Source organism: Absiella sp. AM29-15, assembly GCF_003434225.1.
Classification (GTDB): Bacteria; Bacillota_I; Bacilli_A; order Erysipelotrichales; family Erysipelotrichaceae; genus Hoskinsella; species Hoskinsella hominis.
The window spans coordinates 1-95,058 of record NZ_QVFL01000013.1; the positions used below are offsets into that span (position 1 = coordinate 1).

Here is a 95,058-nt window from a genome sequence, read left to right on the forward strand (position 1 = left end):
AAAGTGGTACCTAGTGGGAAATTCACTAGATATCACTTTTCATTGTTGTCAATGCCCTTAACTTATTGGCATTGGAAATGAACAAATCTTCTCTTTTTTACGATGCATTTTTCTGTTTCTTTTCTTCTACCAGTTCTTCATGGTAAAAATAATTGATATGTGGAATCTTATGTTCCATACAATAATCATGAATATCCTTCGCAAGACTTTGCCAATAAGATTTATCTTTTTTGTGATAGATTTGATCATATAAATCCATATATTGAGGGTAATCTGTTTTTATGATATCCAAAATTTCCTTCTTATAGGTTCCTCTCAAATTTAAATTTTCAAACCAGAAACAATCAACGAAATCCCTGCTTTTCTCTATGATGCCTTTCCAATCTGTCAACATGGGAAAAATTGGCGACATAAATAAAATGGTATAAATTCCATGTTCATGTAGTTGTTTTAAAGTAGAAAAACGATCCTCTATCGTACTAGCATGATCCATTTTCCTTCTAAAATCTTCATCTAATGTATTGATAGACATGGATACAGTACAATGTTTACATTTCGTTAAAAGATCAATATCCCTTAAAATCAGTTTTGATTTCGTAGAGATATTTAACGTGCAATCAACATCCCTTAGTTGTTTTAAAATTGAGCGGGTCTTTTCATATTGTTCTTCGATAGGCTGATAACAATCCGTCACGGATGATAGAAACACGGTTTTCCCTATCAGCTTTTTGGTATTCATTAATTTATCGCAATGCTTTACATCCACAAAACTTCCCCACGGCTCTTTATGTCCGCTAAATCTTTTCATAAAACTAGCATAACAATAACGACAGCCATGTGCACAGCCTGTATAAGGATTAATCACATAATCACTATCAGGAAGATTAGATTTCGTTAACAAATCTTTGACCTGAATTTCTTTTACAATTATCTCATTCATCTTTTTCTTTACCCATCATGGAATCTGCGGAAATTAGCCTTCCCCTACCTTCTACCTTCACAACATTTTCCAGTTCTTTTAAAGCATCTTTCGCAATCCATTGCTGGGGCTTACTGCCCTCTTTTAACTCATGTGCCAGCAAAATAGCCTTTTCATTTTCTGTGAAATCCTTCTTTCCAATCTCACGTAATGCCCATGAGGCAGCTTTCTTTACATGATCTCGATCATCATCACTATAATTTTTTACCATATCCAAATACTCATCTATGGTATCTTCTGTGATTTTCTTATTATGAATAACATCTGCGACCATTAAGGTAAAAGCACCGCGTTTTTTATATGTATCATTGGATATGATCCATTCATTGATCAGCTCTGTGAACCCTTTGATTTTCACAATCAGATTCTTACATAAATGATCGCATAAATCCCAGGATATCACATCATCCATTAACTTAGCAGCTTCCTTGATGGTTAATGTCTTTTTATCAAATAAAAGCACTGCCAGTAATCTTGCCTCATGATATCCACTTTCCCATAATGCATATGCCAATGCATTTGATTTTTCAATGGTTTTCGCTAACTTGCGAACTTCTCCTGTTGATACGCCAATGCTATTTGCTTCCGGAATACCCATTTTCACAACATTAGCCTTATATTTTTCATTAGACATACCCTGTAACTGCGTTATTATTTCTTGTACTTCCATTTTCCTCACTCACTTTCCCAAATATTTGTAGTATCATTATACCATAAAAAAACAGGATATATGAACTTCTATCCTGTTATAGTAATGTAATATGGTGTTCTTCACAGACTTTCACCATTTCATCATCCCACTGGCTTACCTGTACTTCACCAATGTGTGCTTTGTTCAATAGAATCAAACAGATACGGCTTTGACCAATTCCTCCACCAATGGTTAATGGCAATTCATCGTTCATCAGCATTTGATGAAATGGGAGTTGTAAACGTTCTTCACAACCAGCTTTTTTCAACTGTTCCTGTAATGATTGTTTATTTACACGAATGCCCATACTACTGATTTCAATAGGGCAATCCAGAATTGGATAATATAATAAAATATCACCATTTAATGCCCAGTCATCATAATCCGGTGCACGACCATCATGTTTTTGACCACTTTTTAATACATCACCAATCTGCATGATAAATACTGTTTTATATTGCTTGGTAATTTCATATTCTCTTTGTTTCGGTGTTAAATCAGGATAACGGTCTTCCAATTCTTGAGAAGTGATAAAATAAACATCTTCCTGAATAAAAGGCTCTAGATTTTCAAATACAATATCCAGTTCTTTTTCCGTTTCCTTTAACGCTTTCATAATATTACGAACTGTCATTTTCAAAAATTCAACATTACGGCTTTTTTCATCAATGATTTTTTCCCAGTCCCACTGATCCACATACGTAGAATGAAGATTATCCAAGACCTCATCACGTCGTATTGCATTCATATCGGTATAGATACCTTTTCCAATATTCATGTTATAGCGTTTTAACGCCATACGTTTCCATTTTGCCAAAGAATGTACGATTTCAATATCTTCATCTTTGATTTCTTTTATATCAAAATCAACTGGGCGTTCAATCCCATTTAAATCATCATTTAAACCACTGCTTTTTCTTACATAAAGCGGTGCACTGATACGCATCAGATTCAAATGATGCGCCAGTCTTCTTTCAAATAAATCCTTGACATATTTAATCGCTATCTCTGTGGATATGATATCCAACTTGTTTTCATAATATTTTGGTATCAATAAATCTTTTGCGGCCATATCATCTCTCCTCACTATACAGCCTCTATTATACCGTATTTTGTTTCTAAAATATATCTTTTTTTGAAAATATTTTCGTAATAATTTTCATTTTTTATCATTCTATAGATTTTATTTCATAAATTTTTAAACTAAGGAAGTATGAAAGAATAAATAATACTAGGGATATCGCTAAAAATACGTAAACATACATATTTAAATCTGTATATTGAAAAGAAATCGTTGTGTATTTAATAATCAAAGCACCACCACCAAAGATTAAAAACATCAAAATCATACACGTAAGCATCGCCATTTCCAGTTTTTCTCCTTTATAATAATAAATACTTGGAAAAAACAATGAAGCATAAAATAATGGCATAAGTAAGGCAATCGCCATTCCTAATTGCAAAGTAAAGTGATGATTTGTTTGTGAAAAATTTGTTATATTCATATAAACAACACCAAATACAAAGGAAAATAATGCACCTATACCCATTAATATAGCAAATGTCAGATATCTTGCGAATACAACATTTTTTGCAGATATTGGTAATGTCATACATTTTTTATTCCATTTTAAAGCTGCATCACATTGAAAACTTCCCGTGATTGAAAATGCAAAGAATACAGGTAAACTAATCACCATAATCATTCCATAGTTAAAAAAGATTGCGACCACCATAATAAAGATAGATGATAATATAATTGACCTTAAGGAAGCTTTTAAATTGATAAAATCCCGATATAATAGCCCTAACATACTTTTCTTTCTCCTTTCGCATACAGCAACATGATATCATCAATACTTGGCTTATCCATAATGATATCCTTATATTTCTTTTCCATTTTGTCCTTATGATCTACCAAAATATCAACTGAATAATCATGTTCTAATTTAGCAATAATATCTTCTTCATCAATCAATGAAGCTTGGTTTTTGCTACAACGCATAATACCAAAGTTCTCTAATAATTCATCTTTAGATTTACTAAAGATCACACTGCCTTCATGAATATAAGTGATGTAATCAGCAATTTTTTCTATATCTGTAGAGATATGTGAGGACAACAAGATAGAATGATGTTCATCTTGTACAAAATCAAGAAAAATATCTAATATTTCATCTCTTGTGACAGGATCTAAACCACTCGTTGGTTCATCCAATATTAATAACTTCGCCTCATGCGATAATGCCATGGCAATCGCTAATTTCATATGCATGCCTCTTGAAAAATCTTTAATCAACTTATCTTCTGGCAATGCAAATCGTGAATGACACATTTCAAAAAATTCATCTGCATGCCAGTTTTTATAAATTTTTAGCATCATCTTATTTATTTGTTGGATATTCATAGTATCAAAATAATTATTTTCATCAAATACAACGCCGATGTCATCTTTTAAAACAGGATCTGTATGTTTTCTACCCAGCACTTCGATTTCACCATCATCCAGTTTTAATAAATTTAAAATGCATTGAATCGTGGTTGTTTTTCCAGCACCATTTTCACCAACAAACCCCATAATCGTTCCTTCTGGTACTTCCATATGTATGTTTTGTAATGTGAATTGAGGGAATATTTTATTCACATTTTTTATAATCAAACTTTGTTCCATCTTTGTGAATCCTCCTTGTCTATTTCAGCGATATCAATTAGATAATCATTCATCATCTTGATAAAACATCGTCAATAGCTCTATCATTTTTTCTAATGAAACAGCACTGCTTCTTCCTAAATCTGCAGCATCCATAAGCTTTTGTTCGATCTGGCGTAAGTGTTCCTCTTGGATAAAGTCCTTGTTTTGCGCAGCAACAAAGGTTCCTTTTCCAGTTACCGTTTCAATAAAGCCATCTCTTTGTAATTCTTCATAAGCTTTTTGGCCAGTGATTACACTGATATGTAATGATTTTGCCAGCGCGCGCATGGATGGCAGCATTTCTCCGGATTGCAATTCTCCACTCATAATCATTGCTTTTATCTGTGAAATAATCTGTTCATAAATAGGCTTACTACTGTTATTACTGATAATGATATCCACATCATCACTCCTTCCATTAGAAAAGTGTAATATAGTGTACTTATTGTACAAGTACACTATATTACACTTCATAAGATATGTCAATCTCCAATCATGATTTTTCTAAAAAATTCGCTCAAACTATATATCTACATTTCATCAATTTCAATTTTATATTTCAATTTTGATCCTTTTTTTATTTTAGATGAAATCAACTTATCCAGCTTACATACAGCTTCATTTTCATCATTACTATTAAACCAATATATCCAATTATCCTCTAAATCTGCTTCATTACTTGTGGAATCAAAAGATATATTTTGAATCTGATCTGTTATAAAATCTATTACATCCACATCGATCATTAATTCTTTTTCTACATCTAAATCATGATTGCCATAATCAAAAAAACATAGTTTAATCATCTTTACCTCCTGCCCTATTCACATTATTTAATTTAACATGATGTGAATATATTTTCAATCTATTTATATTTTCGATAAATAAACAGGTGTTCTATTTTCTCTTTTTGAAAACCATTGTGCTCCAATACTTTCTGACTAGCAATATTTTTTTGATCTACCATTGCATATATACAAAAAACAGGCAATTTATCAAATGCTTCCTTGCATAGTAAAGATACTGCTTTACTCATAATCCCCTTTCTCCAATATTTGACTCCAAGCCAATATGAAAGCTCTGCAGAATGTTCATTCTTCACCTGTGCGCTGATAAAACCCGCAACGTTTCCATCTACGATTACAGCACGATATAAAAAGCGTTTCGGATCTGCATTTTGATAAAAGTAAATCGTACTCATTGCATTTAAAAATGTATCTGGATAAAAATATCGAAATAATCGTTCTTTTGACAAATATGGATGTTTTGATAAAGAATGTAAAGCAAACGCATCTTCCTCATTCCACTCTCTAATTTCAACAAACATAAAAACACCGCCCTTTTCTTATAAGTATGCACAATTATCCATTTTGATATACAAAATAGGTATTCGCATATTCTTAATATTTTTTAGCGCATAGCTTAAGTAACGGTGAAAAATTATTGAGAACAATCATGAAAGCCAAAAATGAGTTAATATAAAACCGTAAAAAACGAAAGAGGAAGATTCATGATAATAATTGATTCTTCCTCTTTTATTAACACCCTTTTCTATAAGTATTAGAAATCACTTATAATATAGAGTTTCATATAGCTTGACTATCCTTTTAAATCGCAATAAACAAGATATAAATAATTAATGAAAAAACATAGGATACCTATCAAAGCCAACATGCCAAATGTTGATAACTGCGACACGTATTGTGTTTCACTATATAACTTTTCTAATTGATAAATATTTATCAGATTGGCATGTTCACTTAAACCAGCAAAGACCATCGCAATCAATAGTGTAAAAATTACCAGCAAACTCAATTCGGTTTTCTTCGCAAAAAATGAAACAGTATGGATTACAATCTCTAATATGCTAATATACAGAATCTGGCGTAATAGAAATTTTATCAGCAGTGATGAAGTTGTTACATATGTAAACACCTGATCAGCGGATGTTTGTACACCATGCAGCATTGTTTGATTCACTGCTACAATGATTGGTTCCCCAACTCCATATTGAATATATGCACATGTAGCAAGGGTCACAATCATCAAGAAGAATAGACCAAGACTCATGATGATCTGCACAAGTAATTTAGATATATAAATACTTTTTCTTTGATATGGTTGAATGAACGCCAACCGATATGTTTGATTTTCAAATTCCGATGACCAGATGTTAAAATTCACAATACACAAGATAAACAGAATCAGAAAAATCGTCGCATCAGAGCCAGAAAATATTTTATATAAGACATAATTGACATCTGGCACATTCTTGACCACTTTCTCTTTGATATGCTGTTGTTCATAACTTTCCCGTAATTTTATGCGATTATTTAAATCTTCAGGTGTATTACGATAAATCTGCATATTCATTGGTTCTATTCGATTTTCTTCTAAACGTAAAAGGTTTTCATCCCGCTGCTTTTCCAAAGATAACAATTCCTCATCAAATCGTCCATCTGTATTATTGTTCCATAGATTCATTTCTTTTGCTAATAATTGATATTCTTTATCATATATATCATATGCTATCTTTAAATCTTCACTATCATCTATTTTCATATTCATTCCATAAATTCTCATCACCGAGCTTACATCTGTATATTCATTTTTTAAATTTACGTATTCTTTTTCATAATATGAGAGATAGCTTTGATGGTAATAAAATTCATAAAACAATACGCAACAGCCCATCAGACATAAGAATGCACAGATTTTTTTTCTTGTAAACCACCTTCGACACTCATTTTTTATTAACTGTTTCATACGCTATTTCTCCGCATTTCGATATAAATTTTTATAATACTGTTCCAAATGGTCTGCACTATTCACTTCTATGATATCAATATTTTCACTTACAACAGCCTTAAAGAATGCATTCAATATCTGTGGAGTATCAAAACGAATGGATACATGTGTACCTTCTTCTCTTATTTCTAAATTCATTTTTTTACATACTTGTCTTGCTTTTTCAATAGGTTGTAATTGAAATGTATAATATTGCATTTGTTGTAAAGCTTCAGTAGTAATAGAATTCACGATTCTGCCATCTTTTATAAACACGATACGATCACATATCTTTTCTACCTCATTTAATTGGTGAGAAGATAATAAGATACTTGTATTTCGTTTTCTTAAATCCAATAGTTTTTCTCTAAACTCAAACGTCGCCTGTGGATCTAATCCATTTAATGGTTCATCCAACAATAGCAGTTTGGGAGAACCAATCAATGTCAATGATAGCATTAAACGTTGCTTCATTCCCATTGAATATGTACGTACTGGTCTTTTTAAAGCTTCCTTTTTTAATCCACTTAATTCATATAACTCCTGTAGATTTTCTTTTTTCTCTTTTCTCCAATTTGCCACCATCGAAAAATGATCATATCCATTTAAGTCTGGAAATAAAGCAGGTGCCTCAATACTTGCTCCTAAATACCGCAAAGCTTCCACATGGTGATCATACATATCTTTTCCCATAATATATACCATATCTTTAGGAACTTTGAATAAACCTGTTATACATTTCATGGTAGTAGATTTACCTGCTCCATTTGGCCCCACAAAACCTACGATTTCATTTTCAAATACTGAAAATGAAATATCATGCAAAATTTCAGTTTTCCCAATCTTTTTTTTCAGCTTTTTTACTTCTAATATAGTTTCCATCTCATTTTTCTCCTTATTCAATACTGCATTTATCTGAAATGATTTTATTAAACACAATCAATACCAGCCATGTTGCTATTAAAATCAAAATCGCATGTAAATAAGTAATCGTAGCTCCTCCACCAAGTATCTTGAATCCATTTTCCATACTAAATGGATTTATTGACAACGCATGTGGATAGAACAATTGTGAAACAAATAAATATCCTACCAATACAGAACCTGTCATAATGATATAAGGAACCTTTCGCAACCAGAAAGTAATACTTACTGTGACTGTAATAAATGTTATTATTTTCATAGTTAACAATAATACAGCTAAGCTCATATTATTTAAAAAAGTTGTCATTTGTACTTCTGATGGTATTGACACTTCAAGTGTTTGTCCAAGATTCTCTTTTGTCGGAAGATAAGACAATCCGACATAATTTATTACATCGCCATGATCAAATAATTGAAAGCCTGTTAATCCATCTTTATACATGAATACTGGTTGTCGCAATCCATCAAAACCATATTGAACCCCTAGTAATAAAACAGGTATCAATAAAGACAATACAATAATAAGCAAATAAGTTAGAGCTATCATCATGACCTGTTTCATCACGATTCGAAATAAAGAAGTTGGTTGAATACACATCAGATACAAACGATGATCTTTTCTTAGCATCATCACACAGGAAATCGTATATAACATGCCAATCATCACAATGACTGTTTCTGCGTAACTCTGATCTCCTAAATGATAAATCAGATAGCTCCAAGGATTTATATCTTTTTCTGTTACTTCCACCATATCTTGATCTAACATTTTAAAATAATACTCTAATTTCTGACAATTAGCTTTATATTGAATATCCTTTGTTGCGACACCACCAAGTTTTGATAATCTTTTGGTATCAAAGCCAAAAGCCTCCTCATTGATAAAATCTTTATGATTTTCTATTTCTAATGAGTATTTTTCTTGATAATAAGGATAAACTGTATTTCCATCTGCATAAAGATTGATTTCCAACAAAGTTTCTAATATATTTAATTTTAATATAATTTTTTTATAATCTTTTAAAGTTTTATCCTCATCCATTTGATCGTAGGCTTGATGATGGAAATTAGCTAAAGCCAAATTATTCTTATAAAGAATTTCAAATACCTCTTTGTATTTTGGAGAATCTGTTGATTCTACATATGATGTCAATCCCATATAAAATAATTCTAAATCCTTCATTTCCTGTTTGATCGATTCTTTTGTGACAACATCTTCTCTAGTTACAAAATTGTATAATTGAAACATATTGAACATCAACAAAATGATAAAACAAAAGACTGTCGTTTTTGTCTTTAAAATGTATTTCATTTCTTCTCTCATAATCAATATCCTTTCTTTTAGACTTTTTAGCTAAACGATGATATAAATTTAAAAATCACTCAATACTATCTTGTATTCCTACTACTCCTTGTTTTGTAATGCTCATTATAATTTAGTGATAGATTGAGATATTTTTCTAAAGAAAGATAATAGCTAGCTTTCTGATACCTTTAGTATACTATATTAACATAAATTATACTATATGAAATTATCAAATACAGGAATCATAGTTTATATTAATAAGTGCCTTATTTAATAGAAAGTCTCAAAAAAAGAGCTTTACTAAACATCTTGCTTAGCAAATGCCCTATCTTTTTTGTTAACTGATTCTTTATAGTATAAAGTACTTTATTGAAAAAAACGATGTTGATATTTCAAAAATTATTAAACAAAGTTTTCTTAATTCAAAATATATAATACAAGCATTTCAAGATAAAAATACAAAATGAAAAAATGATTATCAATATGTCTTGAGAAATACTTCCTAAAAATCTATTTAATATGAAAAATACAGAAATGATAATTGAAAAATATAAAAGGGTTATTCCTAATAAAATTTCGCCACAAGCTATATAATTTAAAATGCATTGTGAAATACCTAGTAAAACGAAACAATATAATATTTTTTTCAATAACAATGTATAATAATAATCTTTACTTGATCTGATTACTATTTCATTATACATTTTCACATAGTAGTATATATTGTCAATCAAGAAATAACCATTTGCCAATATAAGAGTTAATGTGAAGACCAATTCAATCATTCTTTTCGGAACAAAATAAACCATAAGAATATAGTTATCTCTGTTGAAATAAAAAACAAATATTAGCGTAATAAATATGGCGGTTATTATAAATCTATACTTTAATATTTGTCTTTTCAATTAGATGTCCTTCTTCCATATCATACAATTTATTAAAATTTATATTTGAAACACCATCATGTGCGCATATTATACATGTTTTTCCCATTTTATTCAATTCAGAGATTAGTTTGTCAAATGATTTCATACTAGCTTTATCAAGACCTCTAGTTGGTTCATCAAATAATATAAAATCCTGATCTTCCATTACTGCTTGAATAATACCTAATTTTTGACGCATTCCAATACTATATTTTTTAACTATAGTTTTATCCTCAATATCAAGTTGAAAATCTTTAAATAATGAAGAAACCAGTTCTTTATCAAAACTTCCTGTTAATTCCATTAGGAACTTCATATTATATAGAGCTGATTCATTCTCAATAAAATTAGGATTTTCAATAAAAGCTCCAATTTTGAGCGGTTTTTCAAAAATTATAGAGCCTTTCTCATAAGACATTAGCCCAGATATAATTTTTAAAAGTGTTGATTTCCCACATCCATTAATGCCTTGTATTAAAATCAAATCACCCTTATCTATACAAAAGTCTAAATTCTTTATCACCTGTTTATCCTTGAATTTCTTTGACAATCCTTTAATTTCAATTAACATTTTACTTCCTCCTTTTTTATATTTGAAAAAATAATATCGGAACAATTACATAATGGAATACAATATTAAATATAAAAGGCACTATAATATAAAGAGTACTTTTTTGTTCTATGATCATATAATTAAAGAATACTTCATATAAAGAGAAGATCACTAAATTAAGAATAATAAAGACGAAATATGTAGAAACTATAGAAAGGGTATTTATGAATAATAAAGAAAGAAAAATATATGTTGTGAAAAAATATAATGTCAGACCTTTGAAAGACATCTTATAAAGTTGAAAATAAAAATTGTTCTTTCCTATTCTAATTAAAACCATATCTCTAACATTCTTTAATACACCCATTTTCTTTACTTGTAATAAGAGAAATGCATTATTTACCAAAATAGTTATAGTGTTATTCGTTATTAACCATTGATCGATTGGCGTGGTATAATTACTTTCTATAAAATATCGCCTAAAATAAAGTTGTATCAAAGATAGAAAGAATAACAAGAAATAAGGCGATTTAAATAATCTTCTATATAAACTAACCATTTTTAAGCTTCTTTCTAATAAATACATTCAGTAATAAGCTAGTCGCTAATGGATATATGATTGAAAATCCTATCATTGAAACAAAAAGCCATAAGACCATAATTCCTCTAAATATATATTTGTTTTTTATAAAGTATATAATTGAGAACCAAAAGCAGCTAAATACACCTGTTCCTATAGAAGAAGTGATTATATACGCTAGTAAATTTACTAAGGCTTTATCACCAAATATTGCATGTGTTGATACTGAAGAAGTGAAATTTATATTAGATTTTAAAAAATGTATTTCTAAAACGAATACAATCTCAACTATAATTCTAAGTAAAAAAGTCAAAATCAATATTTGAAGAATAGCTCGTAAATAATATTTCTTATATCCTATTCTTAATAAACAAAGATTATCGTGTTTATTATGATAATCATCATAATAATAAATCAATAGCAATGATGGAATAAGTATTATCAAAAAAATTGTATAAAATATTTCTCTACTAGAATTTTGAATTGAGAAATAGATATTATAACCTAAATTAGGTTCTGTAGGAACGTCCGCCAACATTAATAATATATTTTGAATAATTATAATAACTAAGGCAAGGAGTAGACCTCGCTTTACTATCTGTTTATATTCAACTTTCATTTATAAATCGCCTCCTTTTATATGAAAGGAAGCAAAACATAGTAGCATTACTTCCATGATGATATACATTACCCTTATGAATTACATAAATGTAAGCAAATCCAGTATCCAGTAGTATCTGTTTTTCAGATCATGCTTACAAATGAAATACATAACAGGTAAACTAACATCAAAGCCACAGCAATGGTAAGTAATACCTTAATTCTTCACATTTTTGCATACTGCATGTAATGTACATGAAATTCTACTAAGTTCGCTTTCATTAAACAAATGAGCATCCTTTGTTTATGGTCATAGTATATAATATGTAAATAGAACAATCAATACAGGTCTAATAAAAGCAGTTAACTCATTTTTGAAATTTTTTTTATATTTGATGAATAATATTCTTTATTTGATTTACGCCTCATATAATTTGATTTTTTCTTTTAAATATTTATTAGAAAGCTTGTATTTTCCAATTTCTTCATAATACTCTATTAATTCATCTAAAACAAATACCCTCAAATCTACATCATATTTTAAATTGTCATTAGAATGAGTTTCCAAAAGAAGATGTAAATATTCTTCATTCTGTTTTTCGTTATTTATTTTCATATGTAATATTTTAGTTTGCTGTTTAAAAAGAATTGTCTTTATATTATTAATATTACTTTCATAATACTCATTAAAATCTTTTTTGTTAGATAATTCATAATAAACATATAGTCTCATAAATATAACATTATCATTTACTATATTAATTTCATCTAATATATGTAAAGCTTCTTCATATTTTTTTAAACTAATGTTCGATTGTGCCAAATTAATAAGGAGTGTTTTTTTAAAATTCTCATTTAACTGATAATTATTCAATATTTCTTTTAGAACTTTTTCAGCTCTTTCCAATTCTCCACATCTCCCTAATATTATAGCTTCTTGTGCTTGCGAATATATTATGCGTTTAAAATTCCCATCACATTTAAATCTCAATATTGATTTTTGAATATTAAGTAAAGCAATTGCTACACTGTTTTTTAATGATTGTGTTATTGATAATTGATAATATGTTATTCCTGTTATATCCTTAAATTCACCAAATTTTAAAGATTCTAATAAAAAAGATTCACTTTTATCACAATTTGATTTTTGTCTATAGTATATACCTACAAAAGTATAGCATATACTTCTGTCTTTTATCTCAAATATATTAATGTTATCTAACAATGATTTCATTAAATAATCTAATTCACTATCTGTTTGGTTATTCATGGAAACATTATAGACAAATTTACTTAGGCAATAACGTGGAAATGCTTTATATGATTTATAATCTTCTTCTTCGTTTCTCATTTTGCTATATAAAGCATCTCTTTGCTCTTGTAAATTATAAAATATATAGTGCAATAAATCATCTACATCTTGCTGCAAGCATAAACCTTTTTCTAGATAATTTTGATAATTTAAATTTAAACAAGTAAAAATAGCGTCAATAGTATTATTTAATTTTTCTGATGGTATTACTCTGCCACTTTCTATTTGACTCAGGTAAGAGCGACTAAAGTTACATTTATAAGCTAATTGGCTGATATTCAAATTACGTCTTTCTCTTTGCAATTTTATATATTTTCCTAAATATACTAAATCTTCCATTTTCAAATCCTCCTATTCTAGAATTATAATTTCCTGTATTTATGAATATATTTGTCGATTCTAAGAAATATTAGATCTACACCATTCTGATATATCTTCCACATTTTTCATAATATTTATCATAATACCATTTATGGTTAAATTTATTCATTATTTTACTTCATTATAACAGAATAAAAATAGTTTTTGTATCAGTTTTTAGAAAGTCAAGCTGAATACAAAAATACTATATAACGTTTGAAATTATACTATATACAAAACAGGTTATTGCATATACTTTAAAATTGTATATACATAACCTGTAATGGAGGTGAAATCATGTGTGATTTTAATAACATATACGATGATGATATATGTTGTGGCTGTTATTACTACAGGGGGCCAAAAGGCGATAAAGGTGATACTGGACCTACGGGACCAAGTGGAAGTACTGGAGCGACTGGACCTACTGGAAATACTGGAATTACAGGCGCTACGGGTGCGACAGGCAGTATTGGAATCACCGGAGCAACAGGTCCAACTGGTGCCACTGGAAATTCAGGAATCACTGGTGCGACCGGGCCTACTGGCCAGGATGGAATTCCTGGACCAACAGGTAATACTGGATTAGCAGGTGCGACTGGACCTACAGGAAACACTGGAATTACTGGTGCTACTGGCCCTACTGGAAATACCGGAGTTACAGGACCAACTGGACCAACTGGAAATACCGGAGTTACAGGACCAACTGGACCAGAAGCTGTTAGTATAGGATGTGTATGTGTTCAACAAATGCGAAATGTCATTGAACAGTTAATTACCTTATATCCTACAGATAACGTTGTTGTTTCTATGGAAAGTGGCAATAATGCAAGCGGTCGTTTAGGTTCATTATTGCCTGCACCAAATAGCAATCCAAATGCTGGTTTATTACAATTAGTCAATGCCCAGGGTGTTCCACAGGAAGCAATATCGCTATGTCGTATTGCGGCAATCAGAATAACGAGTGCCACATACAATGAGGCGATTTCGTATTTACCAGCACCATCCCCACTTCCTACAAGCTGCGATGCAAACTGTGAGTCTGCTGTGCAATCATATCTACCAGTAAATACAACGAATGTATCTATTAATGCAGGTGGTCAGACTGTTGGACAGGGCACAGTTCATGTAAATGCATTTGGTATGGTCGTACTGGTATCCAATGGAAATTCCGATCCTACCTTTGTTTCCACATGTAAAACAGAAATTATCACAAAATAAAAAAATAGAGGCATATGTAAATAAACATTGCCTCTATTTCATTTGTTTAAGGTTTTACCTTTACACAGACACCATCTGGTCCCGGTGTATTATTTAAGTATTCAGCGATTGCAGCTTTCTGATCTGGTTTACATGGTTTACAAGTACCAACGACACTGATTTCACCATTTACCAAAGCTTCAGCAAGTCCGCTACATCCAGCATAACCACAGCTACCACAGTTGTAGTTAGGAAGCATGCTTGATACTTTTTCAATACGTTCATCAACTTCAACACTTAAAAACTTATCAGCGATACCTAATCCCAGTCCAAGAATTGCTCCTAGAACAAGCATCATCGCAATCGCAGTAATTACTGTTTCCATGGATTCCTTGCCCCTTTCTTATTCATCATGTGCAGGGTTGTTACAGCAGGATAGGTCATGACAGCCATTGCACTCTGCTTTTAAATTTTCGCATCCTTTAGGTAAAGGTGTTTTATGATTTAAATAATAAACCAATGCATATAGCCCACCTAAGATACCTAAGTAAATGACAGATTTTAATATGATATCCATTTTATACCAATCCCATCAATCCAGAGAATGCCAGTGCCATGATTCCTGCTACGATCAAAGCAATTGGATTTCCTTTGAATGCTACTGGAGTATCACAAGCCTCTAAACGCTCACGAATTGTAGAGAAGATATAAAGTACCATTGTGAAACCTACTGGAATCGCAATAGAATATGTCAACATTTCAATGAAATTATATCCATTAGTAATATTGTTTAATGTTACGTTTAATACAACACAGTTTGTTGTAATCAAAGGCAGATATACACCTAACGCTTTATATAATACTGGACTTAATTTTTTAATGATCATTTCTACTAACTGAACCAAAGCGGCAATTACCAGAATGAAAGTAATCAAATCCATAAATTCTAGATGCAATGGTGTTAAAATACCATAATACAAACCATAAGTAACGATAGATGCTACAACGATAACAAAGGTAACAGCAGCACCCATACCAATAGCAGAGCTGCTCTTCTTGGAAACACCCATGAATGGACACATACCAAGGAACTGGTTTAAGACGACGTTGTTAATGAAAACAAACGTGATCAGCATAACGAATAAATTACCCCAATCCATACCTTATTTCGCCTCCTTTTCCAGTTTTTTAGCTTTATCAGCCTGATGATTCTTATAGGCAGCAAGTGCAGCTGCCAAAATAGCGAATGTACAGAAAGCACCAAATGGTTGTGAGAACATAGAAATTGTGAATTCCTCTGGAATAATACGAATAGAGAAAATATTCTGTGTTACATCAAATGGATTGTCAAATGACAAGATACCAGTTGCGATAATCTGACGAATTGCAGACATTACAATAATACTTGCAGTATAACCAAGACCCATTCCTAAACCATCTAATGCAGAATCCAGCGGTTTATTTTTGCTGGCGAATGCTTCTGCACGTCCTAAGATAATACAGTTTACAACGATTAATGGAATAAATACACCCAGTGCACTATCCAAACTTGATGCGTATGCTTTGATTAACATCTGAATAACTTTAACCAGTGTCGCAATAATTACGATATATACTGGGATACGGATTTCAGATGGTGTAATGTTACGAATCAATGAAATGATAACATTACTCATGATCAATACCAGAATAACGGCAACACCCATACCAATGGCATTGTTTAAGGTTGTCGTAATCGCTAATGTAGAACATAAACCTAAATAAAGTGAGAATACAGGATTTTCACGGATGAAACCTGCTGTAAAATTTTCTTTACGATTCATTATTCATCCCTCCTATTTCAAATTGTCAGCCTGATATTTGGCTGCTTCCATAATACCTTCAATGACAGGTTTACTTGTAACAGTGGCACCTGTAATCGTATCATTTAAGATATCTTTGCTTGTTGCATCCGCACCTTTTAGTTTTTCACGGAATGGTGCTTCTGTAACCTGTGTACCTAAACCTTGTGTATCGCCATTAGAGATTGCTACATAATCAACTACTTTACCATCTTTATCAAGTGCTACAAGGAAACTTGTACCGTCTTTATAACCTTTGGTCTTCATCTTGAAAATATAGCCTTTTCCTTCTACCTGGAAGATTTTTTCAATGGTATCAGATGCATTATCTGCGACCTTTTTGAAAGCATCATCCGCTACATCAGGATAGATTTCTTTTAATGTTTCTTTTTCTGCTGCCAGCTCATTTGCTTCAATAACAGGCGCTGTCATTTTATTGGCAAAACCTAGTGCAGCACCAGCAAGTGCAGCAATCAGAGCTAAGAAAACAGTTAAATGAATAATTTTTTTCATGTTTGCTTACCTCCTAATTTCCCATTACATTCTGCACTTCTTTAACCAAACGAACGGCTGATTTTGTGGAGAATGTAGCGCCAGTAACAACATCATTAACTTCTACCTGTACATCTTTTGTCAGGTCGGCATCTTTAAACTGTTTTGTGAAATCTTCAGCCAAGATGCGATCTCCAACATATTCTGTATCATTAACTTTTGTAGGAGTTAAAGAAACGATTTTCTTATCTTTTACAATGATTTCAAATTCATTGTATACATCTGGTTTTTGAATAGATGCATATCCTTGTGCTTTTACACGATATGTTGTAGATCCATCAGAATTTACAAATTGTTCTGTAACTTCCGCTTTGAATTTATCAACATCTGCATCTTTTGTAGAAACAAATACCTGTGGAGCAGGTTCTTTTGCTTCCACAACACTGCCGGCAAGTAATGTAGCACCAAGTCCTACTACTGCCACAACGCCAAAGATAATGCTTGCTTTTTTACGTAAAACCAATTGTTTTCCTTCCAATGCTTTTTCAATCATTGGTGTCAACATGTTCATCATCAGGATAGAATATAAACATCCTTCTGGAAGATTTGCTTTTACACGGATCAATACAGTAATGATTGCTGCACCTAATGCAAAGATACAACGTCCCTGTGCACTCGTTGGAGATGTAACAGGATCTGTCAACATAAAGATTGCACCAAATACAACACCACCAGTTAATACATGTAATAATGGATACCAGATAAATCCAGGCAGACCATTATAAGAACCAACTCCACGCATCAAAGCGATAGCCGCTGTCAATACAAAGATACTTCCAAGATAAATCGTTGGTACACGCCAGTCAATTACTTTACGGATAGCAAGTACCACACCGACCAATAAAATGATCAATGCACTTGTTTCACCGATTGCTCCAGGATACCATCCAATAAATAAATCTTTAAATCCACCCAGTTTTTCCATCATTTCCGTAATCATTTCTGGTTTAATGACCAACCAGTTGAATTCAGAAGCAATCATCGTTGTAGGTGTTGCACTTGTGACAACATCGGTTGTTGCGCCCATAAAGGTTGCAAATACGATAGCTCTACCAACGGCTGCCGGGTTGAAAATGTTATTTCCAAAACCACCAAATAACAGTTTTGCAAAGAAGATGGCAAAGAATGTTGATACACCTAATGCATATGGTGTGATATCAATCTTGCACATCAATGTCAGTATAATAGCTGTAATCCAGCCAAAGCTTCCTGACAAATAGTTCTTTAAATATGTAAGATCAAATTTGTTTTCTTTCTTCGTGAAAAATGCCCAAGCTGATTCCGTAACCAGTGCAACCACTAAAGATACGACCATCAGTTTGACAGCCTGCATAGCGTAATCCATACCCCATGCATTATTGTAGTATACCAAAGAGAAGGCGAATACTACCAATAAACCAATCATCAACTCTAACATGATGCGTTTCGTGCTTTGTGCCTGACGTAAGTTAGGTGATGCATTAAAATTAAATTTCATGATGCCCCTCCTTACTTCTTAGCCAGCATCAACTGGCGTTTTGCTGTTCTCACATTTTCTGTAACATTTAAACGTGATGGACAGATATAGGTACAAAGACCACATTCAATACAATCCATGGCACATAGATTTTCCATGGCTTTTTTATCTTTTGTTTTTACTGCCTGTGCAATTCTAACCGGCTGTAGTCCAGCAGGACAATGATCAGAACATTTACCACAGCGTAAACATGCTACAGAATCAAATGGTTTATTTTCCAGAACAGTCAATGCGTTCATATTACGATCGATAACGAATTTATCATTTACGATTGTTTTACCCATCATAGGTCCACCTGCAATCAGTTTTACATCTTCGCTGGTGTAACCACCACATGCAGCAATGACTTCACTTGCTGGAACACCAACAGGTACTCTGACATTTACAGGGTTTTTAACTGCATTTCCAGATACTGTCAACACTTTTTCAGTAATTGGCATACCTTTGCTTAATGCTCTACCAAATGCAATTGCAGTAGATGCATTATTCACAACAGCACCAACTTCTCCTGGCAGTTTATCATATTCTTTATGAATCAATTCTCTTACCAGTGTACGTTCCCAGCCCATAGGATATACATCTGGTACAGGTGTAACTTTAACACCCTCCATGCCTTTGATTGCTTCTTCCACAAATGAAATCAAATCAGGGTGTGTTTTCTTGATAGCAATGCAAACCTCAGGTGCATCTGCCATCTTTTTCATAGCCGCAATACCAGTTACGAAATCTTCCTTATTTGCAAAAATCATTTTGTAGTCTGCAGTGATATATGGCTCACATTCAACTGCATTGATAATCAGTTTTTCAACATTTTTCGCAAACTTGTACTTAATATATGCAGGGAATCCTGCACCTCCTAAACCAATAATACCGGCATTCATCATAAAATCTACCAATTCATCTTTGCTGGCAGTTTTATAATCCAACGTATCGAAAGACTGTTCTTTTCGATATTCCCCGTCATTCTCTATTACAATGTGATCAGCTGGTTTTAATGAAGAATGCATAATCTTCTGAATACCCTTTACCGTACCACTCACACTGGAATAAATAGGAACCACATTGCGTTCATTGCACTCGGCAAGCTTTGTTCCAACGGCAACCTTGTCGCCCTCTTTTACAAACATTTCAAAGTTTTTTGCAGCTCCGGCAACCAAAGGAATATATACTTCCTTGCCTGCTTTTACTTCCTGGATATCACTATGATCCGTCAAATCTTTGAAACCTTGTATGTGCTGACGCATTGGACCTTTAAACAATGACATCATAGTCACCTTACCTTTCTCTAAGATTTTCTATTTATCATGTGGCTGTGTTTTCCACATACAGTTCTTATTATAGCATTATCATGTGCCAAGAAAAAGCAATTTTTTTAATTTTTGTTACAATTCTTATAGATTGTATATCCTGCTGAGAACATATCCCCATTCCTTTCCAATTTATATATATTAATAAGATAGGAAAATGTTTTTCTTGTATTTATAATACAATGTCGGCTATAATAAGGGACGGTGATGAAGAAATGAAAAAATTAATTTGTGTACTACTTGTTTTGTTTACAATGAGCGCATGCAGTGAAAAAGCAGTCAGCAAACATACCACAACCATGACAGATGTTGGATTTGATACGTTTGTTAATTTTACAGGATATACCACAAACGAAGCACAATTTGAAGAATACGCCAGTGATTTAAAGAAAGAATTTAAACGCTATGATAAACTGTTCGATAAATATAATGATTATGAAGGTACCCATAATATCAAAACTATCAACGATCAGGCTGGTATCAAACCAGTGAAAGTAGATAAGGAAATTATTGAGTTACTGAATCTTTCTAAAAAATATTACGAAATCAGTAATCATCAATTTGATATCACGATGGGAGAAGTGTTAAATATCTGGCACGACTATCGAGATGAAGGTGTAAAAGCCAATGAAGAAGGAAAAGAAAGTCGTATTCCTTCCAAAGCAGAACTTGAAAAAGCTGAAAAAGACAGTGGCTGGGATAAAATAGAAATCAATGAAAAAGACAGCACCGTTTATATTAAGGACAAAAACACATCCTTAGATGTCGGGGGTGTTGCGAAAGGATTCACAGTTGAAAAGGTTGCCAAGAAATTAGAAGCTGATGGATTGAAGCATGGCATCATCAATGCAGGCGGCAATGTTCGTCTGATTGGAGAAAAACCAGATGGTGATGCATGGAGTGTTGGTCTTCAGATTCCAAATGCAAACGAACTGTCCAGTGATTCATTATTATCTTTAAAATTCAGTGAATCTAATTCATTTGTGACCAGTGGTGATTATCAACGTTACTATATGTATAAAAATGAAATTATGCATCATATTATCGATCCAGATACCCTCTTTCCTGCAAAACATGCAAGAAGTGTAACTGTAATATGTAAAGATAGCGGTATCGCAGATATTTTATCTACAACTTTATATACCATGACCTATGAAGAAGGAACTGCCTTATTAAAAAACCTTCAGGCAAAAGAAGGTTTCAGTGTAGAAGCAATCTGGGTATATGATGATCAAGTAAAACCTGAAAAAGGTGCAGATACAATTGATGTAAAAGGCTATCACATCGCAATGAGTGATGGTTTAAAAGAACATACCAATATTAAATAAAGCTGTGATGATGACATCTTAATTCAAATGTCAAATATCATAGCTTTTTCTTTACCTTTTCATTCTTATAAAACTCCCATGTACGAAAGTAACCAATATAATCCGTTTTGCGATAACGTAACGTTTCCCAAAATGATTTTAAGTCTTTCCATTTATCAAATTTTCCATCTAAAAGACCAATTTTACCATATGGTCCTTTTGCTGTTTCTTTATAATCTCCCCAGTTCATTCATATCCCTCCCGTTTCTTTCCTTTAAAATAACATAAAAAAGATGGATATTTTATAAACATCCACCTGTTATCACTTTATTTTTTAACAACTCTTGTCCATCCAAAATTATCTTCTACATTACCCCATTGAATACCAGTTAATGTATCATATAATTTCTGTGTAAGCTCTCCTGTTTTGAAATTATTGATTGTTACGATTTCACCTTTATAATTCAATTCTCCAACCGGTGAGATAACCGCTGCTGTACCAGTACCAAATGCTTCTTCCAAATGACCAGTCTTGCCAGCTTCCATCAAATCATCAATTGCAAGATGACGTTCTTCTACTTCATAACCCCAAGATTTTAATAAATGAATAATTGAATCACGAGTTACACCAGGAAGTACTGTTCCATCACATGGTGCAGTCACGATTTTTCCATCAATCTTGAACATAACATTCATAGTTCCTACTTCTTCAACATATTTACGTTCAACACCATCTAACCATAGAACCTGTGTATAACCAAGTTTTTCTGCTTTTACCTGTGCAGCAATACTAGCGGCATAGTTACCACCACATTTTGTAAATCCAGTACCACCTTTTGTTGCTCTGACATATTCATCTTCAACAAAGATTTTAACAGGATTTACACCTTCTGGATAATAAGCACCAACTGGTGATAAAATAATGACAAATTTATAAGCATTACTTGGATGTACACCAACAGCTGCTTCATTTGCGAACATAAATGGTCTGATATATAAGGAAGTTCCTTCTGCTGTAGGAATCCAGTCAGATTCATAAGCTACCAGCTTTTCAATTGCTTCTACAAACATATCTTCCGGCAATACTTCCATACACAAACGACGATTACTATTCGCAAAACGTCTTGCATTCATTTCTGGACGGAATAATAAAATTCTTCCATCTTTTGTCTTATAGGCTTTCAAGCCTTCAAATGTTTCCTGTGCATAATGCAATACCATTGCCGCAGGATCCATACAAATCGGTGCATATGGTTCAATTTTTGCATTGTGCCATCCTTTTTCAACTGTCCAGTCCATTGTAAACATATAATCTGTAAAATATTTACCGAATCCTAAGTTTTGATCCCAGGCTGGTTTTTCTTTTAGTGTTTTTGCTTTTACATATTCGATTTCCATAACTACACTCTCCCTTACACTTGTGGTTTTAGATTACACCCATTTGCTTTATAAGTCAATAAATTTTCATAAACTTTCATAACTTTTTCATTAATATAAGTTTTAAAGTGCATCTTACTTCCCTTTTATGTCAAATAAAATCATTGTTTTATCACATATATAAAGAAATGTAACAAATTACACGATTTTCATATTTTTTCAATTTTATATTGACATCACAAAAAAGCAGGTGTAAGATAAGTGGCGAACAAGGGTAAATGCAATGAACAAGACATATTGCATAGGTTATCCGCCTTACAGAGAGTTTACGTATTGCTGCAAGTAAACAGGTGGAGCTTATGCATCTCACTTGTGAGCAGTAAACAGAACGTAGTCATATTGACTATCAGTAAGGGATACCGTCATTCCACGTTACAGGAAATCATATTGCACACGATATGGTAAAGGGGCATGTATTTGCAAACTAAGTGGTACCGCGTAAACATTCAGGTTTTCGTCTTAGAATCTAAGCGAGAACCTTTTTATTTACCCTTGTATTTAGGAAAGTGAGGAAATTTGTATGAGTGGATTAGCAATTTTAGGTATTGCAATCATTGTATTGGCAGGAGCGTACTTATTATATGGTCGTTACCTGGCAAAAACATGGGGTATTGATCCCAAAGCAAAAACACCAGCTTATGAAAAAGAAGATGGTGTCGATTTTGTACCAAGCAATAAATGGGAGGTATTTGCACATCAGTTCTCAAGTATTGCAGGTGCAGGTCCAGTAACTGGTCCTGTTATGGCAATGATGTTTGGCTGGCTGCCAGCATTTTTATGGGTATTGCTGGGAGGCATTTTCTTTGGAGCTGTACAGGATTTCGGTGCATTATATGCATCAGTTAAAAGCCATGGTAAATCCATGGGTGGTGTCATTGAACAATACATTGGAAAAGCTGGAAAGAAATTATTTTTCTTGTTCTGCTGGCTGTTTACATTATTAGTTATCGCAGCTTTCGCAGACATGGTAGCTGGAACATTCAACGGGTTTAGCGCTGATGGAGCCAAACTTCAGCCAAATGCCGCTGCAGCATCTATTTCCATGTTATATATCGTTGTTGCGATTGCCTTTGGTTTATTCCTGAAGAAAACCAAAATTGGTGGTTGGAAACAAGCATTGATGGGCATTATACTTATCATTGCCATGTTGGCTGGTGGTATCGCCTTCCCATTATATTTCAGTAAGAATGTATGGATCTATGTTGTATTCATCTATATATTCTTTGCCAGTGTTACACCAATGTGGTTATTGAAACAACCTCGTGATTATTTGACAACCTTCTTATTTATCGCAATGATTGCTGGTGCTGTTATTGGTGTATTGATCAGTAATCCAAGTATTACAACCCCTGCATTCACAGGTTTTGTCGCAAAGAATGGTTCTTATATGTTCCCTACTTTATTTATCACGATTGCATGTGGTGCTGTAAGTGGTTTCCATTCTCTGGTATCCAGCGAAACAAGTTCTAAGCAAATCAAAAACGAAAAAGATATGTTACAAGTTGGATATGGTTCCATGTTACTAGAATCATTATTAGCTGTTCTTGTTATCGTAGTTGTTGGATCTTTAACTGCTATGGCAAGCAATGGTACTTTAGATGCTGGCCTTGCTGGTATTGCACTTGCAGATACAGCTACACCATTCACGAAATTCTCCGTTGGTGTAACTGGACTGTTAAGTAAATTCGGCCTACCTCAGGAAGTCGGCATGTGTGTTATGACAATGTTTGTTTCAGCCCTGGCTTTAACATCTTTAGATGCTGTCGCAAGAATCGGTCGTATGTCTTTTCAGGAATTCTTTGAAGTTGAAGAAGGAAAAGAAGCAAGTCCACTTGTAAAATTTGCGACAAACAAATATGTTGCAACTTTAATTACATTAGCTGGTGGCTATTTATTATCACTTGGTGGATATAATAATATCTGGCCATTATTCGGTAGTGCTAACCAGTTATTAGGCGCTATGGTTCTTGTATCATTATCTGTATTCTTAAAAGTCACTGGAAGAAAAGGATGGATGTTATATGTACCTATGACCCTGATGTTAATTTGTACTATGACATCACTTGGTTTATCTATCTACAATATCTGTTTGAAATTATTTGTTAATGGTGGTTTCGTATTTATGACAGATGGTTTACAATTAATCTTCGCTGTTCTACTTGTGGCATTAGGCTTAATGATTACCTTCTGTTCAGGTAAAAAGTTATTCAATGAAGAAGAAAAGCCAGAAACTAAAACCGTTCTGGCAGATAGTAAAGCTTAAACATTTTGAAGATATCATATCCAAATCGGATGTGATATCTTTTTTAGTTTAAATTCAAGACATTTACAACGATACAATGCTTCAATCATTGCCGTATAAAGTATAACAACAGTTGCAAATGGTTCATTAGCACCGGTGCTAATCGTTAGATTCACATTACGCATATAGCATAATGACGAAACAATATATATAGATGGTATTTTTAAAATAGGTTTAAATCCACATTATGCATATAGCATAATGACTCTTTTTATCTTATTAAAAAATCAGGAATAACAGTTTAAATCCACATTATGCATATAGCATAATGACAAAGTAACTGTAAACCAAAAGCAATTAGAAGTAAAGTTTAAATCCACATTATGCATATAGCATAATGACCTTTAAGATGTATAAAAAAAATCTTAATCTTATCGTTTAAATCCACATCATGCATATAGCATAATGACGCTGGCAGTTTGGATTATTTGGTTGGTCTATCATAGTTTAAATCCACATCATGCATATAGCATAATGACTTAACAGCAATTGAAACACCTCTTTGCCATACTTGTTTAAATCCACATCATGCATATAGCATAATGACTTAAATAGTAATCAATGGGGAAACGTATTCGAAGTTTAAATCCACATCATGCATATAGCATAATGACCATGACTATATACAAGTGTGTATCGTACCTAAAAAAGTTTAAATCCACATCATGCATATAGCATAATGACCCTTGGTCGGATGGGAGCGACATTTTTACTTTCTTGTTTAAATCCACATCATGCATATAGCATAATGACAGGCGGCTTTTATGGCCGTCTCCGTCATAGTGTGTTTAAATCCACATCATGCATATAGCATAATGACTTACTTGGTGGCGTTTTAGCATTATTGGTCAAAATGTTTAAATCCACATCATGCATATAGCATAATGACTCTACCGTGCTACCATAATTTCCACCTACTATCAGTTTAAATCCACATCATGCATATAGCATAATGACCGGGGACACCATCTCCTCCGTCAGCAGAGGTTTTCGTTTAAATCCACATCATGCATATAGCATAATGACGCTATGGTTTCTTACGAGTATACAGCTCACGAAATGTTTAAATCCACATCATGCATATAGCATAATGACCTGGACAATCAGGCACAGAAAATTTTAATGACCAGTTTAAATCCACATCATGCATATAGCATAATGACCGCAAAATTGTTAGAATCATACGCTAATGAAACAATTTTTTTTGCTTTTCAACGCATGATTTTAAATCTTTTTTTCATTTCGATACATATAGTGCAAAATAAGATATCTCCATGCGCGAATGTCCTAGGAATATCATGTGAGCTTAAGGTTCGCAAGCGTTTAAATAAGATGATTGTTTAAGCATTTAGTATGATATGCAAGCTGTTGAGATGTTTGGAAATAATGCTCTCCATTCTTCATGACTTGTAAATCACAATGAAATTTGTGAACAACCAATCACACATATCATTCTTTTCTCCATAAAGGATATCCGAATAGACCATATCTAAATTGGTTTATCTCTTGTTTTCTAATTGTGTTTCATCTATATGAAACTATTCCATCATATTTTCTACAATAACCTGCATATTCACAATTGGTGATAGAAACCACGCATGCTGAATTGGTTCATCTGCATATGCCAGCAATGAAAAATAAGTTCCTATACTATATTTATATTTTATCACAAATCTGTCACTTATCCATTGTAATCGCTTCAATTTCCGATTTTTTAATTCTTTTTTTGTAAATAATCTTCTTTTTCGCTGATATTTTCGATATAATAAAATTCTGAAAGTGGGGAGTATCCTATGACGATTACAGAAATCCGACATAACGCCGATATCTTGCAAGATACAAAACAACGTGCAGAAGAAATCTATACAAATTCACGTCTACAGTTAGGTATTTACAATATCTATCAGGGTACAAATATGGGTATCACACATGAAGAAGGCGAAGATGATACAATATTCATTGTATATGTTTTAGAAGGTGAATTACATTTTACATCAACGTTAGAATCTTTCACGTTAAAGAAAGATGACAGCGTTATGATATATGATATCGTGGAATCATATTTTGCGAAGGCTATAACACCATGTAAATTATTGATGATTTCATCTCAAAGCAATCATCAAAAAATTCAGGAAACCAATGCCTGTTTCAACAAACTTGTTGAGGTTGAGTTAAAAGACAGTTATACGAAAGGACATGGACGAAGAGTCAGCACCTATGCTGTAGCTATTGCCCTTGAACTTGATCCTTCTTATGATATTCTCAGTCTTGGTTCTGCAGCTACCTTCCATGATCTTGGCAAATATTATACACCTATTGAAATTCTTCAAAAACCAGGCAAATTGACGGATGAGGAATATAAAATTATAAAACAACATCCAATCGATTCTTATAAGTTGTTACAGAAAACACATGGTGAAGAAATTGCAAATATTGCTTTACAGCATCATGAACGTATGGATGGCAGTGGCTACCCTTATGGATTAACAAAGGATAAAATATGTTTTAATGCACGTATTGTTGCTGTCGCCGATGTCTTTGATGCCCTGACCAGCAATCGTGTGTATAATCGCCAGATGAGTTTTGATGAAGCAATGGAATTGATGATATCACAAAAGCATTTATATGATCCAATCGTTTTAAATGCATTAGTAAGACTTGTGAAAGAAAATAAGCTTGAAACAGTAGATGTTTAAAATCTGCTGTTTTTTTGAATTCTATCGCTTATTATATAAACAAAAAGAAGAAATCACATCATCTCATGATTTCCTCTTTTTTTGATTTATGCTTTTTTCTTCATTTCTTCTAGCTGTTTTTCTACAATAGCATATTGTGAGCGATAGCCCTCCAATTTTTCTTTTTCAGCATTTACTTTTGCTTCTGGTGCTTTATTTACGAAGTTTGGATTACTTAACATTCCCTCTCCACGTTTAATTTCACCAGTTAAACGTTTTAATTCTTTACTTAGTTTTTCGATTTCTTCTTCTACATTGATAATACTAGCCAAAGGTACGGATAATGTACCATTTAAAATTGGACGAGTTACCATTTCTTCACTGCTTTCCTGGGCTGTCCAGCTGGCATGACACATTTTCTGTAGGATCGCGTTGATTTTAGCATCCGGTTTCATTAATGTTTCTTTTTCATCTTTGATCATGACATTGATATCCATGCTTGGTTTCAGGTTATAATCTACCTTGATTGCACGTACTGCTTCTATCATCGTAATCAACTGTTTTACGGAAGCCATTTCTTCTTCACTCATCGTGATTTCTGCTTTTTCAGGCCATGCTTCCTTGTTGATGCTTTCATAAGCGTGAGGCATACTTAAATAGATTTCTTCACTGACAAATGGCATAAATGGTTCTAACATGCGAATGATGCCACTCAATACTGTAATCAAAGTAGATTTCGCAGCAGTTACAGCCTGGGCATCATCACTTTGTAAGCCGGCTTTTGATAATTCGATATACCAGCTACAGAAATCATCCCAGATAAAGCTGTATAATTCATTTCCAACCAGTGCGAATTCATATTTATCCATATTGTTTGTGACATTTTCCAATACTTCATTAAAACGTGTTAAAATCCATTTATCAATGATATTCACATTGCTTAAGTCTACTTCTTCCAACGTCATATCACCAACTTGCATCATCGTAAAACGACTTGCATTCCAGATTTTATTGATAAAGTTCCAGCTTGCTTCTACTTTTGTGTCAATAAAACGTAAGTCCTGCCCTGGTGTTGAGTTTGTCGTTAGGAAGAAACGTAATGCATCTACACCATATTTTTCAATGACATCCATTGGATCAATTCCATTGCCTAATGATTTAGACATTTTTCTACCCTGTGAATCTCTGACAAGACCATGAATCAATACATCCTTGAATGGGCGATTATGCATACAATATCTTGTCTGGAACGCCATACGTGCTACCCAGAAGAAGATAATATCATATCCTGTAACTAACAGATCATTTGGGAAATAACGATTTAAATCATCTGTTTCATTTGGCCATCCAAGTGTTGAGAAAGGCCATAAAGCACTGGAGAACCATGTATCCAATACATCTTCATCCTGTGTCCAGTTTTCGATATCTTTTGGATCCTCCATGCCTACATAGATTTCACCTGTTTCTTTGTGATACCATGCAGGAATACGATGTCCCCACCACAACTGACGGGAGATACACCAGTCTTCAATGTTTTCCAGCCACTGGTGGAACGTCTTTTCAAAACGTACAGGATAGAAGTGAATTTTTTGATTTTCATCTTCCTGATTCTTTAATACATCTTCAGCAAGTGGTTTCATTTTTACAAACCATTGTTTTGATAAGTATGGTTCTACGATTACACCTGTTCTTTCAGAGTGTCCTACTTGGTGCATATGTTTTTCAATGTGATCTACCACACCGGCTTTTTCAAAGTCCTCTACAAGTGCTTTACGACAAGCAAAACGATCCATGCCTGCATACTTATGTGCCATTTCATTCATTGTGCCATCTGGATTCATACAGATTGGCATCTTTAAACCATATTTTTTAGCCAGCGCAAAGTCATTAGGATCATGGGCTGGAGTACATTTCATAACAGCAGTACCAAAAGACATATCGATATAATCATCTGCCATGATTGGTAATTCTTCTCCATTGGCAGGGTTGATGACATGCATACCAACGATATCTTTATAACGTTCATCTTCTGGATGTACAAAGATCGCCTGATCCGCAAACATTGTTTCTGGACGGGTTGTCGCAATGACTAGATTCGCCCCTGTTTCTACAACTTTATAATTAAAGTAATACATTGCCCCTTCGATTTCTTTATGGATAACTTCAATGTTGGATAATGCAGTTTTAGCCTGTGGATCCCAGTTGATGATTCGCTCTCCCTGATAGATCAGACCATCGTTATATAAGTCTACGAATACTTTACGTACTGCTTCACTTAAGCCTTCATCTAGTGTAAAACGTTCTCTTGTATAATCTAATGAAAGTCCCATTTTTGCCCATTGTTTACGAATGGTAGATGCATATTCTTCCTTCCATTCCCATGCACGGTCCAAAAACTTTTCACGTCCGATATCATAACGGCTGATGCCTTCGTTTTTCAAGCGTTCATCTACTTTTGCCTGTGTGGCAATACCTGCATGGTCCATTCCTGGAAGCCATAACATATCATATCCCTGCATACGTTTGTAGCGGGCAACGATATCCTGTAATGTTGTATCCCATGCATGTCCCAAGTGTAATTTCCCTGTAACATTTGGTGGTGGAATAACGATACAGAAAGGGTCTTTGCTTTTATCCCCCGCTGTAAAATATCCTTTGTCAATCCATGTTTTGTAGTGTTCCTGTTCAACTTTTAAATGATCATATTTAGGATCAAGTTCTTTCTTCATGTTTCTTTACTCCTTTCAGCCATTCTTCTCTTAAAATGGAAGTAATTACCATATCGTGGTATTTTCCATCACTTAATTTTGCATATTGTCGTAATACGCCTTCTTTTTCAAAGCCGCATGCCGCTAATACTTTGCCACTTGCGATATGCTCTACATCATATAATGCTTCAATTCTATGAAGTCCGATATGATTAAAGCCAACATATACAAGCTGCTCTACTGCTTCTTTCATAATACCTTTTCCCCAGTAATCCTGATGAAGCAAGTATCCGATCTGTCCGCAATCTCCCTCCACTGTATGAATATTGAGATTACCAATGACCTTTTCATTTTCTTTCCATACGATGACCCAGGTCTGTGGCACCTGTCGTTTTTCATAAGGCAATAAATACTGTTTGATTGCTTTTAAGGTGTCATCCACATGTTTATGGGGCTGTAGTGTTAAATACTTCATAACCGCTGGATCTTTGTAATATGCAAACATATCACAGGCATCCTCTTCTTCTACAGGACGAAGATATAAACGTTTTGTTTCTACTTCCGGCATTGTTAATCGCATAAAACACCTTCCTTCATAAAAAAAACGTCCTAATCAAAGGACGTGATTGACGTGTTACCACCTTAGTTTACATACGATGTATGCCTCATTACAGCTTAACGCGCTTTGACGAATTTTCCTACTGTGTTTTCAGAAAACCAACTCCCAGACTACCTTCCATCTAATTCCATGCCATGTTCCACCAGCCCATGTGCTCTCTATGATTTCCTTATATGTACTCCTTCTGTTCACCGTATTTACCTCATTATTATAAACAAATGGCACTTTTATTTCAACTCTTTTTTGAAATTAACCGTTATTATAAGGAAAAGCGACTCCCATATCTTTGGAAGTCACCTGCCTTATGGTAAGATTACCAATGTTTTATGATGGATTTCTTTATCATGATTATTAGATCGAAGTGCTGCTTCATCCACATCATAGCGCTTTGCAATGGATGCATAGGTATCCTGTTCCTGCGCCACAATCATACGATAACTGGTATAGGTGGTATCTGCGTCTTCAAATAAATCTTCAAATTCATCAAAAGTATCTGTTATAGGTGCTGCATCTTCCTGTGACTCCTCTTCTTCAGCAATCTCTTTATCTTCCATTGTTTCTGTTTTACTTACAGCTTCCTCCACAGGTTCTATAGCTGTCGGTTCTGGTTTTATTTCTTCTATTTCAGGCTGTTTTGGTACTACTGGCTGTTGTAAGATGACATTGGCATTTGTTTCCTGATGACTGTTTATATCCTTCTTACTGACTTCCCCCTGAACATCCTTTTGATCTTCTTTTAAGCCATGAATACGCATGGTAATATATAAATGTATGGAATCATTTTCAGGAATACCCTCATAATCCTCTATCTGAATAAAAAACTCCCCATTGCCTAATTTTTCAGATGGTGCCATGATATCCATATCCAGCACTTCCTGAAAGTTTTGGATACTGCCATCCATTCCTTCATATTGTCCTTTGATAAACAAAGGTCCAATTGCCCGTTTGCCATCCTCTTCCATCTGATATTGCAAGCCATCACGAACCTGCAGCTTCATCACCTGTTTTACACTGTCCGCAAATAACAGCTGTTTTTCTATCTTCATTGTTTTCATATCGTTATGCCTCCTAATGGTATGTATGTTTCAGAAGTGACAAGTATGATAGAAAGTTGTATGTGAAATTAAAAACTTTTTTTACGTATGCCAAAATAATTTTCTATGATACAATAAATGCAAGCAAGAAATGAGGTAGATGAAATGATTAAAATAGAACGTGACGCTGTCATGAATTTTGAAAATGCCATCCGTGGCGCAAGAAACCCGATGAATAGCTGGAATCGTATGGATTCTTATTATGATGAAGATGGAAAATTCATTATGGGACCAAATGATTTAAGTTTAGCACAGCGTTTGGCTCGTGCAGGAAGTGATCATCGTAAATTTATCCGTCAGATTTTTGTATCTGTAGATTTTACAGCTCCATTATACTGGTGGAAAGAATATGATACATATAAGGTGGCAACGGTTGCTAATTCTACAAGTACCATGCATAAAATTGCCAGTAAGCCTTTTGAGTTAGATGATTTTTCTCACGATCATATGAATGAAAAAGCTTTAGAGAGTTTAAAAAGTGTGATTGCGGTATTAGAAGAGCTTCGTCTAGAGTATGTAGAAACAAAAAATAAAGATGTATGGTACAGTATGATTCAGTTATTGCCTAGCAGCTATAACCAGATGCGGACATGTACTTTGAATTATGAAACATTAATGAATATCTATTATGCAAGAAGAAATCATAAACTTGAAGAATGGCACACTTTATGTGATTGGATCACAACGCTGCCTTATGCGAAAGAACTGATTTTAGCAGTAGAAGAAAACAAAGGCGAATAATCTTCGCCTTTTCTTTATATATTAAAATTTCCATACATGATCAATATATAAATACTGAAGCATGTGAATAATAATGCCAGTAGAGATATTAATATCCACTGTCTTTTTACATCCGATTTCTGATAGAAAAAGATCAACAGGACTTCAATTACAGCCATCAAGGCAATCGCATAAAGCTTTGGAAGTGTATAATTTACATCCCCCTGATAAGACAGCTGCATAGGAAATGCATCAGGATAATATGGATATAATGCCAGATTACATATGAAATGTGTTAAGGGTATCAAAAAGATTGCCTTACGTACTTCAGTAAATGGGTTTCTTTTGTGGTACTCGATATAAGAAAGAATGGATGGCACAAGTACCAGACCTGTGATCATTGTAATCAAGCCCAGGTATTGTTTGTCTAAGATATACATGATCATCATGCATACAGCACTGATAATGCTGCAATACCCTACCATACGATGCGTATAGCGCCAAGAAGCTTCATCTTGTATACACCAGGACAAGCGAAGTCCTAACCGCCTGTTAAAAGGGATACGAGGTGCCTGATTACCAAACATCAACATAAAGAATATAAACAGAAAATAACGGGCATTTTTTAGGCTTTCCTGATATTGTGGCAGAATAGATTCCATGATTAGGGAAAGTAACACCATCAGCATCACAAATATATTTAGAATAACCATACTGCGATATACATCTACTTTGCGATTTTGCTTTGATAATTGGGTTGTCTGTGGTGCATCTTTGTATAAGAATATATTCGTGATGATAGCGATAACCGGAATCAGATAAGTCATATATTTCATCCATAAACTGCATATGCATAAAAATAAAATGATGCAGCTGCAAGTCAATATAAGAAGATTATTTCTTTTCTGCAGATTCATTGTGAAAAACTCCCTCCAATCCATCAAATACTTCTAAAAATTTTCGATAGATATTTTGTACAGCAGTGGTGTTGATGGAATAAACAACAAACTGTCCCATCTTTTCACAGCTGATTAAGTCACTGTTTTTTAAGATATCCAAATGTTTAGATATCGCAGGTTTCGACATTTGAAAATGCTCCGCTATTTCTCCAGCATTCATATCCTGTTTACTTAACATATTTAATATTTCCCTGCGTGTGGGATCTGCGATTGCTTTAAATGCATCCATTTTATATACCTCCAAGACTTGTGATCATCACAAACAGCTGTATGAACATTAATAAAACAACCACCAGACCTGCATTGTTATTTTCTTTATTTCGATTCCATAATAATAACACGATTTGTAAGCATGGCATGATCCATAAACCAATCATTTTCGGCAATGTCCAGTTTGCTTCCCCATGTATATTAAACTGCATAGGGATATCTTCTGGCAGTCTTGGGTATAAAATCAATGAAATAATAATCAATACAATTGGACATAAAAACCATATATTCTTTTTTTCTAACATATGTGACCCTCCATAATATTTAACTAATTAGTTAAATATATAATAGCATAGGATATGGAATATGTAAAGAAAAAGTGCATCCTTATGGACACACTTTAAGATTCAAATATTGGAATCAGATAATCCCATACAGCTTCCATTCCTTCTTTTTTCTCTGCAGAGAATGGAAATAACGGTTCATCATCATTTAATTCTAATGTTTTACGAATCATCTTTAATTGATTTTTTAGTTTCGTTGTTGGAAGCTTATCAGTCTTTGTCGCAACGATAGCAACAGGAATCTCATAATAACGAGCAAATTCCAGCATTGTGATATCATCCTCCGTTGGTTTATGACGGGCATCTACCAAAATGACAAGACCTTTTTTCTGTTTACGCTGCGCAAAATAATCTTCCATCATCTGACCAAATTTCATCAACTGTGTTTTTGAAATATTCGCATAGCCATATCCTGGTACATCGACAAACATATATTTATCATCCAGATTAAAGAAATTCAATAATCTAGTTTTCCCAGGTGTATTTCCTACGTAAGCCAGTTTTTTTCTTCCACACATGGTATTGATGAAACTGCTTTTTCCCACGTTACTACGGCCCGCAAGAACGATTTCTGGCAAATCTGTTTCCGGCCATGACTTTTTATCTGGTGCAGAAACCACCAGTTCTGCTTTTTGAAACGTAATCATTTATTTAACCAATGCAACATCTAAAACCTGAGAAACACGTTCTACAGGAATGAAGTTTACACTTTCCTTTACTGTCTGAGGTACATCATCCAAATCTTTTACATTTGCCTTTGGAATCAATACAGTCGTAATGCCACAACGATGTGCAGCCATGGATTTTTCTTTTAATCCTCCAATAGGAAGAACATTTCCACGTAGTGTAACTTCTCCCGTCATTGCTAGATTCGCTTTGACAGGAATATTGCTTAAGCTGGATACAAGTGCTGTGGTAAGTGTTACACCTGCACTAGGTCCATCTTTTGGTACTGCACCTTCTGGTACATGAATATGAATATCATTCTTTTCAAAAATGTCTGGTTTGATTTTATATTTCTGGCAATTTGCACGAACATAGTCATATGCAATAGATGCACTTTCTTTCATGACATCACCAAGTTGTCCAGTAAGGATCAATTTTCCTTTACCTTCAAAGTGGTTAACTTCAATTTGTAATACATCTCCGCCAAACGCAGTATAAGCAAGACCAGTAACTGTTCCTACCTGATCTTTCATTTCACGTTTGCCATACTCAAATTTTTCATTACCCAGCCATTCCTTCACAAGTTTCTTTGTGACTTTGATAGAACGTTTCTTATCCTTTAAGATAGCTAAAACACTCTTACGACAAACTGTCGCAATTACACGTTCTAACTGACGTACACCACTTTCTCTTGTATAATAACGAATCAGGAAGCTGATCATATCATCGTCAATCTTTAACTGACTTTCCTTCAGACCGTTTTCTTTTAACTGCTTAGGTACCAAATGGCGTTTTGCAATTTCTACTTTCTCAAGTTCTGTATAAGAAGATAATTCAATGATTTCCAGACGATCACGCAGTGCATTTGGAATATTTTCCAAATAGTTTGCTGTTGCGATAAACAACACCTTACTTAAATCATAGCTTTCTTCAATATAGTGATCTGAGAAGTATTCGTTTTGTTCAGGATCTAATACTTCAAGCATCGCACTGGCAGGATCACCTTTATAATCACTTGCCATCTTATCGATTTCATCAATCAGGAATACTGGATTGATGGTGCCTGCTTTTTTCATTGCCTGAATAAATCTTCCTGGCATACTTCCTAGGTATGTTCTACGATGACCTCTGATTTCAGATTCATCCTTCACACCACCTAAAGAAATTTTTACGAATTTACGATCCAATGCTCTTGCGACAGATTTCGCTAAAGATGTTTTACCAACACCAGGAGGACCTACCAAACAGATAATTGGAGCTTTTAAAGAATTGGTCATCTGTTTTACTGCCAGATATTCTAAAATTCTTTCTTTTATTTTTTCTAGTCCATAGTGATCTGCATCTAAAATTTCTGAAGCTTTATTCAAATCTTCATTATCCTTGCTTTCCTGCCACCAAGGCAAATCCATCAACCAGTCGATATATGTTTTGATCACACCAGTTTCTCCACTTGCAGCTGGTAACATTTCATAGCGGGATAATTCATCTTTTACTTTTGCTTTGATAGTTTCAGGATAAGGATTTTCTTCCAAACGCTTACGGATCGCATCGACATCTTTTTCTGTATCAGGAACATCTCCTAATTCTTCTTTGATGGCGCGCATCTTTTCACGCAGGTAGTATTCTTTTTGTCCTTCTTCAATTCTTGTTTTTACTTTATCATTAATACGATTTTCGATTTGTGAAAGTTCTTTTTCACTTTCGATTTCCTGTAAAATCATGTATAAACGATCATTAATGCCTAAAGTTTCCAATAATTCTTCACGACGTTCCAATGTGAATGGGAACAATTGACAAATCTGATCAGCCAGCTGTTGGGCACTTACACCCTTTGCCAGTTCATTGATCATTTCCTTTGGAATTGTTTGAGAAACACTTTCGATTTCCTCAAATTGTTTGGCAATTTTTCTTACCAAAGCAACTTCTTCCATCGCGTCCTGATGAATATCTTCTTTTACTTCCGCATCTACAACCATCATATTTTCATCATTTACAACCGTATGCAGTGCCACACGTTTGACACCTCTGAATTTCACACGTAAATATCCATCCATGCGGCGGATGTGTTTAATCTGACAAAGAGTACCAAAGGAATATAAATCATTCACATCTGGATCTTCCACCGTCAGATCTCGCTGTGCAGCCAGTACGACTTGACCCTGGTATTGTTCCTGAGCAGCTTCAACTGCATGACAGGATTTAGCTCTACCAACATCAATCACAATTTCCTGGTTTGGGAATACAATGACACCTCTTGTACATACCAAAGGATAACGTACGTTCAGCGTTTCATTTACTTCACTCATAATTCCTACACTCCTTTCTATAGGGCAAAAAAGACGCGTTCTGCGTCTTTTTGCATTACTTGCCTACTGATTCTTTTACAAGTTCCAATGCTTTGCGAATACGCAGGTCATAAGAAACAGCATCTGCAGATACAAGACTTCTTACTTTTTCTGTTTCCATACCATACATGTTTGCGATTCTTTCGATTTCTGCATTTACATCTTCTTCACTGATTTCAATTTTTTCTTCAGCAGCGATAGCTTCCAATACCAAACGTACTTTTACTTTGTTGAAAGCATCTTTACCCATTTCTTCACGAATTGATTCATCGCTTTGTCCAGTGATCTGTTTGAACTGATCCAAAGAGAATCCCTGGGACTGTAAACGCTGAGCAAAATCACGTACTAAGTTATCAGTTTCTTCTTCAACCATAACTTCTGGAATTTCAACTTCTGCATTTTCAGTAATTGCAGTTAAAATATCGCTTTCGAATTTATTTTCAGACTGCTGTACTTTCGCTGTTTCAAGATTCTTACGAGAATATTCTTTATAAGCTTCTAAAGTTTCAACATCTTTGATTTCAGCCTGTTTTACCAATTCATCATTTGCTTCTGGAAGTTCTTTTGCTTTGATGTCATGTACAGTTACTTTGAAGACAACAGGAGCACCAGCTAAATCTTCAGCCTGATAGTTTTCAGGGAATGTTACGTTGATGTCTTTTGTTTCTTCAGATTTCATACCGATCAACTGTTCTTCAAATCCTGGGATGAAAGAACCGCTGCCGATAACTAATGGATAAGCTTCTGCTTTTCCACCTTCAAATGCTACACCATCTTTAAATCCTTCAAAGTCGATAACAGCAGTATCTCCGTTTTCAACTGTTCCTTCTTCTTTTAACACTAAATCAGCAAATCTTTCCTGTAAACGAGTGATTTCAGCATTTACATCTTCATCAGTTACTGTAGTGTCATCTTTAACGATTTCAAGTCCTTTGTACTGTCCTAATTTTACTTCTGGTTTTACAGTTACTAAGAATTTGAAAGTAACTTTTTCTTCATCGATGCTGTCGATATCCAATGATGGACGAGCAACCAACTCTAAATCATGTTCTGTGATTCCAGCAGTTAATGCTTCACCAGCTACTTCATCGATAGCTTCCATTAATATATTCTGTGAACTTATGTGTTTCTTAACCAAAGCTTCTGGAGCCTGACCTGGACGGAAACCTGGCAGGTTCACTTTCTTAGCAAGTTTTTTGAATGCTTTCTTCTGAGCTTTCTGCCAAACATCGCCTTCTACTGTTGTCTTTAATTCACCTTGTGATTTTTCTTTTAATTCCCATGTTGAACTCATTGTTCATACCTCCTACAATCATGCATTACATTTCATGCCTATTTAATAATAATTCATAACCTGCATACTGTTTTAAATTTTTATCCTGTAGGAATGCATCCATTCCTTCACGATTTTCACTAGCAATAAATACATAACATACAATTGCTACAGCAAGCGCTAAAGCTTCATCTTCTTCTACATTGAAAGGTAGTTTCAAATAAGCTTCCTTGACCAAAGATTCCACACACATCATCAAGAATGTCGGATCTTCATTTTCAAACCATTCACGTAAGTAGTCAATCGCTTTGATTACCCCATCGCTTTCCATCACTGCTTCGATGTAACATGGCGTGAACACAACTTCTAATCCATCGATCATTACTGTGATTTCATCTGTAATGTTCTGTTCCATCATCGCTTCCATGAGAAAGGAGCGTACAAGATAATGTGGCTCATTTTTCAGGTATTCCTGTATCTCTGTCAAATGATTACGAATATTACTTTTCTTTAATTGTTCAATCGCCAGAAATGCTTCATCCAGACTTCCATTTAAAAGATCGGCTATATCATCCTCATCATAGACTTTTGCTTTACGATTCTGGCGAACGACACTACGACATTCATTGTAGTGATCCACAAGCTGATCTTCATATTCCTTTGGAATATATGGCATAGAAAGCTCTTCTTCCAGGATTTTTAAACATGCATCATAGTCCTCATCCTGCTTCAGATTTTCTACTTTTTTCAGAATATCTTCATAATAAGTATCCATGGCTTCTCCTTTACGACTAAACATACATTAATATAGCATATTTCCTAGGTTTTATCAATTCTAAAGTACACAAACCTTTTTTTTCACGATATTTTTGAATACTTTCACACATTCCTGCCGAAATCGATTTCTTAAAAAGGAAAAAAAGTTCCTTTTCAAAAGGAGAAAAGTGTATTAAAATTGATAAAGTACAGGCAATTGAGGTGATAAAATGAAGATGCAGGATATTTTTGGAAACACTGGTTATCTGGCAGGGGCAGTTCCTTTATCTATACAAGAATTAGGATTTGCATATCTGAATGATATTGGACTTTGGAACATTACCATTAACAACAAAAACGTAGAATGTATCAATGGAACCATACGTGTTTCTCAGCTATTAGATATCTTTGAACATCATTGTAGCTGTTTTCATAATCAAAATGATGTTTTGATACAGGAACAGCAAAAAATGATAGATAAAATCAAAGCTTTTGATCCAGATGAAATCATAGAATTAGTACAGGAATAATCTTCCTGTTTTTTTATTGTCGCAGGTTTTACAAGCATGAAAAAACTCGACAATGTCGAGTTATTTTCTAAATGGCGTCCACAGCAGGATTCGAACCTGCGACCGCACGCTTAGAAGGCGTGTGCTCTATCCAGCTGAGCTATGTAGACAACTAGGCGTTTTGTTTTACCGCCTAATTATAATAGCAAACTTCCTTAACAATTTCAACCACTTTTTTGATTTTTTTCATTTTTCGTTTCTATTTCATCCCTGAATAGTATATAAGGAATAGAAATATCCTTTTTGTTCATACAGTTCATCAAAACTTCCCTTTTCAATAATGGTATGTTTGCCAATCACCAAAATCTCATCATAGCGTGACAGTATTTGTTTTAACAGTTTATGTGTTTCACAAGGGATGTATTAAAGTTAACTCTGGGTTGTATATCAAATAAAAGAATCAGGCACTGTGAAACAGCACCTAATGTTTTTGATATAAGAAACAATCTTTTTCATGAGAATTCACAACACCAATTGCCTGCAGATAGGCATATATGATGGTAGTTCCAACAAACTTCATCCCACGTTTTTTTAAATCATTACTGATTTCATCAGACAAAGGCGTACTTGTCGGTATTGGTTCATCATGATCATATACCACTTTATTATCTGTAAAATGCCATAAATAGGCATCAAAGCTGCCAAATTCTTTCTGTATTTGTATAAATACGTTCGCATTGATCTTAGCGGCTTCTATCTTTCTTTTGTTTCGTACGATTGCTTTATTCTGCATCAATGTTTTTATTTTATCTTCATCATAATCTTTGATGATCGTTGCATCAAAATGATCAAATGCTTCACGAAATGCTTCTCGTTTCTTTAAAATGGTTAACCATGATAACCCTGCCTGAAATCCTTCCAAAATCAACATTTCAAACAGATGATGATCATCATGACATGGGACGCCCCATTCTTCATCATGATATTTTACATAAATCTCTGGTACATCACTTGCCCATTTACATCGTTTCTTTTCCATAATAACCTCACTTTTTTTAATTATATCACATATTCCTATGTTTTAACTGTTGGATGATGGTTTCCATTTCTTTTTCAAGTCTTTCTTTTTCTTGATCATCCCTTGTTTGATAATGTTTAGCACTCGCATGACTTAATCGCATTTCCAATATACTTTTTTCAATTTTTACTTCTTTCTTTTTATTTTTTTGATCTATGAGATATTCTTCATAATTTCCTTGAAACATGAAAATTAGTTTATTTTTCAATATCCATAATTCCTCAGCAAGTTTTCGCAACACTCGTTCATCATGCGTGATTATCAGCATACATCCTGGATATTCTTTAACAACGTGAATAAATGCATCAACACTATCGCTATCCATATAATTGGTTGGTTCATCCAAAAGCAGGACATTTGCATTTGATACAAGCAATTTTATGATGGATAAGCGTATTTTTTCGCCACCGCTTAAAAGTGATACCTGTTTCTTTAAGTCATATGTATCAAATAGTAGTTGGTCACAGATTCTGCGTAATACCTGATCTGATTGTACACAATCCATTTTGGCATTTTCCCAAAGTGTTCTTTGCTTATCTAAATTTCTAAAATCCTGATCTAGTTTCGCAAATACCGGATGTCCTCCATACCAAAACTGTTCATTCATAGAGGCAATATTGTTCATTAAGGTTGTTTTCCCACTACCGTTTTCCCCCAAGATACAGGTACACCTTCTATTATATAATGTAAAAGATGCATGCTGAAATATGATTTTTTGATCATATGCAAATGAAAAATCATGCGCTGATACAACGATATTCGATGGTAATTGCTGTATATTTGATAAATCAAATTGAACAGTTTTCTTTTCATGTGGTTTGTTTTTTACTTCCATATGCTTGATTCTTTTTTGTAAAGCCTTAATTTGTTTTGCGGCCTTTTTCTCTTTTCCTTGAAAACTTGTACGTAAAGCGACATATCCTCGCATCTTAAATTCTGAATGGGACATATGTTTCGGCTTTTTAGATACCTTTGCCATTTTCTTTCGTTTGTCATCTATCATATGTTCAATTTGCTGTTTTTGCTGGATGTATGTATTATATTCTTCTTGTATCTTTTTATTTTGTTTTTCCTTTTGTATTTGATATGCTTCATAATTTCCTTCATAAATCTGTACTTGATGATGGGAAATCTCGATGATTTTTGTACATTCTGACAATAATTGAGGATCATGTGATACGATGACATAAGTATCGCAGTGATGAAGGAAATAGGATACCTTTTGTATCCCTGCATTGTCCAGATTACTAATTGGTTCATCTAATAGGTAAACAAATGCATTTGATTGTATCGTTTCCTGCAAACGATTTCTGAGTGCTTCTCCACCACTGATATCATCATATAGCTGTTCATCAAATTGTTGAAAGTATTGATATGTCGCATACCAGGTAACCTTACCTTCATCAGGCATTATTTTATTCGTCAGGATATTTAATAAAGTGGTCTTTCCACAACCATTTTCTCCTACAATTCCTATATGGTCATGTTGTCTGATTTCAAAGGTAACATGCTGAAACAATATCTTATTGGAAAACGTTTTATCGATATGATCGATTTTACACAACAACAAAAAAAATCCCTCCTTTACTGGACGGGAAAAATTATCATATTAACATATGTTTATCATATATATTTCATTAGATAATTTCACCGTGCATGACAAAAAACATATTTGTTTTCTTTTATTGTCCATGTGTTGATCAAATTATCTAGTTTGCATGTGTTTTACCGGTTTCCTTTCTTTATATTTTCATTCTAACAAGTCTCACTCACTTTGTCAACGCAAAAAAAGAAAGCCTTTTCAGACTTTCTAGTTATTTCTTTATTCTGTTTCAATCAAACCATAACCACCATCATTACGTTTGTAAACAACAGCGATTTCTTTAGTTTCATCATCACGATAGATGAAGAAACTGTGATTCAACATTTCCATACGCATGATTGCTTCATCTAATTCCATTGTATCAGGAACGATAGATTTTGTTTTTACAAGTTCATCTTCATCATCATCTTCATCATCAGCAACTTCAAAATCTTCTTCAATAAATGCATATGCTAATTTTTCTTTATTCTTTCTTGTCAGACGTGTCTTTTGACGACGAATCTGATCTTCTAATTTATCAATAGCTTTATCGATGGCTGCATATAAATCATCATCCACAACTTCAGTACGTAATACTGCATATTTGGTAGGAATTGTAACCTCGATTTTCTGTTTGTTTGGATATACACGAACCACCACATTTGCTACCACGTTTTCATCAATTATGAAGTATTTTTCTAAGTGAGATAACTTCTTCTCAATCTTTTCGGCGATTGCCGCAGTAACTGTAATATTTTTTCCGTAGATTTGGACTTTCATATAAAATCCCTCCTTGTTGTTCTATACCTATATTATACGTAAAAAATTCCAGATAAACAGTCTTTCATTTTAAACGATACTGTGATAAACTATTGATGTAAGGGCGATGTCAAAAATTGTCCTTTTTTTACTAATTTTGCCAGAAAGAAGGTATTTCCTTGGAAGATTTGAAAAAAGCTTTAAAAAAGGAACAATTAACCTGTATTGTTTCCTCTTGCGGACATATTTATAAAGAGAAAAATAAAGGTATTCTTCCTTTACTGCATTTTATTGAGCAGGGGGTGCTGCGTGAGGGCATCGTGGTAGATAAAGTCATTGGAAAAGCTGCTGCCATGTTAATGATTTATGGCGGTGTTAAAAAAGTTCATGCCTGTATGATCAGTGAACATGCTTTAACGATGTTTCGTCAACATCATATCCCAATCAGTTATGATGTACTTGTGCCTTATATTATAAATCGAAGTGGGACAGGGATGTGCCCCATGGAAGAAAGTGTATTGGCTTGTGAAGATATAGAAGAAGCTTATCATATCCTTTGTAAGAAAGCAGAAAGTATGAAAAAAGCCGGCTAATGATTATAGCCGGTTTTCATATGCTTTTGAAACTACATGAATTGCATTTTTGAAACAGATTTGTTCAACTTGTGATGCATCAAAACCTTGATGATATAATTCATCTACAAAGTTTTGTGCCTGTGTAGCATTTGATAAATCTGTAATGGCCCCATAAATATCCGCGTCATCATAAAAATCCATAAAATCAAATCCAACGGCGATATGCTCGATACCAATACATTCTTTTAATGCTTTCACATGCGCTACGAGATGAGGAATATCCTGTTCCTCTTTTTTTGTGGACACAAAGCCTGGCGCACACACAACACCGATGACACCATCTTGTGCAGCAATTGCCTGCGCCTGTTTTTTCCATAGGTTTCTTGGATGATCACATAAATCACGCAAGTTGGAATGTGTCGCAATGACCTGCCATGGGTTTGCATTCATGATATCCCAGAAAGTTTTTTCATTCGCATGGGATACATCCACAATTATATGCAGTTTGTTCATTTCATCAAGTGCTTCTTTTCCCATATCTGTTAATCCTCGTGTTATGGTTCCCTTTACACCAGTTGCCAGTGCATTTTCATCATTCCAGCAAAATGAAGCGATTCGTACACCCTGCTCATACATCCATCTGATTTTCTCTCTTGGTGCATCCTTAATGCCACACATACCTTCCACACTCATGACTGCTTTTTTATGCCCATTGTCATTTAATAAATCTTCTTTACTTAAAACAAGGTCAATATCAACACATTCTTCGATCTGTTTACGAAGGCTTTTGATCATATCCTGCATATATGTCCAGTCTTCTTTGCCTTCAAAGAAACTTGCCATTGCCACATAGGCGATTTGCCCCTGATCAAATTTTTTCGCATGGGTGTTTTTCACCACATGAAAATCTCCTTTTGTTTTTTCCTCCATGACATCGTATCCAATGTCCGCATGTAAATCAAAAAGTTTCATTACTTACCTCCATTTTTCACGGGAACATTTATGCTTTTTCTTCATATATGATATCAAAGAACTGCATCTGCTTTCCCTGTGCCATACCAGTATCATATGCTTGATCCTGTAAAATATCCATCACACCATCTATACCCGCATCATATTCGATACAGCCATAGGCTTTTTCTATGACAGAAATGGCAGTGAAAATGCCTTTATCAAATAATTCCAAAAAACTTTCATTTGAACTGATATGATCATCACAAGGATGATACCATACACGTTTTTCTTCATTTAATACATCATAACGATCATCTATCTTACTTTTTACAATATTGCCAGAAATTGCCCATGGTTTACGAATAACACCTTCGATTCCTTTTAATATTGCATATTTCACATGATTTGGATCATATAGTAATTTTTGTACATCATACCATGAATTCAAGGTTTCTCTTAGATCATGTACTTTTACCTCCACATGGTATACTTCTTTTGCGGCGGGTACATAAATACGTGAAATTGCCTTTAAAATACTTTCGTTATATTCACATATTTCATAGCTTCGATAATCTTTAATATTGATATTATGGTATTTTTCCAGCATCATGGTATCCATCATGGATTCAAAACGATGATGATATCCTGCACTGACACCTTTACAATTGCCGGTACGATAAAAGATATATGGATGAGTGGTTTTATCTAATGCCCAGTGGCATAAATGCCCAAACAGATATGCCATCATCATTTCTTTTACTTCAACATTTTTCTGTCGTTTAACTTCGCGAATAGCAACTTCATAAAAGGCATTGACTTTTCCTGCATGCATGGCACTTCCTAAACGATTCAAGGTATGACTTTTCATTGCTTCCCATGGTTTCGCATGTTGAAAGAATAAAAAATCCGGTCCATTGCTTCCAATATAATAAATCTGATGATAACGCTCGATAATATCTTCAATATCCTTTTTTGATATTTTTTTCAAGACTTCTTCTGCAAAAATTTTATGTGTGATAATATTTGGCATATGAAATTCCTCCTAGTTCTTTTATGGCTATTATATCATTCTTCAAAGGTAAGTGGCAACGTCAAAAAACGAAAAGGCGCTGTATGCACCTTTTTTAGCATTCTTTATTTTCTTGTGTTTCCAATAATGGCTTACGGTTTAATATTTCCATAAACTGCTCTCCAGTAATGGTTTCTCTTTCATACAGGAATTTCGCAAGCTCATGTAATTTGTCTTTATTTTCTTCTAATATCTTATACGCATTGGCGTAAGCTTCTTTAATCAGTTTGACAACTTCTTCATCAATCTTGGTTGCTGTTTGATCACTGCACGCAAGGGAAGCATCTCCCCCCAGATATTTATTATTGATAGTTTCCAGTGCTGTCATACCGAATTCATCACTCATACCAAGTCGTGTTATCATACTGCGTGCAACCTTGGTTGCCTGTTCAATATCATTGGCAGCACCACTGGTAATGGAATGGAAGATCAAGTCTTCTGCTGCACGTCCACCACAATATGTAACAATCTTTGTGAACGCCTCTTCTTTGGTGATCAGATTAGATTCATCTTCTGGTACCTGCATTGTATATCCAAGGGCACCACTGGTTCTTGGCACAATCGTGATTTTGGTTACTGGCATACTGTTTTTTGATTTTGCGGCTACCAGTGCATGACCAATTTCATGATAAGATACAATCAATTTTTCTTTAGTGGAAATCACTGCATTCTTACGCTGATAACCAGCGATTACCGTTTCTACAGCTTCTTCTAAATCTTTTTGAATGACCTGTGTACGGTTATCTTTTACCGCAAGCAATGCGGCTTCATTAATGATATTGGCAAGCTCTGCCCCACTGGCACCAGCTGTTGCTCTGGCGATACCTCTTAAATCTACATTCTTGCTTATACGCACATCTTTCGCATGTACGGCTAATATTGCTTCTCGTCCTGCTAAATCTGGTAATTCTACTGGTATACGACGATCAAATCTTCCAGGTCTTAATAATGCCTGATCTAAGGATACGGGACGATTGGTTGCGGCTAAAATGATAACGCCGGTAGATCCATCAAACCCATCCATTTCCGCAAGCAGCTGATTTAATGTCTGTTCACGTTCATCATTGCCACCATATCCTGCACCGTCACGTTTTTTACCGATTGTATCCACTTCATCAATAAAGACAATGCATGGTGCTTTTTCTCTGGCCTGTTTGAATAAATCACGCACACGTGCTGCCCCACGTCCTACAAACATTTCCACGAATTCAGAGCCGCTGATGGAAAAGAATGGAACATTTGCTTCTCCAGCAACCGCTTTTGCTAATAATGTTTTCCCGGTTCCTGGAGGACCTACTAATAAAGCACCTTTGGGCATCTGTGCACCGATTTTTTTATATTTTTCCGGATTCTTTAAGAATTCCACCATTTCCTGTAAAGCTTCTTTTGCTTCTTCCTGACCAGCTACATCTTCAAAAGTCTTTCCACTCTGGCTTTTTACATAGACCTTTGCATCGCTTTTTCCAAAGTTGCCAAAGCCGCCTCCACCAAAGCTCATGGAATCGCCGCCCATCTTTTCCTGCATTTTCTTAAAGGTACGATTACCCAGCCACCACAATAGTAATAATGGGGCTACGACTGTTAGAAACAGATACAGCCATGGATTCATTTCCTTGGCATGCTCTCTTGTGAAAGTAGCACCTGCCTGATGCAGTTTATCTATTAATGTTGTATCATTTTCCATGGTTTCCGTCTGATAAGCCTTTTTTTCTTCACCTTTGATGGTATAGGTAATATCTTCATCGCCTATATTGACCTTATCTATTTTCTTTTCATCAATGGCAGTTAAAAACTGATCATAACTAACACTTTCCATATGTTTATCATACATATAATTACTCAAAAGGTAATTACCAACCAATATCACGATCAATATGATAAAGTAATAAAAATATAAAGGTCGCTTTTTCTTATTTGTGTTCTTCATGTTTTACACCTCCTACGATTGCCTGATTCAGCATTTGTAAACATTTTATGATATCATCCTTTTCTTGTTGTTTTAATGGTGCTAACAAGTCAAAATGGCGATGTAGATCTTTTTGCATTTCTGCCATACAGTGTTTGGATTTTTCACTAAGTGATACCATCACGATTCGCTCATCCATAGGATTTCTTCTTCTGATCAAAAGATCATGGCGTTCCATCCGTTTGATGATGGCAGATAAATTGGAATTCCCCATTTGTAAATGCTTCGCAAGTTCACTTGTACGTATCTCTCCACCATTTTCTGCGATTTCCATCATCACCTGACATTGTACCCCTGTGATTCCATATGGTTCATAATAATGATTCATGATCGTAGACAGATTACACATAATGTTTCTCAACAGGCGTATGACTACTTCATTCTCTTGCATGTTACACCTTCTTTTACCAAAATATTTCATGCGTGAAATATTTACACAAGAATAGTAATGCTAAATAAACATTTCGTCAACCTAACCTTGAAAGTTTACATAATTCTATAAGTTTATCCCATAATTCACATAAACAACAAAAGCCATAACGCACTTAGGCATATTCCCAAGCGAAAACAGGCGTTTGACATAAGGTAATGTAGGGGGTGAAATTATCGCTACAGGTTATTTAAAAATTATCACAGGCATTCATCGTATTGGTCTTTATATCCCTGATGTCAATGTTCGTATCTATCGTAAACAAGCTGATATTGTAACCTATGAAGATTTCTTTTTAACAGATGAACATGGGGAAACAATGGATATTCCCTTGTATGTAGATGAGGAAATCAAACATTATGCTGTCGAGATTACAAAGCAGGGCTATCAAAAAATACAGATAGAAAATATCGAAATCTTTGATCATATACATGCCTGCTTAAAAGTTTCCTTGCGCCCTTTGTTAAGTGATGAAACAAACATAAAGCTGAAGATTATTTCGTCTATGGAAAAAAAGCCATGTAACATGCAGCCATGGCAAATCAAGAAATTCACATTTCCGGCTTATGTTGCTTTCAAAAGAAATCATCAACGCGTGTATCTTGATGGAACATCATATCTAAAAAGCATCGCAAATGCGAACGTGAATCCTACCTGGCCTTTAGATATCCTTAAAACAACAATCAGTGAATTGTTGTTTACTACATTTCAACAAGCTGCCGCAAAGGATAGCATACAGGATCAAATTTATGTAATAGATGAAACATGCTCCTGCATGCATGCGTCCATTCAGCTGTCTTATGATATTGTGGACAAGCTCTTAATGGATATATTAGAGAAACATCAAAATGAATGGATCCTGCCTGTAGATGATAGCTTTCATTCTTCTATTCGATCAATGGAAGATATTATCTATCATAAACATCTAAAGATTTCTTCCATTCAAGGGTATGGCACACAGGGAGATATCATGAGCGATCTACAAACCTGCCTTTCCTTTCTTGCGAATTTTTATGAAGAACTGCCACCACTTCGTGTCACGCATATCTTTGATAATGAAACCAAAGATGCAATCATTGCGTTTCAAAATTTAAGCCATACACAGGTGAGTGGCCTCCTTGATTCAACAACACAGACAAATCTGATATCTGTCTGTACACGTATTTTAGAATTAATAGATCCTCAAAATCAACCAATGGATTATCCTGACAGCCTACAGGACATGAAAACAGTCTGTATGATACAGCGTGCAATCAATACAGTCGCTTCCATGTATCCAGCCATACCAAACATCCTTGTGGATGGTATCATGCATGATCGATGTGTAAATGCAATCAAAGTATTTCAAGAGCTATTCCAAATACATGGGGATGGCATAATTGATCAAAACACATGGAACATGTTGTTTACCACTGCCTCCAAGATCGAATCGGGCATCTTTACGACACAGGGAATGCCTCCTTTTCCTAAAAAACCACTAAGCCTTGGCGCTAGTGGAGCCTCTGTCTTACTCATACAAAATCGCTTACAAACCATTTCTAATTTTTACTCCTCCATTCCTTTTATTGACGCTGATGCCTGCTTTGGCGTAGCAACGCATCAATGTGTCCTTGCATTTCAAGATCTTTTAGGCCTGAGAAAAGATGGTGTCGTTGATCATTTCACATGGACACTGCTTCATCAGGTATATCAGGAAGTAATACGCATTTAAAAAAACAGGTCACATGGACCTGTTTTACTGTTATAGAAAAGCTTGTATCATATCCCATACAACCGGTGCACAAAATACTGTGATCAATCCACTGACACCAATCGCTAAAGAACTCATGGCACCTTCGATATGACCAAGAGATAATGCCTTGGTTGTGCCAATTGCATGGGCACTTGTTCCAAGTGCTACTCCTTTGGCAATAGGATGATCGATATGGAAAATACGAAATACCATATCTGCGACAACCGCTCCCATAATTCCCGTTACCAGAATTGTTAATACACTCACTGCCTCAATACCGCCAAGCTGTGCGCTTAATTCAATTCCAATTGGTGTAGTAATGGATTTTGGCATGATACTGGCAATGATTTCACGATCAAAGCCCATAAGCATACTACATAACAAAGTAGAAGTTAAGCCACAAACAACTCCTGCACAGATACCAATCATGATCGGCGCAAAATAGTATTTCAGATTATGTGCCTGACGATATAATGGGATTGCCAATACTACCGTTGCTGGTCCTAAAAACATATTGATCATATTTCCGCCCACCTGATAAGATGATAAAGGAATATCACAAAGCAATAGTAAAACGATAATCATTGTAATTGCCAGCAATAAAGGATTCAATACCAATAATTTGGTTTTCTTCTGAATCCACAGACCAATTTCAAAAGCCACTAAGGATAACAGAATGCCAAACATTGGCGAAGTAAATAACGCCTTCATTTAATCACGCTTCCTTTCCATCAGCTTTTGTATACAAAATCCACTGCACCCCATGGTAAGAATCGTTGTGATCAAACATACCAAAAGGATTTGAAACCAAATGCTTTGAATATGCATAAAATTCGCCATTAGCGCGACCCCAGCGGGAATAAAGAAAAATGGTAGGTGCGCAAGTAAAAAATCAGCAGTATCTTCCACTGAAGATAATGGCAGTATATGTAACTGTAAAGCACAAAACAATAAAATCATACCTACAAGTGAGCCTGGCAATGGTAAATGAAACAAGGTAGATATCCATTCTCCTCCATAGTAAAAGCCAAAAACGATAATCAACTGACGAAAATATTTCATCGTTTCTTCATTCCTTTACGCTCATTCCCCTTTTTCGCATATGGCTTACCTTGATCACGTCTGGATGGGAAATGCCCTGGTTTCTGATATGGAATCAGACATTTAGGTCCATTGCCCACCAGATCCATACGACCAGCTGTTTTTAATGCTTTATACACTAAATCATAATTTTGAGGATAGGTAAACTGCATCAATGCTCTTTGCATGGCTTTTTCTTCATGTGTTCTTGCCACATAGACCGGTTTCATTGTTTTTGGATCAAGTCCGGTATAATACATGCAGGTCGCCGGTGTTCCCGGCGTTGGATAGAAATCCTGTACCTGTTTTGGGGTATGATGAATCTTTTTCAGGTAGCACGCTAATTCAATCGCACCATTTAAATCACATCCTGGATGGGAACTCATCAGATATGGCACGATATATTGATCCTTATGGAACTGTTCATTTTTCTGTTTAAATTTTTCAACGAATTTCAAATACAATTCTTTACGTGGTTTTCCCATTTTATCCAATACTTCCGCACTGATATGCTCAGGGGCAACCTTTAACTGTCCACTAATATGATGCTGTACCAGTTCATCAAAGAACTCATCATTTTTATCATACATCAGATAATCATATCGAATACCTGAACGAATAAATACTTTCTTTACCCTAGGCAGCTCTCTTACAGCACGAAGGATATCCAAATAACGGCTATGATCAACAATCAGGTTATTACATGGTTTCGGGAATAAACATTCTCTGCTTTTACATGCGCCAAATTCTCTTTGTTTATCACATGCTTCTCTTGAGAAATTGGCAGTAGGCCCTCCCACATCATGTATATATCCCTTAAAGTTAGGCATTTCCGTAATACGTTTTGCTTCCTCCACAATACTTTCCTTACTTCTAGTAGAAATGACTCTTCCCTGATGATGGGTAATCGCACAGAAAGCACAAGATCCAAAACAGCCTCGATTTGATACAATGGAAAACTGTACTTCTTCAATTGCTGGTATGTATTTATATTTAGGATGATACGTTCTTTCATATGGCAGTGAATACGTAAAGTCCATCTCTTCCTGTGTCAATGGAAGTGGTGGTTGATTTTGTACCACATACCATCCATCATATGGTTCTACCAATACCTTTGCTGCAATCGCATCAATATTTTCATGCTGGATATGAAAGCTTTTCGCATACGTACGCTTATCTTTACATACTTCCTCATAACTTGGCAGCATGATATAATCTGATACATATTCAATGGATTTTGTTTTCCATACGGTACCTCTGATATAACAAATATCCTTTGCCTCTAATCCACTTGCCAAAGCATCTGCCACTTCCACGATGGTGTTTTCTCCCATGCCATACATCAATAAATCGGCTTGGGAATCCATTAAAATACTTCTTCTTACTTTATCATCCCAATAATCATAATGAGATAAACGTCGCAAGCTGGCCTCGATTCCACCAATCATAACCGGCTTATGCGGATATAAACGTTTCAATATCTGTGTATATACAATGGTAGGGCGATCTGGTCGTTTTCCCATAACCCCCTCATCACTGTAGTAATCTTTATCACGTCGTCTTTTATTAACAGAATAATGATTCACCATAGAATCAATATTTCCAGCAGATACCAAAAAGCCAAGTCTTGGTTCTCCAAATTGTGTAAATTCATCGTCGTTATGCCAGTCAGGCTGTGCAAGAATGGCACAGCTATATCCATATGCCTGCAGGACTCTGGTGATAATTGCACATCCAAAGCTTGGATGATCCACATACGCATCCCCACTCACATATACAAAATCCACCTGTTCATAGCCCTGTTGCAGCATTTCTTCTCTTGTTGTAGGTAAAAAAGCCATATTCTCAACTCCAATCAGTATTAGTTTACCATAAGTTTGCCATTTGAAAAAGAAAAAAGAAAAAGGAACGCATGAGGAAATACGTTCCAATTTAAGAAGTCAGATAATCTTGTTGGTTGTAAAGTTATGAAAGGTTTAAAGAGGATTACATTTTGAGAAAGGAATGTTTATGCAAGCTCTCATGTTAGTTAAATCTAACTTCAAACATACTATATACCAAAAGTTAGCCTTTGTCAACAATTTGTACTAATTTCTTAAAATATTTTCTGGCTGATTCTTGCGAAAGAATATAACGCTATATATCATCGTTACCAAAACAACAATAACAAATAAGCTCACATAGAAAATCAATTGTGCAATTCCATCAATTTCTAATTTCATAAGTCCACTAACTGATAAAGCCATCCACACAATGCCACTGACAATCATCGAAATTATCAAGGACAACATAATCTTTCCTACAATTTCCATCAATGATAATTTATGCAAATCACGATGAGCCAGCCCATTTACGCTCAATAATGCAAATTCTCGCTTCCGTTTATAGAAATAATTGATCTGTAAAGCACTCAACATCAAAATGAATACGATTAAAAAACCACCTAATACAAGAAAACGTAAGTTCTGGGTTGTATGTGCTAAAGTATTTAATGCATCCAGATTGACCTGTCCTTCATTTACCCCAAACCCTAAAGCTTTTGCCACATCTTTATTCTTCATTAACGACTGTAAATTATTTGAACATAAAATATATCCTCTTGTATCCTTTTGTAAGCTATACTTTTGATACAACGCATCGATTTCTTTATAATACATATAAATAAAACTTTTCTCATCTTTTAAGTATGGACAATGAATATTTTTATCCAGTACCCCTTTCACAAGGAAGCTTTTTTCAAAGGGATGCCCCATATCTTCCCCATCTTGAATATCAAATACCACACCACTTGCGTCAAAGCGATTATCCACAAATGCCATATCTTTCATATCCACATACAGCTGATGAGAAAAATACACACCCTGATTATCCCCTAAATCCATTTTTCTTAACATCTTATCACTAAAATCCTGTCCATCAAAATAAGGAACCACACTTACCCACAAGCCATTCACAGAAATCATCATCTTATGATATGGATATAGATTATCCCCATCTTCCAGCTTCAGCTTTTCCATGTCCTTCATCACAGGTAATTCCCCATTCATATACATCTGACCCTTATCATCAGTGATAAACAACTGTTTATCCGTCAGTCTTTCCAATGCCTCATAACTGGATTTCGCATGTGCGTCAATAAAGCCAAGCGATAAGGTAGATGCCATCATACACAAAATCATGGCAGTAATCATCATAACATTCAAACTTTTATATTTTTGAAAGAAATAACGGATATAGTTTGTGAAAAAAGATAAAGAAAGCTTCTGTTTGTCATCTTTCCATGTAATACTTGTCCCCTGATACTGCTTTTCACATATCAGTGTTTTCTCTTTAATTGAATAAATCTGATCCGCATATTCCTTGGCTAGTGCACTATGGCTTGCCATCACGATGCACTTACCTTCTTCATGTGCTAACTGTTTCAATACTTCCAATACGATTGTTTCATTCTTTTTATCTAGGGCACTCGTTGGTTCATCTAGTATCAATACTTCCGGATCTTTACATAATGCGCAAGCAATTGCTAATCGCTGCCGTTCTCCACCAGATAATGTTTCAATACTTTGATGCATTGGAACCTGTAAATGCACAAGCGACAACAAATGCAAATAAGCTTCCTCACTTTTTTCCTTCCCCGCAAAAGAAGCATACAACTTCAAATTTCCTAATACATCATATTGTTCATAAAGACTAGCATCCTGCATTACATATCCAAAATGCAATCTTCGATATTGACTCTTACATTTTTCATCTCTTAAATCAATCGCTTTTCCATTGATTTCATACTCGTAATCACATTGATCAGATATCATTCCAACACGATATAATAACGTACTCTTCCCTGTACCACTCAATCCGGTAATTAATGTCAGTGTTTTATCTGGTATTTGCATACTGCCATTTTCTAATAACACCCGATCATAACTTATCTCTATATTATCTAACTTAATCATCCATCTCTTCCTCCCCGGCAATTGCCCTTAAACAACATATTACATCACTCACAAAATACCCATCATCTTCTTCTACTAATAAACTGCCCATATATAACTCAGCAATTTTTCTTGTATTATCCAATCCATGTCCATGATGTTTTATATCTTCTTTCTTTGTTTTCAGATCAGGATTATCCTGTAACACACTTTGATCTATCGCATTTTTAATGACTACACGCAAAGCATTTTGTACAATCCATGCTTTCATAACAATTCGCTTTTCCCCACTACAATTTTCTATCGCATTATCCATCAAATTAGATAAGATACGATATAAATCCATCTCCTCCATCGCAAGCGTTTCAGGTACACGTATATCATAATCAAATTGTATTTTCAAATCTTCCATCTTTGCGATACGCTCATTTAACACCATATTGAATATCGTCTGATTACTAAAACGATAATACTTCCATGTATTTACCTCATCTACTCTCTCTTTTAATGCTTTTTTTAATGCTTCAATATCCCCTTGTTCCACCAGTTGATACATATAGGAATATCGATATTTTTCATCATGCCTAGATTTTCTAATTGCTTCTTCCAATTCCTGCATCTGTTTATATGCTTCCATATCATTATGAAATAAAGCAAGTTTCAACTTATCATCATACTTTTCTTTACTGCTTTTTTGTAAATTATAAAACATGATGAGTACCATAAAGGCGGTAATCATATTGATAAATACCATGAACATTGTATATTCAAGACGAATACTTTGATTTATCAAAACAGAAAACAGGATATTAAATGAAAACAGTATACCATAACTTAATACAATCATTGGCCACCATTCTTTAAAACGATACTCAGAAAATTTAATAATGGAATCTCTGTAATGGTAAATCAGAATACCTAAAATTAAAAATACACTTTTCGTAAGACACGCCACTAAAACATAATATTCAGATAATATAGTAATAGCTGGTCGTCTTAAAACAAATGAGATCATAAAAACACTTACTGTCACAATCACATTATTGATGATGGATGGAACAATGGATATCATCAATATATATGATTTTCGATTATATGAGAAAATCGACGATAACACGCATATCATCAATATCGTAAGCGGTTCAAGTAAAATATCATAAGCCTCTAAATGATTAGAAACCAGGGTTAAAACAGTTAATGTTCCCCATAGCAATAAGAAGAATGGGCATTCTTTTTTTGCTTTTATATTAATTAAGCTAAACGTAATAAATGCATATATTGCATTTTCTATGATTGTTATTCCTATGTCAAACATGTACTCCCCTCACTTTTTTAATCATTTAATCATTTTTTTAATTCTATTACCATTGGTATGATTGCTTCAAATATCAATGATAAACATAAAATTATCACTACCATTTTCACACTGTATACAGTATATCCAATATGCAATGCATTTAATATAAACATCAAAGCAGTAAATATGATTATTGAAAGAATCGCCACAAAGATACTTTCCTCAATATATTTCTTACGTTTTATTTTCTTAATTTCTTTCTCATGAAACCCTATATTCTTGAAATAATCATTTGTTTCTTGTTCAACTTTTCGATTGTTATATTTCATCACGATATACATTAAAAAGATGATAACACTTAAAATCATTGATCCAATTCTAATCGCTGTTTGCATATCTTTCGTGTTTTGACGCATAGCGCTATAATTCATATATCCATTTTCTACATCTAATCCTATCTCATTGATTGCTTGTATTACATCTCCCATATGACTTATATCATCTACGATTACTGAGTATCCAGTAGGTGTCCATGGTGTTTCTTTCACTTCATGAACTACCTTATCTTTTTCATCATCAGGACAATCATTGATGTAATATTTTTTATATTCCGTATCCATACCATGAATAGTTCTAACTGTGTCATCTTTATATTGGTTGATATAATTTTCAATGATATCTCTATCCATGTAAACTACATCCTGATAATCATTGGTAATTCCCATATTTGAAGCGTATAATACTCCTGCAATTGGCATTTTTATTTTCACATACTTTACATTAGGACAATTCAAGTAAATTTCACTATCATCTTTAGCATATGCCCATGCCTTCCCATATGCATTACTGATAGGCACTGGATAGTAAAATTCTAGCCATTTATCTTTTAATGATTTAATATTTGAAGAAATTTTATTAGCTAAAGGTTTAGATAAAAATAAACCTTCTTTTTCAAAATCTAATTCAATATCTTTTTCATAGTTATTTTTTGTTAAATAAGAGCATATTTTAAAATTGAGGGGATCTCCATTATTAACTTTTATCATTTCTTGTTTTTCATTTAACACAACAGCATTATCTGGATCTCCTCCTGATGAAAATTTTTTATCCGTCACTGGGTAATATGCTGAGCATTGACTTGATAAATCTACTCTCCAATCAACAGATTTTACATGCGGTATTTTTTTTATTTGATTGATTTCGTTTTCTTTAATTAAATCATTCATTCCCCCAAAATCATAAAATGTATCACCTTGCCGATCAACGCCTTTATACACCAATAATTCATTTGAGGCGATTTCATTCATTTCTTGTGTCTGAACAGAATACGCAATATTATTAAATTCAAAGCCAAAAGCTGAAAATCCTATACAGAATATTGTTAGCATAGCCATGATTCGATGATATAATTTTTGATGTTTCTTCATCTTACGAAAATAATAATTGATGCCTTCCAAATGTTTCTTTGTCACATGTTGTGTTTTATTATTTTTTGTTTCTTTTTTATTGTCATCTTTTATTTGATACAGTTCTTGATTTTTTATCTCATATACAACATCACTTTTTTCTATCAGATGACTGTCATGAGTAGAATATAATACGATATTTCCTTGATCTGCATATTCTTTCAACACTTGAATCACTTGATTACGATGATACTCATCTAATGATGATGTTGGTTCATCTAATATTAAGATATCTGGTTTATGAATTAACGCCAATAGTATTGCACAACGTATCTGTTCTCCGCCTGATAATTGATCTGGATATTTTTCTAATAATGCTTTTAATTCTAATGATGATATCCAGTCTTGTATTTCTTCATCTTCCTTTATTCCATATAACTCTTTCATCATTTCTATGTGAAGTTTTATGGTTAAATCTTTTAGAAATTCTGATTGTTGATGAACGATTCCCATATGTTTAAAGATAAATGCTTGCTGTTCTTCTTTTGTCGCTTTTGCATAATCTTTTTCTTGATATATAAAGCTTTCTAAAAAGTCATTTTCAAAGGTAATGGAATCAATGATTGTGGATTTTCCACTGCCACTTTCTCCAATTAAAGCGATTAGATTTCCAGAAAACATTTCTAATTTTGCCTTTTTCACTATGCTATTAGAATGAAATTGAATATCTTTTAGTTTCACAATCATTGCTTCCATCCTCCTTATTATTTTTTAGCTTCTATTAACATTGGTATGATTGCTTCAAATATCAATGATAAACACAAAATAATCACTACCATTTTCAAACTGTATACGGTATATCCTATATGCAATACATTTAATAAAAACATGAATAACGTATATACAATCATTGCAATGATTGCCACAAAGAAACTTTCTCCTATATATCTCTTTCGTTTCATATGTTTTATCTCTTTCTCATGAAATCCAATATTCTTAAAGAATTTATCAACTTCTTGTTCAGATTTTCGATTATTATATTTCATTACAGTATACATAAAGAAAACTATGATTAAAATAATGATTGCAGATATTCTGATGGCTGTTTGCATATCTTTCGTATTTTGACGAATCGCTCCGTAGTTTGCATATCCACTTTCTACATCAAGTCCTAATTCATTAATCGAATGAATTACTTCTCCCATATTGCCAATATTATCTACCATAACTGAATAACCAGTTGGCTTCCATGGGGATTCCTTAACTATATGCACTACTTTATCTTTTTCATCATCAGGACAATCATTAATGTAATATTTTTTATATTCAGTATCCATTCCATAGATTGTTCTTTCTGTGTCATCCTTGTACTGATTGATATACTTTTCTATGATATCTCTATTCATATAGATCACATCTTGAGAATTATTTGTTATTCCCATGTTTGAACTTTTTAATACCCCTGCAATTGGTAAAGTTACCTTTATCATTTTGACATTAGGATAATGTAAATAGATAGTATCTCCATCTTTAGAAGTAGCCCACACTTTTCCATATGCATCACTAACAGGTATTGCTAAGCTAAATGATAATTTCTTATTTTTTAAATCGTTAATATTTATCCCCAGTCGTTGCGCAAATACTTTTGACAAATAAACACCTTCATCTTGAAATTTCATTTCAATATCAGAACTATAATCTTTATCACCTAAATAAGAACATAAAATTACAGAAGAAAGCGAATCTGTATATTCTACTTTTTTTAATTCTTTTCCATTCTCAAGCAACATCAAAGGTTCTGCTTTATAATCTAAAGAAGAAAAGCGTTGATCAGTAACTGAGAAATTAAATGAAGAAAACAAATCGATATCATATCTCCATTCAACATCTGTCACATGTGATAATTGTTTGATTTTAGACAATTCATCATCACTAATCACATCATTTGAACCGCTAAAATCATATTCAAAATATCCTTCTCTGTCTACGCCTTTATATGCAAGTATTTCATTAGAAGCAATATCATTCATTTGTTGCGTTTGAACAGAATACGCAATATTATTAAATTCAAAGCCAAAAGCTGAAAATCCTATACAGAATATTGTCAGCACTGCCATGATTCGATGATATAATTTTTGATGTTTCTTCATCTTACGAAAATAATAATTGATGCCTTCCAAATGTTTCTTTGTCACATGTTGTGTTTCATTATTTTCTGATTCTTTTTTACTATTATCTTTTATCTGATGCAATTCTTGATTTCTTATCTCATATACTACATCACTTTTTTCTATCAGATGACTATCGTGTGTAGAATATAATACGATATTTCCCTGATCTGCATATTCTTTCAACACTTGTATGACTTGATTACGATGATACTCATCTAATGATGATGTTGGTTCATCTAATATTAAGATATCTGGTTTATGAATTAACGCCAATAGTATTGCACAACGTATCTGTTCTCCACCTGATAATTGATCTGGATATTTTTCTAATAATGCTTTTAATTCTAATGATGATATCCAGTTTTGTATTTCTTCATCTTCCTTAATTCCATATAACTCTTTTACCATTTCTACATGAAGTTTTATGGTTAAATCTTTTAGAAATTCTGGTTGTTGATGAACGATTCCCATATGTTCAAAGATAAATGCTTGTTGTTCTTCTTTTGTGGCTTTTGCATAATCTTTATCCTGATACATAAAGCTTTCTAAAAACTCATTTTCAAAAGTAATAGAATTTATAATCGTTGATTTACCACTACCACTTTCTCCAATCAAAGCAGTTAAATTTCCATGAACTATTTCTAAATTTGTTTTTTTCACTATGCTATTAGAATGAAATTGAATATCTTTTAGTTTCACAATCATTGCTTCCACCCTCCTTTTTATTTTTTAGCTTCTATTACCATTGGTATGATTGCTTCAAATATCAATGATAAACATAAAATAATTACTACCATTTTCAAACTGTATACGGTATATCCTATATGCAATGCATTTAATATAAACATTAAAGCTGTAAATATGATTACTGAAAGAATTGCTACAAAGATACTTTCCTCAATATATTTTTTACGCTTAATTTTCTTTATTTCTTTCTCATGAAACCCTATATTCTTGAAATAATCATTTATTTCTTGTTCTGCTTTTCGATTGTTATATTTCATTACGATATACATCAAAAAGATGATAACACTTAAAATCACTGATCCAATTCTAATTGCTGTTTGCATATCTTTCGTGTTTTGACGCATAGCGCTATAATTCATATATCCATTTTCTACATCTAATCCTATCTCATTGATTGCATGTATAACTTCACTCATGTTTTCTGTTTTATCAACTACAACTGAATAACCATTTGGTTTCCAAGGTGTTTCCTTTATAATATGCAAAACTTTACTTGCATCTTTTTTTGGACATTCATTCACATAATATTTACTTTCTTTATCATCCATAACATATATCGTTTGGTTAACATCTTGCTTATATTTTGAAATTAGTCTTTCGATAACTTTCCGATTCATATAAATGACATCATTAGCTAAATTTGTAATCCCCATATTTGCATACTTTAAAACACCGGCTATTGGCAAAATAATCTTAATCGGAATTAAATTAGGTGTATTAAGATATGTTATTTCATTATTTTTCGAATATGTCCATGATCTACCATATGCATAATTAATCGGTACCATATAAGTAAAACTAATTGACTTTCCTTTCAATTCTTCAGTATTTTTTGTGATTTTATCTGCAAAGTATTTGGCTAAATAAACACCATCATCTTGAAATTTATATAGAATATCACTGCTATAATCAAAATTTTTATTATAAGAACATACATAAATTCCACTAACATTATGATTATCCTCCATAGCATCACCCAAATTAAATTCTACTATACTTTTACCATTATCCATTACTTTCAAACTATCTGGTTGAGTAAAATCTTCTAAAGAATCATTTGTAATTGGAAAATTGTGCGTATCAAAAATATCTACATCTACACGCCATTCAATTTTTTTGACATGAGGGATTTCTTTTATTTTTGTCAATTCTTCATCTGTGATAAATTCATTTGTTCCATCGAAATCATATTCTCTATATCCTTGTCGATCTACTGCTTTGAATACGAGTAACTCTTTTGATGCAAAATCATCCATCTGCTTTGTTTGCACTTCATAAACAATATTATTAAATTCAAAGCCAAAAGCTGTAAAGCCTATACAGAATATTGTCAGCACTGCCATAATTCGATGATATAATTTTTGATGTTTCTTCATCTTACGAAAATAATAATTGATGCCTTCCAAATGTTTCTTTGTCACATGTTGTGTTTTATTATTTTTTGTTTCTTTTTTATTGTCATCTTTTATTTGATACAGTTCTTGATTTTTTATCTCATATACAACATCACTTTTTTCTATCAGATGACTGTCATGAGTAGAATATAATACGATATTTCCTTGATTTGCATATTCTTTCAACACTTGAATCACTTGATCACGATGATACTCATCTAACGATGATGTTGGTTCATCTAATATTAAGATATCTGGTTTATGAATTAATGCCAATAGTAAAGCACAACGTATCTGTTCTCCACCTGATAATTGATCTGGATATTTTTCTAATAATGCTTTTAATTCTAATGATGATATCCAGTTTTTTATTTCTTCATCTTCCTTTACTCCATATAGCTCTTTCATCATTTCTACATGAAGTTTTATGGTTAAATCTTTTAGAAATTCTGGTTGTTGATGAACGATTCCCATATGTTCAAAGATAAATGCTTGTTGTTCTTCTTTTGTGGCTTTTGCATAATCTTTATCCTGATACATAAAGCTTTCTAAAAACTCATTTTCAAAGGTAATGGAATCAATGATTGTTGATTTTCCACTGCCACTTTCTCCAATTAAAGCAGTTAATTGACCATTTGATAAATGAATATCACATTCTTTAAGCACAACATGATGGTCAAACAAAATAGATTGTATATGGATTTTCATCATTTTTTCATCCCCTTTTATTATAATTTATATACTTTTCTGATATAAAACAAGTAGCTAGGGATGTTTGGTCGCATAAGAGGGATAAGTGGTCAGCGATAGCTTAAACATCTTAGATATTCTTGATAAGCATTGGACACGTTTTCTTTTTTTCTTCTGCTGATTTCAATGCTAGTTCCATCATCCATCAAAAATGATGCATCCTGTTGTAACATCACAATATGCGCAAAATTCACAATAACAGAATTATTGATTTTATAGAATCCAAATAATCCTTGTTCTTCAATTTGTTTTAATGTTATATGAACTTTTAATAGGGATTGATCTTTAAGTTTTATTTCACAAGTGTTATGAAGTTTGGTAAAATACAAAATTTCTTTCGCTGACATACTTAAGTGTTTCCCATTTTTCGTGTAATTGAAAATAGCCTGATTATTTTTCAATAAAGGAATCAAATCATCCATACAAAGTTTTAATTCTACTGCCAGTTTATCTTTTCTGATGAAATAGAAAGGATGTACCGTAAAACAATCATTGATATATTCGTTATGATAGCTAACAAATATGATTGGAATGATTTTATCTTTTTTGCGTATTTGTTGTGCGAGGACAATACCACTTTCTTCTTTCATATCGATATCTAAGAAAATCGCATCAAATGATAGACAGCATTCAAGAAAGGGCTGTATATGTTCAAAAGTTTCATAAGTTACATTTGCGTATTTTGATAATTCTTGTTTGATTTTCATAACATCCTCAATATGATCTTCTACAACAGCCAAATGCATAGGATTCCTCCTTTCTCATGTTTCTTTAAAAATTATCTTCCTTATTATTCTAACATTTTCTAGTGGTATATACCAGTGTAAACGCTTAATTTATAAAAAAAATACGCCTTTCTTTTGATATACGAAAGACGTTGTATTGTTTAATGCTTGATTAGATATGGAATGATAAATTCTAATATAATGGATAATAATAAGGTGGTAGCTACAAGCATTAGATTGATCTGTATGCCAAACCAGTTAAATGCTTGATCTAAAAGCAGGATACATGCGATCAAAGCCATTGCATAGATACATAAGTGCACTGTATTGTCCGTATAGCTTCTTATCATGATTTCCTGTATTTCTTTTTTCTGATATCCCATTATAGTAAAATAATGAATTGTTTTTTGCTGGGCTTCTCGATCGTTATATTTCAACATGGTAAATAACACAAGAATGATAAACATTGATACTAAAGAACCAATACGTATCATAGATTGCAAATGACGGGTATTTTCCGTAATGGTATGGTATTCTTTTCCACCCTGATAGACATTATATCCAAGTTTTGTGATTTGTGAGATGACATCAGATACATGATTAGCATCATCCACTTCTATGAGATAGCGAGTTGGCTCCCATGGTTCATAATCAATTGTATGAAGTAATAATCTGGTTGTATCCTTTGGTGGTGTGGTATCGAAATGATAGTTTTGATAACTGCCATCATTTGCGATTTCTACTGTGGTATAGAGTGTTTCTGAATGAGTTTGCTTTGTTTGATCGATATAGGACATCATTTCTGTTTGTTTCATATAGATTGCATAAGGCAGATCATGTAGTGGTGTAATATCCATTTGATTTCCTTTTAAAATGCCTGCGATTGGAGTCGTGATCGATATAGGTGTACATGCAGGATAAGTGATAGGGATTGCTTGATTTGTGGCACTGACATATCCATCTGACAGGTATTTTGGTGAAAGAAATGAGAAGGTAATGGTGGTTTGTTTTAAGGTATTTTCATCTGTTGAGATACTGTTGGCAAGTGCCTGGGATATAAAGATGCCATTTTGATGAAAATCATTTTTTATGATATTGGCATGATCATCTGCTTCATCATAACAGGACACTAATGCATTTTCTGTGATAATCTTGTTTGTTTGATTGAGATAGTTTATTTTCATTTCTTTTTTATAGGAAGATGCTTTCTCTTCATTGCCATATTGATCTTTGTCATATAACGCTAAATCATCGTGTAATTCTATTTGAAACCATGGTTTTGCGCTTTTCACATGTGCAAGGCTTGTTACATGCTGTATTTGATTGGATGAAATGCCTTTGCCGGCACCATAAAACTCATAGCGTTGATTTTCCATTCCCAAATCAGGTGCATAGATCAAAAATTTTGTATCATCCAATACTTTTTTATTCTGAATATAATCATAATGAAAGTTTTGTAGCTGTAAAGATACTGTGCAAAATGCCACACAAAGTACCGCAAGGAAGGTAAAGATACGATGATATGTTTTTTGATACTGATGCGTATGGCGTAATTCTGGTAAAAGGGCTTTTATGTCTTTGTGGTGAGATATGGGATATACTGCATGATTATTTGTTTGTTTTTTACATACTTTTATACCTTGATCCACCTCATATATTTGATCTGCGATTGCTTTTAGTTGCTCATCATGTGTTGCGATGAACAAAGTCTTTCCTTCTTGTTTTAAAAGCTGAAACAAGCTTCGCATTTGTTCACTGGCAGCCTCATCTAAGTTAGCTGTTGGTTCATCTAAAAATAAAATATCTGTTTGACGTGCAATGGCGCAAAGTAGTGCAGCACGTTTTCTTTCTCCACCGGATAACTGATTGGGATATTTGTTTAATTGTTCATGAAAATTTAAAATATCATTATAGGCATCCATTGATACAGGTGTCGTATTTTGTGTCTGTATTAGTTGGATTTGTTGTTGAATTGTAAGATTTTCTAGCAATTGTGCGTTTTGGTCAAGAAAAGATATATGTTCAAAAATAAAATCCTGTTTTTCTTTATCTGAAGTGATGTTAACTTGTATATTTTGATATTGGAAAGATGTTAAAAAAGCATTTTGAAAACTTAATGTTTTCATTAGTGTTGTTTTCCCACTGCCACTTTCTCCTAAAAGCAAAGTCAAGCCTGATGGGATATCGATTTGTCCTGCTGATAGGATGATGCGATCATGAAATTGAATAGTTTTAAATTCTGCGTGTAACATGATATCCACCCCTTTTTGATTATTGTCATGTAAAAGTCATTATTTTTCAATATGAAAGGGATAAATGGTTAAGAAACAGGGATAATTGGTAAAAAAAAGAAAGCGACTTGCTTTCTATTTCAATAATTTCTTCCTTTTGAAAAACCAGAAACATATAACAACGATGGCGATGGATAATACGATTACAAATGGATAACCATATTTCCATTCTAACTCCGGCATATTATGGAAATTCATACCATACCATCCAACAATCAATGTTAATGGCATAAAAATCGTTGTGATAACAGTAAAGAAATACATGATATGGTTAAGATTCATATCTACCTGTGTAGAGTAAGCATCCTGTATTTGTACCATATAGTCCTTCAAGATATGGATATTTCCATTGAAACGATTGATACGATCAGAGATAATACGCAGATGATGCAAATGTTCTTCCTGAAAGAAATCATTTTCATCCTGAAGCAGTTCTTCACAGACATCGAGTAATTGTTCATAATAATGTGTCAGGTATAAGATATTGCTTCGTAATGGTCTGGTTTTCTGATTGAAATCCGACATATGATTTTCCATGATTGCTTCTTCAATCGTAGATAGATCATTTTCCATATCTTCTAACATCTGGGTATGGTGTTTTACAATGGTGTGCAGCAAAGTCGCAATCATATGCTCTAAGGAAACCGTATGGGCATTGATGTGCCACATATCTGATAATATTTCAGACTTCATGGCTGCATCATCACAAATAATCAACAGCATATGTTTGGTAATATAGACACCTAGTTTAATGGAAATAAAACTTTCCTGTTTATGAACGGCATGCAAGATACCAAAATCGTATCCATAATAAGAATCCATTTTATGATTTGGTTTACGATTCATCTGGTTGTATTCTTCCATGGTGACAGGATCAAAATGAAACTGAGCAATCAATGATGGTAAATCTTCTTTTCCAAAGATGCCAAGCTTCATAGATTCTTGTGTCATATCAAATTCCTTTATTTCTACCGGTTCTTCTTTAAATTCATAAAGCATTTGTTTCATCTCCTTTAGATGATTTTGTGACTCCTATAATACCAGCAAATATGCAGATGATACCTGCAATCTGTAAAGGTGTACATGGTTCTTGTAGAATGAAAATGGATAGAATGATTGCTGTACAGGGATCAAGATAACTACATACCGCAACATTTGTGGAGGATAGTTTTGCGATGGATGTAAAATACAGAAGATAAGCAATTCCTGTATGCAGGACTCCTAGTAATATGATCCATGGAAGTTGTGCCATGGTGATATTAGAAATCTGTATGAATTCCTTTTGCCATAAGACATAAGGCAGAATGATGCATGCGGCAAGTGACAGCTGAAGAAATGTAAAGCTTAATGACTCCATATGAATATGGCGATTGGTTAAAACAATACCGGCATAACCACAGGCGGCTAATAAGCCAAAGAAGATGCCCATGATATCAAAGCTTCCACTTTGAAAAGATATCGCCACAAGTCCTGCCATACTGCATAAAAGACATACCACTTTTTGCTTTGTGAAAGCTTCATGATATAAAAACCAAGATGCAAATGCAATCATCAGTGGCGCACTGTAATAGACAATGGTCGCATTGGAAATACTGGTATAGCGATAGCTTTCAAATAGAAAAATCCAGTTACAGCCTAAAAAACATGCGGATAATAGGATATATTTCCATTCCCCTTTATTAATGTTTATTTTCTTTCTACGACTTAGTAGGATCATTCCTAGAATCATGGCGCCAATACAGGTTCGTATAAGCGCAAGTAGTGCACTAGGCAGTTGTGCATTTCGTACAAATAAACCAATGGTCCCAAAGATGAACATCGCTAAAAGATTATAAAATAAATACATCAGGACTCCCAGGCGATTTTATCCAAAGCATGGTATACGATATATTCTGCATAGGTATCCATCGAACAATAGGCATCTAATTGTTCTCTGATTACTTTGGCATCTGCTTCATCACATTGTGATAATTCACGATATTTTTCTACAGCATCCATACCATAGGAGATATCCAGATCCTGATAGTTATAATCTGAGAAAATCGGTACTAACGTTTTTAAAGAGTAAAAGCCTGCCATACGATTATCATAGACATTTCCAGTAGAAAACGGTAAAGATAAATCTACCATTCTCTCCCAAATACTTTCTAGTTGTGATGCATATTGTGGAAACTGTTCTGCCAGTTGTTTTAATCGAAGTTTTTCTGCACCTTCCATGTTGTATACCAATATGGTACCTGTTGCTGGTACATGTTTGAGTAAGGATTCTATAAAAGCAATACGACAATCGCCTGTTTCAATGAAACAATGATGTGTCAAATCTTTTTGATTGGCCTGTTCCACATGTAAAGAATATTCAAAGCATACAACATCAAAAGGCTTTAAGCCCTTATAAGGTGGATATGCATAGGTTTCCCATTCAAAATCAAGATAGCTGATTGGATAATGAATATGTTCCTTCAACCAGCAGCGAAGTGCTGCCTGATCCACATATCGGCCATATTTCGCGGCCATAATCTGAGCATATTGATGTCTGGTACCCTCTATTCGTTCTACATCCACATCTTTGATATCCTCAATGCCTTCCTCTTTCATAGCATATTTATGACAAGATTGTACAAGATTCAAGATACTGGTATGATCTGGTTTCTCTGGAAAACACTCATCAAAATAAGGACATTTTACACCACGTGTACAGGCATTACTTCGTACGATGGCTACATCTTCTCTAGCTTCACAACTGCGTAAATCTTCCAATAATGGCAAGATATCACGACGATGTGAGGCAATTAAATCTTTGATTAATTTTCCTTCATGATTTTTACTGTTATATAAATGCTCTGTAATGATGAGTAATGCTCTTACATCAAGCTGTTCCCCACGTACATAATCAGGATTTAAATGAATGACATAGACTTCATCAATAAATATTCCTAGTAATTCCAATACAGATAATGTATCTGCCATTTTCTGTGCTTCTCCCTCTTTTGGATAGCAGCTGGAATATGTAAAATATACGATACGTTTTCCATCTTCTTGATACATAATAGGAATCTTCACACGTAAATCTTCATGAGCAAAGCGAGCATTCAATAGCCATGCATGGGTAGATAAAGCAGCTAAGGCAAGTGCACCATCATCATTGGCAGCCCCTTCAAAAGGATCCTGGATCATCAACAGCTCCTTGCATAACTCTATCATACTCATATTATAATTCACAAATGGAATCATCTGTTTACGTTCTTTTCTTGACAGCCAGAACATTCGCTGGCATCGTTCATACTTCTTAAAATCGGTTACATGATACATGTTTTTCACTTCTCTTTCTTAATGATTATATCAGAAAATGCGGTATTGTTATAGTTTTCCATCATATCCTGTAAAATTTTTGTGATATCTTCACATATTTCTTTTGGCTCTATGACCTTACACTGTGCGCCTAAGGACAATAAAAAGCTGATAATTTCCATCTTGCCTTCCATAATCGTATGATAACGCAAGGTGTGATCATTGATCCATTCCATTTCCGGATGTAGTCCAACCTGTTTTTCTGACATCAGTAATGCTGTTTCATGATATAACATTAAATCTAATTCATATACTTCATCCTGAATCAGACCAATATTTCCTACATGCTCCTTGATTTTAAAGTTGACATCTCTTGTGAATACTGTATCCGTGATGACAACATTGCGCATTCGTTTATCACTGAATTTATAATTACGAAAATCTTTGGCTTTCATGGAATATGCCAGACAATAATAGCTTCCTTTATAGTTTAATATTTCATATGGATGAATCATGATTCTTTCAAACTGTTTGGCATGCATGCTTTTATAGTCCAGTGCTATCGCAAGGGAATGTTGTTTTGCGCTTTCGCACAGATCCATCATTTTTAATATTTCTTTAGAAACCACTGGTTTACTGTCATTTAAATACATACCCCCATTTGTTTCACTTAATGAAGAGCTTGCTAAGATTTTATCCATTGCCAGACGATAATCTTCATATAAATAAAAATCCGGATGAACTTTTAAATACGTTAGGGCATCAGATAGTGCTTTTTTCTCTTTCGCAGTAAATCCCTGCATAGGCAAAAGGGTACCTCCATCCAGAGCGTACCCGCCATATTTTCCACTTGTTGTGATAATATCATATCCAGCTGCTTCCAGCTCTTTTCGATACTCTATGATGTTTCTTGGATTCACATCCAGTTCTTTTGCCAGTTCTTCTTTACGCATAAACCCTCTGGCCGCAAGCAATTTCAACATTTCAATGCAATAAGCACTACGATTCATAAGTAATCCTTTCTAGTGATGTAACAAAGGCTGATAATCTAGTGGTGCGTAACGATCTGGATAGAAACCAAAAGCGATGTTCATATATTCGTACTTTGGTACAGCACCATGCTTCGTTAATAAAGGTACCATACTGCTGATTCCACGATCCTGAGCGAATGCCAGCGCACTGTCAATTTGTGATGCGCCATAAGCAATCAATAGATTGACCATTTTCTTATTGCGTATATAAACCGCATGATGTAATATTGGATATCCATTAAAGATCCAGTTGGCATCTGCGCCAAAGTCTAACAGCTCCTCTGCACGCTCCACATCTTTTTCCCAAACAGCATTTAATAATTCCCTTGCTAATCTACGTTCATTGATCATAAAATTCATCCTTTCCTTTTGATGACTTTATGATATACCATATTGTTACATCATTTATGTAAGAATGCAATATTTTTTAAATTTTTTTATATTCCCATGAATGATGAAAAGCTATGGAAAAACGCCATAGCTTTCTTTTAATATTTTTCTAACAATAGAAAATCCGCAATATGCATCGTATGAATACCTTCATAGTTTCCTTTAGCCCATGTATCTGTAGAATTCCTTTTTGGCGTAATTGTTCTTTTATCATCAACATGATTGTTAATTTTCCACTTCTTCTCACTCCAGTTAATATTTTTACGAATGGTTTATCCATATATTTCATGATTTCATTCACATATTGTGGTCTTTCAATCATAAATATCACCTCATATTACAATATAACATATTTTAGCGTATAAATTCAGATAGTTTATCTGATTATACCCGTATAAGCAAAAAGATCTGTGAATTACACAGACCTTATGCTTTTTCAATATATTCTACAATCTTATCTCCCATTTCATCACAGAACAGCTTTGTTTTACCCTCTTCCATGATATCTCCTGTACGATAGCCATCAGATAATACATCTGCGACAGCTTTTTCGATGACCGCATTTTCTTCATCCATATCAAATGCATATTTCAACATCATCCCAGCTGCCAGAATGGTACCAATTGGATTAGCGATATTTTGTCCTGCGATATCTGGTGCAGAACCATGGATTGGTTCATACATACCACGTTTACTTTCGCCTAAAGAAGCACTTGGAATCAAACCGATACTTCCTGTAATCATACTAGCTTCATCACTTAAGATATCCCCAAACATATTTTCTGTGACGATCACATCAAACTGGGCAGGATTTTTAACAATCTGCATGGCTGTATTATCAACTAACATATCCTGTAATTCTACATCTGGATATTCGTTCGCCACTTCATGCATAACTTTACGCCATAAACGGCTGGTATCTAATACATTTGCTTTATCAACGGAAATCACTTTGTGATTACGTTTTCTGGCTGTTTGAAACGCGGTGTGGGCAATGCGTTTGATTTCATGTTCATAGTAACACATGTTATCCGTTGCATATAATTCACCATTTACTTCATATGTTTTCTTTTCTCCAAAATATACACCGCCGATTAATTCACGTACGACCATAAAATCAATACCGTTTTCTACAATATCTGTACGAAGTGGTGAAGCTGCTGCCAGCTGAGGAAAAATCTTTGCTGGTCGTAAATTGGCATATAATCCCATTTCTTTACGGATACCCAACAAGGCTTTTTCTGGTCGGATGCTTGGATCTACATTATCCCATTTTGGGCCACCTACTGCTCCTAACAAGACAGAATCACTGTCTAAACAAGCCTGTAAACTTTCTTCTGGAAGTGATTTTCCATACTTGTCAATGGCACATCCTCCTGCACATACCTCTGTATACGTAAATTCGTGCTGATATTTTTTTTCAATTGCCTTTAAGACTTTGACTGCCTCTTTTACAATTTCTGGTCCTATGCCATCTCCTGGGATGACTGCGATATTTTTTTTCATTCCTTGTTCCCCTTTCGTATAGCGTTCATTAAGCCGTTTTGTTTCATAATATTCTGAATGAATGGTGGGAAAGGTTCTGCCTTGTATGTTTCATCTTTTGTAATATTATAAATTTCTCCCGTATCAAAATTAATTTCTACTTCATCCCCATTTTCGATTGCATTGCTGGCATCTTCACATTCTAGAATTGGTAATCCGATATTTATGGAATTACGATAGAAGATACGTGCAAAGCTTTTCGCAATGACACAGCTGATGCCACATGTTTTAATGGCAAGTGGCGCATGTTCTCTGGAAGAACCACAACCAAAATTCCATCCTGCTACGATGATATCATCGGTTTTAATTTTATTCACAAAGTCCGCATCAATATCACACATACAATGACTTGCCAACTCTTTTGGATCACTGGTATTCAGATATCTTGCGGGAATGATAACATCTGTATCGACGTTATCCTGATATTTATGTGCATTTCCTTTAGTTTTCATCTTGTGACCTCCCTAATCCTGTGGTGCCGCTATCTTACCTGCAATGGCACTGGCGGCTGCGACTGCTGGACTTGCCAGATAGACTTCCGATTCTACATGTCCCATACGTCCAACAAAGTTACGGTTGGTTGTGGCAACACATCGTTCCCCTTCCGCAAGGATTCCCATATATCCACCTAAGCATGGTCCACATGTTGGTGTAGATACGACGCATCCTGCGTCAATGAAGATTTCCATCCAGCCTTGTTTGATACATTCTTTATAAATGCTTTGAGTTGCTGGGATAATGATGGCACGTACGCCTTTAGCAACGTGTTTGCCTTTTAATATTTCGGCAGCTGTTTGCATATCAGACAAACGACCATTCGTACAAGAACCAATGACAACCTGATCGATTTTTACTTCATCGATTTCATCAATGGTTTTGGTGTTTTCTGGTAGATGTGGGAAAGCTATCGTTGGTTTAATTTGTGATAAGTCAATGTGATATTCATTGACATATTGTGCATCTGGATCTGCCTTATAGGTTTGATAAGGGCGATGAACACGATCTTTGACATAGGCTTCTGTAATTTCATCTACTTCAAAGATACCATTTTTTGCGCCTGCTTCAATTGCCATGTTTGCCATACATAAACGATCATCCATAGAAAGAGATGCAAGACCAACACCGCTGAATTCCATTGATTTATAAAGTGCACCATCCACACCGATCATACCGATGATATGCAAAATAACATCCTTGCCACTCACGTGTTTATTTAATTTTCCTCTTAAATCAAATTTAATAGCTTCTGGTACTTTAAACCAGCATTTGCCAGTTGCCATACCTGCTGCCATATCGGTACTTCCAACACCAGTAGAGAAAGCGCCTAATGCACCATACGTACAGGTGTGGGAATCCGCCCCAATAATACATTCTCCAGGACCTACGATACCTTTTTCCGGCAGTAAAGCATGTTCAATGCCCATTTCCCCTACATCATAGAAATGTTCAATATTTTTCGCATAAGCGAATGTTCTACAGGCTTTACACTGTTGTGCTGCCTTGATATCCTTGTTTGGTGCGAAATGATCCATAACCATTGTTACCTTGCCAGGATCAAATACCTGATCAAAACCATATTTTTCAAATTCTTTGATAGCGACAGGAGATGTAATATCATTGCCAAGTATCATGTCCAGATTCGCTTCAATCAGCTGTCCAGCACTTACACTTTCAAGTCCTGCATGCGCCGCTAAGATTTTTTGTGTCATTGTCATTCCCATAAAATTATGCCTCCTCACTGGCTCTTCTTTGTGATACGGCACGGTTTAATGCCGCAAACAGAGCTTTCACACTGGATGTAATGATATCCTCATGGATACCTACACCCCATTGATCAATATTTCTACAATCGTTGATTTTTACATAAGATACTGCTTTTGATGTGGAGCCTTTGCTTAATGAGTGCTCCTTATAATCCATGATATCAAAGGATACCTGTAAGTTATCACGTAATGCGTTGCTGATGGCATCCAAACGTCCATTTCCTTTACCAGTAATGGTTTGTTCCATACCATCCGCTATGACATTTATATCACAGATATAATTTTCACCATCCCGTTTGAAATGGAAATCCTGCATTTCAAATGGCGCATTGATATTACGATATTCTTTTTCAAACAAATCCTTCACTTCATTTGGCAACAGTTCTTTATGTTGTTTATCTGATACATCTTTCATAAAGTAGCCGATTTCCTCACGCATTTCATTTGGTAATTCATATCCATAGTATTCTTCTAACATGAAGGCAACCCCGCCTTTACCAGATTGTGAATTGATGCGGATGACATCAGTTTCATATACACGTCCAACATCTCTTGGATCAATTGGCAGATATGGTACGGTCCAGTGTTGTGGATCATGCGCATCACGATAATGCATGCCTTTGGCAATGGCATCCTGATGAGAACCACTAAATGCCGCAAATACCAGTTGTCCAGCATATGGCTGACGCATACCAACCTTCATTCTTGTGACATTCTCGTATACTTCTACAATATGAGGCATATCATGGAAATCTAACTGTGGATCAACACCCATAGAATACATATTCATCGCAAGAGTAATGATATCCACATTTCCTGTACGTTCTCCATTTCCAAACAGTGTTCCTTCAATACGATCTGCCCCAGCTAATATACCAAGCTCTGTATCCGCAACGCCACAGCCACGATCATTATGTGGATGTAAGGATACGATGACGTTTTCACGATAATTCATATGCTTGCACATATACTCAATCTGGCTTGCGTAAACATGTGGCATGGATAATTCCACTGTGACGGGCAGGTTGATGATGACCTTTTTATCAGCTGTTGGTTTCCATATATCTAATACAGCATTACATACATCTAATGCATAATCGATTTCTGTACCAGTGAAACTTTCTGGCGAATATTCAAAGCGATAATTGCCGCCATCTTCTTCACTTAATTGTTTTAACAGCTTCGCACCTTCGACTGCGATATTCAATATTTCTTCCTTAGACTTTTTGAATACCTGTTCCCTTTGCGCAAAAGATGTAGAATTGTATAGATGAATCACTGCATTTTTCGCACCCTTAACGGCTTCAAATGTCTTTCGGATAATATGTTCTCTTGCCTGTGTTAAGACCTGCACTGTGACATCATCTGGTATCATATCTTCTTCAATCAAAGTACGTAAGAATTCATATTCTGTTTCTGAAGCAGCTGGAAAGCCTACTTCAATTTCTTTAAAGCCTACATCTACCAATAATTTAAAGAATTCAATTTTTTCTTCCAGACTCATCGGAATGATCAAGGATTGATTTCCATCACGTAAGTCTACGGAACACCATGCTGGTGCTTTCTCTATATATTCTTTCTGTGTCCAATCCATGCAGTTTTCCGGTGGCATGTAATATTGGCGCTTATACTTTTCATAACCTTTCATTTGTTCTCCCTTACCTTTCTTATCTTAAACAAAAAAGCTTTCGCCTCTAAAAAAACTCATAGAGACGAAAGCTTATACTTCCGCGGTACCACTCTGATTGATGATAAAAAAATCATCCTCTCACATATCCTACGAATATGTTCTCGCTTGATAACGGACGAGTAGCCGATGACGTTTACTTGCGAAAGCTTTCAGGTCATAGCTCACGGGTGAGTCGATTTCTTTGTCCACATGCCTTTCACCAACCGGCAATTCTCTACGCTGCAACATCCAAAATCTGATCCCGATCTTTGCTTTTTGCTGTTGTTATTAGAATAATGCAATTTCTGAAAATTGTCAACCCATTTATGAAATTTATTCAAATTTTATTTCTGAAAATTTCTTACATCCGAATGTACTTGCAAATTATCCGCAAAATAAGCAATCACTTCTTGAGGTGTTGGTTTATCCTGTGCGTGAGGAATTTTTCTCCATTGTTCTCTTATAGAGGCATCTTCATGATCATATGCACAATCTATGGCTTCACACATATCCTGATAGACCTCTTCTTCCCTACGGTTTTCATCTTTAGCAATGATATTTACAATCTGCTGCATGATAACATCTTTCATTTGCTTATCTCCTTCCTATTATATTTATACCTTATATCGTATATTAATACCTTTCACGGTACACGATACTATTATATCGCATTTTACTTGTTATAATGTAGAAAATTAAGAAAAAAGGTGAACAAATATATGCTGACATTTTACAAATTATTTGATTTAATGAATCGAAAAGATATTAATAAAACAGAACTTAGAAGAGGCGCAAAGATTTCAAATAGTACGATGAATCGTCTGGTTCATAACGATATCGTACAAACAGATACCATTGAACGTATATGTAAATTCTTGAAATGCCAGCCTGGTGATATCATGGAATATGAAAAGAAAAAAGCCAAGAACGAATAGTTTCTTGGCTTTCTTTTGCTCTATCCACATGAGGAGGGTTGGGAGTAGAGGATGAGCTTATTTTACAGAACCGATCATACCTTCAACAAATTGTTTCTGCATCACGAAGAAGATGATTGCTGTAAGTAAGGTTCAAATAACGATTGCACACATGAAATATCAGGATATAGCTCTTCCTATATTCATATTTTTCATGCTTTGATAATTCATGACATCTTTTTAATAACTATTTTAGTGCTTTAATGTAAGCGATATGAGATTTTAGTAAGTCCTAGTAGTCATTCTTATAAATAAAAGCACACGATTTGTGTGCTAGTTCTCTTTATAATATACTCTTGTTTCATATGGGCGAAGAACCATGGTTTCTTCCATATCAGCATGTGGATAATTGCTTAATATTTCTTTATACCCTGTTTCTGATAACTGTACCTTAGTTTCTGTATCATAGAAATTATTTAATACGATCATAGAAGTATTCTCATATACCCTTTTATAAGCAAAGACACTTGTGTGCTCAGGAAGTAATGGCTCATAACTTCCTTTCGCAATGATTGGATATGCTTTACGTAAACGAATCAGTTCACGATAATATTCTAAGATACTTCCTTCCTTATGAATTTGATTCTCTACATTGATTTCCTTGTAATTGTGAATGATCTGAAGCCATGGAGTCCCTTTAGTAAATCCTGCTTGTGCTTCTTGATTCCATTGCATTGGGGTACGTGAATTATCACGGCTTCTTTCCTGTAAGATATGATAGATTTCCTTTTCCTCTTTTCCTTCTGCTTTTAAGATATTGAAATAATTGATACTTTCTACATCTCGGTATTCATGGATATTCGTAAAATACGCATTGGTCATGCCAATTTCTTCTCCCTGATAAATATAAGGTGTTCCACGCATCATATGAATTGCTGTCGCAAGCATTTTGGCGCTTTCCACATGGTATTGTTGATCATTTCCAAAGCGTGAAACCACACGTGGCTGATCATGATTACACCAAAATAGTGCGTTCCATGCATTATGTTTCTGCATGCCAATCTGCCATGTATCAAACAGCTGTTTTAATTCCATGAAATCAAATGGTTGAAGCTCCCATTTTTGTTTGTTTTTATAGTCTACTTTTAAATGATGAAACTGGAAAACCATGCTTAATTCATGACTGTCTGCACCTGCATATTTCACACAATTATCAAGTGATGTAGAACTCATTTCACCTACCGTGATGATACGTTCATCCTTTCCAAATGTACGCTCGTTGATTTCCTTTAAGAACTCGTGTACATGACGTCCATCCGTATAAAATCTACGTCCATCCCCTTCTTCATCATCTTCAAAACATTCAGGTTTACTGATCAAATTAACAACATCAAAGCGGAATCCATATACCCCTTTATCCATCCAGAATTTTAGAATATCCACAATTTCATCACGGACCTCTGGATTTTCCCAGTTTAAATCTGCCTGTGTTTTATCAAATAAATGTAAATAATATTCATCAAATGCTTCTACATATTCCCAAGCATTCCCACCAAACTTACTGATCCAGTTGGTTGGTGCATTGCCATCTTGTTTACCTTTACGAAAATAGTAATAATTTTTATATTTTTCTTCTCCAGCCAATGCTTTTTGAAACCATACATGTTCTGTAGAGGTATGATTAAATACCATATCCAGCATGATATCAATGTTTCTTTTCTTTGCTTCTTTGATCAGGTTTTCAAAGATTTCCATTGTACCATATCTTGGGTCAATGGCACGATAATCTGCGACATCATATCCATTATCACGCTGAGGTGATGGAAAGAATGGAGTCATCCAGATGTAATCTACACCTAAATAATGTAAATAATCCAGTTTCTCAATGATTCCCTGTAAATCACCCAGGCCATCATTGTCACTATCATAAAAGCTTTTTGGATATATCTGATATACGACTTTGTTTTCAAAATTCATGTATGTGTCCTCCTAAATAAACGCTATAAATCCTTTTTCATTTTTTGCGATTGTTTCATTTTTCTTGTGTAATTTTACCTTTTCACCACTTGTGAATACCACAGGTGATACTAAAGATTTCCCATGTGAGGTAAGGATATCTTTATTTACCTTAACCAGTACATCCCCTTGTTTTACACGTTGTCCAGCCTTCACTTTCACATCAAAGCCTTCCCCATTTAATTCCACAGTATCCATACCAATGTGAATTAGTATTTCTTTTCCATCATCACTTTTAATGCCATATGCATGCCCTGTAGGAAAGCTCATAACAATTTCACCGCTTACTGGCGCAACAACTTCATCTCTACTTAATTCAATTGCAAATCCATCCCCCATAGCCTTTGATGAGAATGCGGCATCTTCAATCTCTTCTAATGGAAGAATTTTTCCATCCATCGGAGATGCAAATATTTCTGGTTCTGAAGAATGTTGATATCCACTAACCAAGGAGTTCGCTTCTCCAAACAAATCTTCTTCACTTAATTTTTTCTTACCAATCACATAGGTTAAGGCAAATGGAATGATAATGGCAGCTGCCATGGCTAATGCGAAGAATCCCCAATATTCTGCGAAAATAGATAAGATACCAGGAAGTCCGCCAACACCGATACTGACAGCTTTTACGCCAAAGCCAATGGATAACATTGCCGCAACACTGGAGCCAATCATACCACTGATAAATGGGAACATATATTTTAAGTTAACACCGAATAATGCCGGTTCTGTGACACCTAAATAACAAGAGATACAGGCAGGTATATTAACCTGTTATGCACGTTCATTCTTTTTCTGTAAAGTGATCATCGCAAGTACCGCACTTCCCTGTGCAATGTTGCTTAAGGCAATCATTGGCCATAAAATCGTGTAGCCATATGTGGAAACTAACTGCGTATCAATAGCATTGGTCATATGATGCAATCCTGTGATAACAAGTGGTGCATAGACAAAGCCAAATACACCCGCAAATAACCATTTTACGTTACTGGATAAGCCTGCATAAACAACCTGTGAAATCATATCACCAATTTTCCAGCCAATTGGTCCCACAATCGTGTGAGCAATGATGACTGCAGGTATCAAGGATAAGAAAGGTACCACGATCATAGAAATTGCTTCTGGGCAGTGTTTATGCCAGAATTTTTCTAAATATACTAGTACAAATCCTGCCATCATTGCTGGAATGACCTGTGCCTGATAACCAATCATCTGAATAGAGAAAGAACCAAAATTCCATACTGGAATATCTGCGGCTGCAGTAGAGGCAACAGCATAAGCATTTAATAACTGAGGGGATACTAGTGTAATACCTAAGATGATACCTAGAATTTGTGTTGTGCCCATCTTCTTTGTGATAGACCATACAATACCAACTGGCAAGAAGTGGAATACAGCTTCGCCAATCAACCATAAGAAGGAATCCACACCACTCCAGAACTGAGATATTTCAACTAATGTTTTTGTGCCATCTTCAAATAATTTGATTGCGTCAATGATATTACGAAAGCCTAAAATCAAACCTCCGCAGATTAATGCTGGAATAAGTGGCGCAAAGATTTCACCAAGATTGCCCATCAAACGCTGGATCCATGTCTGGTTTGTTTTCGCTGCCTGTTTTGCGGCATCCTTACTGACACCCTCTATGCCTGATACCGTGATAAATTCATTGTAGAATTCCTGCACGTCATTTCCAATAATGACCTGAAATTGTCCGGATTGTGTAAAGGTTCCTTTTGCACTTGGAATAGTTTCAATCTTTTTTACATCTGCTTTTTTATCATCTATCAATACGAAACGCATTCTTGTGACACAATGTGTTACTGCTGAGATATTTTCTTTTCCGCCTACATATGTTAGTAAATCTGTCGCATCCTTTGTATACATTGCCATAAAGTTCTCTCCTTATCTAATTTATGTACGTACATATTTATTACATCTATACTATAATATGTACGTACATAAATGTCAATAACAAAATAAAAAAAGAGTGAATTTTTTTCCACTCTTAAGAAAATGTATTGGTTCTTCTTGCGAAGTCATTAAAGCGAAACTTATCCGGACGATGTCTAGAACGGGTAAACTGAAAGATACGGGTATCCGTTAAATAAGTATATGAATCAACATTGACCACCATATCATACTCTTTAAGATCTAATAATCGCTTATCATTTTCACTTACTTTCTGACAGGTGATTTCCTTATTCGCATAACCGATTTTCAGGTTTAATTCCTTCTCGATATAATCATACAAAGAATGCTCGGCAATTTCTTTTGTGATTCCCGGTACAATCGTCGCATTTAAGAAATCAAGATCCAGGATAATACTCTCCCCGTCAATTTTTCTTACTCGTTCAATCATCCATAATTTATCTTTATCAGAAAGATTCATTCTGACTTTCATTTTTTCATCAGGTTTGATCAGTTCACAACAGGTCACAATCGTTTCCACACTGCCATGCATCGTAGAAGCCAGCTCTTTAAAACTAATAACACCACTGACAGGAAATTCATAGCGTGTACGATCCAAGACCACAGAGCCTTTACGTTTCGTTTTTTGGATATAGCCATTTTGTGATAACAGCTGCAAAGCTTTGCGTATCGTATCCCTTGAACAAGCATATTCCTCCATCAAATCAAATTCTTTCGGTATCGTTTCACCTACTGGAAATTCCTCCTGTTCGATTCGATTCAATAAAGACTGATATATTTCTTCATATTTTGCAGCCATAACCATCACCTCGTTAAAATTATAACATGTACGTACAATAGTGTATATAGAAACTTATAATAATGAAAACAAAAAGATTGTTATCCTTTCACGATAATGAAAATAAAAGATTGCTTATCCTTTCACAATATATGTTCCTAATGAATGTACTTAAATTTGAAAAAGAACGCAAATCGCGTTCTTTTTAATTAATGAATTTCAATAATATCTTCTTCCATTGCTTCTACACTCTGTCCAGCTTTTTTCACAGTAATGCTTTGTCCACTTGTGAAAATAACAGGTGTAATTACAGGTTTTCCCTGACTTGCGATAAAGTCCAAATCAACTTCCATCAATAGATCACCTTGTTTAATTTTCTGACCTTCTTTGATGTGACTTGTAAAGCCTTCTCCATTTAACTCTACGGTATCCATACCAATATGAATTAAAATTTCTGTTCCATCTTTTGCTTCAATTCCAATCGCATGTTTGGTAGGAAATGCTGCTTTGATCACACCGCTGACAGGTGCATAGATTTTTCCAACTGTTGGATCAACCGCAAAGCCATCCCCCATCATTCTTTTCGCAAATACTTCGTCTGGAACATTCTCCAAGTTAAGCAATGTACCAGCTACAGGACATGCAAATGTCTCTTTTTTTCTACTAAATAATCCCATGATTTATTCGCTCCTTCCACTTATTTCTTTTTCTAAAAGTATTATAACATTTTTATAAAAGAAAAACTTCCTTTTTACAGGAAGTTCTTTAAAAGATATTAATCCTCATCTAATTTGGAGAAGAATGTTAGTAAATAAATTCCACAAATGCCGACTAGAATATAAATAATTCTTGTGATAATAGAGCCAGCTCCAAATAAGAAAGATACGAGGTTGAAATCGAATAAACCGATTAATCCCCAGTTGATTGCGCCAATGATCGTGATGACCAAAGCAAGACAGTTCCATACTTTCATATCATTACCTCCTGCAAATAGTATGTCTAATAATTCAAGTCTTATACAATTCTCACATTTTGTATACGTTTTCACAAAATCCATAGCAACAAAAAAAGATATGCGATATAATACATTTGGGAGTGGATGATATGATAGATTTAGAAACCCCATTGAAGGGAAAAGGATTAAAGATTGTATTTACAGAAGGGAAAGATATTCGCATGATGAAGGCAGCGGAGCGATTACGTGATAAAAAGCTGCTGATTCCTGTATTATATGGAAACCGTGCTGAATTAGAAAAGCTGGCGGATTGTCATCATATTGGTTTAGCTGGTATGATCATCTTAGACCCTGATGAATTTCAAGATGGTGAAGCTATGGAAAATCGTATGCTGGAATTGCGTAAAGGAAAAGCCGATCGTAAAACTGTAAAAGCATGGATGAAAAAAGATGCTTATTTTTGTACGATGTATGTGGAAATGGGATATGCGGATGGTTTGCTTGGTGGTTCAACGAACTCTACAGCAGATACGTTACGACCAATCATGCGTTTGGTAAAAACTAGTCCGGGTAATTCTATTGTTTCCAGTTGTTTTCTTATGTGTAAACAAGAAAAGGAATACATATTCGCAGATTGTTCCTTGAATATTAAGCCAAATGCGGATGAATTGGTAGAGATTGCTTTACAGTCTGCGCAAAGTGCAAAAACCTTTGGTATGAAGCCCTATGTGGCTTTATTGTCCTATTCTACATATGGTTCTGGTCATGGTGAAGACGTTGACCTGGTAAAAGAAGTAGCTACCCGCTTAAAGCGGCTGCCTTTAGATTATAAAGTGGATGGAGAGTTACAGGTAGATTGTGCATTGAATAAAGAAGTTGCAATGTTAAAGGCGCCTGACAGCAAGGTTGGTGGTTGTGCCAATGTATTGATCTTTCCTGATTTAAATGCTGCCAATATCGGTTATAAACTGGTGGCGAATTTGGGCGGATATGAGGCTTATGGGCCAATCCTACAGGGGGTACGACTTCCTATGAATGATTTATCAAGAAGTGCTACCATTGATGAAATTTATACCATGGCTTTGATTACGGCTATGCAAAAACTGAATTCAAGTAGATAAATGGGATGTGTGATTTACACATCCTTTTGTAATAAATGGAATGAAAAATGCTACAACAAACATCAGTTTCTATGTTAAAATAATGGAAAAGGAGATTTTTATGCAATTTATAACTCCCTCATTACAATCTAGAATTTTTGCGTCTACTGATGCACATATCTATATCAAACCACATCCTCTGTTGCAGCCTTATATTGCTCATTATACTTTGAATTTACAGGGGATTGCCAATAAGAATAAACAGTTAGTTTTGATACCGGATATTGCTGGATGTATGGTGATTACGCCTTCCTCTCATGAATTGGATATCAAATTTTGGGGTGCTACGACCAAGACGGTGATTGTGAATAACAATCATCCCCCTGAACGTTTTTTTATTGAATTTAAACCTGGTGGTTCCTTTCCATTTACTGGTATTCCTCAGAAAGAATTGTTAAATCAACAGGTAGCCATGCAACAGATCCTACCTGAGTGGAAATACAAGATACAGGAATTCTGGTTTTCTTCGGCATGCATCTATGATTTTTTAGAATTGCTAGAGAATTTTTTATTATCAAAACTACAGATATATGAAACACCTGATTTTTTAAATCAGCTTTCCATTTGTTTAAGAGAACATAAAGGACTGGATGAAATATGTGCTTTTTCTGATCGTCATTTACATCGTATCTTACAAAATCAGGTAGGCACAGGAGTCAAGGTTTATCAGCGTTTGATACGTATTAATCAGGCATTGGAGTTTATGTGTGATTTCTCTTTAACTTTAACGCAGATTGCATATCTGTCAGGATATTATGATCAATCGCATTTTATTCATGATTTTAAACAGGTTTGTGGTGTAACTCCTGGTGTCTATCGTAAACAAATGTCTGATTTTTACAATGAATCCTTTAAATTTTAGGATATGATAAAGAAAAAGCAGGAGGTGTGATCATGAGTTGTAGTATGGAATTTGTACAATATGTATGTGAGCAGTTACAAGGCTGTGGGGATATCACTTATCGTCGTATGTTTGGTGAATTTGGGTTTTATGTGGATGGTGTTTATATTGGTGCTGCTTGTGATAATCAATTGTTTATCAAAGTGACAGATGCTGGTAAAAAAATGATGAACGATCCTATTTATGGCGAAATGTATCCTGGCGCAAAACCTTCATTTTTAATTGAAAATCTTCAGGATAAGGAAATACTGGAAAAGCTGATCATTGCGACAAGGGATGCCTTAATGAAAACGAAAAAAGTCTGAGCATTGTATGAAAATACTATCTCAGACTTTTTATATGACTGCATCTTCCAGCAATCCAACTTCCCATTCGATTTTCTTTTGTACTTCAGCTTTACGTTCATCTTTTACTTTTTCCAACAAATAGATCAATAAACGTTTTAATTCATCCATTGTAAACTCGTCTTCTAAGAACACATCCATGATCATATTACATTCCTTATCATATTCTGGTTTTAGATTGGCGTTCACAAGAACAAATAATTTTTCAGCTGTTCTTTCTAAATTTACCATATGCTGTCTTCCTTTCTATTTATGATACCATCCATAGTATTCATCATCTTTTTCTTTTGATATCTCTACATTTTCTGTTTCGTTTTCATAGAGATAAAAAACTTCTTCCTGATATAATTCCTGAAAATTCTCCCATGATAATACATAGTGCGCTGCATCACTATATACATGTAGTTTTTCATTCTTTATTAGAAATCTTGATATGGAGCCATTATTCATAAAGCACATGACTCTGCCTTCTTGAAGGTATGCTTCCACCTGTTCCCAATTATTTACTTTTTCCATTGTTTCACCTTCTTGTAAACGTATGTATAAAAAAACATCAAATCAATTGATTTGATGTAATCAACAAGCTGGTGCCGACTAGAGGAATTGAACCCCCAACCTACTGATTACAAATCAGTTGCTCTACCAATTGAGCTAAGTCGGCATCAAAGCTCTAATATAATAACAAACCTGTTAAAAAAATGCAATACTTTTTTTGATCTTTTTATAAATTTTTAGCATACTTTTTTACATTTGATAAACACACTTCATAACTTACTCTAAAAAGTGCATGACGATTACAATCATTATAAAAAAAGAACGGCATTCATCACGTATGAAAGAAAAGGTATGACTTATAATACTGGAAGGTTTAGTGTCAATGGCAGTATAACAACACCTACCCGACAGGTAATACATTAACTTATAAATACCCCTCCCCTTGAAACAGCAATCATACAGTTTAAGACAACTGTTGTCGGTTAGTTATGTAAATTGGAGGTGCTTTTCTTATAAATATTAGAAAAGGACTGTAATACTCTTATCGAACTAAACGCACAGAATTTTAAAAGAAAACTACATAATGTACATACTAGCTCATAAAAGAGCTAGACCGTTGTCGCAATCCGGAAAGTAAGGAGGCATTAAAATTTAAATCCACTAGCTCATAAAAGAGCTAGACTGTGTTCCTATATAAGCGAAAAACAGAAAAATAATATTTAAATCCACTAGCTCATAAAAGAGCTAGACAGGATTTGCATGGGATCAGCAAACAAACGTATTATTTAAATCCACTAGCTCATAAAAGAGCTAGACCGAATCAAGATATATCCATGACAAAAGATCGAATTTAAATCCACTAGCTCATAAAAGAGCTAGACTTTAAGATATCTCAACCAACATTATCATTATGGGAATTTAAATCCACTAGCTCATAAAAGAGCTAGACAGATAAATTTATCGTTAAAATCACACCTATTCATATTTAAATCCACTAGCTCATAAAAGAGCTAGACAGAGAGTTTCTCAGAAACAAATGATTTTATTCAAGATTTAAATCCACTAGCTCATAAAAGAGCTAGACATTGACTTTCTTGTTTTTTATCGTAAACTATAGTTATTTAAATCCACTAGCTCATAAAAGAGCTAGACTCCATAAGCAGATACCAGTGAAAATATTAAAAAATTTAAATCCACTAGCTCATAAAAGAGCTAGACAAAACTTACTAGGATTTAAAGGTATCACACAAAAAATTTAAATCCACTAGCTCATAAAAGAGCTAGACCGCAAAAGTATATCAAATTTAAACTAATGTAACAATTTTTCTAAAAAATCTTTTTAAATCAGCGTTGATGTTTTCAAATTGTTACATACCGTCCCAAATATAATACATTTTTGCGCGAACCTCCCAGGAGATTCATGGGAGCTTCATATTCGCATTTCTACAAAATCAATACATCTTTTAATTTAAAAATAGATTTTATCATTATATGTTCTACTTTATTTTCATAGTTAAATGAAGGATATTTGTTTAATCATCGTGTATCGTCCTATAGTACATCACAACCTTTCATTATAATTTTTTTATTGCATCTTTATGATAAATTAATTATACCCATATAAATATATATTGTAAATGTAAATTAAAACTATATATTTTTATTCAAATTTAATTTAATATCATGCATCTTTTCACGTATTCCCATAATTAGCTAACACAAATCATTGATTACTGGTCGCTTGTAAGAAGTATCTTTTGTAATGTACACGTCTATATCACACTATGGATACATGCAAAAATATTTGCTGTTTCTATATTATGACTTTGTTCACAGATTTTCTTTTTTGCTTTTGTTAGACGAATTTAGCATTCCGTTTGCTTGTTATCTGCAGGTTTTCTAAAATTCTTGATGAAATGCAGATATTCATAACTTTACTTTTCCTTTATTCTCATTAGTTTCATATATTAGTATAAATGATTTCGAGATTTTTATTTTTTAATTCAAGTGCTAATCTATATGTTTCTAATTGGCTTTTTAAAACAAATATCTTATTTTTAGATTGTTTTCAAATTGCTCAATCAGTCTTTCATTAAAAATATTATCTGTTTATTAAATAAAGTTCTGGGCTTAAAGAATTTGTGTAGGTTCCTATGGTAAACTCCTGTCTTAAGAAATATGTAAACAGTAAAAACAAGGATTTGTCAACAGGACAAAAGACATGAAAAACTTTGCAATCTCTGTATAATTTAAAATGATAATAAATACAATAAAAGGAAGTACCCTTATAATCTATCGTGGCTACAATGAAGTTTATTATGATTTCCTTTTCTTTTTTCACAAAACTTTTTCCTATCTTGGTGAATAGTGCCTTTATCAATCTAACCATTTTCCTATAACTGTCCTTGTTGTTTGATTTATTTTGACACTTAAAAGATTGATTGGATATTTTTCTATTTATTTTTTTCTCATTGAATCCAGCGCTTATCATCGATAGTGGAAATATTTAATATCTGTATACGATCATAATATGAAAAAATGAAAAAACTTCAAATAAATCATTTATGACAAAACCATGCTTTGTATATTCCTATCGTAAAATATCATGAATCTTCTCACGTATTTCAATTATTCGTTGCTTCTCAAATTCTGGATGATCTTTTAACCATTTTCTATTAAGAGGAGAAGGATGTGGCAATACATATAATGGTTTTTTATGAAAAAAATGATTTTGAAAAACAAGGGTTGTGAAATCTGTGTCAGGAAATAGCCATTTTGCTGCATAAGCACCAATGACAATATATAAATCAGGTTCTACCAATTCTAATTCTTTATTTAAGAAAAGTTTTGCACATGATATTGGCGGAGGATTATCACCTATTCTTTTTGTCTTGCCAGGGTAGCATTTAGCAATCGATGCAATATAAAAATTATCAGGATCATAAAATTGTTCCCTTGTAATCTGATACCAATTATCGAGAAGCTTTTTACCACTTGCATCGTTAAAAGGCTTCCTAGTTTCCATTACTGTTCTTGAAGGTGCTTGCCCTATCTGAAATATATGAGAATGTTCATTTCCTTGAAAGATAGGATTAGGATCATGTTCTAATATATCTTTACATGCTTTACAGCTTAATATATCTTTTTTTAAAATCTCTAACTTTTCCATAAGATCACCTTATTTAGTATACAAAGATTATTTTATATTATCAAGGAGTTGCGCCTTTACTTTTGAAATGATATTTCATATCTTATAGTGAAAGGAGCTTAAATATGGCTATAATCAATAAAATAGATAACTCAGCATCCATCACATATGGAGGTAATAGTATAAATAGTAATACAGTCTCAACATTATTATTACTGGCACCAACTATTACAAAAGCTGTAGATAAACCTACAGCTAATATTGGTGATACGTTAACTTATACGATCACAATTACAAATCTTTCTTTATCAGCACTGCCAACTTTACCGTTCACTGATACAATTGCTCAAGGTATGACATTTAATACTGGAAGTTTTACGGTGAACGGAAACACAGCAACACCTACTATTACAGGAACTACATTAGCTTATACAATACCAGCAATCCCTTCCCTTGGAACAGCCACGATACAGTTTAAGACAACTGTTGTCGGTGGGAGTAGTACTTCTTAGAAATCCTTTAGGATATATTCGTGAGCGATGTGGTTGTTTTATGAATTGTAAGGAATATGCAAGGGTATATACTTGCGCATACATTGAATTTGATTGTAGTCTAATTAAAAGCAATACTTTAAAAGAGTGGATTGCAACTGGTATAAAATATCATATGCTTTAAATGCTGTCGTATACTACTTTAATATAAAGCTAATAGCAATAATTAAAAACAATTCAATTTTGAAAATACAATAAAAAAAGTCTTGTTCATGTTTTTCTAGATGAAGGAATCAATACAGACCTTCATCATATTTTTGACATTCTCTTAACCAGTCTTCCATACTTTCCTTAATATTAAAACAAAGATATTTATAATCTTTTTCTTCGATTTTATGATATTTCAGCATGCATTTATAGAATTTTTTTAGACTAGCTGCCGTACTTTTGATCGTTGCAGAAGATGACCACATGCATTTTCTTATAAAGAAATATCCAAAATACATTTCCAGCCCATAACAACCTTCTACCATTTCTTTAGGCTCTTCACGTAGCAAATAGGTATTCAAATAAAATTCCACATTTTGATAATGATTTTTTATTGTTTTATCAGATAATCCTGCCTCTTTTAAATCATCTTCAAAAAATTGCAGGTAGATTTCGTTTTCTTCCTCACGTTTTTTGCATTCTAATTCATATTCTTCATAACTTAATTCTTTCATGATTTTTTCTCCTATTCTATTTACCTATTTACTTTCCAAGACCCTTTTCTAGTTGATCCTATTCGATATAGTTTATTTTGTCACGAAGTACTTTGATGATACGGCTAATTTTTCTTGTGCTGAAACCAGTATGAATACTAAGCTGGTTTATAGTAATCTTTGGATCTTCAGGCATTTACTCGATAATTCCCTCTTCTTCTATCATATTCGTGTCTTTAGTACTACCATGAATACCACCATTTTTATCGCCATTGGCAGTATTCAATAGATTCATACTATCTGTAAACGGAAAATCACTTTTTATAAAAAGATCTGATATTTGAAAAATATCTTTGTCATAAACCCTTAAAATTTAACTCATCTCAGAACCTAACTGTTCCATACGACTTCATTATCAATTAAATCAACTTTATCTGTTCTTGTACTTGGCAACTTTGATAGACAAGCCATTTTCATCAGATAACAAATAAGCAATATAATTATATTTCTCTTCTAGTGTCTATAACTCCAAACTATTAGTAAATTTCTGTTTCAATTCTAAACCTCGTACTTGATAATATATCCTTAGTTTAGCAAACGACAAATCTTGTCGTGGAATGGAATATTATGTAGGGTTGTATGAATTCTTCCGGCATATAAGTCATCAAAGCGGTTGTCATAGGTTGTGTAGAAGTCCCAATTCTTGTAAAACATCCACTAAGTGACACTCCTTGATTTTTGATATAATACTGCTTTTCTAATCCACTAGATACTAATATTTTAATAACACTGACATCTTCAATCACTTCACACACAATATCAAACAATCCTAAAGTAGATGCTAATCCCATTCGACCTTTTCAGTATTAACACCATGTTTTTTTCAGTACACACGATGAACATCAGCAACAATGTAAACTGCACAAGAATTAAAATCTAGTGTTTTCCATTTCTTTTTGGTGTTTGTAGAATTATAGTCAAGGCATTTTTACCGCTAATAGTTCAACGATTCATTTTACCTTTTGTCATTTCGTCATGTATATAGATTGCCAGATTGATTTCATCAATTTCAACAGAGGTAACCTTTTTAGTAATTTAGTAAGTGACATATAATACTCCTTTAGTGGTTTAGTCGCTTATGAAAATATCACATGTCTTTTATATATCAAGTAAAATTGAAAAAAACCTAATCATAAAGCTTTTTTTAATTTTTATAAAAAAAGATTTTCCCACATTTTCTGGCAATGCCTCTATAATTTTACATTAGTAAAATAAATTGTTTCTAGTTCAAGAAACATTTTTTTGATTAATAATTCCTCATCAGAATTTGATTCAACTAACTCTTTAAGTTTACCAAATCCAGTACATGCACATCTCTCAGCTTCATCATAATTTAATTCAAGATTGCAGTATTCATCTATTTCATCGTTATTTAGAGCTGTACCTAGTTTTACAATATTCAATAAAGTTTGATCATAAGTTGTTTTAAGGTCTTTTAGCAAGAACAAACCTTCCTTAGCACCATCAAAATCAGTTGGATCATCTAATCCATATGCAACAGCTAATTTAAACAAGTCTAAATTACTTAAATTATCTAACCCTAATGTTTTAATGTCATGGTCAGATAAAGCTTTATTAAATTGTTTATATTTTCTTGGAAAATATATTCTATCTCTATTTGTCATATTGATTCTTTACCCCTTCCACTTCTGATTCATCTTCGCTTAGATATAATTCAATAATTGATGCTGCTGTATCTTCATATACATTTTTTACTTCACTAGAATATTCATCAGGTGTGAAAAGCATAATAATTTGTTTTTCTTTAGATACTTTTAATAATTCTGTGGCCATTTTTTCTCTATTTTCATCAGATACTCTACCTAAAGGTGAGTCAATTACTAATGGACAGTTTTTTCCTGAAGCTTCGTGAATAGCTAAAGTAAATGAATAAGCTAATGCCATGTATTCAGTAGCACTTAAAGAGCCAATCATTTCCTTATTATTCATATTAAGAACCGAAATTTCATATTTATCATTAATACTTAAAGATTTGAATGTATTTTTTTTCCATGTCATGGCATCGAACATACGCCATGTACTTTTTTCAATCTCATCTTTTACCACTAACATAATTCTTTGTTTTATATTTGTATATGCTGTTGTTATCTTTCTAAGCAATGCAACTTGAACTGATAATTCATCTTTAGCATTTTTTATTTCTTCTTCTTTTTTTAATTTCTTTTCAATATCATTTAATCTATCTCTATCTTTTTTATTAAAAGCGATATTTTGAGATATACTAGCTCTAGCTTCTTGAATTTTATCATCGTAATATTTACTATCTTTTTCCGCTTGAGCAATATCCTTTTCAAGGCTATCAGTTGAATAATTTGATAAATAAGAATGAATTTTATTTAACTCATCTTCAAATTCTTTTCTTTCTTTTTTTAAAAGTATTTCTGTATTAATTAAATTCTTTTTTTCTTTTTCAAAGTTTGATACTTGGCTAATCATTGTTTCTAGACTTGATTTAATCTTCATTAACTGATGTGAAGTTCCTGTTGAGACTGATGTACTTTCTAATAAATCCTGTAGGTATTTAATAGCTTTATCATCAATTTCACTATTACAAACAGGACAATTTTCTAGATGGTTATCTATGATTTCTCGAATCTCTTTCTTATTAATATTTGGTGGTAATTCACTATGTTCTTCTTTATAACATATCATATCATAAGTTTTCTTAATTCTTGGATAAAAACGTAGCAAAATCATATAATCATAAATAAATGAATATTGATCATTTCTTAAATTAACTAAGGCTTCATCATTCTTTTTTAAACTTTTTTCTAAATCTAATTTTCTTTGTTGCTGAAATTTAATAGGTGTATAGTTATTTAATATTTCATCTGCTTTAACCTTTTTCTCACTATATTTATTTATATCTGATTCTAATTTTTTGTTAGTATTTTCCCTTGCTTTTATTTCATTTTCTAAATTTATTTTTTCTTCTAAATAATTTGTTCCACTAGGCTTCTTACGATTTAATTCTCTATATTTGTTCACAGCTAAATTATTAGTTCTCTCTTTAGTATTTTCCAATAAAGTAACTTGTGAAATATTAAAAATAGATGTTTGAATAGTTTCAGATTTACTTTTTGTAAAATAGTTTTTTAAATTTTCACCATCAAAGAAATAATAATCATATATCAATCTATTGAAATAAGTATCTACAACTTGATTACACTCATCAGCATTATCAATGATTCTACTGTTAGTGTTATTAGTCAAATTAGTAATGGCGATGTTAAATTTTTCTTGTTCGAACATTGTTTTTCTATTTTTACTTATAATATTAAAATTCACTTTATAGTTATGCTCTCTAGTAATTACAATAACTTGGTTAGTATCATCATCCTTCATTGAGATTCTAACTGTAACTTTAACACTTCCGTTTTCATTTGTGTTTTCGACTGTTTTTTCATTAGGTAAATTTAAGGCATTTTTTGAATCATCCAAATACTTTTCTTCTCCATAAAGGCACCAAGTGATTGCATTTATGAAAGTTGTTTTTCCCGTACCATTTTTTGCTTTTAAAATATATAAATGACTATTTATATTACGTTTAAATTCTATGGTCACCTTCCTATATTGACGATAATTAGTTAATTCTATTTTTGTTATTAATACACCCATTATTCAGCACCACCAGTCTTTTTTATGTATTCTTTTATTTCCTTTTCAAACAATTGATTATTTTTATGATTCCCTTTGTCTTCGATTTTTAATAACTCTAACAAGAGTTTTTTAAATTCACTATGTACATTTAAATTAGTTATTTCATCAGTAATCTTTTTACTTATTGACATCTAGATCAACCCCTCTCATTTCAAACATCATTTTAACTACATCATAATTCACTGCATTTTGAGCTATCACATTTGCTCTACGACCTTCTTTTTCTAGTATTTGTCTTGAACCTTCACTACCATCATTAGGTGCGACAATAATGTCATAAATTATAGAAATATCTTTATCAGGACTTTGACGTATTACTCTCCCTACCCTTTGTATATATTCTCTGGGATTAGTACTACTCGCTAATAAAATAGCTATCCTTGCGTTAGGAATATCTATTCCTTCATCTAAGCATTTAAGTCCCAATAAGATTTGACATATGCCCTCCTTAAAATTTTTAATAATATTTTGTCTTTCTGTTAAGCCCTCAGTATTAACTTTTTTAGTTGCAGATTCTTCTTCAGTAATTTTTTCTCTTACAATTCCAAAATGTGCCAAAAATTCCATGACCACATTAATTTGTTTATCAGTCACAAAAGTAATAGTATCCATTATTCTTCCTGCTTCTTGAAGTTCATTAATTATATCTTTATATGCATCAATCTTTAATTCTGCATTTTTCAAAATATTAGCTCTTCTTGTGTACAATGTATTTAATTCTTTTTCATCATATTCTTCTTGATTTTTAACATACATAATAAGTTTTTTTAAATTATATATGTCTTTTTGACTATCTTTTTATATCTTCCTAAATGTCCGCAAAGCCTTATTTTATCGGCTCTACGGGCATTTTGCTTTTGTGGTAAACCTCGCATATCTAGGTCTATTTTCTTATATTTTCCCTGTCAATCGTGGTTAAAATCGTGGTAAATACTTCTATGCGATTAGACGCTGAACCTCTGATTTTGCGGTATCTATGGACGCATGAGCGTACCAGTTCATTGTGATACTAATGTTTGAATGTCCCATGATATACTGTAAATCTTTTGGGTTCATGTTCTTGCTTGCCAGTCTTGTGCAGAATGTATGGCGTAGCGTATGCGGTGTGATATGTGGCAAGGGATTGTCCTTGTGGTGCTTGTTATATTTCTTTACCATACGGACAAATAAGGCGTTGTAATCAATCGCAACTTTGGGCTTGCCTTTATGATTGACAAATAAGAAATTGCTCTGTCCGTCTATCACAAATGGTTCTGCCTTTGGGCGTTTCTTCATAACTCGTTGAAATGCCTGTATTGTTTCTCTGCTTAATGGCACTTGCCTTATTCCGCTCTTTGTTTTAGGCGTTTCAATGTAATAGCCTTGTTCCTTGCTCTTTAGTAACTGGTGGTCAATTATCACAACTTCATTCTTGAAATCAATATCGGCTACTGTCAGTCCGCACAGTTCCGAGATACGAAGTCCTGTTTTTAATAATATCAGCACATCATCATAATGCTTGTGATACACATTGTCCGTCTTGATAAATGAGAGTAAGGCTTGTTCCTGTTCCTCTGTCAATGCGACTTTCTCTTTGGTATCATTTTCTAGGACTTCACTTAACTTGAAATCAAAGGGATTTTTCCTTACACAATCGTCTTGTATGGCGATATAGAATGACGCTTTTAATGAGCGTTTATGATTGTTAATGGTATTGTAGGAAAAGCCTTTGTCTTTCATGCGTAACGCCCATTCTTTAGCGTCAGAGGGTTTGATTGTATCAATGCTCCTAGCACCTAACTTGTCCTCTTTCAATAACCGCATGAGTTGTT

91 protein-coding genes, 2 tRNA genes, 2 CRISPR repeat arrays and 2 other annotated features are annotated in these 95,058 nt (G+C 33.9%); of the genes, 13 read left to right on the top strand and 80 right to left on the bottom strand.

Annotated features, from left to right (window positions below; all coding sequences use genetic code 11):
* Positions 1 to 97 precede the first annotated feature (97 nt).
* The 14 genes from DW761_RS13175 to DW761_RS13245 form a co-directional block, all read right to left on the bottom strand.
* A complete protein-coding gene (locus tag DW761_RS13175) occupies positions 98 to 940 on the bottom strand; it encodes a radical SAM protein (RefSeq protein WP_117454064.1) in 843 nt (280 codons plus the stop codon).
* Positions 933 to 1,649: a DNA alkylation repair protein gene (locus tag DW761_RS13180; protein WP_117454065.1), complete on the bottom strand. Its 717-nt coding sequence runs from the start codon at positions 1,647 to 1,649 to the stop codon at positions 933 to 935. The genes DW761_RS13175 and DW761_RS13180 overlap by 8 nt, the downstream gene beginning before the upstream one ends.
* A gap of 76 nt (positions 1,650 to 1,725) precedes the next feature.
* Positions 1,726 to 2,742 carry an aspartate--ammonia ligase gene (gene asnA / locus DW761_RS13185; RefSeq protein ID WP_117454066.1) on the bottom strand — a complete coding sequence of 339 codons (1,017 nt, stop codon included), beginning with the start codon at positions 2,740 to 2,742 and terminating at the stop codon, positions 1,726 to 1,728.
* 97 nt (positions 2,743 to 2,839) lie between these two features.
* Positions 2,840 to 3,484 carry an ABC-2 transporter permease gene (locus tag DW761_RS13190; protein ID WP_117454067.1) on the bottom strand — a complete coding sequence of 215 codons (645 nt, stop codon included), beginning with the start codon at positions 3,482 to 3,484 and terminating at the stop codon, positions 2,840 to 2,842.
* Positions 3,478 to 4,341, bottom strand: a complete 864-nt coding sequence (locus tag DW761_RS13195; protein WP_117518430.1) for an ABC transporter ATP-binding protein — start codon at positions 4,339 to 4,341, stop codon at positions 3,478 to 3,480. The genes DW761_RS13190 and DW761_RS13195 overlap by 7 nt, the downstream gene beginning before the upstream one ends.
* 45 nt (positions 4,342 to 4,386) lie before the next feature.
* Complete coding sequence (locus tag DW761_RS13200; protein WP_117454069.1) at positions 4,387 to 4,764, bottom strand: GntR family transcriptional regulator; 378 nt, start codon at positions 4,762 to 4,764, stop codon at positions 4,387 to 4,389.
* 128 nt (positions 4,765 to 4,892) lie between these two features.
* Positions 4,893 to 5,168 carry a hypothetical protein gene (locus tag DW761_RS13205; RefSeq protein ID WP_117454070.1) on the bottom strand — a complete coding sequence of 92 codons (276 nt, stop codon included), beginning with the start codon at positions 5,166 to 5,168 and terminating at the stop codon, positions 4,893 to 4,895.
* A gap of 59 nt (positions 5,169 to 5,227) precedes the next feature.
* Entirely contained in the window at positions 5,228 to 5,689 is a 462-nt protein-coding gene (locus DW761_RS13210; protein ID WP_117454071.1) for a GNAT family N-acetyltransferase, read from the bottom strand.
* 272 nt (positions 5,690 to 5,961) lie between these two features.
* A complete protein-coding gene (locus DW761_RS13215; protein WP_117454072.1) occupies positions 5,962 to 7,128 on the bottom strand; it encodes an ABC transporter permease in 1,167 nt (388 codons plus the stop codon).
* A gap of 3 nt (positions 7,129 to 7,131) precedes the next feature.
* Entirely contained in the window at positions 7,132 to 8,031 is a 900-nt protein-coding gene (locus DW761_RS13220; protein WP_117454073.1) for an ABC transporter ATP-binding protein, read from the bottom strand.
* 13 nt (positions 8,032 to 8,044) lie between these two features.
* Entirely contained in the window at positions 8,045 to 9,397 is a 1,353-nt protein-coding gene (locus DW761_RS13225) for a hypothetical protein (RefSeq protein WP_117454074.1), read from the bottom strand.
* Between the two features lie 861 nt (positions 9,398 to 10,258).
* A complete protein-coding gene (locus tag DW761_RS13230) occupies positions 10,259 to 10,876 on the bottom strand; it encodes an ATP-binding cassette domain-containing protein (RefSeq protein WP_117454075.1) in 618 nt (205 codons plus the stop codon).
* A 533-nt stretch (positions 10,877 to 11,409) separates the two neighbouring features.
* The gene (locus tag DW761_RS13240) at positions 11,410 to 12,057 is read right to left on the bottom strand and encodes a hypothetical protein (RefSeq protein ID WP_117454077.1); all 648 of its coding nucleotides are present in this window, start codon (positions 12,055 to 12,057) and stop codon (positions 11,410 to 11,412) included.
* 399 nt (positions 12,058 to 12,456) lie between these two features.
* Positions 12,457 to 13,689 (bottom strand): helix-turn-helix domain-containing protein, encoded by a 1,233-nt coding sequence (locus DW761_RS13245; RefSeq protein WP_117454078.1) that lies wholly within the window; start codon positions 13,687 to 13,689, stop codon positions 12,457 to 12,459.
* A gap of 318 nt (positions 13,690 to 14,007) precedes the next feature.
* Between DW761_RS13245 and DW761_RS21770 the strand changes: the two genes are divergently transcribed.
* Positions 14,008 to 14,931 carry a collagen-like protein gene (locus DW761_RS21770; protein ID WP_270324846.1) on the top strand — a complete coding sequence of 308 codons (924 nt, stop codon included), beginning with the start codon at positions 14,008 to 14,010 and terminating at the stop codon, positions 14,929 to 14,931.
* Between the two features lie 46 nt (positions 14,932 to 14,977).
* Here DW761_RS21770 and DW761_RS13255 read toward each other — a convergent pair whose 3' ends face one another.
* Genes DW761_RS13255 through DW761_RS13280 form a run of 7 tightly spaced genes read right to left on the bottom strand, consistent with a single transcriptional unit; the run spans position 14,978 to position 20,084 of the window.
* On the bottom strand, positions 14,978 to 15,295 hold the full coding sequence (locus DW761_RS13255) for a (Fe-S)-binding protein (protein ID WP_117454079.1): 318 nt from the start codon (positions 15,293 to 15,295) through the stop codon (positions 14,978 to 14,980).
* Between the two features lie 18 nt (positions 15,296 to 15,313).
* On the bottom strand, positions 15,314 to 15,487 hold the full coding sequence (locus DW761_RS21040) for a hypothetical protein (protein WP_158552256.1): 174 nt from the start codon (positions 15,485 to 15,487) through the stop codon (positions 15,314 to 15,316).
* Between the two features lies 1 nt (position 15,488).
* Positions 15,489 to 16,070: an electron transport complex protein RnfA gene (locus DW761_RS13260; RefSeq protein WP_117454080.1), complete on the bottom strand. Its 582-nt coding sequence runs from the start codon at positions 16,068 to 16,070 to the stop codon at positions 15,489 to 15,491.
* Positions 16,071 to 16,073: 3 nt separating this feature from the next.
* The gene (gene rsxE, locus DW761_RS13265) at positions 16,074 to 16,733 is read right to left on the bottom strand and encodes an electron transport complex subunit RsxE (protein WP_117454081.1); all 660 of its coding nucleotides are present in this window, start codon (positions 16,731 to 16,733) and stop codon (positions 16,074 to 16,076) included.
* A gap of 12 nt (positions 16,734 to 16,745) precedes the next feature.
* On the bottom strand, positions 16,746 to 17,264 hold the full coding sequence (locus DW761_RS13270; RefSeq protein WP_117454082.1) for an FMN-binding protein: 519 nt from the start codon (positions 17,262 to 17,264) through the stop codon (positions 16,746 to 16,748).
* A 13-nt stretch (positions 17,265 to 17,277) separates the two neighbouring features.
* Positions 17,278 to 18,780, bottom strand: a complete 1,503-nt coding sequence (locus DW761_RS13275; RefSeq protein ID WP_117518431.1) for an RnfABCDGE type electron transport complex subunit D — start codon at positions 18,778 to 18,780, stop codon at positions 17,278 to 17,280.
* 11 nt (positions 18,781 to 18,791) lie between these two features.
* Positions 18,792 to 20,084 (bottom strand): RnfABCDGE type electron transport complex subunit C, encoded by a 1,293-nt coding sequence (locus tag DW761_RS13280; protein WP_117454084.1) that lies wholly within the window; start codon positions 20,082 to 20,084, stop codon positions 18,792 to 18,794.
* Between the two features lie 257 nt (positions 20,085 to 20,341).
* Between DW761_RS13280 and DW761_RS13285 the strand changes: the two genes are divergently transcribed.
* Positions 20,342 to 21,454: an FAD:protein FMN transferase gene (locus tag DW761_RS13285; RefSeq protein ID WP_158552257.1), complete on the top strand. Its 1,113-nt coding sequence runs from the start codon at positions 20,342 to 20,344 to the stop codon at positions 21,452 to 21,454.
* A gap of 37 nt (positions 21,455 to 21,491) precedes the next feature.
* On the opposite strand, the gene DW761_RS13290 is transcribed toward DW761_RS13285, so the two are convergent.
* Entirely contained in the window at positions 21,492 to 21,683 is a 192-nt protein-coding gene (locus tag DW761_RS13290; protein ID WP_117454085.1) for a hypothetical protein, read from the bottom strand.
* Positions 21,684 to 21,760: 77 nt separating this feature from the next.
* A complete protein-coding gene (locus DW761_RS13295) occupies positions 21,761 to 22,831 on the bottom strand; it encodes a branched-chain amino acid aminotransferase (RefSeq protein ID WP_117454086.1) in 1,071 nt (356 codons plus the stop codon).
* A gap of 559 nt (positions 22,832 to 23,390) precedes the next feature.
* Here DW761_RS13295 and DW761_RS13300 point away from each other — a divergent pair.
* Positions 23,391 to 25,133, top strand: coding sequence for a carbon starvation protein A (locus DW761_RS13300; protein ID WP_117454087.1), 1,743 nt, complete (start codon positions 23,391 to 23,393; stop codon positions 25,131 to 25,133).
* Positions 25,134 to 25,276: 143 nt separating this feature from the next.
* Positions 25,277 to 26,335: direct repeats of the CRISPR family, unit length 34 nt; unit sequence GTTTAAATCCACATCATGCATATAGCATAATGAC.
* Positions 26,336 to 26,710: 375 nt separating this feature from the next.
* On the opposite strand, the gene DW761_RS21665 is transcribed toward DW761_RS13300, so the two are convergent.
* A complete protein-coding gene (locus DW761_RS21665; RefSeq protein WP_255411903.1) occupies positions 26,711 to 26,842 on the bottom strand; it encodes a hypothetical protein in 132 nt (43 codons plus the stop codon).
* Positions 26,843 to 26,965: 123 nt separating this feature from the next.
* On the opposite strand from DW761_RS21665, the gene DW761_RS13305 reads away from it, so the two are divergent.
* The gene (locus tag DW761_RS13305; RefSeq protein ID WP_117454088.1) at positions 26,966 to 27,868 is read left to right on the top strand and encodes an HD-GYP domain-containing protein; all 903 of its coding nucleotides are present in this window, start codon (positions 26,966 to 26,968) and stop codon (positions 27,866 to 27,868) included.
* Positions 27,869 to 27,954: 86 nt separating this feature from the next.
* Here the strand turns inward: DW761_RS13305 and DW761_RS13310 are convergent, their stop codons facing one another.
* The 3 genes from DW761_RS13310 to DW761_RS13320 form a co-directional block, all read right to left on the bottom strand.
* Complete coding sequence (locus tag DW761_RS13310; RefSeq protein ID WP_117454089.1) at positions 27,955 to 30,576, bottom strand: valine--tRNA ligase; 2,622 nt, start codon at positions 30,574 to 30,576, stop codon at positions 27,955 to 27,957.
* Positions 30,560 to 31,135, bottom strand: a complete 576-nt coding sequence (locus DW761_RS13315; protein ID WP_117454090.1) for a GNAT family N-acetyltransferase — start codon at positions 31,133 to 31,135, stop codon at positions 30,560 to 30,562. The genes DW761_RS13310 and DW761_RS13315 overlap by 17 nt, the downstream gene beginning before the upstream one ends.
* A 33-nt stretch (positions 31,136 to 31,168) precedes the next feature.
* Positions 31,169 to 31,375, bottom strand: a binding site (T-box leader).
* A gap of 101 nt (positions 31,376 to 31,476) precedes the next feature.
* Positions 31,477 to 32,229: a stage VI sporulation protein D gene (locus DW761_RS13320; RefSeq protein WP_117454091.1), complete on the bottom strand. Its 753-nt coding sequence runs from the start codon at positions 32,227 to 32,229 to the stop codon at positions 31,477 to 31,479.
* A gap of 144 nt (positions 32,230 to 32,373) precedes the next feature.
* Here DW761_RS13320 and DW761_RS13325 point away from each other — a divergent pair, with 144 nt between their 5' ends.
* Positions 32,374 to 33,009 carry a hypothetical protein gene (locus DW761_RS13325; RefSeq protein ID WP_117454092.1) on the top strand — a complete coding sequence of 212 codons (636 nt, stop codon included), beginning with the start codon at positions 32,374 to 32,376 and terminating at the stop codon, positions 33,007 to 33,009.
* A 14-nt stretch (positions 33,010 to 33,023) separates the two neighbouring features.
* Here the strand turns inward: DW761_RS13325 and DW761_RS13330 are convergent, their stop codons facing one another.
* The 7 genes from DW761_RS13330 to DW761_RS13360 all read right to left on the bottom strand — a co-directional run bounded on the left by DW761_RS13330 (position 33,024) and on the right by DW761_RS13360 (position 39,584).
* Positions 33,024 to 33,815 (bottom strand): SdpI family protein, encoded by a 792-nt coding sequence (locus DW761_RS13330; protein ID WP_158553805.1) that lies wholly within the window; start codon positions 33,813 to 33,815, stop codon positions 33,024 to 33,026.
* A gap of 67 nt (positions 33,816 to 33,882) precedes the next feature.
* Positions 33,883 to 34,176 (bottom strand): autorepressor SdpR family transcription factor, encoded by a 294-nt coding sequence (locus DW761_RS13335; protein WP_117454094.1) that lies wholly within the window; start codon positions 34,174 to 34,176, stop codon positions 33,883 to 33,885.
* A 1-nt stretch (position 34,177) separates the two neighbouring features.
* Positions 34,178 to 34,462 (bottom strand): DUF1648 domain-containing protein, encoded by a 285-nt coding sequence (locus DW761_RS13340; RefSeq protein ID WP_117454095.1) that lies wholly within the window; start codon positions 34,460 to 34,462, stop codon positions 34,178 to 34,180.
* A gap of 95 nt (positions 34,463 to 34,557) precedes the next feature.
* Complete coding sequence (yihA, locus tag DW761_RS13345) at positions 34,558 to 35,148, bottom strand: ribosome biogenesis GTP-binding protein YihA/YsxC (protein ID WP_117454096.1); 591 nt, start codon at positions 35,146 to 35,148, stop codon at positions 34,558 to 34,560.
* Positions 35,149 to 37,473 (bottom strand): endopeptidase La, encoded by a 2,325-nt coding sequence (gene lon, locus DW761_RS13350; protein WP_117454097.1) that lies wholly within the window; start codon positions 37,471 to 37,473, stop codon positions 35,149 to 35,151. It abuts the gene before it with no gap.
* Positions 37,474 to 37,528: 55 nt separating this feature from the next.
* Positions 37,529 to 38,806, bottom strand: a complete 1,278-nt coding sequence (gene tig, locus DW761_RS13355; protein ID WP_117518432.1) for a trigger factor — start codon at positions 38,804 to 38,806, stop codon at positions 37,529 to 37,531.
* Between the two features lie 25 nt (positions 38,807 to 38,831).
* Positions 38,832 to 39,584, bottom strand: coding sequence for a hypothetical protein (locus DW761_RS13360; protein ID WP_233513096.1), 753 nt, complete (start codon positions 39,582 to 39,584; stop codon positions 38,832 to 38,834).
* A 187-nt stretch (positions 39,585 to 39,771) separates the two neighbouring features.
* Here DW761_RS13360 and DW761_RS13365 point away from each other — a divergent pair, with 187 nt between their 5' ends.
* The gene (locus tag DW761_RS13365) at positions 39,772 to 40,071 is read left to right on the top strand and encodes a hypothetical protein (RefSeq protein WP_117454100.1); all 300 of its coding nucleotides are present in this window, start codon (positions 39,772 to 39,774) and stop codon (positions 40,069 to 40,071) included.
* Positions 40,072 to 40,143: 72 nt separating this feature from the next.
* Here the strand turns inward: DW761_RS13365 and DW761_RS13370 are convergent.
* From DW761_RS13370 to hpf, 4 genes are all read right to left on the bottom strand, one after another.
* Positions 40,144 to 40,220, bottom strand: a tRNA-Arg gene (locus DW761_RS13370).
* Positions 40,221 to 40,531: 311 nt separating this feature from the next.
* Positions 40,532 to 41,089 (bottom strand): DNA-3-methyladenine glycosylase I, encoded by a 558-nt coding sequence (locus DW761_RS13375; protein ID WP_117454101.1) that lies wholly within the window; start codon positions 41,087 to 41,089, stop codon positions 40,532 to 40,534.
* A 25-nt stretch (positions 41,090 to 41,114) separates the two neighbouring features.
* Positions 41,115 to 42,698 carry an ATP-binding cassette domain-containing protein gene (locus DW761_RS13380; protein ID WP_117454102.1) on the bottom strand — a complete coding sequence of 528 codons (1,584 nt, stop codon included), beginning with the start codon at positions 42,696 to 42,698 and terminating at the stop codon, positions 41,115 to 41,117.
* Between the two features lie 252 nt (positions 42,699 to 42,950).
* A complete protein-coding gene (gene hpf, locus DW761_RS13385) occupies positions 42,951 to 43,490 on the bottom strand; it encodes a ribosome hibernation-promoting factor, HPF/YfiA family (RefSeq protein ID WP_117454103.1) in 540 nt (179 codons plus the stop codon).
* 158 nt (positions 43,491 to 43,648) lie between these two features.
* Here hpf and DW761_RS13390 point away from each other — a divergent pair, with 158 nt between their 5' ends.
* Complete coding sequence (locus DW761_RS13390) at positions 43,649 to 44,062, top strand: DUF1893 domain-containing protein (RefSeq protein WP_117454104.1); 414 nt, start codon at positions 43,649 to 43,651, stop codon at positions 44,060 to 44,062.
* Between the two features lie 3 nt (positions 44,063 to 44,065).
* Here the strand turns inward: DW761_RS13390 and DW761_RS13395 are convergent, their stop codons facing one another.
* From DW761_RS13395 to DW761_RS13410, 4 genes are all read right to left on the bottom strand, one after another.
* Positions 44,066 to 45,016: a dipeptidase gene (locus DW761_RS13395; protein WP_117454105.1), complete on the bottom strand. Its 951-nt coding sequence runs from the start codon at positions 45,014 to 45,016 to the stop codon at positions 44,066 to 44,068.
* Between the two features lie 28 nt (positions 45,017 to 45,044).
* Positions 45,045 to 46,028 (bottom strand): zinc dependent phospholipase C family protein, encoded by a 984-nt coding sequence (locus DW761_RS13400; RefSeq protein WP_117454106.1) that lies wholly within the window; start codon positions 46,026 to 46,028, stop codon positions 45,045 to 45,047.
* Between the two features lie 94 nt (positions 46,029 to 46,122).
* On the bottom strand, positions 46,123 to 47,994 hold the full coding sequence (ftsH, locus tag DW761_RS13405) for an ATP-dependent zinc metalloprotease FtsH (RefSeq protein ID WP_117518433.1): 1,872 nt from the start codon (positions 47,992 to 47,994) through the stop codon (positions 46,123 to 46,125).
* A complete protein-coding gene (locus DW761_RS13410) occupies positions 47,978 to 48,424 on the bottom strand; it encodes a MarR family winged helix-turn-helix transcriptional regulator (protein ID WP_158553806.1) in 447 nt (148 codons plus the stop codon). The genes ftsH and DW761_RS13410 overlap by 17 nt, the downstream gene beginning before the upstream one ends.
* A 358-nt stretch (positions 48,425 to 48,782) precedes the next feature.
* Here DW761_RS13410 and DW761_RS13415 point away from each other — a divergent pair, with 358 nt between their 5' ends.
* Complete coding sequence (locus DW761_RS13415) at positions 48,783 to 50,174, top strand: peptidoglycan-binding protein (RefSeq protein WP_117518435.1); 1,392 nt, start codon at positions 48,783 to 48,785, stop codon at positions 50,172 to 50,174.
* A 30-nt stretch (positions 50,175 to 50,204) separates the two neighbouring features.
* Here DW761_RS13415 and DW761_RS13420 read toward each other — a convergent pair whose 3' ends face one another.
* The 21 genes from DW761_RS13420 to DW761_RS13520 all read right to left on the bottom strand — a co-directional run bounded on the left by DW761_RS13420 (position 50,205) and on the right by DW761_RS13520 (position 76,264).
* Positions 50,205 to 50,906, bottom strand: coding sequence for an LrgB family protein (locus tag DW761_RS13420; protein WP_117454110.1), 702 nt, complete (start codon positions 50,904 to 50,906; stop codon positions 50,205 to 50,207).
* Positions 50,907 to 51,257, bottom strand: coding sequence for a CidA/LrgA family protein (locus DW761_RS13425; protein WP_117454111.1), 351 nt, complete (start codon positions 51,255 to 51,257; stop codon positions 50,907 to 50,909).
* Positions 51,254 to 53,116, bottom strand: coding sequence for a YgiQ family radical SAM protein (locus tag DW761_RS13430; protein WP_117518436.1), 1,863 nt, complete (start codon positions 53,114 to 53,116; stop codon positions 51,254 to 51,256). The genes DW761_RS13425 and DW761_RS13430 overlap by 4 nt, the downstream gene beginning before the upstream one ends.
* Positions 53,117 to 53,362: 246 nt before the next feature.
* Positions 53,363 to 55,228: an ATP-binding cassette domain-containing protein gene (locus DW761_RS13435; RefSeq protein WP_117518437.1), complete on the bottom strand. Its 1,866-nt coding sequence runs from the start codon at positions 55,226 to 55,228 to the stop codon at positions 53,363 to 53,365.
* Positions 55,221 to 56,522, bottom strand: a complete 1,302-nt coding sequence (locus DW761_RS13440; RefSeq protein WP_117518438.1) for a GHKL domain-containing protein — start codon at positions 56,520 to 56,522, stop codon at positions 55,221 to 55,223. Before DW761_RS13440 ends, DW761_RS13435 begins: the two co-directional genes overlap by 8 nt.
* A gap of 29 nt (positions 56,523 to 56,551) precedes the next feature.
* The gene (locus DW761_RS13445; RefSeq protein ID WP_158553807.1) at positions 56,552 to 58,657 is read right to left on the bottom strand and encodes an ATP-binding cassette domain-containing protein; all 2,106 of its coding nucleotides are present in this window, start codon (positions 58,655 to 58,657) and stop codon (positions 56,552 to 56,554) included.
* A gap of 17 nt (positions 58,658 to 58,674) precedes the next feature.
* The gene (locus tag DW761_RS13450; protein ID WP_117518440.1) at positions 58,675 to 60,786 is read right to left on the bottom strand and encodes an ATP-binding cassette domain-containing protein; all 2,112 of its coding nucleotides are present in this window, start codon (positions 60,784 to 60,786) and stop codon (positions 58,675 to 58,677) included.
* 17 nt (positions 60,787 to 60,803) lie between these two features.
* The gene (locus DW761_RS13455; protein WP_117518441.1) at positions 60,804 to 62,933 is read right to left on the bottom strand and encodes an ATP-binding cassette domain-containing protein; all 2,130 of its coding nucleotides are present in this window, start codon (positions 62,931 to 62,933) and stop codon (positions 60,804 to 60,806) included.
* A gap of 89 nt (positions 62,934 to 63,022) precedes the next feature.
* Positions 63,023 to 63,718 carry a LytR/AlgR family response regulator transcription factor gene (locus DW761_RS13460; protein WP_117518442.1) on the bottom strand — a complete coding sequence of 232 codons (696 nt, stop codon included), beginning with the start codon at positions 63,716 to 63,718 and terminating at the stop codon, positions 63,023 to 63,025.
* A gap of 140 nt (positions 63,719 to 63,858) precedes the next feature.
* Complete coding sequence (locus tag DW761_RS13465) at positions 63,859 to 65,949, bottom strand: ATP-binding cassette domain-containing protein (protein WP_117518443.1); 2,091 nt, start codon at positions 65,947 to 65,949, stop codon at positions 63,859 to 63,861.
* A 114-nt stretch (positions 65,950 to 66,063) separates the two neighbouring features.
* Positions 66,064 to 66,987, bottom strand: coding sequence for a CorA family divalent cation transporter (locus DW761_RS13470; protein WP_158553808.1), 924 nt, complete (start codon positions 66,985 to 66,987; stop codon positions 66,064 to 66,066).
* The gene (locus tag DW761_RS13475; RefSeq protein ID WP_117518445.1) at positions 66,977 to 67,834 is read right to left on the bottom strand and encodes a DMT family transporter; all 858 of its coding nucleotides are present in this window, start codon (positions 67,832 to 67,834) and stop codon (positions 66,977 to 66,979) included. Before DW761_RS13475 ends, DW761_RS13470 begins: the two co-directional genes overlap by 11 nt.
* Entirely contained in the window at positions 67,834 to 69,297 is a 1,464-nt protein-coding gene (locus DW761_RS13480; RefSeq protein ID WP_117454123.1) for a DUF2779 domain-containing protein, read from the bottom strand. The genes DW761_RS13475 and DW761_RS13480 overlap by 1 nt, the downstream gene beginning before the upstream one ends.
* Positions 69,298 to 69,302: 5 nt before the next feature.
* Positions 69,303 to 70,286 carry a helix-turn-helix transcriptional regulator gene (locus DW761_RS13485; protein WP_117518446.1) on the bottom strand — a complete coding sequence of 328 codons (984 nt, stop codon included), beginning with the start codon at positions 70,284 to 70,286 and terminating at the stop codon, positions 69,303 to 69,305.
* A 12-nt stretch (positions 70,287 to 70,298) separates the two neighbouring features.
* Positions 70,299 to 70,658, bottom strand: coding sequence for an ankyrin repeat domain-containing protein (locus DW761_RS13490; protein ID WP_117518447.1), 360 nt, complete (start codon positions 70,656 to 70,658; stop codon positions 70,299 to 70,301).
* A 148-nt stretch (positions 70,659 to 70,806) separates the two neighbouring features.
* Complete coding sequence (locus DW761_RS13495; RefSeq protein ID WP_117518448.1) at positions 70,807 to 71,019, bottom strand: ATP-binding protein; 213 nt, start codon at positions 71,017 to 71,019, stop codon at positions 70,807 to 70,809.
* A 104-nt stretch (positions 71,020 to 71,123) separates the two neighbouring features.
* Complete coding sequence (gene leuB / locus DW761_RS13500) at positions 71,124 to 72,203, bottom strand: 3-isopropylmalate dehydrogenase (protein WP_117518449.1); 1,080 nt, start codon at positions 72,201 to 72,203, stop codon at positions 71,124 to 71,126.
* Positions 72,200 to 72,694, bottom strand: coding sequence for a 3-isopropylmalate dehydratase small subunit (gene leuD, locus DW761_RS13505; protein WP_117454128.1), 495 nt, complete (start codon positions 72,692 to 72,694; stop codon positions 72,200 to 72,202). Before leuD ends, leuB begins: the two co-directional genes overlap by 4 nt.
* Positions 72,695 to 72,706: 12 nt before the next feature.
* Positions 72,707 to 73,963, bottom strand: a complete 1,257-nt coding sequence (leuC, locus tag DW761_RS13510; protein ID WP_117454129.1) for a 3-isopropylmalate dehydratase large subunit — start codon at positions 73,961 to 73,963, stop codon at positions 72,707 to 72,709.
* A 4-nt stretch (positions 73,964 to 73,967) separates the two neighbouring features.
* Positions 73,968 to 75,653 carry a 2-isopropylmalate synthase gene (leuA, locus tag DW761_RS13515; RefSeq protein ID WP_117518450.1) on the bottom strand — a complete coding sequence of 562 codons (1,686 nt, stop codon included), beginning with the start codon at positions 75,651 to 75,653 and terminating at the stop codon, positions 73,968 to 73,970.
* Positions 75,654 to 75,710: 57 nt separating this feature from the next.
* Positions 75,711 to 75,953: a binding site (T-box leader), on the bottom strand.
* Between the two features lie 65 nt (positions 75,954 to 76,018).
* The gene (locus tag DW761_RS13520; RefSeq protein WP_117518451.1) at positions 76,019 to 76,264 is read right to left on the bottom strand and encodes a sporulation initiation factor Spo0A C-terminal domain-containing protein; all 246 of its coding nucleotides are present in this window, start codon (positions 76,262 to 76,264) and stop codon (positions 76,019 to 76,021) included.
* Positions 76,265 to 76,393: 129 nt separating this feature from the next.
* On the opposite strand from DW761_RS13520, the gene DW761_RS13525 reads away from it, so the two are divergent.
* On the top strand, positions 76,394 to 76,609 hold the full coding sequence (locus DW761_RS13525) for a helix-turn-helix domain-containing protein (protein ID WP_117454132.1): 216 nt from the start codon (positions 76,394 to 76,396) through the stop codon (positions 76,607 to 76,609).
* A 312-nt stretch (positions 76,610 to 76,921) separates the two neighbouring features.
* On the opposite strand, the gene treC is transcribed toward DW761_RS13525, so the two are convergent.
* The 6 genes from treC to DW761_RS13555 form a co-directional block, all read right to left on the bottom strand.
* Entirely contained in the window at positions 76,922 to 78,565 is a 1,644-nt protein-coding gene (gene treC, locus DW761_RS13535; protein ID WP_117518452.1) for an alpha,alpha-phosphotrehalase, read from the bottom strand.
* Positions 78,566 to 78,577: 12 nt separating this feature from the next.
* Positions 78,578 to 79,297, bottom strand: coding sequence for a PTS sugar transporter subunit IIA (locus tag DW761_RS21470; protein WP_233513097.1), 720 nt, complete (start codon positions 79,295 to 79,297; stop codon positions 78,578 to 78,580).
* A gap of 78 nt (positions 79,298 to 79,375) precedes the next feature.
* Positions 79,376 to 80,494 (bottom strand): PTS trehalose transporter subunit IIBC, encoded by a 1,119-nt coding sequence (treB, locus tag DW761_RS21475; RefSeq protein WP_233513098.1) that lies wholly within the window; start codon positions 80,492 to 80,494, stop codon positions 79,376 to 79,378.
* Positions 80,495 to 80,609: 115 nt separating this feature from the next.
* On the bottom strand, positions 80,610 to 81,332 hold the full coding sequence (treR, locus tag DW761_RS13545) for a trehalose operon repressor (RefSeq protein ID WP_117518453.1): 723 nt from the start codon (positions 81,330 to 81,332) through the stop codon (positions 80,610 to 80,612).
* Positions 81,333 to 81,520: 188 nt separating this feature from the next.
* Positions 81,521 to 81,988 carry a PTS sugar transporter subunit IIA gene (locus DW761_RS13550; protein ID WP_233513099.1) on the bottom strand — a complete coding sequence of 156 codons (468 nt, stop codon included), beginning with the start codon at positions 81,986 to 81,988 and terminating at the stop codon, positions 81,521 to 81,523.
* 98 nt (positions 81,989 to 82,086) lie between these two features.
* Entirely contained in the window at positions 82,087 to 82,284 is a 198-nt protein-coding gene (locus DW761_RS13555; RefSeq protein ID WP_117454137.1) for a DUF378 domain-containing protein, read from the bottom strand.
* A gap of 131 nt (positions 82,285 to 82,415) precedes the next feature.
* Here DW761_RS13555 and pta point away from each other — a divergent pair, with 131 nt between their 5' ends.
* From pta to DW761_RS13570, 3 genes are all read left to right on the top strand, one after another.
* Entirely contained in the window at positions 82,416 to 83,387 is a 972-nt protein-coding gene (gene pta, locus DW761_RS13560) for a phosphate acetyltransferase (RefSeq protein ID WP_117518455.1), read from the top strand.
* Positions 83,388 to 83,487: 100 nt separating this feature from the next.
* Positions 83,488 to 84,288 (top strand): helix-turn-helix domain-containing protein, encoded by an 801-nt coding sequence (locus DW761_RS13565; protein WP_158553809.1) that lies wholly within the window; start codon positions 83,488 to 83,490, stop codon positions 84,286 to 84,288.
* Between the two features lie 32 nt (positions 84,289 to 84,320).
* Positions 84,321 to 84,632, top strand: a complete 312-nt coding sequence (locus DW761_RS13570) for a TfoX/Sxy family protein (RefSeq protein ID WP_117518457.1) — start codon at positions 84,321 to 84,323, stop codon at positions 84,630 to 84,632.
* A 30-nt stretch (positions 84,633 to 84,662) separates the two neighbouring features.
* On the opposite strand, the gene DW761_RS13575 is transcribed toward DW761_RS13570, so the two are convergent.
* From DW761_RS13575 to DW761_RS13590, 4 genes are all read right to left on the bottom strand, one after another.
* Positions 84,663 to 84,902: a hypothetical protein gene (locus DW761_RS13575; protein WP_117518458.1), complete on the bottom strand. Its 240-nt coding sequence runs from the start codon at positions 84,900 to 84,902 to the stop codon at positions 84,663 to 84,665.
* A gap of 15 nt (positions 84,903 to 84,917) precedes the next feature.
* On the bottom strand, positions 84,918 to 85,187 hold the full coding sequence (locus DW761_RS13580) for a hypothetical protein (RefSeq protein ID WP_117518459.1): 270 nt from the start codon (positions 85,185 to 85,187) through the stop codon (positions 84,918 to 84,920).
* Between the two features lie 69 nt (positions 85,188 to 85,256).
* Positions 85,257 to 85,332, bottom strand: a tRNA-Thr gene (locus DW761_RS13585).
* Between the two features lie 483 nt (positions 85,333 to 85,815).
* Positions 85,816 to 86,452: direct repeats of the CRISPR family, unit length 33 nt; unit sequence ATTTAAATCCACTAGCTCATAAAAGAGCTAGAC.
* 1,304 nt (positions 86,453 to 87,756) lie between these two features.
* On the bottom strand, positions 87,757 to 88,335 hold the full coding sequence (locus DW761_RS13590; RefSeq protein ID WP_117518460.1) for a uracil-DNA glycosylase family protein: 579 nt from the start codon (positions 88,333 to 88,335) through the stop codon (positions 87,757 to 87,759).
* A gap of 104 nt (positions 88,336 to 88,439) precedes the next feature.
* On the opposite strand from DW761_RS13590, the gene DW761_RS13595 reads away from it, so the two are divergent.
* Complete coding sequence (locus tag DW761_RS13595) at positions 88,440 to 88,826, top strand: DUF11 domain-containing protein (RefSeq protein ID WP_117518461.1); 387 nt, start codon at positions 88,440 to 88,442, stop codon at positions 88,824 to 88,826.
* Positions 88,827 to 89,098: 272 nt separating this feature from the next.
* On the opposite strand, the gene DW761_RS13600 is transcribed toward DW761_RS13595, so the two are convergent.
* The 7 genes from DW761_RS13600 to DW761_RS13630 all read right to left on the bottom strand — a co-directional run.
* On the bottom strand, positions 89,099 to 89,527 hold the full coding sequence (locus DW761_RS13600) for a recombinase (protein ID WP_117518462.1): 429 nt from the start codon (positions 89,525 to 89,527) through the stop codon (positions 89,099 to 89,101).
* 569 nt (positions 89,528 to 90,096) lie between these two features.
* Complete coding sequence (locus DW761_RS13605) at positions 90,097 to 90,357, bottom strand: hypothetical protein (protein ID WP_117518463.1); 261 nt, start codon at positions 90,355 to 90,357, stop codon at positions 90,097 to 90,099.
* Positions 90,358 to 90,756: 399 nt separating this feature from the next.
* Positions 90,757 to 91,191 (bottom strand): hypothetical protein, encoded by a 435-nt coding sequence (locus tag DW761_RS13610; RefSeq protein WP_117518464.1) that lies wholly within the window; start codon positions 91,189 to 91,191, stop codon positions 90,757 to 90,759.
* On the bottom strand, positions 91,181 to 93,205 hold the full coding sequence (locus tag DW761_RS13615; protein WP_117518465.1) for an AAA family ATPase: 2,025 nt from the start codon (positions 93,203 to 93,205) through the stop codon (positions 91,181 to 91,183). Before DW761_RS13615 ends, DW761_RS13610 begins: the two co-directional genes overlap by 11 nt.
* Positions 93,205 to 93,378 (bottom strand): hypothetical protein, encoded by a 174-nt coding sequence (locus tag DW761_RS21045; protein WP_158553810.1) that lies wholly within the window; start codon positions 93,376 to 93,378, stop codon positions 93,205 to 93,207. The genes DW761_RS13615 and DW761_RS21045 overlap by 1 nt, the downstream gene beginning before the upstream one ends.
* Entirely contained in the window at positions 93,365 to 94,003 is a 639-nt protein-coding gene (locus DW761_RS13620; protein ID WP_117518466.1) for a DEAD/DEAH box helicase, read from the bottom strand. Before DW761_RS13620 ends, DW761_RS21045 begins: the two co-directional genes overlap by 14 nt.
* 180 nt (positions 94,004 to 94,183) lie before the next feature.
* The coding region (locus DW761_RS13630; RefSeq protein WP_233513100.1) for a tyrosine-type recombinase/integrase at positions 94,184 to 95,058 on the bottom strand (875 nt) is incomplete at its 5' end.

Excerpts from the sequence above, each read along its gene's own strand:
- DW761_RS13175 (WP_117454064.1), bottom strand. The coding sequence starts at position 940 with ATGAATGAGATAATTGTAAAAGAAATTCAGGTCAAAGATTTGTTAACG.
- DW761_RS13180 (WP_117454065.1), bottom strand. The coding sequence starts at position 1,649 with ATGGAAGTACAAGAAATAATAACGCAGTTACAGGGTATGTCTAATGAA.
- asnA (WP_117454066.1), bottom strand. The coding sequence starts at position 2,742 with ATGGCCGCAAAAGATTTATTGATACCAAAATATTATGAAAACAAGTTG.
- DW761_RS13190 (WP_117454067.1), bottom strand. The coding sequence starts at position 3,484 with ATGTTAGGGCTATTATATCGGGATTTTATCAATTTAAAAGCTTCCTTA.
- DW761_RS13195 (WP_117518430.1), bottom strand. The coding sequence starts at position 4,341 with ATGGAACAAAGTTTGATTATAAAAAATGTGAATAAAATATTCCCTCAA.
- DW761_RS13205 (WP_117454070.1), bottom strand. The coding sequence starts at position 5,168 with ATGATTAAACTATGTTTTTTTGATTATGGCAATCATGATTTAGATGTA.
- DW761_RS13210 (WP_117454071.1), bottom strand. The coding sequence starts at position 5,689 with ATGTTTGTTGAAATTAGAGAGTGGAATGAGGAAGATGCGTTTGCTTTA.
- DW761_RS13215 (WP_117454072.1), bottom strand. The coding sequence starts at position 7,128 with ATGAAACAGTTAATAAAAAATGAGTGTCGAAGGTGGTTTACAAGAAAA.
- DW761_RS13220 (WP_117454073.1), bottom strand. The coding sequence starts at position 8,031 with ATGGAAACTATATTAGAAGTAAAAAAGCTGAAAAAAAAGATTGGGAAA.
- DW761_RS13225 (WP_117454074.1), bottom strand. The coding sequence starts at position 9,397 with ATGAGAGAAGAAATGAAATACATTTTAAAGACAAAAACGACAGTCTTT.
- DW761_RS13230 (WP_117454075.1), bottom strand. The coding sequence starts at position 10,876 with ATGTTAATTGAAATTAAAGGATTGTCAAAGAAATTCAAGGATAAACAG.
- DW761_RS13240 (WP_117454077.1), bottom strand. The coding sequence starts at position 12,057 with ATGAAAGTTGAATATAAACAGATAGTAAAGCGAGGTCTACTCCTTGCC.
- DW761_RS13245 (WP_117454078.1), bottom strand. The coding sequence starts at position 13,689 with ATGGAAGATTTAGTATATTTAGGAAAATATATAAAATTGCAAAGAGAA.
- DW761_RS21770 (WP_270324846.1), top strand. The coding sequence starts at position 14,008 with ATGTGTGATTTTAATAACATATACGATGATGATATATGTTGTGGCTGT.
- DW761_RS13255 (WP_117454079.1), bottom strand. The coding sequence starts at position 15,295 with ATGGAAACAGTAATTACTGCGATTGCGATGATGCTTGTTCTAGGAGCA.
- DW761_RS21040 (WP_158552256.1), bottom strand. The coding sequence starts at position 15,487 with ATGGATATCATATTAAAATCTGTCATTTACTTAGGTATCTTAGGTGGG.
- DW761_RS13260 (WP_117454080.1), bottom strand. The coding sequence starts at position 16,070 with ATGGATTGGGGTAATTTATTCGTTATGCTGATCACGTTTGTTTTCATT.
- rsxE (WP_117454081.1), bottom strand. The coding sequence starts at position 16,733 with ATGAATCGTAAAGAAAATTTTACAGCAGGTTTCATCCGTGAAAATCCT.
- DW761_RS13270 (WP_117454082.1), bottom strand. The coding sequence starts at position 17,264 with ATGAAAAAAATTATTCATTTAACTGTTTTCTTAGCTCTGATTGCTGCA.
- DW761_RS13275 (WP_117518431.1), bottom strand. The coding sequence starts at position 18,780 with ATGAAATTTAATTTTAATGCATCACCTAACTTACGTCAGGCACAAAGC.
- DW761_RS13280 (WP_117454084.1), bottom strand. The coding sequence starts at position 20,084 with ATGTCATTGTTTAAAGGTCCAATGCGTCAGCACATACAAGGTTTCAAA.
- DW761_RS13285 (WP_158552257.1), top strand. The coding sequence starts at position 20,342 with ATGAAAAAATTAATTTGTGTACTACTTGTTTTGTTTACAATGAGCGCA.
- DW761_RS13290 (WP_117454085.1), bottom strand. The coding sequence starts at position 21,683 with ATGAACTGGGGAGATTATAAAGAAACAGCAAAAGGACCATATGGTAAA.
- DW761_RS13295 (WP_117454086.1), bottom strand. The coding sequence starts at position 22,831 with ATGGAAATCGAATATGTAAAAGCAAAAACACTAAAAGAAAAACCAGCC.
- DW761_RS13300 (WP_117454087.1), top strand. The coding sequence starts at position 23,391 with ATGAGTGGATTAGCAATTTTAGGTATTGCAATCATTGTATTGGCAGGA.
- DW761_RS13305 (WP_117454088.1), top strand. The coding sequence starts at position 26,966 with ATGACGATTACAGAAATCCGACATAACGCCGATATCTTGCAAGATACA.
- DW761_RS13310 (WP_117454089.1), bottom strand. The coding sequence starts at position 30,576 with ATGAAGAAAGAACTTGATCCTAAATATGATCATTTAAAAGTTGAACAG.
- DW761_RS13315 (WP_117454090.1), bottom strand. The coding sequence starts at position 31,135 with ATGCGATTAACAATGCCGGAAGTAGAAACAAAACGTTTATATCTTCGT.
- DW761_RS13320 (WP_117454091.1), bottom strand. The coding sequence starts at position 32,229 with ATGAAAACAATGAAGATAGAAAAACAGCTGTTATTTGCGGACAGTGTA.
- DW761_RS13325 (WP_117454092.1), top strand. The coding sequence starts at position 32,374 with ATGATTAAAATAGAACGTGACGCTGTCATGAATTTTGAAAATGCCATC.
- DW761_RS13330 (WP_158553805.1), bottom strand. The coding sequence starts at position 33,815 with ATGACTTATCTGATTCCGGTTATCGCTATCATCACGAATATATTCTTA.
- DW761_RS13335 (WP_117454094.1), bottom strand. The coding sequence starts at position 34,176 with ATGGATGCATTTAAAGCAATCGCAGATCCCACACGCAGGGAAATATTA.
- DW761_RS13340 (WP_117454095.1), bottom strand. The coding sequence starts at position 34,462 with ATGTTAGAAAAAAAGAATATATGGTTTTTATGTCCAATTGTATTGATT.
- yihA (WP_117454096.1), bottom strand. The coding sequence starts at position 35,148 with ATGATTACGTTTCAAAAAGCAGAACTGGTGGTTTCTGCACCAGATAAA.
- lon (WP_117454097.1), bottom strand. The coding sequence starts at position 37,473 with ATGAGTGAAGTAAATGAAACGCTGAACGTACGTTATCCTTTGGTATGT.
- tig (WP_117518432.1), bottom strand. The coding sequence starts at position 38,806 with ATGAGTTCAACATGGGAATTAAAAGAAAAATCACAAGGTGAATTAAAG.
- DW761_RS13360 (WP_233513096.1), bottom strand. The coding sequence starts at position 39,584 with ATGTTTAGTCGTAAAGGAGAAGCCATGGATACTTATTATGAAGATATT.
- DW761_RS13365 (WP_117454100.1), top strand. The coding sequence starts at position 39,772 with ATGAAGATGCAGGATATTTTTGGAAACACTGGTTATCTGGCAGGGGCA.
- DW761_RS13375 (WP_117454101.1), bottom strand. The coding sequence starts at position 41,089 with ATGGAAAAGAAACGATGTAAATGGGCAAGTGATGTACCAGAGATTTAT.
- hpf (WP_117454103.1), bottom strand. The coding sequence starts at position 43,490 with ATGAAAGTCCAAATCTACGGAAAAAATATTACAGTTACTGCGGCAATC.
- DW761_RS13395 (WP_117454105.1), bottom strand. The coding sequence starts at position 45,016 with ATGAAACTTTTTGATTTACATGCGGACATTGGATACGATGTCATGGAG.
- DW761_RS13400 (WP_117454106.1), bottom strand. The coding sequence starts at position 46,028 with ATGCCAAATATTATCACACATAAAATTTTTGCAGAAGAAGTCTTGAAA.
- ftsH (WP_117518433.1), bottom strand. The coding sequence starts at position 47,994 with ATGAAGAACACAAATAAGAAAAAGCGACCTTTATATTTTTATTACTTT.
- DW761_RS13410 (WP_158553806.1), bottom strand. The coding sequence starts at position 48,424 with ATGCAAGAGAATGAAGTAGTCATACGCCTGTTGAGAAACATTATGTGT.
- DW761_RS13415 (WP_117518435.1), top strand. The coding sequence starts at position 48,783 with ATGGATATTCCCTTGTATGTAGATGAGGAAATCAAACATTATGCTGTC.
- DW761_RS13420 (WP_117454110.1), bottom strand. The coding sequence starts at position 50,906 with ATGAAGGCGTTATTTACTTCGCCAATGTTTGGCATTCTGTTATCCTTA.
- DW761_RS13425 (WP_117454111.1), bottom strand. The coding sequence starts at position 51,257 with ATGAAATATTTTCGTCAGTTGATTATCGTTTTTGGCTTTTACTATGGA.
- DW761_RS13430 (WP_117518436.1), bottom strand. The coding sequence starts at position 53,116 with ATGGCTTTTTTACCTACAACAAGAGAAGAAATGCTGCAACAGGGCTAT.
- DW761_RS13435 (WP_117518437.1), bottom strand. The coding sequence starts at position 55,228 with ATGATTAAGTTAGATAATATAGAGATAAGTTATGATCGGGTGTTATTA.
- DW761_RS13440 (WP_117518438.1), bottom strand. The coding sequence starts at position 56,522 with ATGTTTGACATAGGAATAACAATCATAGAAAATGCAATATATGCATTT.
- DW761_RS13445 (WP_158553807.1), bottom strand. The coding sequence starts at position 58,657 with ATGATTGTGAAACTAAAAGATATTCAATTTCATTCTAATAGCATAGTG.
- DW761_RS13450 (WP_117518440.1), bottom strand. The coding sequence starts at position 60,786 with ATGATTGTGAAACTAAAAGATATTCAATTTCATTCTAATAGCATAGTG.
- DW761_RS13455 (WP_117518441.1), bottom strand. The coding sequence starts at position 62,933 with ATGATGAAAATCCATATACAATCTATTTTGTTTGACCATCATGTTGTG.
- DW761_RS13460 (WP_117518442.1), bottom strand. The coding sequence starts at position 63,718 with ATGCATTTGGCTGTTGTAGAAGATCATATTGAGGATGTTATGAAAATC.
- DW761_RS13465 (WP_117518443.1), bottom strand. The coding sequence starts at position 65,949 with ATGTTACACGCAGAATTTAAAACTATTCAATTTCATGATCGCATCATC.
- DW761_RS13470 (WP_158553808.1), bottom strand. The coding sequence starts at position 66,987 with ATGCTTTATGAATTTAAAGAAGAACCGGTAGAAATAAAGGAATTTGAT.
- DW761_RS13475 (WP_117518445.1), bottom strand. The coding sequence starts at position 67,834 with ATGTATTTATTTTATAATCTTTTAGCGATGTTCATCTTTGGGACCATT.
- DW761_RS13480 (WP_117454123.1), bottom strand. The coding sequence starts at position 69,297 with ATGTATCATGTAACCGATTTTAAGAAGTATGAACGATGCCAGCGAATG.
- DW761_RS13485 (WP_117518446.1), bottom strand. The coding sequence starts at position 70,286 with ATGAATCGTAGTGCTTATTGCATTGAAATGTTGAAATTGCTTGCGGCC.
- DW761_RS13490 (WP_117518447.1), bottom strand. The coding sequence starts at position 70,658 with ATGATCAATGAACGTAGATTAGCAAGGGAATTATTAAATGCTGTTTGG.
- DW761_RS13495 (WP_117518448.1), bottom strand. The coding sequence starts at position 71,019 with ATGATTGAAAGACCACAATATGTGAATGAAATCATGAAATATATGGAT.
- leuB (WP_117518449.1), bottom strand. The coding sequence starts at position 72,203 with ATGAAAAAAAATATCGCAGTCATCCCAGGAGATGGCATAGGACCAGAA.
- leuD (WP_117454128.1), bottom strand. The coding sequence starts at position 72,694 with ATGAAAACTAAAGGAAATGCACATAAATATCAGGATAACGTCGATACA.
- leuC (WP_117454129.1), bottom strand. The coding sequence starts at position 73,963 with ATGGGAATGACAATGACACAAAAAATCTTAGCGGCGCATGCAGGACTT.
- leuA (WP_117518450.1), bottom strand. The coding sequence starts at position 75,653 with ATGAAAGGTTATGAAAAGTATAAGCGCCAATATTACATGCCACCGGAA.
- DW761_RS13520 (WP_117518451.1), bottom strand. The coding sequence starts at position 76,264 with ATGAAAGATGTTATCATGCAGCAGATTGTAAATATCATTGCTAAAGAT.
- DW761_RS13525 (WP_117454132.1), top strand. The coding sequence starts at position 76,394 with ATGCTGACATTTTACAAATTATTTGATTTAATGAATCGAAAAGATATT.
- treC (WP_117518452.1), bottom strand. The coding sequence starts at position 78,565 with ATGAATTTTGAAAACAAAGTCGTATATCAGATATATCCAAAAAGCTTT.
- DW761_RS21470 (WP_233513097.1), bottom strand. The coding sequence starts at position 79,297 with ATGTTCCCATTTATCAGTGGTATGATTGGCTCCAGTGTTGCGGCAATG.
- treB (WP_233513098.1), bottom strand. The coding sequence starts at position 80,494 with ATGGCAATGTATACAAAGGATGCGACAGATTTACTAACATATGTAGGC.
- treR (WP_117518453.1), bottom strand. The coding sequence starts at position 81,332 with ATGGCTGCAAAATATGAAGAAATATATCAGTCTTTATTGAATCGAATC.
- DW761_RS13550 (WP_233513099.1), bottom strand. The coding sequence starts at position 81,988 with ATGGGATTATTTAGTAGAAAAAAAGAGACATTTGCATGTCCTGTAGCT.
- DW761_RS13555 (WP_117454137.1), bottom strand. The coding sequence starts at position 82,284 with ATGAAAGTATGGAACTGTCTTGCTTTGGTCATCACGATCATTGGCGCA.
- pta (WP_117518455.1), top strand. The coding sequence starts at position 82,416 with ATGATAGATTTAGAAACCCCATTGAAGGGAAAAGGATTAAAGATTGTA.
- DW761_RS13565 (WP_158553809.1), top strand. The coding sequence starts at position 83,488 with ATGCAATTTATAACTCCCTCATTACAATCTAGAATTTTTGCGTCTACT.
- DW761_RS13570 (WP_117518457.1), top strand. The coding sequence starts at position 84,321 with ATGAGTTGTAGTATGGAATTTGTACAATATGTATGTGAGCAGTTACAA.
- DW761_RS13575 (WP_117518458.1), bottom strand. The coding sequence starts at position 84,902 with ATGGTAAATTTAGAAAGAACAGCTGAAAAATTATTTGTTCTTGTGAAC.
- DW761_RS13580 (WP_117518459.1), bottom strand. The coding sequence starts at position 85,187 with ATGGAAAAAGTAAATAATTGGGAACAGGTGGAAGCATACCTTCAAGAA.
- DW761_RS13590 (WP_117518460.1), bottom strand. The coding sequence starts at position 88,335 with ATGGAAAAGTTAGAGATTTTAAAAAAAGATATATTAAGCTGTAAAGCA.
- DW761_RS13595 (WP_117518461.1), top strand. The coding sequence starts at position 88,440 with ATGGCTATAATCAATAAAATAGATAACTCAGCATCCATCACATATGGA.
- DW761_RS13600 (WP_117518462.1), bottom strand. The coding sequence starts at position 89,527 with ATGAAAGAATTAAGTTATGAAGAATATGAATTAGAATGCAAAAAACGT.
- DW761_RS13605 (WP_117518463.1), bottom strand. The coding sequence starts at position 90,357 with ATGGGATTAGCATCTACTTTAGGATTGTTTGATATTGTGTGTGAAGTG.
- DW761_RS13610 (WP_117518464.1), bottom strand. The coding sequence starts at position 91,191 with ATGACAAATAGAGATAGAATATATTTTCCAAGAAAATATAAACAATTT.
- DW761_RS13615 (WP_117518465.1), bottom strand. The coding sequence starts at position 93,205 with ATGGGTGTATTAATAACAAAAATAGAATTAACTAATTATCGTCAATAT.
- DW761_RS21045 (WP_158553810.1), bottom strand. The coding sequence starts at position 93,378 with ATGTCAATAAGTAAAAAGATTACTGATGAAATAACTAATTTAAATGTA.
- DW761_RS13620 (WP_117518466.1), bottom strand. The coding sequence starts at position 94,003 with ATGTATGTTAAAAATCAAGAAGAATATGATGAAAAAGAATTAAATACA.